Genomic DNA, 114,022 nt, shown 5'->3' on the forward strand with positions numbered 1-114,022 from the left:
GAGCAGGCCGGCGAGGTCCACCGTGTCCACCGGGTGCCGCCCGGCCAGCTCGACCGCCAGCGCCCCGGCCAGCGCCCGGCACTCCTCGTCCGGCGCGGCCAGCACGAAGCGGGCCGTCCCCGGCTCGTGGTGCGCCGCCGTGCTGCGCGCCGCGGTGGCCAACAGCCGGGCCGCCTCCGGCCCGGGGCCGAGCACGGCCAGGTTGCGCCCCGGCGCCGGCCCGAGCGACACCGCGACGGTGCTCCGCGGCACGTCCAGCGCCCGGCCCAGCAGGGCGGCGGGACCGGGTGCCTGCCCCGCCAGCGCGGTCCGGTGCCGGGGATCGTTGCGCAGCAGCGGGCGGGCGTAACCGGCGAAGACCACCGGCGGGGTGGCCCCCTCCGGGCGGGCCGACCAGAGCCGGTGCCGCAGCTCCTCCACCGTGTCGGGATGGTCCTGCGGGTCCGGGAACCGGACCATCCGCTCGTGTCCCCGGATCGCGCCCCGGGGACCACCCAGCCCACCGGCGGTGTTCACCACCGCGCTGCCCACCGGCAGCCCGGCGGCCGAGTCGTTCGTCGGCTCCAGCACGGCGCCCCCACCGGGCAGCGCCACCCGCACCGGGAATTGCCCCAGCACCGAGTCCCGATCGGTACGCGAGCCCAACCCCAGATCGCCCTCGCCGGCCAGCACCAGGTGCACCCCGTACGCGCGCCCCGTGCGGGCCAGCGCGTCCAGCCGGGCGGCGGCGTCGACGGCCAGCCGGTCCCGCTCGGCGAAGAGCAGCGGGAGGTTGTCGAGCACGCAGACCACCCGGGGCATGGCCCGGTGCTGTCGCAGCTCGGCAAAGCGCTGCCCGCCGGCCCGACCGCCCGCCTCCTCGCGCCGCCGTACCTCCGCCACCAACTCGTCGAGCAGGCTCAGCACGTACTCCCGATCGGCGGCCATCGCGGCGGCCCGGACCTGCGGGATCCACGACCGGTCCCGTTCGGTCTGGAGGAACTCCACGAAGGACTCGGCGTCGGCGAGATCCGCCAGGTAGAGAGCCAGCTCGTCGGGGCCGTACCGGGCGGTCAGGCCGAGCAGCGCGGTGGTGAGGAAGGTGGAACGGCCCGCGCCCGAACGGCCGCTGACCAGCCAGTGCGGCGTCAACTCCGTGAAACCGAGCGACACCGGACGGCCACCGGCATCCCCGGCGGTCGTGGTCAGCCCGCCCACCCCGCTCGCCGTCCACAACTCCTCGTCGGCCGACGGCAGCAGATCGGTCAGCGCCAGCCGGGAACCCGCCTCCACCTGCGCGGCCAGCCGGCGGCAGACCGCGTCGACGAGCTCGGCCGGCGGATCCGCCTCGATGAACACCGGCGAATTCAACCCGCCCGGAGGATCGGCGCCCGGACCGGCGAACGACCCGCCCGGCGGGGCACCCAGCAACGCGTACGCGGTGCGGACCGCCAGGGTCGTCGCCTGCGGCAACGGCTCCCGGCCGCCCGCCGGAGACCAGCCCGCCACGACGAGGTGCAGGCCGGCGGCCCGGCCCGGCTCGGCCAGAGCCTCAATCCGGGCCAGGTCGGTGGGGCCGGTCGCCTCGGGCAGCGCGGCGATCACCAGCAGCAGCGTCCGGTCGTGTCGGCGACGCCCACTCGTCCCCGGAGCCACCCACTGCTCGGCTTCGGTGAGCACGGCCCGCAGACCCGCCACGTCCACCGCTGGAGGCGGCAGCAGACCCGCGTCCGCGAGCGCCGCGAACGGCGCGAGGGCCGTGCCGGTCGCGTCCACCGCGCGTACCAGCAGCGCCCCGGCCGGGGTCGCCGCCAGCAACCGCAGCAGTACGGCCCGGAGCAACCCCGCCACCCGGGGATCCCGGGCATCGACGTCCACCGAGAGGTGCCCCGTGCCGAGCAACGGCACCAGTGCGGGAAACCGGGCGTCGTCCAGCGGTGCCGCCGTCCCGATCCGGACGAAGGAAGGCAGCCCCTCACCGGCCGGTGTGGTCGCTGCGATCGTCTCCAGAGGGGCGCCTGCCCAGCCGGGGGCCAGCACCGCCGCCGCAGACCGGAGACGATCGGCCAGTTCGTACTGGCGGCGCTGGTCGGCGGGGGCGGGCCGGGTGTCGTCGAGGACGCCGGCGGCAGCGGTTGCGGTGGCGGCGACCCGCCGGTGCAGTACGGCGGCGCGGCTAGTGCGTGCCTTCGAACCGGCCACGCGTCCACCCCCTCTGCCCGAGGTTGGCAACCCCTCCCCGCGCAGAGACCGTAACCCAGGCAGGCCTGCTCGGCCGGGATGCGCGGCGGCACTGCGCCGGTGATGTCGTGGAACTCACCGATGGGGACTGGTCCGTCACGATCCGCTGGATCTGGGGCATTGGGTCAATCGCGTCCAGCCGCTAGCCTCAGAGGGTGGAATCAGTGCAGCCCTCCGCCGGTTCCCAGGTCTCCCGCGTACCGGCGCAACGGCCCCCCTCCGACCACCTGGCGCCGCCCTCGCCGGCCCCGGTGCCGCAGCGGCCACGGCGGCGGCTTCGCACCGTGTTCACCGTGGTGGCGAGCGTCGTCGTGGCACTCTGCCTCGGCGGGGTGGCCGCCGGATACGTGCTCTACAACCGAGCCGCGGCACCGGACCGTGGTTCTCCGGACGTCGCGGTCGTCAACTACCTGCAGGCCGCGCTTGTCTCGCGTGACCAGAACCGGGCTCTGCTATTCACCTGCGATGGCTCGCTACCATCGATTGATGATCTGCGAGCCCAGATCGAACGACGCGAGCAGGAGTTGGGCACCAGCTTTTCGATCAACGTCGAAAGCATCGTGGTAGCCATGAACGGCTCGTCGGCGGCTACGGTCACGGCGGTTATCCGGCGTAGCGCTTCCGTCGATGGGGTGCAACAGAGCCTCACCGACCCATGGCGTTTCGAGGTACAAGACACAGACGGTTGGCGAGTCTGTGCTGGATCGATGGTCAGCTAAGGCGTCATTCAATCCAGAGTAGATGCACCGGAACCTCCAGCGTCGTCGGCGACTGGCCCCGCCAGACCCAGCGGTACCAATCCATCTCCGGCGTTACCCGAATGCAGATGTCGCCTTCCGCACCCGAGTAGGTCTCGGTGACGGCTCGCAGGTCCCGATGTTCGACCGACTCTGCGACGTGCACCACCCGGCGACCAGTGACGGCATCCGCCTCGAAGACCGGGGTTGGCTTGCGGTGTGTCGGCGCGTCCAGGGAGACCAGGCGGGCGTCCGTCTCGTGGCCCCCCGACGCGTCCGCCCGCCGGGCCCCTACCGTCTCCACCCAGACCCGTTCGACCGGGACCAGCGGCGCGAAGACCTCCACCTGGTCGGACTCTGCCCGGTACCACTCGTGCTCAGGGATCACCGGCACGTAGGTCCGACTGCCCTGCACCACCCGATCGTCGGCGCGAAGGTCTCCGCGCCAGCCCAGTCCGGGCAGGCCAACCAGCACCCGCTGTCCCCGTAGCTCGACGCGGCCGGTGGCCGGCACGATCTCGATCGGTCGGGGCGGGCGGGGAGCCCAGTCCGGCTGGTCGGCGAACGGGTCGGGAAGCGGCTCGTTCATGACAGCGAACGTCTCATCCTGCGCCTTTGAGCGGCGCGCCGCGCGACCGCATGAACGGCACCGGGTCGATGGCACCCCGGCTGCTCCGGTCCTCGTCTTTGTGTACCTCGTAGTGCAGGTGCGGGCCCGAGGAGTTGCCGCTGCTGCCCACCTCGCCGATGACTACACCTGCCTCGACGAGTTGGCCGACATTGACTCGGGGCTTGCTCACCATATGGCAGTAGCGGGTGACAAACCCGCCGGCGTGCAGGACGTCAACGAACCAGCCGCACCCTCCCTTGTTTGGCCAGCCGTCTACGTCACAGGTTCGTCCGCCACGATTGTCAGGGTCGCAGTGGGCCACCAGGACGCGGCCGGTGGCAGCGACCCGGATGTCGGTGCCCTTCGGGGCGGCGATGTCGACCCCGTTGTGGGCGGGGCGGTCCGCAGTGCGGAAGCCCGAGCCGACTCCGCCCGGTATAGGAGCCGTCCAGCCCGAGGCGGCGATCTGCCCTTCGGCGGCGCTGTCACACGTCTGCTTCCCTCCGGCCAGCGTGATCCGTGCGGCCCCACCGGCCAGCGCGCTGACGATCCGGGCGGCAACGTCCTCGTGCTTGGCGTACGCATCGGGAAATGCGCTGATCTGCACCGCCTGCGCGGCCCGGCTCAGCGGCATCGTTTCCCAGCCGGGAACCCGGACCAGCTTTTCGTAAAACTTCCGGGCGGCGTACTCGGGCGTCATCCGCTGCGTCACACTTCCCCAACTCGCCCGCTGTTGGAACAGGCCGACGGAGTCGTGGTCGGCGCCGATGCCCTCGTTGGGTATGGTCTCGGACTCGCTGACGGTCCGATTTGCCAGATTGAGAAGTCTGGACTCCTGCAGGGCAGTCGCCACGGCAATCACCCATCCGCGGGGGGAAACCTTCATCTCCTGCCCCACCTTGATAATCCTGGCGGCATTGCGGAGTTGACGTTCACCGTACTGGGGTATTCGCGGCATTTCGCCTACTATGTTTACCTGAGTGTCTTCCTTGCAGTCCTGATTAGCCAGTGTCATACCGTTAGCGGACTCGCCGCCCAGTTCTGTGAGGAAGAAGGCGCCGGCGCCGCCGGTGCAGCAGAGCAGGGCGAGCGTCGCCGTCAACGCGGCGGCCAGGGAGCCGAGCCGGAGCTGTCGGCGAGGTCGGGTCTCGTCGCTCATTTCTGCTCCCAGTCCACCGTATCCACCAGCCACCGCCCGTCGGGCGCCACCAGTTCGAGGCGGAGCCGTCCCGTGTCCAGCGGGACCAGCACCTCGACGAAGTTCTCGGCCCGGGGCCGGAGCGTGACCTTGCCGTCCACCTGCCCGGCCGGCACCCCCGACGGATCGACGCCGGCCAGCTTGTCGATCAGCGCCGGGGTCGACAAGGAATGCAGGCCCTCCTGCCACCGCTCCGCCGTGATGCCCGGCTTGCCGAGCCAGGCGGTGACGAAACGGGCGGCGGTCTGCTCCGGCGTGAGATCGCCCGGGCGGGTGATCGGAGAGGGCGGAGCGCCGGTCGAGAACGCCCCGTCATCACCGGTGGTCGGGGCGACCGTCGTGATCGGTCGGCTCGGGCGGTTGCTGAGCCCGGACGTGGAATCGCCGGGTCCGGACACCAACTGTGCCGCCCCGATGATCCCGAACACGAGGACGGCGATGCCGATGGCGATGCCGAGCCGGGATCGAAGCACCCGGGTGAACAGAAATTCGACTGCCCGCCGCACCGCACTCACCGCGCCTCGGAGCGGATCCGCGGAGTGGGCCGGTCAGGCTCGCGTTTCGCGGACCCAGGACGGTAGATGACGAACGAGGGGTTCTCGTCCGGCACGTCCGGCTCTGTCCAGGTGGCTGGCTGGCGCCGTCGGGGCTGGGGCGCGACCGGGCGGGAGGTGCCCCGGTCCTCGGCCGGCGTCGCCTTCTCGGCGGGCTGCTCGCGGCCGTCGGGCCGCTGCCGCTCCTCACCTCCGCTGCGGGTGGCGGCGTGCGCCGGATCCTCCCGCCGGGCCTCCGGCCGCAGGGTGGTCTGCTCCGCCACGACGCCACGGCGTCGGCCCATCGCCGGCTCGGCCGTGCCGCCGGGTTCCGCCACGTCGAGCCTCGCTGCGGTGCGCATGTCCCGGAAGAAGCGCCGGTGCCACGAGCCGGCCGAGCCGACCGCCTCGCTGCTGTCCTTGCCGCCGAGTTGGGTGATCCGCCGGTAGGGGCGCAGCAGCAGCCAGCCGACCACGCCGCAGAGCCAGACCAGCACCACCTGGAGCCAGCCGGGCAGGGTCGGCGTGCTCATGATGAGGTCGACCGCGAAGAGGTAGATGGCTGCGCCGGTGCCGAAGATGGCGATGTTGAAGACGGCCGCCACCACCGCGTTCGCCAACCGCCGCAACCCGGCGCTGGCGGGACGCATCAAACCCACCGTGCCGAGGATCGGCGCGGCGATCACCGCCCAGCGGAAGATCAGGAAGCCCAGCAGCACCAGCAGCGAGGCGGTCAGGTCGAACATGGCGAAGAGCACGGCGGCCAGCACCGCGATGAACCCGGCCCCCACCCGGTCCATGTCCCGGACTCCCTGGAGGTACTCGTACGCCTCCGGGTCCTCTTCTTTGATCTGCTCAGCCACCTTCATCCACTGCTGCTGCTTCGCCTCGATGGTGGCCTGCCGTGTTGCTGGATTGGCGCGGATCGACTGCGCCTCGCCCCAGGTCAAAGACCGCGCGTCGTACAGCGCCGGGCCGTATTTCTTGGCGGTTTCGTTGTCAGCCGATCCGAGAACGCCCCGCAGCCAGTTCCGGTACAGCATGGACTCGGTAGCGGTGTCGCTGGCTCGGACGGCGGGTGCACGGTTGTCCTTGCATCGCTCCGGATCGGGGTCGATGCACCGGCCGGGCGCAGGTTCCTTAACCTGCGGGCCGACCGCGTCGTGCACCACGCCCAGGGTGGTGATGAGGGTGCCGTCGGCGATGTTGGCCGACTTGACCGGCCAGGCGGCCAGGGCGGTCACCGCAACCATCACCAGCAGGGCCCAGCCCGCCGTGGTCATCGCGTTGCTCATGTCCGACTGGCGGGAGCGCCAGAGCAGGTACAGCCCGACCACGCAGAGCGTGACGATGCCGAAGACGCTGAACACCTTCTGGTAGACGGCCTTGGTCGCCTGGTCGACAAGCGGGTCGGCCCAGCCCCACATCGACCGCGGATCCCAGGCGCGCTCGCGCAGTGCGTTGGAAGCGCCGATCACCGCAGTGGCAATCATGAACTCGCCATTAGCGACAGTGGTGGTGAACTTGTAGTCGGGATGGAGCACGGTTGAAGCGCAACCGATGTCGTATGTCGTGTAGCTGTACCCGGCATATCCATAGAGGCTGTATCTGCCGGTGATGCCGGTGGAGGATTCCGGCGGTGAACTGGCAAACCAGCCGGCTAGGCCGGCATCGGGAGCCCCGGGCGTTGGTGGCTCAAGGCATTCCGCCCGGGCTGCCGACACATCCTTGAGCTTGCCGACGCAGGCGCGGAAGTCGGCCTGCCACTCCGGCGTGGTGCAGAGGTCGGCGTTGGCCTGGGCTGTCAGCGGGTTCGGGCCGGCTGCTGTGGCGCCGACGGCCGGCCAGCCGATGGTGGCCCCGGCGAGTACGCCGAGCGCGAGCAGGAACGCCGCCAACCGTGCCCGGGCCCGCGCCATGTCACGCCTCCATGTTCGGCAGGATGGCCGGCAGTACCCCGGCCGCCGCGGCGATCGCGGCGGGGGTGGTGTCGAGGTGGTCCAGCAGCCCGTCGACGTACGAGACGTCGACCCGGACCTTCTGCACCCGGCCGTCGACGTCCCGCATGACGAACTCCCGGAAGCCGAGCCGGACCGCGCTGGTGGCGTCTGCGGTGGAGAGGGAGGCCAGGGTGGCCTCGTAGCCGTCGTTGACCGGCACCCGCAGCAGGCGCAACGCTTCGGAGGCGATCTCCGCGTCCTCGGCGATCCGGCCGACGAAGACGGTCGAGACCAGGTTCTGTACGTCGAGGCCGAGGATGTCGCGGGGGTTCTGCGAGGCCACCAGCGCGGCGAGGTTCCACTTGCGGGAGTCACGCGCGAGCCGGACCAGGAACGACCGACCCGAACGCCACCCCTCCATGAAGTGCGCCTCGTCCAGGCCGACCAGCTTCCGCGATGACATCGAGCCGCCGTAGCAGCGGCGTACGGCGAGCCGGTGCGCGGTGTGCAGCATCGGCAGGGCCAGCGCCTCTTCGGCGGACCAGTACTCGCGTTCGATCTTGAGGTCGGGCAGTCGCAGCCCGGCCATGGTGATCACGGTGAGTGCGGCGTCCGCGCCGAGCAGCCCCTCCGGCGGCCGGCCGAAGAAGAGCATGGCCAGCGGCATCTCGGCGGTGTCCAGCAGCAGGTTGGCGAGTTCCTTGCCGGCGTCGTCGTCGAGCTGGCTGAGGCAGGCGACCACATCGTCCAGGGTGGAGTTCTCCTCCGCCGGCACCTGGCGTACGGCGTGCCGGAAGAGGGTGGCGGTGGACGCCTCGCGGGCGACCTGTGGGGGCACCAGCATCATGCAGATGTCCTGCACCAGCATCCGCCGCTCGGCGCGGGCGTTGGAGATCGCGATCTCGAACTCCCGGTCCCCCGCCGCCCCGGTGCCGAACTCGCTTCGCAGCGGCGTCGGAATGAGCGAGTACGGGGCCAGGGTGCCGGGCTCGGAGCCGGTCAGGTTCAGCACCCGCGAGTATGGCCGCAGTTCCGGCATGGCGCAGAGCCGGGCGAGCGGGCCGGACGGGTCGAGCAGTGTCACCTGGACCCCGCGTCGAGCCGCGAGGTAGCCGAGCGCACCGAGCAGGGTGGACTTGCCGCCGCCCGGTTCGGCGACGAAGACGGCGAGCCCGGAGCGTTCGCGTACTTCCATCGGGAAGTGCAGGTCGAGGAAGACAGGCCGGCGGCAGGTGCCGGCGGTGCGCCCGATGAGGTCGCCGCGCCGGTCGCCGACGGTGGAGGCGGCCTGCGGGAGCGCGGCGGCGAGCAGGTTGACCGGCATCCGCCGGACGTAGCCGGTGTTGGCGATCGGCTCGCCGGGGATGAACTCGCGGGCCAGCCAGTCCTGGTTTTTCGGGTGTTGCAGCGAGATCCGCAGCTCGCGGGCGTAGAGCTGGATCAGCCGGCGGGCCCGCTCCAGGCACTCCTCGCGGTTGCGACCGCCGACGGCGAGCCGGTGCCAGCCGTGCGCGCGGGCGGAGTCGACCGGCAGCCCGGTGGTCATCTCGTCGCCGATCACCAGGGCCCGCTTGGCCAGCCGCTCCAGCTCGGGCGGGGCGTCGATGCCGTGTTCCGCGTAGTCGAGCTGTTGGGAGCGGATCATCCGCAGCCGGTGTTCGAGGTTGCGGAAGGAGTCGCCGGAACCGAGGATGTCGACCCGGGTGGAGAGCTCCATGGGCCAGGGCAGCCGCTCGTGGAAGTGCAGCCAGGGCTCGTGCCGCTCGGGGATCTCCAGTGGCTCCATCCGGCCGACCGCCAGCACGGCGACGTGCCGCTCCTCGCCGGTCATCCGGTTGACCAGCTTGACGGTGGAGCCGTACGGGCTGCGGTAGCGCTCGACCTGCTCGGTGAGGGCGAGCAGGTCGCCGCGTTCCCACTGCCCGTCGGTGAGCGGGGAGAGCTCGCCGGGCGGCGCCATGCAGAGCGCCACCGAGCGGTAGAGCAGCCACTCCAACTCCTGTGCGGTGACCCGCCGGCCGCGCATGCCGAACGCGCCCAGCACCTCGTCGAACTGCTCGACGGTGCGGCCGAGCTTGCGGCGCTCACCTTCGGCCACGCCCCGGCCGAAGGTGCGCAGCACCCGCTCGGTGAGCGAGTCGCCGAGGGACCGCCGGGCGAAGGTGACGCCGAGGTAGGTCTGCCCCTCGGCGTGGTTGACCGAGAGCAGGTGCCGCTGCGCGGCCACCAGGTGGTCGCCCCAGCCGGCGGTGCCGGGGACGTCGGGCAGCGGGGCGGCGGTGTGCGCGTCGATGGTGCGGGCCCACTCGTCGGCCGGGAAGGGCCGGGTGGTGCGCCGTAGGTGCAGCCGGAAGCCGGCCAGCCCGGCGTACTGCTCGGAGATTGCCGAGAGCAGCGCCTCCCGTTCCGCGTCGGGCCGGAACGCCCAGCGCACCTCGGGCAGCCAGTACCAGGCGGTGACGGTGTTCGGGGTGAAGGTGAGGTGGCCGGCGATCTCGGTGATGGCCAGCTCGACCGCCGGGTCCCGGTCGCCGAATTTGATCTTCGGCGGCTTGACCCGGACCGGCTTGGTGGGCTGGCTGCGCCGGTCGGCGGAGCGTTGCCGCGGTGGCGCCACCTCCCGGCCGGCCCGCTGCGGCGGGCGCTCCCTGGTGCGGCCGGGCGCCGGCTCGGGCTCCGGACCCGATGGAGGTGGGTCGAGCGGTGCCGGATGGAACGGCGCCGGGTGGGCCGGTGGCGGTGCCGCCGCGACGGGCGGCGCGGCCGGCGGCTCCTCGGCCGGCGGGCGGAGCGTGGGCAGCCGGTCCCCGGGCTGGTGCGGCACCCGGGACCGGGCCGGGCGGGCGGGCGGCTCGTACGCGGCTGCCGGGAGCTGGTCGGACGTCTCCGCCGGGTGTAGCAGGCCGATCGTGTCGGTCGGGTGGTCCGTCCGGTGGCCAACGTCCGCCCGGTGGCCAACGTCCGCCCGGTGGCCAACGTCCGCCCGGTGGCCAACGTCGGTCCGGTGGCCAACGTCGGTCCGGTGGCCAGCGTCGGACTGGTGGGCCGCGTCGGTCCGGTGGCCCGCCCGTGCGGGCGGCGGCAGGGGGGCGGGAGCCCGCGGGAGCGCCGCTGGGGACGGTGCGGCGGCCGGTTGTTGCGCGATGGCGGGGTGCTCCCGCCCGGTGGCCCGCTGTGGGGGCGCCGTCGGTCGGGTCGCGCCGGGGCGCGTTCCGCCGAACAGGTCGAGGAAGGGCGAGTCGATGTCGGCGTTGTCGCCGGTGCCGGCGGGCTGCGGCTCGGCCGGCGGCATCCGGCGTGGTGCCGGACGGGGTGCCTGGAAGACGCCCACGCCGCCGTGCCCGGGCGTCGTCACCAGGGCCGGGTCGAGGGCGACCTCGTCCGTCTCGGGATCGTTCGGGTAGTCGAACGAGCGCGCACGGTTACCGGGCGGGACGCCTGGACGTCCGGCCGGGGAACCCGGCGTGGAACTGCGATTCATGCGACCGCCTCACCCGTGTCGTTCGACTGCCTGATCGGCGTACGACCGGTCATGCCAGTTCCTCCCGGATCCTGATCCGACTGCCGACCAGGCGGGGGTCCCGCTGTTCCGCGGCCGGCTCCCGGGTCCGCCGCCAGTCGGTCAGCGCGGTGCGGATCACCATGCGCGCGGGCCGGTCGGGGTCGACGTACCGGAAGATGAACGAGGTGCTCACGATGGCGAGCGCGATCTCCCAGGCGGGGAAGAGTTCGACCTGCAACGTGAACAGCCAGTGGATGAAGATGTAGAGGGGGACGAGCAGCATGAACAGCCCGTACTGGGCGTACGGCAGGTGGACGGGAAGGGTGTAGCCGGGCGGCCCGAGGTAGACCAGGCGGGCCCGGTAGATGTCGTCGTCGGTGCGCAGCCGCATCTGGTGCCCGCGCCTATTCGAAGATCAGGTCGATCAGGTAGTCGCCGATGAAGAACAGTGTGGCGGCTCCGGCGATGAAGGCGAGCCCGACGATCGCGATCGCCGAGCTGGTGAGGACCTTGGAGATCTCACCCCGGCTGGCCCGTCCGATGAAGATGACGCCCAGCACGGCCAGCAGGATCGGGGCGATCTTGCTGGCGAAGAATGTGACGACACCGTTGGTGTCGATGCCCTTGGGTGCGGGCTCGGCGAGTGGAGTCGACGCCAGGGCGGAGAGCGTGTGGGTGACGGCGGAAGTGGCCGTCTCCATCAGCTCGATGGCGATCACTGGAACCTCCCCAAGTCGCGGCCGGCGGCGCCGCGGTGGTGCGTAGGCATGCCTGGCGGGAACGGTGCTCGCTGCGCGCAGTGTCGGCGACCCTGCGTTCGTTACCCACCACGGAGGGTGGTGAGCTTTGGGCGGATTTTCCCGCTTCGGCCCTCCCTCCAGGCTTCGCCATCTCGATGCCGGGCAGTTCCAAAGCGTACGGGCACCCACTGTTTGCGACAAGCCGCGAAGAGTCTGCCCGATTCGACCCGGGCGACCGATCGTACACCCGTTCGAAAGTGCATGTCATCGCCAGCTACCCGGCCCGCTCGCGGCGCTCCGGTCGACCGGTACCGTCTAGCCGTGACCGATCTGGTACGGGCCTCGGCCCCGGTGGTGATGGGCGTCCTCAACGTCACGCCCGACTCCTTCTCCGACGGCGGACGGTACGCGGACCTCGATGCCGCCGTCGGACACGGCGTGCGGCTGCGGGCCGACGGCGCCCATCTGGTGGACGTCGGCGGCGAGTCCACCCGGCCCGGCTCCTACCGCGTCGAACCGGAGACCGAGGCGGCCCGGGTGGTCCCCGTGATCCGGGAGTTGACCGCTGCCGGGGTGCCGATCAGCATCGACACCACCCGCGCGCGGGTCGCCGAGGCGGCCCTCGCCGCCGGGGCGACCGTCGTCAACGACGTCTCCGGCGGCCTCGCCGACCCCGACATGGCCCGGGTGGTCCGCGACGCCGGCTGCCCGTGGGTGCTCATGCACTGGCGGGGCCACTCCCGTGAGATGGGGGAGCTGGCCCGCTACACCGACGTGGTCGCCGACGTGCGTGCCGAACTGGGCCGCCGGATCGACGAGGCGCTGCGGGCCGGCGTCGCCGCCGACCGCATCGTCATCGACCCGGGGCTGGGCTTCGCCAAGACGGCCGCGCACAACTGGCAACTGAGCAGCCGCCTGCCCGAGCTGCTGGACCTCGGCTTCCCGCTGCTCTTCGCGTCCAGCCGCAAGTCGTACCTGGGGCGGCTGCTGGCCGGCCCCGACGGCAGCCCCCGCCCCACGGACGGCCGCGACGTGGCCACCGTCGCCACCAGCCTGCTCGCGGTGGCGGCCGGTGCCTGGGGGGTACGCGTGCACGACGTCCGGTCGACCGTGGACGCCCTCGCCGTCTGGCAGGCCACGGGCACGCCCCACCTGGCACCCGGGTTCACCGTCGGGGGCCGCCCGGCCCACGCGGGCGCCGGCCGGGCGGCCCGCACCGCCGAGCACGGAGGAGACCGATGACCGACCGGATTCAGCTGACCGGCCTGCGGGCGCACGGCCGGCACGGGGTGTACGACTTCGAGCGCGCCCAGGGGCAGGTTTTCGTGGTCGACGCCGTCCTGGAGATGGACCTCGCCCCGGCGGCCCGCTCCGACGAGGTCAGCGACACCGTCCACTACGGCGAACTGGCCGGGCGGCTGGTCGAGGTGGTCACCGGTGAGCCGGTCAACCTGATCGAGACGCTCGCCGACCGGCTGCTGGCCGTCTGCCTGGCCGACCCGCGGGTCGAGGCCGCCACGGTCACCGTGCACAAGCCGGAGGCACCCGTTCCGCACGCCTTCACCGACGTGGCCGTCACGATGACGCGGCGGCGGGACCGGTGACCCGCGCCGTGCTCTCCCTGGGCAGTAACCTCGGCGACCGGCTGGCCCACCTGCGCTCGGCCGTCTCGGCGTTCGGCGACAGCGTGCTCCTGGTCTCCGGTGTCTACGAGACTCCACCGTGGGGCGACGCGGACCAGCCCGCGTACCTGAACGCCGTGCTGCTCGCCGAGGATCCCGCCGCGACCCCGTACGACTGGCTGGAGCGGGCCCGGGTGGCGGAGCGCGCTGCCGGGCGCAGCCGTGACCCGCAGCGACGCTTCGGGCCGCGCACCCTCGACGTGGACGTCGTCGCCGTGTGGGCCGACGGCGACGAGCCGGTGCTCAGCGACGACCCCGAGCTGACCCTGCCGCACCCCCGGGCCCACCTGCGGGCCTTCGTGCTGCGACCGTGGATCGACATCCAACCCTACGGGCGGCTGCCCGGGCACGGCTGGCTGACCGACCTGCTCAACACCCCTCCGGCGGCCGACGACGCGCTGGATCTGCGCCCCCGGCCGGATCTGGCGATAGAGTCGACGGCATGACCCAGTGGAGCCGGCCGGCATGACGCAGGCGCAGTCGCCACGACCCGGCGGGACGGGCCCCGACCGGTCCCGGATGGGTCCCACCCGGATCTCGACCCTGGTGGTGGCCGGTCTCGGCGCCGCCGCGGTGGCCTGGCTGCTGATCAGCAGCCTCTACTACGACTACCTGCCCGAACTGCCCTGGCTGCCGGTGGTGACCCTCGCCGCCCTGACCGTGCTGGAGGCGTACGCCGCGGTCAACACCCGGGGGCGGATCGAGCGCCGGCCGGGCCGCGACCCGGTCAACCCGCTGCTGGTGGCCCGTTTCGTGGTGCTGGCCAAGGCGTCGGCGCTGGCCGGCGCGATCTTCGCCGGGTTCTACGCCGGGCTGACCGGCTGGCTCTTCGTGGAGCGCACCGACGCCGCGATGGGCGACCGGCCGATCGCCGTCGCCGGCCTGCTCACCGGGCTGGCGCTGGTGGCGGCGGCGCTCTGGCTGGAGCGCTCCTGCCGGGTTCCCGAGCAGGAGGACGACGAGGACCGCGAGCCCGGCGGCCGGGAGGGCCGGCCCGGCCCACGCTGATTCCGGGGGGTTACGCCCGGCCTCCCGCGCGGGTACGGTGCCTGCGACCGGAGAGCAACGCCGCCCCGGTCCGCCCGCGCGTCGGACCTGGCTGGACGGCGGCCACGTGGGAGGCGGCGTCATGCGGTACGACGAACCGGGGCGTGAGCCGTCCTCCGAGCCCTCGTCCGGGATCCCCGCCGCCGTCCTGGAGAACGTCTTCGACGACCCCGCGCACGGCGAACCCGGCCGGGACCGGTTCGCCGTCCACGTCGTCTGGGAGTTGCTGCTCCTGATCGGGCTGGGCGTCCTGGCGTACCTGCTCTGGCAGGAGGACCCGGCCGCGCTGCGCGGTGACGCGTTGCGTTCCCTGCTCCTCGACGCGGTCGTGCTCGGGCTGCTGGCGCTGGCCGTCGGGCTGAGCCTGCGTACCGCCGCGGTGAACCTGGCCGTCGGCCCGGTGGCGGTCGCCGCCGCGCTGCACGTGGCCGAGCAGGGCGACCGGGGCGCCGCAGCCGCCGCCGGGCCGGCCCTGGCGGTCGCCGCGCTGGGCGGGCTCGCCCTGGCGCTGGTCGTGGTGGTGCTGCACGTCCCCGGCTGGGCGGCGTCCCTGGCCGGTGCGGCCGGGGTGATCGGGTACGTCGAACAGCGCTCCGCGCCGGTCCTGCCACAGGGCGAATTCGATCCGGGTGGCGACGCCCTGTACCTCTTCGTCGGGTTCGCGGCCGTCGCTGTGCTCGGTGGGTTGTTCGGCGCGGTGCGGGCCGTCCGCCGGCTGGTCGGCCGGTTCCGCCCGGTCGTGGATCCGGCCCGCCGCCGCGGCGCGGTGGCCGCGGTGGTCACCTCCGGCGCGCTCGTCGGCTCCACCGTGCTGGCCGCGCTGGCCGGCATGCTCACCGCCAGCCGGGACACCGCCCCGGTCGTGCCCGCCCCCGGGCTGGACTGGACGGTGCTCGCGGTCGGCCTGGCGCTGCTGGCCGGCACCAGCGCCTACGGCCGGCGGGGCGGCGTCTTCGGCACCCTGCTGGCGGTCTGCCTGGTCACGGTCTTCGTCGCGTACGCACAGGCCCGGGGCTGGACGGTGAGCCGGTGGGCGGTCGGTTCGGCGGCGCTCGGCGTCGGGCTGCTCGCCACCCGGCTGGTCGAGGCGTACGGACGACCGGCGACCGGCGCGGCGGCGGAACCCGTCCCCGCAGGGGACAGCCGGATCGGCACGGGCTGGACGGCACCCCCGGCGGACCCGGTCGGCGACTGGCCGCCCGCCGTGCCGACGCGATCCCCGGAGAGCCCCGTGGACCCCTGGAACGACCCCCAGTGGGAGACCGGTCCCCGGCGGTGGGACGCCGGCGAGCGGTGAGCCGGTGCCGCGTCCACCGGGCCGGAAGTGATCTCGCCGGTTAGGCTCGGCGGCATGACCGACACACCATCGACCGCCGCCGGCCCGTCGTTCGAGGAACTCGACGCGCTGTCCACTGAGGAACTGCGGGAGCGGGCGTTCGCGGTCGCCCGGGAGCGCCGCGACGTGCGCTTCTTCTGGTCCGTGCTGCGGCACCTGCCGAACGCGGACGAGGCCGCCGCCCTCGACGGCGCGCCCAACTCGGTCGGGCCGACGATCGACGAGGCCGCGGCACTGTGGCGGGAGCTGACCGGGCACGGCTACGAGGAGTCCGCGCCGCTGCTGCGGGCCGCGTTCATCGACTACCTGATGAAGCACCCGCGACGGTGACGGCGACCGACGGCCCCGGGCAGGTTTGCCTCCCGGGGTCCGCCGGGAACTGATCCGATCATGGCGCTCACCAACCCGCCACGCACCGGCGGTCGCTACGGGTCGGCGGCGGGCACGGGCGCGCTCGCCGCGCTCCTCGTGGTCGCGGTCTGCGGCAGCCCGGCGTACGTGGGCTGGGCCGCGGGCACCGACCCGAACTCGGCCGGCGGCTGGTACCTGCAACTGCTCTCCTGGCCGGCGTGGCACTTCGGCGGTGACGGGGCGACCGGTGGCCTGCTCGTGGCGAACCTGCGGGCCGTCCTGCTGGTCATCCTCGCGGCGCTCTTCCTCTACCTGCTGCCCACCTCGCAGGTGGCCCGGGTGCAGGGCTCCGGGACACAGTTCTTCTCCGGCTGGGCGGCGTACGTCCTGGCCAGCGGCTTCGCCTCGCTGCTCGCCGCCTTCCTCGGCCCGGAGCCGTCGCTGCTCACGGCGATCCAGGCGGGCGGCACCGGCGCGACCTACGGCTTCCTCGCCGGCTGGATCATCGGAGCGGCCAGCCTCGGCGGTCGCGCCTGACCCGGTCGTGCCTCAGCGTACGGGCGTGCCGAGTTCGAGCAGCCGTGCCCGGCTGAGCACGCCGACCGGTCGCTCCCCGTCGGTCACCACCAGCCGGTCCGCGGCTGAGGTCAGCAACACCCCCAGCGCGTCGTACGCCGAGCCGCCCAGCGGCATCGTCGGCAGCCCGGCGACCCCGGTCTCCGGCAGCGGCTCGACGGCCTCGCCCGTGACCGGGGTGACCGCCAGCCGGCGGATGCCCCGGTCGGCGCCCACGAACTCCCGGACGAAGGGCGTGGCGGGCGCGCCCAGCACGGCGGCGGGCGTGTCGTACTGCTCGAGGCGCCCGCCCTCGGAGAGCACCGCGATCCGGTCGCCCAGCCGGACCGCCTCGTCCAGGTCGTGGGTGACCAGCACGATGGTCTTGCGTACCTCGGCCTGCAACCGGAGGAACTCCTCCTGCAACCGGGTCCGCACGATGGGGTCGACGGCCGAGAACGGCTCGTCCATCAGCAGCACCACCGGGTCGGCGGCGAGGGCCCGGGCCACCCCGACCCGTTGTCGCTGCCCGCCCGAGAGCTCGTGCGGGTAGCGGCGGCCGAACGTGGCCGGGTCGAGCCCGACCAGTTCCAGCAGCTCGTCGACCCGGCCCTTGCTGCGCTGGCGGGGCCAGCCGAGCAGCCGGGGCACGGTGGCGACGTTGGCGCTGACCGTCTGGTGCGGAAAGAGCCCGACGTTCTGGATCACGTAGCCGATCCGGCGGCGCAGCCGGACCGGGTCGACCCGGGTGACGTCCTCGCCGCCGAGCAGGATCCGGCCGCCGGTCGGCTCGATGAGCCGGTTGACCATCCGCAGCACCGTGGACTTGCCGCAGCCCGACGGCCCGATCAGCACCACCAGCTCGCCGGCGGAGATGTCCAGGCTCAGTTCGCGTACGGCCTCGGTGCCGTCCGGGTAGCGTTTGCGGATGCCGTCCAGCGCGATCGAGGCCGCGCGCGGCTCGGCGGCGCCCGTGCCGTCCGGGGTAACGTCCACACATGTCCTTCCGCCTGAGCTACCGGGCCGACCCGGGTAACCCGTGGTTCTCCTGGCAGTACGTGCGGGACAACTCTGACACGATCCTCGCGGCCGTGCGCGACCACGCCTCGCTGACCGTCCGCGCGGTGCTGATCGCCGCCCTGATCGCACTGCCGCTGGCGGTGGTCGCGTACTGGTACCGCTCGCTCGCCGGGCCGGTCCTGGCCCTCACCGGGGTGCTCTACACGGTGCCGTCGCTGGCGCTCTTCGCGTTCATCGCCCCCTACCTGGGCATCGGCGTGGCCACCGCGCTCAGTGTGGTGGTTCTCTACGCGCTGCTGGTGATCGTCCGCAACGCCGTCGCCGGCCTCAACCAGGTGCCCCCCGAGGTGCGCGAGGCGGCCGAGGGGATGGGGTACGGCCGCTGGGGCCGGTTGTTCCGGGTCGAGCTGCCGCTGGCCCTGCCGGGCATCCTCACCGGGCTGCGGCTGGCCACCGTCTCCACGGTGGCGCTGGTGACCGTGGGCGTGGTGATCGGGCGCGGCGGCCTCGGACAGCTGATCTTCGCCGGCTTCCAGAACAACTTCTACAAGGCGCAGATCATGACGGGGACGCTGCTCTGTGTCCTGCTCGCCCTGGTGCTCGACCTGGCCCTGGCCGGTGCGGGCCGGCTGCTGACCCCGTGGCTGAGGAGAAGGACCCCATGAATCCCGTCGAGGCGGCGCTGGTCTGGTTCAACGACCCGCTGAACTGGACGAACCCGGGCGGCATCCTGGACCGGCTGGGCGAGCACCTGTCGATGTCGGCGGCGGCGGTGGCGCTCGGCTGTCTGATCGCCTGGCCGATCGGGCTCTGGCTCGGGCACACCGGTCGGGGCGGCGGCCTGGTGGTGCTGGTGTCCAACGTCACGCTCGCCGTCCCCACGCTCGCCCTGCTCACCATCCTGCCGCTGACCTTCCTCGGTTTCGGCCAGCCGTCGGTGGTGGTCGCGCTGGCCGTCTTCGCGGTGCCGCCGCTGCTGGCCAACGCGTACACGGGGGTGCGGCAGGCCGATCCGGAGGCCCGGGACGCGGCACGCGGGATGGGCTTCTCCGGATGGCAGTTGCTGCGCCGGGTCGAGCTGCCACTGGCGGTGCCCTATCTGGCGGCCGGGTTCCGCACGGCGGCGGTGCAGGTGGTGGCGACCGCCGCGCTGGCGTCCTTCGTCAACGGCGGCGGCCTGGGCCAGATCATCCGGGCGGGCTTCGGGCTGGACATCGCGGCTGGCGGCGGCCAGATCATCGCTGGCGGTGTGCTGGTGGCCGGGCTCGCCGTCCTGCTGGAACTGGTGCTGGCCCTGGTCGAGCGGCTGCTCACGCCGCGTCCGCTGCGGGCGGAGCGTCGTCGGGCGGGCCGTCGGGCGGCGCAGGCGGTGGCCGGCGGCTGAAACCGGTCCCACTGAGGCTGAGGCCGTCCCGCTGAGGACCTGCGTCGGTCCTGCCGGAGGCGTACGTCACGCCGGGAGTTGCGCGCACCGGCGAGGGTGACTGACGTCCGGTGACGATCCGGTGACAAACGTTTCCCCGAGTTGTCGGACCCGCGTGGAAGATGTTGGGGTGGAGATCGCGGGTGATCCGAGAGGGATTGCCCGCCGGACACAAGCGGGCGGCCGGACGGAGATCGCCCGTCGGACACGCGGCCGGCCCGACAGGGCCGCGCCGGGACACGGAAGGCGGGCACTGATGCGCGCACGTACACGCCTGGCCGTCGGTGCGGTGGGAGCCCTCGCCGCGGCGGGGCTGCTGACCGGCTGCGGCGACGCCGGCTCCTCCGGCACGGACGCCCCCGAACAGGCGGCCTCCGGGGCCGGCTGCGCGCCGGTCGCCGGTGACCAGCTCGTCGTCCTCGACGACGACAAGAAGCTCCAGAACAGCGACAACGTCATCCCGGCGGTCAACGCCGACGCCGCCAAGCCGCAGCTGATCGCGGCGCTGGACAAGGTCTCGGCCGCGCTGGACACGCCGAAGCTGATCCAGCTCAACAAGGCCGTCGGCGTCGAACGCAAGACGGCGCAGAAGGCGGCCGAGGAGTTCGCGGCGGCCAACGGCATCACCGCGGGCATCGCCAAGGGGCCCGGTGGGCAGATCGTGATCGGCGCGGCCAACTTCACGGAGAACGAGATCCTGGCCGAGCTCTACAAGATCGCCCTGACCGCCGCCGGCTATGAGGTCAAGGTGCAGCAGATCGGCAACCGCGAGCTCTACGAGCCGGCCCTGGAGAAGGGCGAGATCCAGGTCGTCCCGGAGTACGCGGCGACCCTGGCCGAGTTCCTCAACACCAAGGCCAACGGCAAGGACGCCCAGCCGGTGTCCGCGCCGGAGCTGGACAAGACCGTCGCGGCGCTCAAGGCGTCCGGCGACAAGGCGGGCCTCGTCTTCGGCGCGCCGGCCGCGGCGCAGAACCAGAACGCCTTCGCCGTGACCAAGGCCTTCGCCGACAAGTACAGCGTCAGCACGCTCTCCGAGCTGGCCGCCAAGTGCTCGGGTCAGGCCACTGTGCTGGCCGGGCCGCCGGAGTGCCCGCAGCGGCCGAAGTGCCAGGCGGGGCTCGTGCAGGTCTACGACTTCAAGGCCGGCTCGTTCAGCTCGCTGGACCAGGGCGGCCCGCAGACCAAGAACGCGCTGAAGACCGGGGCCGCCAGTGTGGGCCTGGTGTTCTCCTCGGACGGCGAACTCGCCACCGCCTGACCCCCGGCCGGCTGCCGGTGGCCTGGTGCCGCCGGCGGCCGACGGGGCGATCGGCGGCGTAGATGCCGGATGCCCCGGTTCACCCGTTCCCAGGCGGGGCAACTCTCGGTAGGCTGCGGACCCATGCCAGCCCCGGTCGCCCCCGCCGACAAGCGCAGTCCGCAGCTGCTCACCGTGCTCTTCTGGATCGGTGTCGCCCTGGCGCCGGTGGCGGCGCTGATCCTGCTCGTCGCCGACGGCAACGGTCCGCTGCGGTTCGCCGCCGTGCTCGCCATCATGGCCGTGGTCCTGATCGGCCTGTCGATCGCGTTGCGGGCCGACGGTGCGGGCCCGGCCCGCGACGAGGAACTGCTGGACGAGATCGAGCAGCTCCGTCGCGAGTTGCGGGGGGAGATCGTGGCCGCCGCCCAGCGCGGCAACCAGGCACTCGACCACGCCCAGCGGGCCCAGGAGGAGGCCGTCGCGCTGCGCCGGCGGCTGGATGCCACCAGTGCCGCGCTGGCCGGGGCGGACGCCCAGGCCGGTGCCGGCCGCGCCCGGGCATCCGTCGACGACGCGGTCGCCGGCCGGGGGCGGGTGCCGGGCCAGGACGACGCGGTGCCCCGCCGGGGCCGCGCCGACCGGGACGAGGCTGAGCCGGCCCACCGGCGGCAGCCGGCTCCGCGTGCCGAGCGGCCCGCACAGCCGGCTCCACGTGCCGAGCGGCCCGCACCCGGCCCGGCCGAGTACGCCACGGACGGGCCCACCGTGGGAACGGCCGGCGGTCACCCCACGGACGGGCCGGCCGGCGGGTATTCGCCGGCCGGGCAGCCCGGCGGATACGGCGCGGAACGGCCGGCCGCCGGTGGAACGGCCGGGGGGTACGGGGCGGCCCGGCCGGCGGAGCCCGGTAGCCAGCCCGCGGCCCGTCCGCTCGGAGTGGTGCGGCACACCGAGACCGTGCACGTCACCACCCGGCACACCATCGTGGACGGTGCCGGATCCGTTCCTGCCGACCGGGGCACGCGGTACGACGGCGGGTACCCGGGACGCTGGTCGTCGGGGCCGGAGGAGCAGCCGTGGCCGGGCGAGCCGGACCACCGGCCCCGGACCGAGCAGCCAGGTGACCGGGAGTGGTCCGCGCAGTCCGGCGGGCGGGAGTGGCCGGGGCAGCGCGACGAGCGCGGAGAGCAGTGGGACGACCGGGGTCCGGGCGGCGCGGGCGGGCCGGGCTGGGCGGCGCCGGTCGAGCAGACCGGGCGCGGCCGGTCGGACCAGCCCGACGAGGCGGGGGCGGAGAGCGGCGAGTACTGGTCGCAGCTGCGCGCCGGGGACCGGTGGGCCACGGTGCGGGACGACGACCGGGGCCGGGAGCTGCGGGCCGGGGAACGGCGTGCCGAGATGCACGCGGACGCCACGGGCACCGAGTACCGGGTCGCGGACCGCTGGGCGGCGGTCCGGCGGGACGAGCCGCGCCGGAGCCCGGGCCGGGCGGACGACGGGTGGCGCGGTGGCTGGTCGGAGCCGGACGGTGCCCCGGCCCTGCCGGCCGGCGGGGTGCCGGTGCCCGACGAGTGGCGTCCGCCCCGCCAGCGGGGGCACCAGCCCGAGGAGCGGCACGACGCCCACCAGCCTGAGGAGCGGCACGCCCGGCGCGCGGAGCCCGAACCGGAACGGTACGGCCGGCGCCAGTCGGATCGTCACGGCCACCCGCCGCAGGACGACGTGCCACGCGCGGGTGGCGCCCGCTCCGCCGACCGCTGGCGCTGACTTCGCACCGGCTTCCGCGGGCGGGAGCCGCGGCGGGTCACTTGTCGATGTCGCCGACCACGAAGAACATCGAGCCGAGAATGGCGATCAGGTCCGGCACCAGGCAGCCGGGGAGCAGGGTGGCCAGCGCCTGCACGTTCGCGTACGACGCGGTGCGCAGCTTCAGCCGCCACGGCGTCTTCTCGCCCCGGGAGACCAGGTAGTAGCCGTTGATGCCGAGCGGGTTCTCGGTCCACGCGTAGGTGTGCCCCTCGGGAGCCTTCAGCACCTTCGGCAGCCGGGTGTTGATTGGCCCGGTGAGCCGGTCCACCCGGTCCAGGCACTGCTCGGCGAGGTCGAGTGAGGCGTACACCTGGTCGAGCAGCACCTCGAAGCGGGCGTGGCAGTCCCCGGCGGTCTTGGTCACCACCGGCACGTCCAGCTGGTCGTAGGCCAGGTAGGGCTCGTCGCGGCGCAGGTCCAGGTCGAGGCCGGAGGCCCGGGCGACCGGCCCGGACGCGCCGAACGCGGCGGCGTCCGCCGCGGAGAGCACCCCGACGCCGACCGTACGGGCCAGGAAGATGTCGTTACGCCGGATGAGATTGTCCAGGTCGGGCATCCGCCGGCGGACCTCGGTGATGGCGGCCCGGGCCCGACCGGTCCAGCCGGAGGGCACCTCCTCCTTGAGCCCGCCCACCCGGTTGAACATGTAGTGGATCCGGCCGCCGGAGACCTCCTCCATCACCGTCTGGATGGTCTCCCGCTCGCGGAACGCGTAGAACATCGGCGTGATCGCGCCGATCTCCAGCGGATAGGAGCCGAGGAACATCAGGTGGTTGAGCACCCGGTTCAGCTCGGCCAGCGCCATCCGCAGCCAGGTCGCCCGTTCCGGCACCTCCATGCCCATCAGCCGTTCCACGGCGAGCACCACGCCCAGCTCGTTGGAGAAGGCCGAGAGCCAGTCGTGCCGGTTGGCCAGCACGATGATCTGCCGGTAGTCGCGTACCTCGAAGAGCTTCTCCGCGCCCCGGTGCATGTAGCCGACGATCGGCTCGCAGGCCACCACCCGCTCGCCGTCGAGCACCAGCCTGAGCCGGAGCACACCGTGCGTGGAGGGGTGCTGTGGCCCGATGTTGAGCACCATGTCGGTGCCGAGCTGCTCCCCGCCGGCCCCGGTGCCGACGGTCAGCTCGCGGAGGTCGCCGGCATCCGTGGTCATGTCCGCCATCGTGCCATGAACGGCCCGGGGTCGACGCCGACCGGTTGCCGCAGCCACCAGTGCCCGCCCAACCCGGCCGGGTCGGTGAGCTCGGCCACCGCCGACGCGGCGGCGAGCGCCCGCACGTATCCGGCCGGGTCGCCGGCGGCCAGGCTCAGCGGCGGTCGCCCGCCGTCGGCCCCGAGCGCCCGCAGCGCCTCCCGCTGCGACACCAGGTCGTACGCGCACCGGGCGACCCTGGCACCGGCGGAGGCGACCGAGTCCACGGCGACGTGCGCGGTGACGTCCCGGCTTCCGTCCGGCACCGGCGGCACCTGCCGCCCGCCCCGGTACCCGGTCAACGTCCCGTCCACGGGCCGGCCGTCCCGCAGGTGTCCGTAGTCCACGGCCAACGCCAGCCCCCGGTCGACGTGGCGCACGGCGGCGGCCCAGGCCTCGTCCCTGGTCCGGCCGATCTCGGCCCTCGCGGCTGTGAGGGTTTCCGGGCGGTCCGACCGGCTCCGGGCGGTCAGGCTTGATCCCTGCGCCGGCCGGGCCGCCCGGGCGGTCGCCCCGACGCCGTCGGTCGTGGTCGCGTCCTCGAACGAGGCTCCGGCGGTCGGCGCCGGCCACCAGCGGTCGAGCCAGTCGGCATCGGCGGGGTCCACCCGATCGCCCACAATCTCCTCGCCGGTGGTCGGGTCGACCAGCAGGTAGCGCCACCCGTCGGCGTGCACCGCCACGTCGAGCGGCACGTTGTCCAGCCACTCGGTGGCCAGGAGCACGCCGGTGATCCCGTCGGGGATGTCGTCCACCCAACCGATCGTGGCGGACAGGCCGTCTGGTCGGGGTGCCCTCTCGACGGCGGTGAGGCGTACCCGATGGGCCAGCAGGACCACGGTGGCGGGCGACGGGCGCGCGGACCCGGGCCGGGGGCCCACAGGTGCGGAGTGGGTGGCAGCCTCCAGCGTGGCGGAGAGCGCGCGCAACAGCTCACCGCGACCGGCGCCCACGTCGACCACGTCGAGCCGGTCCGGGTGGCCGAGGGCGGCGTCGACCTGCTCGACGAGTCGCAGCAGCGCGGCGGCGAAGGCCGGCGACGCGTGCACGCTGGTGCGGAAGTGGGCGGCCGGGCCGGAGCCGGAGACGAAGAACCCGTCCGGCCCGTAGAGCGCCCGTTCCATCGCGTCCCGCCAGCGGACCGGCATCGATTTCGTTCCCCGTTCGGCGTGCGTCACCGTGCCGACCCTACGGTCAGCGGGTGTGCGGTGGCGGTCATCCCCGCCCTGGCGGTCGTACCGCTGCCGCTGGCCGGCACGCCCCGCGCACGCCGGCTGCCATCGGTGAACGTTTTCACACATCCTTGTCCCGGTTCCGTGCCCCCGGCGCATACTTGCGATCGACCGGTACCCCTTCTCGAGGACTGGATCGTCGCCATGAGCGCACCTCTGCGCCCGCGTCCGGCCGCCCCCCACGGGGCCGCCGCGCTGCCGGCCGCCACCCCCCGTTTTCTCACCGTCGGCGTCGTCGGCTCCGGTCGGGTCGGTGCCGTGCTGGGCGCCGCGCTCGCCGCCGCCGGTCACCGGGTCGTCGCCGCCACCGGCAACTCCGGCGTCTCCCGGGCCCGGACGGCGCTGCTGCTTCCGGGCGTGCCCCGCCGCCCCGCCGCCGCCGTGGCGCGGGCGGCCACCGACCTGCTGCTGGTCGCCGTGCCCGACGACGCGCTCGCCGGGGTGGTCGCCGCCCTGGCCGACGGCGGCGCGCTGCGTCCCGGCCAGGTGGTCGCGCACACCTCCGGCGCGCTCGGGCTGGCCGTGCTCGCTCCCGCCGCGGCGGCGGGCGCCCGCCCGCTCGCCCTGCACCCTGCGATGACCTTCACCGGCCAGCCGGACGACCTCGCCCGGCTGGCCGGCATCTCGTACGGGGTGACCGCCCCGGCCGAGCTGCGCCCCCTGGCCGCCCGGCTGGTCGCCGACCTCGGCGGGGTGCCGGAGTGGGTCGGCGAGGCGGACCGGCCGCTCTACCACGCGGCGCTGGCGCACGGCGCCAACCACCTGGTGACCCTGGTCAACGAGGCGGCCGACCGGCTACGCGACGCCGGGGTGGCCCAGCCGGAGAAGGTGCTCGCCCCGCTGCTGCGAGCCGCCCTGGAGAACGCGCTGCGCCTCGGCGACGACGCGCTGACCGGGCCGGTGTCCCGGGGCGACGCGGGCACGGTCGAACGGCACCTGGCCCGGCTCGCCGCCACCGCCCCCGAGTCGGTCGCGCCCTACCTGGCCCTGGCCCGGCGTACGGCCGACCGGGCCATCGCCGCCGGCCGGTTGCGGCCGGTCGACGCGGAGTCGCTGCTCGGCGTACTGGCCGGCGACCGGCGGCAGGTGGCGGCGTGAGCGGGCCGACGGTGAACGGAGGGGACCACGTGACGGAACTGGTGCACGGCCGCGCCGAGCTGGCCGCGGCGCGGGACGGGCTCAAGGGCACCGTCGGCGTCGTGATGACCATGGGCGCGCTGCACTCGGGGCACGAGACGCTGCTGCGGGCGGCCCGGGAGCGGGCCGACCACGTCATCGTCACGATCTTCGTCAACCCGTTGCAGTTCGGCCCGAACGAGGACTTCGACCGCTATCCGCGCACCCTCGACACCGACCTGGAGATCTGCCGGCGGGCCGGCGCGGACGTGGTCTTCGCTCCCGCCGTGGCGGACATGTACCCGGACGGCGAACCCCGGGTGCGGGTCAACCCGGGCCCGTTCGGCGAGGACCTGGAGGGGCAGAGCCGCCCCGGGTTCTTCCACGGGGTGCTCACGGTGGTGCTCAAGCTGCTCCAGCTCACCCGCCCGGACCTGGCGTTCTTCGGCGAGAAGGACTACCAGCAGCTGACCCTGGTGCGGCGGATGGCCCGGGACCTCGACGTGCCGGTCGAGGTGGTCGGCGTGCCCACCGTGCGGGAGCCGGACGGGCTGGCCCTGTCCAGCCGCAACCGCTACCTCTCCCCGGCCGAGCGGGACGCCGCGCTGAGCCTGTCGGCGGCGCTGCGGGCCGGGGCCGGTGCCGCCGACAAGGGCGGTGACGCGGGGGCGGTGCTGGCCGCCGCGCACGCGGCCTTCGGCGCCGGTACGCCAGGCGCGCGGCTCGACTACCTGGTGCTCACCGACCCGGACCTGGAACCGGGGCCGGTCTCCGGGCCGGCGCGGCTGCTCGTCGCCGCGTGGGTGGGCGCCACCCGGCTGATCGACAACGCGGCGATCCGGCTCGCCCCCCGTTCCTGAACCCCCGCCCCGCCACTTTCCCGCGAAAGGCACCCCGAGATGCTGCGCACCATGCTCAAGTCGAAGATCCACCGGGCGACGGTGACCCAGGCCGACCTGCACTACGTCGGCTCGGTGACCGTGGACGAGGACCTGCTCGACGCCGCCGACCTGATCCCGGGGGAGCAGGTGGCAATCGTGGACATCACCAACGGGGCGCGGCTGGAGACGTACGTGATCCCGGGCCAGCGGGGAAGTGGCGTGATCGGCATCAACGGCGCCGCCGCCCACCTGGTGCACCCGGGGGACCTGGTCATCCTCATCTCGTACGGGCAGCTGGACGACGCCGAGGCCCGGGCGTACCGGCCGCGCGTCGTGCACGTCGACGCCGACAACCGGATCGTCGAGCTGAACACCGACCCCACCACCGCCGCCCCGGGCACCGCCGGAGCCCCCACCCCCAACCCCCACGCCGCCGTCTGATTCCTCCCGTCGGCGTCCGGCTTCCGTGCGCGATCCGCGCTATACCGGTGCCACGCGCGCCCGCAGCAGGCAGAACTCGTTGCCCTCAGGGTCGGCGAGTACGTGCCAACTCTCGTCTCCCGTCTGACCGATCTCCGCTCGGCGGGCACCGGCCGCGAACAGCCGCTCCAGCTCGGCGTCCTGGTCGCGGTCGGTCGGATTGACGTCGATGTGCAGGCGTAGGTTGGCTGTCCTGGGCTCGTCGGTTCGGTTGAGCACGATGGTGGGCTGCGGACCGCCGAATCCGACACGGGCCGGACCGATCTCGATGTCGCCGTCGTCCGTGCGGTCCAGCTCGACGTAGCCGAGGACCTCGCACCAGAACCGGGCGAGCAGGTCGGGGTCATGCGCGTCCAGCACAAATTCGGTTATCCGGCAAGCCATGCCAACACCATAGGCATGAGCTGGATACGCCGGCGATCCCGGTAAGCCGGCGTACGTGCGGTCTGTCACCGGTAGGGCATCTCTGGGTAGTCTGGGTGCCCGTCGGGAGACGCGGGTGGCTGGGGGAGGCCGCGATGCGCCGTGCGATGAGTGCCCTGCTCGCGGCCGTCGCCACGGCCTTGCTCCTGGCCGGGTGTGCCGATGGCGGCGGGCTGGACGGTGACCTGGTCGACGACTGGGCGGCCCTGCCCACCCCCGGGCCCTTCACCCCGGCCGCCGGGGTATGCCAGGCCGCCGACTTCGCCGACGTGGTGACCCTGGCGGCGTACGCGCCGGTGGACTGCGCCATGCCGCACCGGGTCGAGACGGTGCACGTGGGCACCTTCCCGGCCGAGCGGCCCGCCCCGCCGCCGGGCGGTTCGGCCGAGTTGCGCGGCGCCTTCGCGGACTGCGACACCCGGGCCACCGGTTACGTGGGCGCCGACTGGCGGGCGGGACGGCTCCGGCTGGCGGTGGCGGTGCCGTCGGTGCCGGGCTGGACGGCCGGCGCCCGCTGGTACCGGTGCGACCTGACCGAGGTGAGCACCGTCGAGGCCGCCGCCACGGTGGTGGTCCGCACCGGCAGCCTCCGCGACGCGCTGCGGGGGCCGTCCCCGCTGCGTCTGGGCTGCCAGCAGGCCCGCTCCGGCGGCGGGTCGGTGCGGACGCTGCTCCCGGTCGACTGCGCCACCAGGCACGACGCCGAGTTCGTCGGGGTGTGGCGGGCGCCCGACCGCCCGTACCCGACCCGGCCCGCCGACTGGGCCCCGCTGTACGCCGGCTGCCGCTCGGTGCTCGGCCGCTACGTGGGGGTGCCCGACGACGCAGAGCTGCGCTTCCGTAGCGGCGTGGTGGTCCGCCCGCCGGGGGCGGGACGGTGGCGCGTCGGCGACCGTGGCGTCCGCTGCTACCTTCGGCTCGACGACCGTACGATGACCGGCTCGCTGCGGGGCGCCGGCCCGGCGGCCCTCCCGGTCCGGACGAGGTAGCGCCCGCCGGGCCAGGCCGCGCGCCGGTCGGGCAGCCGGCCCTCGCGGGCCGGCCCGCCGTGGGTCACGTCCGGACGCGATGGTCCTAACCACTCGTCCCGCCCCCGCCGCCCTCCGCGAGGGCGCTTCGGGTTGACTGTGGGCATGGACCTTCCGACGGTCGAGCTGCCGGCCCTGCCCCGCCTGCTGGCCGCCCCCGCGCCCGGCTGGGTGGAGACCACCGACGTGATCGTGGTCGGTTCCGGGGTGGCGGGTCTGACCGCCGCGCTGCACCTGCGCGAGGCGGGGCTGCACGTCACCGTGGTCACCAAGGTCAACATTGACGAGGGGTCGACCCGCTGGGCGCAGGGCGGCATCGCCGCCGTGCTCGACCCGCACGACACCCCGGCCGCGCACGCCTCGGACACCGAGATCGCCGGCGTCGGGCTCTGCGATCCGGCGGCGGTGCGGGTGCTGGTCGAGGAGGGCCCGATCCGGCTGCGCGAGCTGATGCGGATCGGGGCGGAGTTCGACCGCAACCCGGACGGCTCGCTGATGCTCACCCGGGAGGGCGGGCACCGGGCCGACCGGATCGTGCACGCCGGCGGCGACGCGACCGGAGCTGAGGTGCAGCGTGCCCTGCACGCCGCCGTCCGCCGGGACCCCTGGATCCGGCTGGTCGAACACGCCCTGGTGCTGGACCTGCTGCGCGCCCCCGGGGACGGCCCGGACGGGCTCGGCCCGGCCTGCGGCATCACCCTGCACGTGCTCGGCGAGGGCAGCGAGGACGGCGTGGGCGCCATCTTGGCCCGGGCGGTCGTCCTGGCCACCGGTGGGATGGGCCAGATCTACGCGGCCACCACCAATCCGGCCGTGTCGACCGGGGACGGGGTGGCCCTCGCAGTACGGGCCGGCGCGGCGGTGACGGACGTGGAGTTCGTCCAGTTCCACCCGACCGCGCTGATCACCCCGGGCGGTGCCGGCATGCCCGGCGCGGGGCACGCCCAGCAGCCGCTGGTCTCCGAGGCGCTGCGCGGCGAGGGGGCCTACCTGGTCGACGGCGACGGCAAGCGGTTCATGGTCGGGCAGCACGAGTTGGCCGAGCTGGCACCCCGCGACGTGGTGGCCAAGGGCATCCACCGGGTCCTGCTGGCCACCGGGGCGGACCACGTCTTCCTCGACGCCCGGCACCTGGGCGGCGACTTCCTGGCCCGGCGCTTCCCGACCATCGTCGCGTCCTGCCTGGCCATCGGGGTCGATCCGGCGACCGACCTGATCCCGGTCGCCCCCGCCGCCCACTACGCCTCCGGCGGCGTCCGCACCGACCTGCGCGGTCGCACCTCCATCCCAGGGCTGTACGCGTGCGGCGAGGTCGCCTGCACCGGCGTGCACGGCGCGAACCGGCTGGCCAGCAACTCGCTGCTGGAGGGGCTCGTCTTCTCCCGGCGGATCGCCGAGGACATCGCGGTCGGGCTGCCCGAACAGGCCCAGCCGGCGCCGACGGGCGCCTGGCTGGGCGGCGAGGGCTGGGTGCTGCCGGCCGGGGCGACGCCGACGCTGCAACGGGCGATGACCCGGGGCGCGGGCGTGCTCCGCTCGGCGGACACCCTCGCCGGGACGGCCGGCGTGCTGACCGGGCTCGGCGAGGGCCGGGGCCGGCCCCGGACGGCCGACTGGGAGGCGACGAACCTGATCACCGTGGCGTCGACGCTGGTCGCCGCCGCGTACGCCCGCCGGGAGACCCGGGGCTGCCACTGGCGGGAGGACTTCCCGACGGCCGACGAGCGGTGGCACGGCCACCTGGTCGGCGCGGTCGGGGCGCAGGGCCGACTGACGCAAGCGTGGGAGGGGACCCGATGACGGAGTCGACGGAACGGGCGTTGCGGGACGCCGGCCTGGATCCGGCGCGGGTGCGGCGGGTGATCTCCGATGCGCTCGCCGAGGACCTGGGGCCGGACTTCCTGGACGTCACCAGCGTCGCCACCATCCCGGCCGGGCAGGCCGACACGGCCGACCTGGTGGCCCGCGCCGACGGCGTGGTGGCCGGGCTGGCCGTGGCGGCGGCCGTGTTCGAGCTGGTCGGCGAGGCGACCGGCGCCGGCCGTACGGTCGAGGTGTCGGTGGTGGCCCAGGACGGCGCGCGGGTGGCGCGCGGCGACGTGCTGGCCACGGTGACCGGCCCGACCCGGTTGCTGCTCACCGCCGAGCGGACGGCGCTCAACCTGCTCTGCCGGATGTCGGGGGTGGCCACCCACACCCGGGCCTGGGCGGACGCGATGGCCGGCACCAAGGCGATGGTGCTGGACACCCGCAAGACCACCCCGGGCCTACGCGCCCTGGAGAAGTACGCGGTCCGTGCCGGCGGCGGCACGAACAAGCGGATGGGCCTGCACGACGTCGCGATGATCAAGGACAACCACAAGTTCGCGGCGGGCGGCATCACGGCGGCCTTCCGCCGGGTCCGGGAGACCTTCCCGGACGTGCCGGTGCAGGTCGAGGTGGACACGGTCGCCGAGGCGGTGGAAGCGGTCGAGGCCGGGGCGGCCTTCCTGCTGCTGGACAACATGACCCCGGAGATGCTCACCGAGGTGGTCGCCCTGGTGGGGGACCGGGCGGAGCTGGAGGCGACCGGCGGGCTGACCCTCGACGTGGCGGCGCGGTACGCGGCGACCGGCGTCGACTTCCTGTCGGTCGGGGCGCTGACGCACTCCGCGCCGATCCTCGACATCGCCCTGGACCTGCGCACCGGGTGAACCGGCGGCTGGCCGTTGTCTAGGCTGCGAGCGTGCTGCTCTGCATCGACATCGGAAACACCAACACCGTGCTGGCGACCTTCGACGGCGACAAGCTGGTGCACTCCTGGCGGATCAAGACCGATGCGCGGTCGACGGCCGACGAGCTGGGCCTGAAGTTCCGGGGCCTGCTCGCCGGGGACGCGGTCGAGATCACCGGGGTCGCGGCCTGCTCCACCGTGCCGGCCGCGCTGCGCTCGCTGCGCAACATGCTGTCCCGCTACTACGCGGACCTGCCGAGCGTGATCGTCGAGCCCGGGGTGCGTACCGGGGTGCAGCTCGCCATCGACAACCCGAAGGAGGTGGGCGCCGACCGGGTGGTGAACACCCTGGCCGCGTACACCCTCTACGGCGGGCCGTCGATCGTGGTGGACTTCGGCACCACCACCAACTTCGACGTGATCAGCGGCCGGGGCGAGTTCCTCGGCGGCGCCTTCGCGCCGGGCATCGAGATCAGCTTCGACGCGCTCGCCGCCCGGGCCGCCCAGCTGCGCAAGGTGGAGGCGACCAAGCCGCGTTCGGTGATCGGCAAGAACACCGTCGAGTGCCTCCAGTCCGGCCTCTACTTCGGGTTCGCCGGGCAGGTGGACCGGATCGTGGAGCGGATGATCGAGGAGATCGGCGAGGTGAGCGCGGTGATCGCCACCGGCGGGCTGGCCTCGCTCGTGCTCAACGAGTGCCGCACGATCACCCACCACGAGCCGATGATCACCCTGATCGGCCTGCGGATGGTCTACGAGCGCAACCTCTGAGCGTGGGAGTTTCCGGGCAGCCCGACCGGCTCCGGGCGGTCAGGCTTGATCCCTCCGCCGGCCGGGCTGCCCGGAAACCCCCGGTGGCTCAGCGGCGTCGGGCGCGAAAGACGAACGTGCGGTAGGGGAGTTCGACAGACTCCCGACCGGCCAGGTCGGGGTGGCTCGTGAAGAGCTTGCCGAGCTCTCGGTCGATCCTGTCCTGTTCGTCGATGGACGCGGTCAGCCAGTAGGAGCGGGTGTGCAGCATCGCGACCACCTCGTCGGGGGTGAGTGTCGTGGTGTGGGCGAATTCCCCCAGCTCCGTCGGCTCGAAGGCGGAGCCGAAGTCGCCGTACTTCTCCACCACGCTGCCGGCGTTGTCGCCGAGGTGGGCGATCCGGCTCAACTCGGCGACCCAGTCGACGCGCTCGTCCCGGGTGTTCCAGATCGGGGCGAACGTCCCGCCGGGCCGCAGCAACCGGGCGATCTCGGCGTGCGCGCGGTCCTTGTCGAACCAGTGGTACGCCTGCCCCGCGAGCACCGCGTCGGCCGCGCCGTCCGGCAACGGCACCGACTCGGCGCTGCCGGCCAGGGTCGTGCTGCCCGGGGTGGCCACTTCCAGTTGGGCCCGCATCCCCGGGTCCGGTTCCACCGGCTGCACCTCGTGGCCGAGGGCGAGCACCGCGCGGGTCAGGATTCCGGTGCCGGCGCCCAGGTCGACGACACGGGCGGGAACGCCCAGCCCGTCGAGCGCCCAGCGGACGGCCTGCTCCGGATAGCGGGGCCGGAAGCGGTCGTAGTCGCTCGCGGCGGCGCCGAACGAGAGGGCGTGAGTGGGGTCGGTCATGGCGGGCAGGTTATCCCGTAACGCCTCGCTGGAGCCTTGAGTACGCTCGGGGCCTGACCCCGCCCGAAATCTCCTTCTGAGGAAGCGTGCCGTGACCGAGCAGAACCCCGTGCCAGTCGATCCCGCCGACGACCTTCCCGAGCAGATGAAGGTCCGCCGGGAGAAGCGGGACCGGATGCTCGCCGAGGGTGTCGAGCCGTACCCGATCGGATTCCCCCGGACCAGCACGCTGGCCGAGATCCGCGAGAAGTACGCCGAGCTGCCCACCGACACCGCCACGGGCGACCAGGTCTCGGTCACCGGCCGGGTGATCTTCGTACGGAACACCGGCAAGCTCTGCTTCGCCACCCTCCGGGACGGCGACGGCACCGAGTTGCAGGCCATGCTCTCCCTCGACCGGGTCGGCGCCGACCGGCTGGAGGACTGGAAGCGCCTGGTCGACCTCGGCGACCTCGTCGGGGTGACCGGTGAGGTGATCACCAGCCGGCGCGGCGAGCTGTCCGTGCTGGCCGAGCAGTGGGCGGTCACGGCGAAGGCGCTGCGCCCTCTCCCGGTGGCGCACAAGCCGCTGAGCGAGGAAGCACGGGTCCGGCAGCGCTACGTGGACCTGATCGTCCGGCCGCAGGCCCGCCAGATGGTGCGTACCCGGGCCACGACCGTGCGCAGCCTGCGCGACTCGCTGCACGGCCGGGGCTTCATCGAGGTGGAGACCCCGATGCTCCAGCTGCTGCACGGCGGCGCGGCGGCCCGGCCATTCGTGACCCACAGCAATGCGCTCAACACCGATCTGTATCTACGAATCGCGCCGGAACTGTTTCTCAAGCGGGCCGTCGTCGGTGGTGTCGACCGGGCCTTCGAGATCAACCGCAACTTCCGTAATGAGGGTGTCGACTCTTCGCACTCGCCCGAGTTCGCGATGCTCGAGGCATACGAGGCGTACGGCGACTACGACACGATGGCCGAGCTGACCCGAAATCTCGTGCAGCAGGCGGCGATCGCGGTCAGCGGCTCGACGGTGGTGACGCACGCCGACGGCCAGGAGTTCGATCTGGGCGGGGAGTGGCGCTCGGTGACCCTCTTCGGGGTCCTTTCCGAGGCGCTCGGCGAGGAGGTCACGGTACGCACCGAGCACACCCGCCTGGTGGAGTACGCCGACAAGGTGGGTCTGGCGGTCGACCCGAAGTGGGGGTCGGGCAAGCTGGCGGAGGAACTGTTCGAGGAACTGGTGGTGCCGAGCCTCCGGGCGCCCACCTTCGTCCGCGACTACCCGGAGGAGACCAGCCCGCTCACCCGGGCGCACCGCAGCGAGCCCGGGCTGGCCGAGAAGTGGGACCTCTACGTGCTCGGTTTCGAGCTCGGGACCGCGTACTCCGAGCTGGTGGACCCGGTGGTGCAGCGGGAACGGCTGGTGGCCCAGGCCCAGCTCGCCGCCCGCGGCGACGACGAGGCCATGCGGCTGGACGAGGACTTTCTCCGGGCGATGGAGTACGGAATGCCGCCGGCCGGGGGTATGGGAATGGGAATCGATCGACTGTTGATGGCGCTCACCGGCCTGGGAATTCGGGAAACCATCCTCTTCCCCCTGGTTCGCCCCGAGTAGTCGCGCATCTCCACCGGGTCGTTACCGCATCCTATTGACGCGGCAAGTGCCGCGCAGGTTATCGTGCTCTCAGATTGCAGGAGCACCCTGCTCGAAAGGAATGTGGGACGTGGCCAAGCAGATCATTCATAAGCTGGTCGATGACCTGGACGGCGGGGACGCTGACGAGACGGTCAAGTTTGCGCTCGACGGCGTTCAGTACGAGATCGACCTGTCGGGCTCGAACGCCGAGAAATTGCGTGACGTATTCGCTCCGTACATCGCCCACGGCACGAAGGTGGGCAGGGGCGGCGTCGTCGTCGGCGGCCGGGCCGCACGGGGTCGCGGTGGCGCCACCGCCGACCGGGAGCAGAACAAGGCGATCCGCGCCTGGGCCAAGAAGGCCGGTAAGGACATCTCCGACCGGGGCCGGATCCCGCAGGAGATCGTCGACGAGTACCACGCGAAGGCCGGTCACTGACCGACCGACGACGGGCGACACCGACGCCGGGCCGGAGTACGACTCCGGGCCGGCGTCGCCGTATCCGCCCGGGACCGTGTCCGGGCGGGAAGAACTCCGTCCCGACGGTCGTTGTCCACAGGCGGTGGAGAGTTTGTCCACAGCCTGTGGACGAGTCCCGCGCGGCCCGGATCCGGGCCGCGCCGGCCCCGGTGCGGCCCGCGCGACGGGTTCCGCGCCGTGACTGAATTTCGCTCTGCGCGTACAGGCCGGGGTACCGGAACACGCCCTGAGCGCGGACGGTTGGGTAAAACGACGCGTACACGTCCTTCGACGGGGAGACACGACCTCAGCGGAGTCGGTCCGCGGCGATAGAGTAAGGAGGCGCGGACGCCCGTCCCGGTCGTCCACGCACCGGCCCCGCCACGACTTCTTGACCATCAAGATCGAGTGCGCACGGCATGTGAGGAGCACGAGGGCATGTTCGAGCGGTTCACCGACCGAGCGCGACGGGTTGTCGTCCTGGCCCAAGAAGAGGCCCGGATGCTCAACCACAACTACATCGGTACGGAGCACATCCTGCTGGGCCTGATCCACGAGGGTGAGGGCGTCGCCGCCAAGGCTCTGGAGAGCCTCGGCATCTCTCTGGAGGGCGTGCGGCAGCAGGTCGAGGAGATCATCGGCCAGGGCCAGCAGGCGCCGAGCGGGCACATCCCGTTCACGCCGCGGGCAAAGAAGGTGCTGGAGCTGTCACTGCGCGAGGCGCTGCAGCTCGGCCACAACTACATCGGCACCGAGCACATCCTGCTCGGTCTGATCCGCGAGGGTGAGGGCGTCGCCGCCCAGGTGCTGGTCAAGCTCGGCGCCGACCTGAACCGGGTCCGCCAGCAGGTGATCCAGTTGCTCTCCGGCTACCAGGGCAAGGAGCCGGCCGCTGCGGGCGCGGCGCCGGGCGAGGCCGCGCCGTCCACCAGCCTCGTGCTGGACCAGTTCGGCCGCAACCTGACCCAGGCCGCCCGCGAGGGCAAGCTCGACCCGGTCATCGGGCGCGAGAAGGAAATCGAGCGGGTCATGCAGGTGCTCTCCCGCCGGACGAAGAACAACCCGGTCCTGATCGGTGAGCCCGGCGTCGGCAAGACCGCCGTGGTGGAGGGGCTGTCCCAGAAGATCATCAAGGGCGAGGTGCCCGAGACGCTGAAGGACAAGCAGCTCTACACGCTCGACCTCGGTGCCCTGGTCGCCGGTTCCCGCTACCGCGGTGACTTCGAGGAGCGCCTCAAGAAGGTGCTCAAGGAGATCCGCACCCGCGGCGACATCATCCTCTTCATCGACGAGATCCACACCCTGGTCGGTGCCGGCGCCGCCGAGGGCGCGATCGACGCCGCCAGCATCCTCAAGCCGATGCTGGCCCGCGGCGAACTGCAGACCATCGGCGCGACCACGCTCGACGAATACCGCAAGCACCTGGAAAAGGACGCCGCTCTCGAGCGCCGCTTCCAGCCGATCCAGGTGGGTGAGCCGTCGCTGGCGCACACCATCGAGATACTCAAGGGCCTGCGTGACCGCTACGAGGCGCACCACCGGGTGAGCATCACCGACGCGGCTCTCGTCGCTGCCGCGACGCTGGCCGACAGGTACATCTCCGACCGTTTCCTGCCGGACAAGGCGATCGACCTCATCGACGAGGCCGGTGCCCGGATGCGGATCCGCCGGATGACCGCGCCGCCGGACCTGCGCGACTTCGACGAGCGCATCGCCCAGGTGCGTCGCGACAAGGAGTCCGCGATCGACGCGCAGGACTTCGAGCGCGCCGCCCAGCTGCGCGACAAGGAGAAGCAGCTCCTCGGCCAGAAGGCGCAGCGGGAGAAGGAGTGGAAGGCCGGTGACCTGGACGTCGTCAGCGAGGTCGACGACGAGCAGATCGCCGAGGTGCTCGGCAACTGGACCGGCATCCCGGTCTACAAGCTGACCGAGGAGGAGACCTCGCGCCTGCTGCGCATGGAGGACGAGCTGCACAAGCGCGTCATCGGCCAGGAGGACGCGGTCAGGGCGGTCTCGAAGGCGATCCGGCGCACCCGGGCCGGCCTGAAGGACCCGAAGCGCCCGTCGGGCTCGTTCATCTTCGCCGGCCCGTCCGGTGTCGGTAAGACCGAGCTCTCCAAGGCGCTGGCCGAGTTCCTGTTCGGCAGCGAGGACGCCCTCATCCAGCTGGACATGTCCGAGTTCCACGACCGTTACACGGTCTCCCGGCTGGTGGGTGCCCCTCCCGGCTACGTCGGCTACGACGAGGGCGGCCAGCTGACCGAGAAGGTGCGGCGTCGGCCGTTCTCGGTGGTCCTCTTCGACGAGATCGAGAAGGCCCACCCGGACGTGTTCAACACGCTGCTCCAGATCCTGGAGGACGGTCGGCTCACCGACGGCCAGGGCCGGATCGTGGACTTCAAGAACACGGTCATCATCCTGACCACCAACCTGGGCACCCGCGACGTCGCCAAGGCGGTCTCGATGGGCTTCCAGGCGTCGGAGGACTCCGAATCCAGCTACGAGCGGATGAAGCAGAAGGTCAACGACGAGCTCAAGCAGCACTTCCGGCCTGAGTTCCTCAACCGGATCGACGACACCATCGTCTTCCACCAGCTGCGTGAGTTGGAGATCCTCTCGATCGTGGACATCATGATCCAGCGGATCGAGGGCCAGCTGCGGAACAAGGACATGGGCCTGGAGCTGACCGACAACGCCAAGAAGTACCTGGCGAAGAAGGGCTTCGACCCGGTGCTCGGTGCGCGTCCGCTGCGTCGCACGATCCAGCGCGACATCGAGGACAACCTGTCCGAGCGGATCCTCTTCAACGAGCTGATCCCAGGTCAGATCGTGGTGGTGGACTGCGAGGGCGACCCGGAGAACATCGACAAGTCCAAGCTCATCTTCACGGGTGCGGAAAAGCCGGCCACCGTGCCGGACGCCGTACCGGCCGACCTCGGCGGCACCGCCGCCGCAGGCGCGGACGAGTAGGACCGAACAACACGAGGGCGGCGGCCCGGTGGCATCAGCCACCGGGCCGCCGCCCTTTTCGGTACGCCGGCACGGCCGCGGCCTGCGCGACCCGGACGCCACGGGCGCCCGGGTCGCCAACGAGCGCCACGGGCGCCACGGGCGCCAACGAGCGCCACGAGCGCCAACGAGCGCCACGAGCGCCACGAGCGCCACGAGCGCCAACGAGCGCCACGAGCGCCACGAGCGCCAACGTGCGCCAACGAGCGCCACGAGCGCCAACGGGCGCCAACGAGCGCCACGAGCGCCAACGAGCGCCCGGGTCGCCGAGGCGCCCCACGTGCGCCCCGCGTCCTTCCCTCAGCGCCTACGCGTTCTGCCCGAAATCGGACACTCTGCCTGGGCGTCGCGTGGCATCCGTTCGGTCACATCTGGGTCGTTGCCTCCGGTGCGCACGCTCGCACGCCTCTTTGCGTGCTCGGGAAGCGGTTCGGCCCCCGGGGCGTCATCCGCACCCTCCGCTCCCGCGGTGGCGGCGGCCCGTCACCACCATGATCAGTTGATGGGGAACCGGAGCGCTGGGCTGAATCCCGCCGGGTTTCCATCAGACGATCGTGGTCGGCAGAGCTGTTGAATCCGAGCGCGCCGCCCAGCCCTTCGTCGTCGACCGGCGGCCCGACTGGCGGGTGCCCCAGGTCGCTGTAGCGGCCGGTATGTCGCGTCTGTCGGGTTCGGGGTGATGGGCGCCACCGGCCGGGTGGGCATGGTTCGGGGTGCCGGGTCGTTGTAACCATCGTGGCCGCGTGACCGGTCCTTCGTCGGCCGGGTGGTCGGCGGAATGCGAGCCGGGCCGGCGTGGTTACATCCCCCGGACCACGAAGTACCGCCCGGCGCTCATGGCCGATGGAATGTGTGGCCTGCCCGGGTGGTTGTATCCCCGGGAACGCGCTCCGGCCCTCGCCGGGGACCTGCCTGACGTAGAACCTTTCCTCACCCCCGTGGTGCACCCGCCCCCCTCTGGTGTGCGTCCGGGTACCCCCGATCGAAAGGTGCTGTCATCATGCGTACCGACATCTTCCGCAAGACCGCCCTGACCGCCGCCGGGCTCGCCTTCACCGGCGGCGCCATCGCCGGCCCCATCACCGCCGCCCACGCCGCCCCCACCCCCACCGAGGGCAAGCCGGTGTCGGTCAGCCAGGACCGCAAGAACAGCGAGCGTGAGCTGGATGTCCGCTACGAAGCCCAGCCCAACTTCTTCTACTGCGGTCCCGCCGCCGCCCGCAACGCCCTGAGCGTGCAGGGCAAGAACATCGACGTGGACGCCATGGCCAAGCGGATGGGCACCACCGAGGCCGGCACCGACTCCATCAACGACATCACCCCCGTCCTGAACAAGGAAAGCGGCAAGGACGCCTACCGGTCGGTGGAGATCCGCGAGCCCAAGGCCGACGACAAGCAGACCGACACCCTACGCACCGACATCGTCAAGGCCGTCGACGAGGGCCACGCCGTGGTCGCCAACATCGCCGGCACCGCCACCGACACCGACGGCACCACCCACACCTTCGAAGGCGGCCACTACGTCAGCGTCGTCGGCTACCGCGACAACGGCAACACCGTCACCATCGCCGACTCGGCCGACCCGAACCAGGCCTCCTACCGGATGAGCGTCGACAACCTCGCCGACTGGATCGCCACCCGCGGCTACACCTCCTGACCCACAGCACCACACCGAAAGGGCCGACCCCCACAAGGGGGGCGGCCCTTTCGGCATGTGCACGGCTGGTGAGAGCCGTCAGCGCACCGGGACCGGCGGCCCGTCGCCGATGAGGCGGAACGAGGATTCGCCGACCGGCTCCACGAGACCGTCCCGCACCAGCCCGGAGAGGGCCCGGGACCGCTGGATGTCGTCGGCCCACACCTGGTCGAGCCGTTGGTGCGGCACCGGCCCGGTCGCCTCGCGCAGCACGCCGAGCAGCAGTCCGCGTACCTGGCGGTCGGTGCCGGCGTACCGCTGGGGGCGGCGGGTCGGACCTGCTGGGGCCTCGCGGCCGGACGCGCGCCAGGCGCAGATCGACTCGACGGGGCAGGCGCCGCAGCGGGGTGACCGGGCGACGCAGAGCACCGCGCCCAGTTCCATGAAGGCCGCGCTGGCCAGGGCGGCGGCGGCCGGCTCGACCGGCAGTAGTTCCTCGGTGGCGACCAGGTCGGTCGGGCGGGTGGCCGGACCGGCGTCCGGTTCGCCGGCGATTGCCCGGCAGACCACCCGCCGCACGTTGGTGTCGACCACCGGGTGTCGCTGACCGTACGCGAACGCGGCCACCGCCCGGGCGGTGTACGTGCCGACGCCCGGCAGGGCCAGCAGTTGGTCCAGCCGGTCCGGGACCCGGCCGCCGTGGCGCTCGACGATGGCCAGCGCGCAGTCCCGCAGCCGCACCGCCCGGCGGGGATAGCCGAGCCGTCCCCACATCCGGATCGCCTCGGCGGGGCTGTCAGCCGCCAGCGTGGCCGGCTCCGGCCAGCGTGCCAGCCACGCCTCCCAGGCGGGGAGCACGCGTACGACCGGCGTCTGCTGGAGCATGACCTCGCTGACCAGGATCGCCCACGGGCTCACGTCGGCCCCGCGCCATGGCAGGTCGCGGGCGTTCTCCTCGTACCACCGACTGACCAGGGTGGTGAAAGTGGGCTCAGACATCGCGCCGCCGATGATGTCACGCGGCCCGCCGCCGGGGCGGCGCGGGCGACCGGTGTCACGACGGGCCCCGCCGTGGCGTCCCGCTGGCTGGGCGCTCCGGGCGGGGCGCTGCCGGGGCGGCGGACGGATCGGGCAGAATGCCCGGATGAACGAGCTCGCGATCACCGTCATCGGCCGGGACCGGCCGGGCATCGTGGCCGACGTGGCCGAGCTGCTGGCCAGGCTCGGCGCGAACCTCACCGACAGCACGATGACGCGGCTGCGGGGGCATTTCGCGATGACCCTGATCTGCGTGGGCCCGGCCGCCGCCGACGTCGAGGCCGCGCTGGTGCCGCTCTCCGCCGACGGCCAGCTGCTGGCCACCGTACGCGCGGTCACCCCCGACGGCGAGACGGCTCCCGCCGGCGAGCCGTACGTGATGGCGGTGCACGGCGCGGACCGGATGGGCATCGTGGCGGCCATGACCCGGGTGCTCGCCGACGCCGGCGGCAACGTCACCGACCTGAGCACCCGGCTTACCGGTTCGCTCTACGTGGTGGTCGCCGAGGTGGAGCTGCCGCCCGGCACGGCCGGCGAGCCGGCCGGACGGCTGACGGCGACGGCCGCGGAACTGGGCGTCGGGGTGACCCTCCGGCCGGCCGACCCGGATCTGCTGTGACCGGCGTAGGGTCCGGCCCGGAGACCGAGGCGTACGCCGGCCTCGGCGACTGGACCCCGGAGTCCCTGGCCGTGCCGGGGGAGGTGCGGCCGGTGGTGTCCGCGCCGGAGCAGGTGCTCAGCCGGGCCGGTGACGAGGTGGACCCGACTGCGGCGGAGACGGTACGGCTGGCCGCCGACCTGATCGCCACCATGCGGGTCTCGCCGGGCTGCGTCGGGCTGGCCGCCCCACAGGTCGGCGTGGGTGCACAGGTCTTCGCGGTGGACGTGACCGGCCACCCGAAGGCGCTCACGGTGCACGGCACCTTCGTGCTGTGCAACGCCCGGGTCGTGGAGGCGAGCCGGTGGAAGGTGGCCCGCGAGGGGTGCATGTCGGTGCCCGACCTGACCGGGGACGTCAAGCGGGCGAGCCGGCTGGTGGTGGAGGGCGTGCTGCCGGGCACCGGCAGGTCCGTACGGCTGGTGACGGACGGGTTCGAGGCGCGGGCCCTCCAGCACGAGATCGACCACTGCGCCGGCCTGCTCTTCCTGGACCGGGTCGCCGGCGCGCACGCCATCTACCAGCGCAAGGTCTACCTCTGAGTGGCGGCGGCGTGGCCACCCGGTGTCGCCGGCGGGACACGATCGGCAGGCATGACCGTCGTGTTTGGAGGGTCGGTGCGGTGAGCTGCCGACGACTCGGCGCGTCGCGTGGGGCTGCCGTGCCCCGCGCCGCTACGGTGGGGACATCATGCGTCTGACGGTCGGCCCCCTGTCACCCGCCGTTTACTGGCGGCGTCGCGCCGTCGTGCTCGGAGCGGGGTTCCTCTTCCTGATTGTCCTGCTCTATTCGTGCACCGGATCGGACCGGAACGCGAAGAAGGCCGGCGACACGCAGCCCTCGCCGGGCGCGACGTCGTCCTCCGGTGCCACGCCGGAGCCCACCGGCTCGGTGCTCACCCCGCAGACCGGGGCGCCCTCGCCGGGGGCGCCGGGCGGTCCTGGCGCCGGCGAATCGTCGGACGGGCCGGTCACCACCGACTCGCCGCCGGCGCCGGTCGTGCCGGCCGTCGACGACGGCACCTGCGCGGACGCCGAGATCACGGTGACCCCGGTGGCCCAGCCCGCCTCGGTGGTCCGGGGGGCCGTGGTGGACCTCCACCTCAAGATCAAGAATCGGTCCGAGCGGACGTGCAGCCGCGACGTCGGCGCCGACGCGCAGGAGCTGTTCATCAAGTCGGGGGCCGAGAAGATCTGGTCGTCCGACACCTGCGGCACCGGCAAGGGCTCCGACCCGCAGTCCTTCACGCCGGGCTTCGAACGCTCCTACCAGGTGGGCTGGAACGGCCGCGACAGCACCAAGTGCGCCAACGGAGTGGCGGCGGGCCCGAACCCGCAGGCCGGGACGTACCAGGTCTTCGCCCGGGTCGGCACCAAGCTCAGCGAGCCGGTCAAACTCATCGTCACCGGCTGAGCGGCCGTCGGCCGGGCGGCCGGGCAGCCCGGCCGGTCAGACGTAGCGTTCGAGGATCGACGCCTCGGCGAGCCGGGACAATCCTTCGCGGACACCCCGGGCGCGGGCGTCGCCGACCCCCTCGACGGCCTGGAGATCCTCGACCGTGGCGCCCAGCAGGCGCTGGAGGCTGCCGAAGTGCACGACGAGGCGGTCGACCACGGTCACCGGCAGCCGGGGCACCTTGGCCAGCAGGCGGAAGCCGCGCGGGCTGACCGCCGCGTCGAGCGCGTCGGACGCGGCCGGGTAGCCGATCGCCTTCGCGACCGAGACCAGGTCGATCAGCTCGGTCGCGCCGAGCAGATCTAGCTCCACCAGCGCCTCGTCGAGGGTGCGGGGCTTCCGGCCGGTTGGCAGGTAGTCCCGGATCACCAGGGTGCGGTCGGCGTCGACGCCGGCCATCAGCTCGTCGAGCTGGAGGGCCAGCAGGCGGCCGTCGGTGCCCAGCTCCACCACGTAGCCAGCGATCTCGTCGGCGATCCGGCGGACCATCTCCAGCCGCTGCACCACCGCGACCGCGTCCCGTACGGTGACCAGGTCCTCGATCTCCAGGGCGGAGAGGGTGCCGGAGACCTCGTCCAGCCGGAGCTTGTAGCGCTCCAGCGTGGCGAGCGCCTGGTTGGCACGGGACAGGATTGCCGCTGAGTCGTCCAGCACGTGCCGCTGGCCGTTGACGTAGAGGCTGATGATCCGCATCGACTGGCTGACCGAGATCACCGGGAAGCCCGTCTGCCGGGCGACCCGCTCCGCCGTGCGGTGCCGGGTGCCGGACTCCTCGGTCGGGATGGTCGGGTCGGGCATCAGGTGCACGGCGGCCCGCACGATCCGGGTGCCGTCGCTGGAGAGCACGACCCCGCCGTCCATCTTGCACAGCTCCCGGACCCGGGTGGCGGAGAACTCGACGTCGAGCGGGAAGCCGCCGGTGCAGAGGCCCTCGACGACCTTGTCGTAGCCGAGGACGATCAGCGCGCCCGTCCGGCCGCGCAGGATGCGCTCGAGGCCGTCGCGCAGCGCGGTGCCCGGAGCCATCAGGGCCAGGTTCGCCCGCAACGGATCGCCGGCGCTCCCGGCGCCGCCGGTCACGCTCACGCTGATCGGGCGGGCGGGCGAGCCCACGGCGCCGGTGCGGGCGTGGGGCGTCGCGCCGGTGGGCTTGGCGGTGTCGCGGTCGATCGGCACGGGCACAGTCTACGGACTGCCCTGCGGTGGGTGCTGTCGTGGTTACTGTGATGTGTCACGATGCCCCACCTCGCCCTGACCGTGGGCCCGCGTCCGGGCTGTCCGTTATCGGGCCGGATGTTCCACTGGCGGCCAGCGCCGGTCACTCGGCGGACGCCCGGGCGACGGCCTGGAGCGCCGAGCGGACGTCGGTCACCTCGATCACGCGCATGTGTTCCGGTGTGACGCCGGTGCTCTCGGGGCCGCAGCCGGTCGGCACCAGCGCGAGCCGGAACCCGAGCCGGGCCGCCTCGGCCAGCCGGCGTGGCACCGCGCCGACGCGGCGCACCTCGCCGGTCAGCCCGACCTCGCCGATCGCCACCAGGTTCGGTGCGATGGCCAGGTTGAGCCCGCCCGAGGCGACGGCGAGGGCGACGGCGAGGTCGGCCGCCGGTTCCACCACCCGGATGCCGCCGACGGTGGCCGCGAAGACCTCCCGGTCGTGCAGCGTCAGGCGTTCGGTGCGCCGCTGGAGCACGGCCAGCACCATCGCGAGCCGGGCCGAGTCGAGCCCCGACACCGTCCGCCGGGGCGAGCCGGCCACGGTCGCGCCGATCAGCGCCTGCACCTCGGTGACCAGCGCCCGACGCCCCTCCATCGCCACCGTGACACAGGTGCCGGGCACCGGCTCCGAGTAGCGGGTCAGGAACAGCCCGGACGGGTCGGCCAGGCTGCTGATGCCGCCCTCGTGCATCTCGAAGCAGCCCACCTCGTCGGCGGCGCCGAACCGGTTCTTCACGCCACGCACCATGCGCAGCGAGGAGTGCTTGTCGCCCTCGAAGTGCAGCACCACGTCGACCAGGTGCTCCAACACCCGCGGGCCGGCGACCTGGCCGTCCTTGGTGACGTGGCCGACCAGCACGATGGCGATGCCGCGCTCCTTGGCGACCGAGACCAGGGCGGCGGTGACCGCCCGTACCTGGGTCACCCCGCCCGAGACGCCCTCGGCGTCGCCGGTGGAGATGGTCTGCACCGAGTCGAGCACCAGCAGGCCCGGCTTGACCGCGTCGAGGTGACCGAGCACCGCTGCGAGGTCACTCTCGGCCGCGAGGTAGAGCTCATCGTGCAGGGTGCCCATCCGCTCCGCGCGCAGCCGGACCTGGCTGACCGACTCCTCGCCGCTGACCACCAGGGAGGGGCTGCCGGCGCCGGCAGCCCACTGCTGGGCCACGTCGAGCAGCAGGGTGGACTTGCCGACCCCCGGCTCGCCGGCGAGCAGCACCACCGCGCCGGGGACCAGGCCGCCGCCGAGGACCCGGTCGAGCTCGCTGACCCCGGTGGGGCGGGCCCGGGCCGAGGCGGCGCTGATGGTGGCGATCGGCCGGGCCGGCTCGGCCGGCATCCGGGAACTGACCACCTTGCCGGAGACCGTCGGGCCGGTGACCGTGCACTCGACCACCGAGCCCCACTCGCCGCACTCCGGGCAGCGCCCCACCCACTTCGGCGGCTGGTGCCCGCAGGCGTCGCACTCGTAGGCGGGCCGGGGCTCGCGGGCGGACGCTCGGCCGCGCCCGCCGGCCCCGCCGCCGCGGGCGGAGGTCGCTCGGGAGGTGGTCACACCGGGACGTTAGTCCCCGGGTACGACGAAGACACCGCCGGCATGGTGGTCACCACGCCGGCGGTGTCTTTGATCAGCGGAGCGGGGGAGGATCAGTGCCCGCCCTCCTCGCCCTCGTAGCCGCCCAGGCGCTCGACGATCTTCGACGGGGGCGCTGCCGGGGTGAGCGGTACGGCGACCGGCACCGGGCTGGTGACCGTCACGCCGTTGCCGAAGTCGAAGGTCAGGACGACGTTCTGGCCGGAGCGCAGCGACTCGTTCAGGCCGATGAGCTGGAAGACCCGGTCGGACTCGGTGTTGAGCTGCACGTAGCTCCGCGCCGGGATCTCGATCCGGGCCGGCTCGCCGGCCGGCGCGGCCGGGCTCTCGGGAGCCGACGGGCTCTCCGGGGCGCCCGGGCTGACCGACGGGCTCTCGGAGGTGCCCGGGCTGGGCGACTCCGACCCGGTCGGGGTGGGTGACGGCGACTCGGACGCCGGCTCGCTCGGGGATGCCGACGGGCTGGCGGTCGCGCCGACGCCGGTGATCACCACCTCACGGGCACTGTCGGTGGTCACGGTCACGGTGACCGGGTTCGCCGAGTCGTTGTAGATCACGGCGTTCAGGACGGCGTTGGCGCCCGCCTTGTAGCCCTCGACGCCGGGGAAGCCGAGCAGCAGGCCACGGACCGCGTACTCGCCGTTGCGGGCCGACAGGTTGACGCCCTGGACCGACGGCTCCTTGTTGGCGGTCTCGGAGACATGACCGGTGCCGCAGCCGGACAGCAGCAGCCCGGTCGCCGCGGCCATCCCGGACAGCAGCAGGGCCGCCCGCCGGGAACCCCTGATCGAGCGCGTCACGTCGGTCCTCCTCGTCACGATCCCACCCGGTGCTCACGCCGGGGGTGGTGGCCATGCCCGCGCAGACCGCGCTCCAGGGTAGTTGGGCCTGATCCACCCGCGCACGCCGACCCGGAGATGCCAGTCCCCCGGGCGCGCCTCACACCAGCCGGCCGCTCGTCACCAGCAGGACGACGTCGATGAGGGCGACCAGCAGCACGGCCCGGAAGGCGGCCACCTGCCGACCTCCGGCCCGGGCGGCGGCACGCCCGCCGTACCAGCTCAATGGCGGCACCACGACGGCGGTCGCGACCGCGGCGACGCCGACGCCCGACGGCGGCCCGGGCGGGCCGAGGACCAGCGTGGCGGTCGCGGCGAGCAGCAGCAGCGCGGCGGCGGCGCGGCTGCCGGTCGAACCGAGTCGGTGCGGTAGGCCGCGCACCCCTGTCCGGGCGTCGTCGGCCAGGTCGGGCAGGACGTTGGCGAAGTGTGCCCCGGCGCCCAGGCAGGCCGCGGCGGCGACCAGCCAGACCGGCGGGAGGACCGACCCGGGCAGCGCCAGCACGACGAAGGCGGGCAGCGAGCCGAAGGAGACCGCGTAGGGCAGCACCGAGACCGGGGTCGACTTCAGCGGCCAGTCGTAGAGCAGCGCGGAGACCAACCCGAGGGTGGCGAAGAGTGCGGCGGCCGGGCCGGTGACCAGCGCCAGCAGCGGGGTGGCGAGCGCGGCCACCGCCGCGGCCACGGCCGTCACGCGCCGGCTCACCGCGCCGGCGGCGACCGGTTTGTCGGTACGCCCCACCGTGGCGTCCCGGTCGGCGTCGAGCGCGTCGTTGGCCCAGCCGACGGCGAGCTGGCTGGCCGCCACGGTGAGCACCACGGCGAGGACACCGGCCGGCCGGTGCCCGACGCCCCACGCCAGCAGCCCGGCCACCGTGGTGACCGCGGCGGCCGGCTCCGGATGACTCGCCCTGACCAGCCCTAGCACCGTTGGCGACATGAGGGAAGTCTGGTCGTTACCGGACAGTCGTGCCACGCTCGGTCCATGCCAGATGCGGGCCGTGCCCTGCCACGCAACGATCCGCGCCAGTACGACGACCTGGCCGGCGAGTGGTGGCGGCCGGACGGGGCGTTCGCGATGCTGCACTGGCTGGCCGAGGCCCGCGCGGCGCTGGTGCCGACGGCGTCGCGCCCGGGGGCCCTCCTGGTCGACCTCGGCTGCGGTGCCGGGCTGCTCGCCCCGCACCTGGCCGGCCGGGGCTACCGGCACGTCGGTGTCGACCTCACCCGGTCGGCCCTGGAGCAGGCCTCCGCGCACGGGGTGACCGTCGTCAACGGCGACGTCACCGCCGTACCGCTGGCCGACGGCTGCGCCGACGTGGTCGCCGCGGGCGAGCTGCTGGAGCACGTGCCCGACTGGCGGCGCGCGGTGGCCGAGGCGTGCCGGCTGCTCCGGCCCGGTGGCCTGCTCGTCCTCGACACGTTGAACGACACGGCGCTGAGTCGGCTGCTCGCGGTGCGGATCGCCGAGCGGCTGCCCACCGTGCCGAAGGGCATCCATGATCCACGGTTGTTCGTGGACGCCCGGGCACTGGTGGCCGAGTGTGCCCGGCACGGGGTCGACCTGCGGCTGCGGGGCATCCGGCCGGGGGTGCCCGGACTGCTCGGCTGGCTGGCCCGCCGGATGCTCGCCGCCGGCCGTCCGTACGCGACCGTGGGCGACCAGCCGCGGGCGACGGTTGCCGGCCCGAAGCCGCGGATCGTGCCGACCTGGTCGACTGCCGTGCTCTACCAGGGGCGTGGTAACCGGAGCGGATAGCGGTGCCCGTCCCTGGGTAGGGAGAGGGCCGAGAAGGGGGCTGTATGACGCAGCACGCGCTCCAGGCGGCTCGCCGCCTGGCGCCGAGGTTCGCCGCCCGGGCGGCGGAGCACGACCGGGACGGCTCGTTCCCGGTCGAGGACTTCCGGGACCTGCGCGAGGCGGGGCTCTTCGGCCTGATGGTCCCCACCGCGCTCGGCGGGGCGGGAGCGACGTTCGCCGAGTACGCGGCGGTCGCCACCGAGCTGGCCCGGGGCAACGGCGCGACGGCCCTGGTCTTCAACATGCACGCCTCGGTCACCGGTGCGCTCGGCGCGGTCACCGAGGACTTGGCCGAGGCGCTCGGAGTGCCGGACGAGGCGCTGGCCGCGCGGGACCGGCTGCTCACCGCCGCCGCCCAGGGCGCCTGGTACGCCGTGGCGATGAGCGAGCGCGGCGCCGGTGCCCGCCTCTCCCAGCTCAGCACCAGCTACGAGCCGGTCGACGGCGGTTGGCATCTCAAGGGCAGCAAGACGTTCTGTTCCGGGGCCGGGCACGCGGACGGCTACCTCGTTGCCGCCCGCAGTGCCGCCGACCAGTCGGTGGTCTCCCAGTTCCTGGTGCCGGCCGGCGAGGGGCTGACCGTCGAGCCCACCTGGGACTCGCTCGGCATGCGAGCGACCTCCTCGCACGACCTGCACCTGGACGTGACCGTGCCGGCCGACCGGCTGCTCGGCGGCGTGGAGGGGCTGGCGCTGGTGATCGCCCAGCTCATGCCGCACTGGCTGGTGGCCAGCTACGCCGCCGTCTACGTCGGGGTCGCCCGGGCGGCGGTCGACGCGGCGGCCGAGCACCTGAACGCCCGCAATCTCGCCCACCTTCCGGCGGTCCGGTCCCGCCTCGGCCGGGCCGACGCCGCGGTGGCTGCGGCCCAGCTGGTGGTCGCGGAGGCGGCCCGCCGGGTGGACGAGGCGCCGGGCGACGCGGAGACCAACCGCTGGGTCTGGCGGGCCAAACTGCTCGCCGGCACCACCGCCGCCGACGTGGCGGCGTCCGTGCTGGAGGCGGCCGGCACGTCCGCGACCCGGCGGGGGCACCCACTGGAGCGGCTCTACCGGGACGCCCGCTGCGGTTCGCTGCACCCGGCGACGTCGGACGTCTGCGCGGACTGGCTCGGCGTCGCCGCGCTGGGCGGCGACCCGGACCGCGACGCAACGGTTCCTCGTTGGTGAGCGTGGAGAGTTCGCCGGGGCGACGGACGTGCGGGCCCACGAGGCGCAAGCCCCGTCCAGGGACGGGGTACGCAGGGCAGGACGAGAGGTGGGCATGGTGGCCGTACCGGTGATCGCGGGGCTGGGGACGGCGCACCCGCCGTCGGCCGCGCAGGACGACCTGTGGGAGGGCTTCTTCTCGAAGCACTTCTCCGGCAGCACGCGGGCGCTGGCGCAGCGGATCTTCGCGCACTCGGGGGTCACCCACCGGCAGGCCGCCGTGAACCCCCTGCTGGAGGACGTCTCCGACTGGCCGACGGAGCGGCGGATGCGCCGCTACCTGGTCGAGGCGCTGCCGCTGGGCAAGGAGGCGGTGGGCCGGGCGTTGACCGCCGCCGGCCTGTCCGCCGGCGACGTCGGGCTCTTCGTGGTCTGCTCGTGCACCGGGTACGCCACCCCCGGGCTGGACATCCTGCTGGCCCGGGACCTGGGCATGGCGCCGGACACGCAGCGCATCTTCGTGGGGCACATGGGCTGTTATGCCGCACTGCCGGGGCTGGGTGCGGCGAGCGACTTCGTCACCGCCCGGGGCCGGCCGGCGCTGCTGCTCTGCGCGGAGCTGACCAGCCTGCACATCCAGCCCTCCAGTGCCCGGGTGGACACCCAGCAGATCGTCTCCCACGCGCTCTTCTCGGACGCCGCGGTCGCCGCCGTGGTCGTCCCCGACGGCCGGGGGTACGCGCTGCGCGAGGTCACCTCCGTCACGGACACCTCGACGGCCGACCACATGACCTGGGACGTCACCGACACCGGCTTCCGGATGGGGTTGTCGCCGAAGGTGCCGGCGGTGCTCTCCACGCACGTCCGGGGCCTGGTGGACGGCCTGCTGGCCCGGCACGGCACGACGCTGTCCGAGGTGGACGGCTGGGCGGCGCACCCGGGCGGTCCGCGCATCCTCAACGTGGTCGAGCGGGAGCTGGCGCTGCCTCCGGAAGGGCTGGCGGCGTCCCGGGCGACGCTGGACGAGCACGGTAACTGCTCGTCGCCGACGGTGCTGCTGATCCTCGACCGGTTGCGCCGGGCCGCGTCGCCGCCCCGACGGGTGGTGATGCTGGCGTTCGGCCCCGGCCTGACCCTCTACGCCGCGCTGCTCGAACGACAGGAGTGATCTGTTCACGCGCCGCGGTTACCCTCTGGTAATGAACGTCGATGTGGCAGATCGGCCGGAATCCGGGCCGGACGCCGGTGAGCACGCGACTCCCGTCGGGGCCGACGACCGGCTGCGCACCGCGGTGCTGGCCATGGTGGGGCTGGCGGCACTGGTCGGGGGTGGCTGGTGGTGGCAGGCGGAGGCGCCCCGCACCGGCCCCGTGGCGACCGTGCCGAGCGCCGCACCCGAGGTCGGGGCCCGGCTGGGAGCCCCGCCGGAAGCCCGCGTCCGGTTCGTCGTGCCGGAGGGGTCCGGACGACCCGTCAGCTTCTGGGTCGATCCGAGCAGCGGTGCCGCGTACCGGACGGATCCGAACACCGGCGCCACGGTCCGGACGGACGTCGACGTGCGGGAGCCGCGCCGCCTCCTGGCCGGGCTGCTCGACGAGCGCGCGCGTACTCGCAGGCTGGACAGCTATCCCGACCCGGTCTGGACCGCCCAGGCCGTGCTCAGCCCGCCGCAAGGGCTCGTCAGGCATGCCGCCGCCGAGGGCGGGGCCCGTCACCTGCTCCAGTACCGCTGCGTCGGGCCGGGCGAGCTGCTGATCGTGATCGACGGGGCCCGGGCGGCGGACCCGATCACCAGCGCCTGCGACGGCTCGGTCCACTCGACGGAGGTCGTCGGGAGGGGCGGGCCGTTCCAGGTCTCGCTGTCGAGCGCCAACGCCGAGCGGCTCCGGGTCGAGGCGCAACTGGTCGCCATCCCCTGACACCGTCTCCCCGCCTGCCTCGTTGTCAGGAAGGGCCCCCGCACATCAGAATCCGTCAGTAGGGGCGCCTCATTTCAGGCGGTGCGGCTCAGCGGGCGAGGTGGGCCAGTTCGGCGCGGTAGTCCTCGGCGGAGCGCACCTCGGGCACCACCTTGACGAGGACGCCGGCCCGGTCCACCAGCAGCGCGGTGGCGACGCCCGGGGTGGCCGGCAGGTGCAGGAACGCGCGCAGCCCGCCGGCCGGGTCGGCGAGCGCTCGTACGCTGGCCCCGGGCGGCGGCGTGAAGCGTAGGGGTCGGTCGCCGGCGACGGTGACCAGCGTGACGCCGGCCGGCACCAGGGCGGTGGCGGTGGCCACGTCGTCGGGGCAGGAGCAGCCGTCGACCAGGATGATCATCATCGGCACCAGTCCGCGCAGGGGCACCGGTGACTGGCCCGCGTCGACCAGGTCCAGCGCGGGCAGCGGCCGCCCGGTCGGCCCGGCCGGTGGCGCGTACGGGCTGGTGGCCGGTGCCGGGGTGGACCGGGGCCAGGTGACCGCCGCGAGGCCGGCGAGGGTGGTCAGCACCGCCACCAACAGGACCAGCAGGGGCAGGGCGAGCGAGGGCCGGGCTGGCGGAGACGGGGTGGCGCGGCGGGGCGTGCCGCGCAGTTCGCGGCGGATCTGTTCGGCGTCGGCAGCCAGGGCGGAGGCGTCGTCCGGCACGACCACCCGACCCCATTCCGGTGGCAGGTCGGGCAGTCCGGGGCCGTCTGCGTCGGGCTTGCCCATCGGACCCCCAGGACGTACTCGGCGAGCGGACAGCGGCTCGACCTCCAGCGTCCCGCACGGGGCGGGCTGCCGCTACACCTGGGCGCATACCCGGCCGGCGGGCTACCATGGGAGGAGCGCATAGCCCTTGATCTCGACGTTCGCGCCACTCGTACCGGGACGTCATCCAAGCGTTACGGAGCGTGGTCGACCCACCGGTTTGGCGGCCTGTCAAGCTTAAGAAATACCTCTCACAGGGCCCCTGAGCTGCGCCAACGGTCAGGACAGCGGTGAGACATCGGTGCCTGAGCGTGTTACCCTAGACACAGCGAAAGGGGTTTCGAACCTATGGTTTTCAGTGTCGGCGAGACCGTTGTTTACCCCCACCACGGGGCCGCACTCATCGAGGCAATCGAGACTCGGGTCATTAAGGGCGAGCCTAAGCAATACCTCGTCTTGAAGGTCGCGCAGGGTGACCTGACGGTCCGGGTGCCCGCCGAGAACGCCGAGATCGTGGGCGTGCGCGAGGTGGTCGGCGAAGAGGGCCTCGGCAAGGTCTTCGACGTGCTCCGTGCACCGCACACCGAGGAGCCGACCAACTGGTCGCGGCGTTACAAGGCGAATCTGGAGAAGCTGGCCTCCGGTAACCCGCTGAAGGTCGCCGAGGTCGTTCGTGACCTGTGGCGTCGGGAGCGGGAGCGGGGTCTTTCCGCGGGTGAGAAGCGCATGCTCGCAAAGGCCCGCGACATTCTCGTCGGCGAGGTCGCGCTGGCCGAGAAGAGCACCAAGGACGAGGCGGAGACGCTGCTCGACAAGGTCCTCACCGAGGCCTAGTCCCCACAGCATCGTCGTACCCGATTCGTAGTGAACAAACCAACGAGGACCGCGACGTGACCGCGCAGCTCAATCCGCGCGGTGACGTCGCGGTCCTCGTGCCTGCGGCCGGTGCCGGCGTACGGCTCGGTCCCGGCGGGCCCAAGGCGTTGCGTCTGCTCGGCGGAGAGCCCCTGCTGGTGCACGCGGTCCGCCGGCTCGCCGCCGCCCCGTCGGTGCACACCATCGTCGTGGCCGCCCCGGCCGCCGAGGTGACGGCGGTGCGCGACCTGCTGGCCCCGGTCGCCCCGGTGACCGTGGTGCCCGGTGGGGCCGAGCGGCAGGCGTCGGTGGCTGCCGCCCTCGCGGCGGTGCCCGCCGGCCCGGAGATCGTCCTCGTGCACGACGCCGCCCGGGCGCTGACCCCGTCCGACCTGGTGGAATCCGTCGCGGCGGCCGTGCGCGCCGGGCGTGACGCGGTGATTCCGGTGCTCCCCGTCGTCGACACGATCAAGGAGGTCGGCGTCGACGAGGTCGTCCTCGGCACCGTCGACCGCTCCGCGCTGCGGGCGGTGCAGACCCCGCAGGGCTTCCGCCGGGCGGTGCTGACGGCCGCACACGCCGCCGCGGGCGACCCGCTCACCGACGACGCCGGCCTGGTCGAGAAACAGGGTGTCCCGGTGTCCTGCGTCCCCGGCTCGGAGTACGCGCTGAAGATCACCCGTCCGTTCGACCTGGCGCTGGCCGAGCACCTGCTGGTCACCGGCGGTTGACGCGTACCCTCTTCGCATGATCGTTCCCCGGGTGGCCATCGGCACCGACGTGCACGCCTTCGAGGCGGGCCGGCCGTGCTGGGTGGCCGGGCTGCACTGGCCCGACCAGGATGGCCTGGCCGGGCACTCGGACGCCGACGTGGCCGCGCACGCCGCCTGCAACGCGCTGCTCTCGGCAGCCGGCCTCGGGGACCTCGGCGCGAACTTCGGGGTGGGTCAGCCCGAGTGGGCCGGCGCGTCGGGCGTCGCCCTGCTCGCCGAGAGTGCCCGGCGGGTGCGGGCTGCCGGCTACGCGATCGGCAACGTGTCCGTGCAGGTGATCGGCAACCGGCCCAAGATCGGGCCGCGCCGTGCGGAGGCCCAGCGGGTGCTCTCCGAGGCGGTCGGTGCGCCGGTGACCGTCTCCGCGGCCACCACCGACGGCCTCGGGTTCGCCGGGCGCGGCGAGGGACTCACCGGCATCGCGGTGGCCCTGGTGTACGACGCTCCGGCCGCCTAGGCTCGCCGCGATGTCCAGCGACGCCACCTCCGACCGGTCCGCCGCCGACGGCTACCTCCAGCGCGCCCAGCTCCTCGCCGAGCTGGGTCGCTACGACGAGGCCGCGGCCGAGGTCTCCTACGCCGTGGCCCTGGACCCGTCCGACGCCGGGGCGCTGACCATGCTGTCCCGGGTCCACCTCGCGGCCGACCGGCCGGCGGAGGCGCTCACCGTCGCCGACGCCGCAGTCGCCGCCGCCCCGGACAGCGTTCCGGCGCTGGTCGCCCGCGCCCTCGCTCTGGGCGATCTGGAGGAGTACGTCGAGGCGGCCCGTACCGCCGACCGGATCCTGGCGTTGGGTCCCGACGACGCGTACGCACAGAGCAGCGCGGCGGCGATCCTGGCCGGCTCGCGCAACGGGCAGCCGGCGCTGAACGCGGCCTGGCGCGGGGTCGAGCTGGCTCCCGAGAACCCCCAGGCGCACCTGGTGCTCGGCCTGGTGTCGGCCAACATGCAGATGTTCGACATGGCCGAGCGCGCCTACCGGGAGGCGCTCCGGCTGGACCCGCAGCTCGCCGAGGCCCGGCACGACATCGGGGTGCTGCGGCTGGAGCAGCGGCGCTGGAGTGAGGCGCTGGAACACCTCGCCGAGGCCGCCGCGATGAGCCCCGGCCGGGTCGACTCCGGCCGGACCATCTCGATCGGCCTGCGTCAGCTCGTGGTCTACGGCGCGGGCTGGACGATGATCACTGCCGTGCTGATCGCCTGCATGGCGTCGGGCAGCGCGGGGCTGTCCCGGTTCGCGGCGGCGTTCGCGGCCCTAGGCGGGGCCCTGGTGGTCTGGCGCTTCGCCGCCAAGCTGCCCGGGCTGACCCGGACCATCCTGCCGAGCCTGCTGCGCTCCGACCGGGTTCTCGCGCTGGCCGTTTACGCGGCGGCCGCCGCGCCGGCGCTGGTCCTGCTCTACGCCCTGGTCGGCACCCCGTGGCCGTTGGTCCTCGCCATCGGCACGGCGGCTGCGGCGGAACTCGCCGTCCTCTCCCGTGCCACGGTGTGAGCCGGAACCGACCAGTCGGTACCGCCTGAGCCGCCGGCTGGCCGGAGGATTTCCCATTTCCCCTCAGCCGAGGGTGAGGGCGTAGAAGACGCTGGAGTCCAGCCCGTCGAGCAGCAGCAGGTGATTGAGCTCGTCGTCGAAGAATCCGCCGAGCGGGGCGGCGGACAGCCCGATGGCCGTCGCGGCGAGCAGCAGGTTCTGGGCGAGGTGGCCGGTCTCCATGGCGGAGAACCGGTATCCGCGCAGCCCGTACCGGGCCCTGGCCCGTCGTAGGTCCGCGACCACGAACACCCAGAGCGGCACCGCCTCGGCGTCGAGCCCGCCGGAGTCGACGACGGCGTCGGACCCGGCGGTCCGGCCGGCGCCGGCGGGTGCGAACTGCGGCGCGACCCGGGACAGCCGGTCGGTGCCCGGATCGGGCGCCACCCGCTGGAGGGCGTGCCGCTCCGGCAGGTATTCGTAGAGTGCGGCCCGCACCGAGGCGACCCGACGGGGAAGCACCAGCAGCCGGGTGGTCGCCAGGGCGCCCGGAGTCGGGTACGCCAGTCGTCGCTGGCCACTGCCCGGTGGTGCGGTGTCGCCCGCCGCGTAGCGCAGCAACCGGCCCAGGTCCACCACATCCGCCTCCCCCCGGCCGAAGTCGTACCGTGTGCGACGGCCCAGCAACACCTCAGCGAGCGTGGTGTCGGCGAGCGCACCCGGCGTCGGCTCGGGCAGTGTCAACGTTTCGGTGCCGGGTGGGATGGTGGGGCTGGGACGATCCGATGCCAGCTCGACCGTGCGGGGACGCTGGTTCGGCCACCGCGTACGGACGAACTTCGACCGCTCGTGGTAGGCCCGGTCCGGGGCGTCGATTCCGTCGAGGTGGAAGTCCGGCGCTCCGGCCGGAGCGCCGTACGCCAACGACGCCAACCATGCGAGGTGGCACTCGGCGGGGATGCTCAGCCCGAGGCGGTTGTGCAGCATGTGCAGCTGCGACGCGAGGACACCGGGGATCGTCGCGTGCAGCCGCCCCTGCCCGTCGAGCGTCCGCAACCGCTCGACATAGGCGGCGACCTCGTCTGCCCAGTAGTTCACCGAGGTGCTGGCGCCCTTGCGCCGCGTGACGATGTCGGCGATGAGCCGCTGCCGGGCCGGGTAGGCGGACTCATCGGCGTGGAAGTCGCGTTCCGCCGCGATCAGGGCCAGGCCGAGGTCCTGACCGTGCGCCTCCGGCACCAGCGTCCACGTGTTGGCGTAGCCGCGCAGGAACCGGACCGCCTCGTGTGCGGCGAGGCCGCTGGCGGTGAGGAACCCGAACAGCAGGTCCACGGCGGTCGACCGGCGGCGGGCAGGTGGTGCGCCGAGCAGGGCGGCTGCAACCCGACTGGACGCGGCGAACAGTTCTTCGGCCGCCCCGATCGCGTCCGGGCCGCCGTACCGGTCGACCTCCGCCCGGTACGGCTGTTCGAGTACCGTGCCGTGCGGCTGCCAGTCGAGGTCCGGCCCACCGCCGATCCCGTGCCCCACGCCGACCTGGTCGGTGGAGTCGGAGTCGTTCACTCCGAACTTGGCGTACCAGTCCGCCGGACGTAGTTCCCGGGCCGGTGGCGGCAGCGCGGCCACCGCTTCGACCAGCCCTGCGCGCATCCGCCGTACCGTCTCTGGCGTCGCGTCGGCGACCCTCCAGCGCAGGTGCGGGCCGCCCTCCCAGTACCGGACGAAGAACCAGGAGGAAATCTCGCCCCGGGCGAGCAGATCCGTCGTGGCCGGCACGATGTGCTCCCGGAGCACCGTCTCGGTGCATTCGGAGCCGGCGTGCAGATGGACGTGCAGCGCGGACCAGCGACCCATGCTCAGCCCTCCTTCAGGGGAATGGGTGGGGCAGGATCAGGTGGTCGGGGGCGGCGAGCCGGGCCTGCCGCAAGCGGGGCAGGTCCACCCGCCGGTTGAGGTGTCCGAAGGTCATCGGCACAGCCCCGGGCGCGAGAACCTTCACGGCGGCCAGGTCGAGGCGGCGTTCGGCCGCCCCGGTCTGGTCCACCACCAGCGGCGGCGTCCCGGCGGAGGCCATCGCGTCGACCACCCGGCGTAGCACCTCGGTCAGGTCGGGGTGCAGCCACCGGTCGCGCCAGCCGGCGAAGTGCTCGTCGAACGGTCGGGCCGGGCCGGCGGCAGCGTCCCGGAGCGTGAAGTCGAACCGGGACAGGGTCTGTGGGAGCAGATACAGGGCGGCATGATCCCCCAGCTCCCGCACCAGATCTGGATCGGCGAGCATGGCGAGCAGCCGGTCCCGGGGCGGGCGGGCCACCTTCGGCGCGACCGCCACGTTGACCCCGACCTCCAGGACCGCCGCCGCGGCGGCTCGGCGGGGATCGGGATGCGCCCCGGCGGCGGAGAAGGTCGCGCCCCGGTCGGTCCGGTCCGGGTGGTCGGTGACTGCCAGCGCCCAGACGGCCGGTATCCCGATGTCGCTGGTGACGTCGAGCAGGTGCAACGTGTAGCCCTCCGCCGCGATCCGGTCGGCGAGGTACCGGGTCAGCGGATCGACGTCGGGCGGCAGTGCCAGAGCCGGTGGCGTACGGCCGGCGTACCAGGTGAGCAGGAAGGCGTCCCGCTCGATCGTCTCCAGGCAGGCGTAGAGGATCGCCTCCTCCAGACAGCCACCGACGGCGCAGCCGCTGGAGGACTCGTAGAGGAACCGCGCGGCCCCGGCACGGTCCACCCCGTAGTAGGCGGCGTGCTCCGGCACGAGGACCGGCCGGTCACCGGCCAGGTCGTACGCCCACACCCAGGACGTGACCGTGTCCGGGGTGAAGGGGGCCAGCCGGTATCCGGGGTGGCGGACCGCGTCCGGCTCCGGCAGGCCCAGCCGGGCCGGGTCGACGGCATCGGCGGCGAGCTCCCGGTAGCTGCCCAGCGTGGTCGTCCGGCGGGTCTGCGGGCAGCGGCCGGCCTCCCGTTCGACCGCCTCCAGCAGGGCCAGCACCTGCGCGGTCGGCTGGTCGGCCGCCCGACCGTATCCGCCGAGTCGACCGGACCGGCCGGGTACCGGCAACTCGGCCGCCGAGAGCGCGAGCGGACCCTGCCGGTCGACGTGGACGTGCGTCACCGGGCCATACCGGAAATCGACCAGCTCGGCGCGAAGCATGGCCAGGTCCGGCGGTTCGGGACGTGCCCGGAAGCGGTCCGGTGCGGGTTGCCGGCGGGGGCGCAGGGCGATGGTGGCCGCACTGGCCGAGTCGGGTGGCAGGGCCCCGCAGGCCGGACAGTCCGGCAGCGCCCGGATCAGGTGCCGGCTGATCGAGCCGTCGCGGACCGACAGCACGCTGGTCGTGCGCGGGTCGGCGTCGTCGGCGAGCTGGCCGGCGACCAGCTCCCCGATGAGCCCCCGCCAGTACGGCGGCAGCGGCAGCGGCCGGCCGTCGGCGAGCAGCGTGGCGGCACTGCCGGCGCCGAGGACGGCCTGATGCCGGGTGTCCGCACATTGCAGGCAGCCGCTGACACCGGGGCTGCTCAACGGGCCGATCTCGATCGCCGTCCCGCGCGCCCGTACCGGCAGGTACGCCCTGCCGGTCGCGTGGGCGGCCCGCTGTTCGGCCAGATGTCGGGCCACCGGCCAGTCCGTCGCGACGCCGACCACGATGGGCTGATCCGTTCGTCGCCGTCCGGTCGAGGCGATGATCGCGACCGCCCTGACCAGGCGGCCGTTGTTTCCGATCACCCGCACCGGGCCGTCGTCCGCGTCGCTCGGACCAGGCGGTCCGGTGTTGCCGGTGGTGTCGTCGTTGACCGGCGGGTGGGCCGACGCCGCTCTGGCCGCCGGCCCGGTGCCGGGAGCCGGGGCGCCGTCGAGCGGCCCGATCTGCACCGCGGGCGGCCGGGGCCGTGGCCCGTCCGGGCCGGTCGGCACGCCGACACGATGGACACCCGCACCGCGCAGCAGCAGCGCCGTGCCGTCGGCGAGCCCGCTCACCGTGCGTACCACCTCGTGCGCCACCAGGAACGGCAGCAGCCGGCGGGCCCGTGCCGACCCGGCCGGATCATCGTCCGCGCCCTCGGTGGGCCAGTGTGCGGCTGCCGGGTGACCGGCACCGGCCAGCGGGCCGATCAGCACACCATCCGGCCGGATCGTCACCGGCAACACGGCGGGCCGGGAGGGGCCGAGCCGCTGCGGTGACGCCCATGTCCAGGGGGGAACGGGCGGCTTCCGATGCTCGCCGGGGTTCTCCGTGCGGATCCACACGACCAGGTCCGCGCCGACGTCGTCCCCGGTGGACACACCGGACGTGGTCAGTGCGGCCCGTACGGCCGGCGGAACGTCGCCATCGCCGGCGACCGTGACCGTGGACCGCGACACCGCGTCCAGGGCGTCGGCCGGATTCTGCGCGAGCCCGGCCAGACAGGCCGCCAACGGATGACCGCCAAGCGGCACCCGAACGTCGATCAGAACGTCATGGTCGGCGAGGAGACCGAGCAGCCAGCGCACCGCCTTGGCGGTCCCGTCGGACAATCCGAGGGTGGCGGTTCCCGGGTCGAGACCTCGACGGAGCAGTGGCTCCAGCCGTCGCCACAGCTCACCGACGACCGGCGGGCAGGTCACCACCGAGCTGGACCGCCAGCCGCTCACGAGGAGCCCACCCTCGACCGCCCGGACCAGGCTGCCCGGCCGCAGGGTCACCTCGCCCACGTCGCCTCCACGCAGGTCAGCCGGTGCGAGCCGGGAGAGCGGTCTGCCACGACACGCCGTGGATCTCCTGGGTCGCCTCCGCGAGCAGGTGAGCACCGAGATACCGCTCCAGCGGGGCGACGTCACAGAGCGCCAGCAGTTGGTAGAGCATGTTCGTGCAGAACCGGTAGACCTGGAACTCCCGACTCGCGGCGATCCGTTGGAAGCCGGACGCCTCCAACGCCTGGTGATAGGCGCTCGCCCCGCGACGGCTCAGGTCCCATCGGATCGCGGTGGCCTCGTCGAACGAGGTCGAGCGACGCCGGAACTCGGCGGAGAGCATCCCGTTGAGCGCACCCGCGTCGTACGCCCGCTCGGCGATCCGCCACGAAGCCGCGCTCCAGGCCCGCCACGCCGCCGCCACCGGCTCGGTGGTGTCCGGCGTGGACGCCTGTCGGACCATGTCGTGGTACCGCCCACCGGCCCGGTCGGCGAAGGCTGCGAAGCGCGGGCGCAGGACGCGGTCCCGCTCGCCGAAGAGGAAATCCTCCAGATGGGACAGGAAGGTGTGGTAGCCGGACAGCAGTCGGCCGGGCCAGGTGTCCGCGTGAGCGGCCATGGCGGTGACCACGACACCCACCCGGGCGGCCGGGGCGTCTCCGACGAGCGCGAGCTGATCGAGCGACACCCGTACCGGGGCCAGCCCGGCGGCGAGAATGTCGGCACGGCATTCGACCGCGCCGGGCGTGCCGAGCAGCGCGGCGAGACCGCTCTGGTCGCCATCGGTCACCAGCACCGTGTTGTCCGCGTGGATCGGGTCGTACGGTGGCGGTACGAGTTCGGCCCGACCGGCCGCCTCGGACCGGCGCCGCAGCAGTTCCTCGTCGAGTCCGGCCTGTGACGGCGCCACCGCCAGGTGACCGCGCACCCGCTCCGCGGCCTCGGCGGCGGCGGTGGCCCGTTGCGCGGCGGGGCCGCGTAGCCGCAGGCGTACGTGAGGGCCGTGCAACCAGTGCCGTTCCAGGTGGACGGCCAGCCCGACATTCCGCAACCCCTCGGCGACGGGCAGGACGACGCCGCGCAGCAGCGGTGACTTGACTTCTTCGTGGTAGTGGCACACGACGTCGGTGGTCGGCGTCAGCCCGGTCACGGTCGTATTCGGCTCGGTCATGGCTCGGCTCGGCTCGTCTCGGCGGTGTGGTGGACGGCCCTGGGGGCCGCCGGCAGGTAGGTCTCGACGACCAGTTCGGCGAGCCGGTGCGGCCGGTCGTGGCCGGCGGGGCGGGGCTGCGCCTCCTCGATGACCAGCGGGCCGGTGATCCGTCCGAGCCATCGGGGCACACAGCGTAGGTGCAGTGGGCTGGACAGGTCGACGAACTGCGGCTTGGGTCGGGTGACCGCCTCGCGGAGCCCGGCGACCGTGGCGGGTGCCGGCGGAGGGGCGGACGGATGTCTGGTGGATGGTGCCGGCGGGTGCCCGATGTGCCGGCTGCCCTGGTTGAGGAAGATCTGGTCGGGCAGTCCCCAGGCAGCTCGCAGCCCGGCGACGGCGGCGACCGATGGTCCGGCCGACGGCGAGCCGAGCCCGCGAAGGTGCTTCTCGGCGCCATCGTCGAAGCGCCAGCTCCGGCGGGCGACGACGATCCGGCCACAGCGGAGCCTGTTGCGGATCACCGCCTGTCCGTCCGGGCCGGACACCGTCCGGGTCGCGGCCAGATGGTGGAGCCCGACCTCACCGGTGCCCAGGTCGCCGAGCAGCGCGGCCACCCGGGCCGGCAGCGCTGGCGGTGCGAGGAAGCCGAGGTACAGCACGTCGAGCAGGTCGCCGGTGACCGGGTCGAGCAGCCGGATCTGGTCGCTGGCCAGGTCGTGCACCAGTTCTGTCGCGGCGAGGTCGAGCCCGCCCAGCCGCTGGTCGTCGCCGATGTCCTCGCCGAGCAGCAGCGGGTGCAGGTTCGCGTTGAAACCGTGTACCGGCCGGAACTGGGCCACCCGGCCGGGCAGCACCCGGCGGAGCTGGGTCGCGACCGCCGCGCGCATGCCGGTGTCCTCGAAGAGGTCCAGAAAGCGACTGGTGAACCGGCCCCAGCCGCCGTAGATGTGGTTGAGGTGGAGCGATCCGTCAGGGCCGTGTTGCCCGAAGAAGGCGTACGACACCGGCCGGGCCCGCAACCAGCTGGGCAGTGCCGCGACCGCCTCGGCGACCAGCTCGTCACGGATGACGGTCTCCACACCGTCGTCCTCGCCGCCGGCCCGTACCGCTCGGGTCACCTCCTGTCGCAGCGTGGCCAGTTGGGCCAGCTCGGGCACCTGGGCGATCGGGCCGCCGGCCAGGGCCCCGTCGGAGGTCACCGTGGGCAGATCGCCGAAGCCGGTGCCGACCTCGGCAAAGAACTGGCCGAGGTCGGTACAGCGGGCACCGGGGCCGTAGCGTTCGACGAACCGGTGCCGCAGCAGCCGCCGTAGCACCTGGTCCTCGTCGAACAACAGCGCGAGACCGGTCAGCGCGGTCAGGTCAGCGGTCTCCGCCGGCCGCCGGGTCACGCGTACCGGCCTGGGCAGCACGACATCCTCGGTGACCGGCGCCTGGGGCGGCGCGGTGGCGCCGAGACGGTGCAGGGCCTCGTGCCAGCCGGCGCTGATCCGGCGTACCAGCTGGCCACGTCGCGCCGCGTCGACTTCCGCCAGTGACCGGATGTCCCGGTCGAGTTGCCGCACATGGTCGGCGAGGGCGGGGGCACCGGTGTCGCCGAGCCAGTCGGCGATCGCCGCCAGCGCCGCCGGGTCGTGCTCGGTGGTCGGCGGTACCGGAATCAGCATGCGTTCGTCGCAGAGTTGGGTGATGAGACGGCGCGCGAGCCGCTCGGCTGCGGCAGCGTCCGCGGCGGGGCGCGCGGCGCGTCGACCGAGGGCCGCCACGAGTTCCTCCGGCGGGTATCCCCCGGGTGCGGCGCGGAGTACCCGGATGATCGCGGCCAGTGCGGGCCGCAGCGGCATCCGTACCCGTTCCTCCCGGATCACCGGCGTACCGTCGGCGCCGGTCGTCGGGTGCTCGCGGTAGAACACCACGTGCCTGTCCTGCACGCGGGTGCCGGGGGCCAGCCGGTGCGGGGTGCGCAGCATCTGGTTCGGACGGCTGTTTCCGGCCAGGAAGAGGCTGGCGACCAGGCCGGCTGGAGGACGGGTCACCGCCACCGGCTTTCCGCCCGCCGCCAGATCCAGGCCCGCCACGGGTTCCGGACCGGTCGGAAGATCCCGGCCGGGCGGGGACGGTGGCTCGGTCAGCGAGAGGGGGAGGGCGCCGTCGTCGGGCCAGGAGCCCCAGCCGACGACGGTGAACCAGGAGAGCGGGCTGGTCCGGGTGGTCGCCCGCAACGCGTACCGGACCACGGTGGGCTCGGACTTGCGGCCGCGGGCGTCCGGTTCGCCGCCACGCGCTGCCGTCCGCTGTACCGCTGCCAACAGCTCGGGACTGGTCAACGCGACCGCCCGGCCGAACGGTTCGCTGCCGCACAGGGTGGCGAGCGCGACGCGCTCCTCGGTCAGTGCCACATCCGACCCGGCGGCGATGGCGCCGGTCAGCCGGTCGATCTCGGCCCGAGCCCGCAACCAGCGGCCCAGCGCCGGTATCCGGCCGGGGAGGTCACCGAGTTGGGCGCGGAGGTCACCGGCCGGAGAACGGCCGTTGTGGACGTCCCGCCGCAGCGGCAGCAGGACCGACCGGCGGTACGCCGCCGGGGCCTGACCGCCGAGCCGGTACAACTCATCGGTGAGCTCGGGGCCGAGGGTGTGGCACTCGACCAGTCGATCGACAAGCTGGTCCTGGAGGCGACGCAGCTGCCGTCCGGCTGGCCCGGTCGCCGGCAGGTCGACCGCCGTCAGGCGGATCAGCACGTACGGAGCAACCTCAACCTCCGACGCGACTCGGCCGCACGGTGTCGAAGACACGGGTGGGGCGGGGTTCTGGCGGGTGGTTGTCACGGCTCCCTCTGTGGGCGGTCGTCGACACCGACCACGGTCGAGCCGGTGGGGCCGGTCGCGTCGGCGGTGTCGGCGTCCCCGGCCCCACCGGTCAGCACCGGTCCGGTACGACTACTGAAGGACCTGGGCGGCGCACGACGAGTAGCCCAGCCACTGCCAGACGGCCGAGGTGCTCGCCGAGGCGCCGGTCTCCGGCAGGGCCACCGCGTCGCGCACGGCGTGCACCTCCAGCAGGTCGGACACCTCGAGATCGGCCAGGTTGAGGTCTTCGAGGTCAGCCAGCGTGGCCGTCATGTCCGGCATGATCCACTCCATTCTGCGGGGGCGTCATCGACAGGCAGGCGTGCTTGTCGATGACAAGATGGACAGTGGGCACGATGTTAGTCACCTCTGCCCGTTAACTATTCGTCCGAGCGTCCAGTCGCCGATGGCCGTCCGACGGACGCCGACTAACGACCGGGAAGAGTTACGCTCCCGCGACCGAGGTGCGGAAGACCGGCGCGATGTGGACACGCCCGCTGGAGCCCGGTTGTTCGCCCTCGCACGAAGGGCCACGGCCCGTCCTGCTGGAGGGCGGCACCAGTCACCCGGAACCGAGATCGGAACTACTCGTCTAGCACTACTAGGGGCGGCGCGCCCAGGTCCAGGCGTAGCCGTCGTCCTCGCACGCGGGCGCGGCGTCGCAGAGGTCCAGGGGCCGGAAGGTGTCGACCATGACGGCCAACTCGTCGAAGAAGTCGGCGCCGATGGAACGCTCGGCGGCACCCGGCTGCGGGCCGTGGGTGAAGCCGGACGGGTGCAGCGAGATCGAGCCCTGCTCGATGCCGGAGCCGCGTCGGGCCTCGTAGTTGCCGCCGGTGTAGAAGAGCATCTCGTCGGAGTCGACGTTGTGGTGGTTGTACGGCACCGGGATCGCGTCCGGGTGGTAGTCGACCTTGCGGGGCACGAACGAGCAGATCACGAAGTTCGGGCCCTGGAAGGTCTGGTGCACGGTCGGCGGCTGGTGGATCCGGCCGGTGATCGGCTCGAAGTCGTGGATGGAGAAGGCCCACGGGTACATGTGCCCGTCCCAGCCGACCACGTCGAACGGGTGGTGGGCATAGACGTAGCTCGTCCAGCCGCGCCGGTGCCGGACCAGCACCTCCACGTCCTCGCCGTCGACCAGCAGCGGCGCGTCCGGCCCCCGGACGTCGCGCTCGCAGTACGGCGAGTGCTCCAGGAACTGGCCGCGTACGGAGAGGTAGCGCTTGGGCGGGCCGATGTGGCCGGCCGCCTCGACGGCGAGCAGCCGGGTCGGCGTGTCACCGGTGGGCACCAGCCGGTGGATGGTCGAGGTGGGGATGACGACGTAGTCGCCGGGCACCGCGTCGAGCACGCCGAACGTGGTCTCGACCCGCAGGGTGCCCGACTCCACGTACAGGCAGTGGTCGCCGGTGGCGTCCCGGAACAGCGGGGACGGCCGGTCCGCCAGCACGTACGCGATCCGCACGTCGTCGTTGGCGAGCAGGTACCGCCGGCCGAGCACCGGGTCGGCGCCGGTGCCGTCGAGCTTGTGGGTGCGTAGGTGCCGGGGCTTGAGGGGGAGGTTCGGCACCCGGGTGAACGTCGGCGGGGTGAACTCCTCGGCAGCCACGATCGCGGTCGGCGCGTGCCGGTGGTAGAGCAGGGACGAGTCGGAGGAGAAGCCCTCCTGGCCCATCAGTTCCTCGGCGTAGAGGCTGCCGTCGGGCTGGCGGAACTGGGTGTGGCGCTTGCGCGGCACCTCGCCGACGCTGCGGTAGTACGGCATCTCGCCTCCCGGTTCGTCCCGTACACCGATCCAACGGCGTCCGATAATCGGACACTGTTGTCCGTTCCTCGTAGCGTCCCGTACATTCTTGTCTCGTGTCAACGCAGGTGCCCGCACTTCTCGACGGCCTCGTCGACGACGCCGCCGTCTTCCCGCCCGGCAGCGCGCCGCTGCCCGACGCCGTCGCCGCGCACCGGCGGCACCGCACCGCCTGGTACGCCGACCTGGTCGGCCCGCTCCTGGTCCCGGCCACCAGGCTGCCCGAGCTGGCGGGACTGCTCGGTGCCGACGAGCGGATCGCGGTCGGCGTGATCGGCGACGTGCCGCTCGACCGGCTCGACGAGACGCGCGCCACGGTCGACCCGCGCATCCAGGTCCGCCAGGTGGAGGCGGCGGTCGCCCGGCGCGGTGAGGACCCGCTGCCCGGCCTGACCGAGCTGGTGACGCTGGCCCGCCGGGCCGGCGCCGGGCCGGCCGCCCTCGACGCCGTGTACGCCGAACTGCCGCTCACGTTCGGGCTGATGGGGGCACTGGACGCGCTCGCCGCCGCCCGCGCCGACGGGGCGCCGGTCGCCGCGAAGTTCCGCACCGGTGGGCTGGCCGCCGAGCTGTTCCCCACCCCGGCCGAGTTGGCCGCCGTGATCTGCGCCTGCCGGGACCGGGGCCTGCCGTTCAAGCTGACCGCCGGGCTGCACCAGGCGGTCCGGCACCTGGACCCGGAGACCGGGTTCACCCACCACGGCTTCGTCAACGTGCTGGCCGCGGCGCTGGCCGCCGCCGGGGGCGCCCCGGTGGCGCAGGTCGCCGAGCTGCTCACCGCGACCGACCCCCGCCCGCTGGTGCGGCCCGCCGAGGCCGGGCTGGACGGCCCGCGCCCGCTGTGGATCGGCTTCGGCTCGTGCAGCATCCTGGAACCACTGACCGATCTGATCCGGCTGGGGCTGGTGAACGGGGGCTTCGACGCATGAGCGAGCGTCAGCGAGCGAATCATCCTTGCAGGCCGGTGGTGCCTCAGGCCGGTCCGGAGCGAAGCGGAGGGCCGGCATGACCTGGGTGACGGGTGCCGACGGTTCGGCGTACGGGGTGACCAACCTGCCGTACGGGGTGTTCCGCCACGCCGGGCGGGCGCCACGCGTCGGCGTACGCATCGGCGACTTCGTGCTCGACCTGGCCGGCGCCGAGGAGGCCGGCCTGGTGCTGGCCGCCGGGACGCTGGGGCGGCCCACCCTCAACGACTTCATGGCCCTCGGCCGTCCGCAGTGGACGTCGGTCCGGCAGCGGGTGACCGAGCTGCTCACCGACCCCGCCCACCGGCAGGCGGTGGAGCCGCTGCTGGTGCCGCTGGCCGAGGTGCGGATGGTGCTGCCGTTCGAGGTCGCCGACTACGTCGACTTCTACTCCTCCGAGCACCACGCGTCCAACGTGGGCCAGATCTTCCGCCCCGGCCAGCCGCCGCTGCTGCCCAACTGGAAGCACCTGCCGATCGGCTACCACGGCCGCGCCGGCACCGTGGTCGTCTCCGGCACCCCCGTGGTGCGGCCGAGCGGGCAGCGGGCCAGCGCACAGGGCCCGGTCACCGGCCCGTCCGTACGCCTCGACATCGAGGCCGAGGTCGGCTTCGTGGTCGGCGTGCCCAGCGCGTTGGGCGACCGGGTCACGACCGACGAATTCGCCGACCACGTCTTCGGCGTCGTGCTGGTCAACGACTGGTCGGCCCGCGACATCCAGGCCTGGGAGTACCAGCCCCTCGGCCCGTTCCTGGGCAAGTCCTTCGCCACCTCCGTCTCGGCCTGGGTGACGCCGCTGGACGCGTTGGGCGACGCCTTCGTCCCCGCCGGAGACCAGGACCCGCCGGTCGCCGACTACCTGCGCGACGTGCCGCACCTCGGGCTCGACCTGCGCCTGTCGGTGCAGTGGAACGGCGAGCGGGTCAGCGAGCCGCCGTTCGCCACCATGTACTGGACGCCGGCCCAGCAGTTGGCCCACCTCACCGTCAACGGCGCCTCGCTGCGCACCGGCGACCTCTATGCCTCGGGCACCGTCTCCGGGCCGGAACGGGGACAGGTCGGCTCGTTCCTGGAACTCACCTGGGGCGGGACCGAGCCGGTGAAGCTCGCCGGGGGCGAGACCCGCACCTTCCTGGAGGACGGCGACACCGTCACCGTCACCGCCACCGCGCCCGGGCCGGACGGCACGACCATCGCCCTGGGCGAGGTGACCGGGAAGATTCTCGCCGCGCGCTGACCCGCTTTCCGGCGGACTGGATCACGCCGCCAGCCGCCCGCCTTCTGATCGACGGTCCCCGGTCGCACCAACTGTGCGACCGGGGACCGTTGTTTCCGCGTTGAGCCCGCGGATTCCGTCGCCATGCCGCGCCGGGCCCGGGACCGGACGACCCCCTTCCGGTCCCGGGCCCGGCCGCCGGTTGGCGTACCGACGACAGGAAGGTGACGACGATGAACGATCTCCCGGGCGCGGTCTGGCGTACCAGCAGCCGCTCCAACGACCAGGGACTCTGCGTGGAGGTGGCGGACAATCTGGTCGACGCCCTCGGCGTGGTGGGCGTACGCGACTCCAAGGACCAGGCCGGCCCCACGCTGGCAGTCAGCCCGCCGGGATGGACGGCCTTCGTCGGTGCGATCCGGGCCGGCCAGTTCGGGCACTGACGGGGGCGATCGCTCCGGATCGGGGCTCCCGGCGGTGGAAATTCCGCTCCGGGGCCCCGATCCGCGTTTACCCGGCGTACCGTCGACGCCACGGGAGGTGGCATGTCGACGGTGGCGGTCACGGAGCACGTGGAGGCGCCCGAGGCCGACCTCTGGCGGCTGCTGACCGACCTGACCGTCCGCACCCGGCGCTTCACCGGCCCGGTGGAGGTGCTCACCCCCGGCCGGTTCGGCCCCGGCACCGCGTGGCGGGAGACCCGTTCCCAGCCCGACGGCACCGCGCTGGTCGAGGAGTTCGTCGTCATCGAGGCCGAGCCGCCCCGACGGCTGGTGCTCGGCTCGCGGGGCGCCGGAGTGGACTACCGGATCACCTGGACGCTGCGCCCGGTCGAGCGGCGTCGCCGGGGTTGCACCGCCGTCACCGTCGAGCAGGAGGCGGTGCCGACCGCCCCGTACGGTCGGGTGGTGGCGTTGCTGCTCGGCGGGCTGGCGGCCCGGGCGGTCGAGCGCGCGCTGCGGCAGGATCTCGCCGACCTGGCCGCGGCTGCGGTCGCCGGAGCGACCGAGGCGGCCTGAGGCGATCGACACGCCCGGAGTCGCCCGGAGCCGGCCGGGTGCCGGTGTGCCGGCGGAGTCACTCGCCGGGCACCTGTCCGCCGGTGACCTGACAGGGCCGTGACCGGCCCCGCTGGGTAGGGTGCCGGGCGGAGGTGCGGCATGGGGTTCCCGAACGGCTGGCGGCGGATCGCGGTGGCGGTCACGGCGCTGCTCGCCACCGCCGCCGTCGCGGCGACGGTCTACCGGGTGCTCGCCCCCGCCGAGGTCAGCACCCCCGCGCGGGCCGAATATCCGCAGGCCTCGTCGCCTGCCCCCGGCGTGGTCGGCCGGCTGCCCGTCGCCCCGCTGATCGTGGACGGCCGGCTGCGGATCTACGCGGCCCACCGCCAGGTCTACGCCGACCGGCCGGTCGAAGGCCGGCACCGGACCACCCCGTACTGGTCGTACCGCCGCTGGCCGGCGAAACTCGACGGGGTCGTGGCGAGCGGTACGACGGTGGTGACCCGCTGGTCGGACGGACGGCTGGTGGCGCTGGACGGGCGGACCGGCCGGGTCGCCTGGCAGGCGGACGGGCCGGTGCCGGTGGGGGAGCGGACGGTCCGGCGCACCGGCGCGGCGACGGTCTGGGACCCTCGGGGGCTCTTCGTGGCCCGGGCGCCCGCCGGCCGGCAGGTCGTGGTGGCGGCCGGGGCGCAGCGGGTGCGTGCCGTGGACCTGGCCGACGGCCGTGAGCTGTGGCAGTCGCACACCACCGTCACGGTGCCACCCGGCGACGGCTCCGACGCGGAGGCCGGCTGTCGGAACGTCGTCGGCGCGACCGCGTTCGGCCAGTTGGTCACCGTCGACTCCTGCGCGGGGCCGGCCGTGGTGGAGTTCCGGGACGCCGTGACCGGCACGGTGGGTCTTCGTTGGCGGCCGCCGGGCGTCGGCAACGAGCTGGTGGCGATCCCGGTGGGGTGCGGGACCGGCCGGACCGGGTGCACCGGCCTACGGACCGCCACGTCGGGCGACGACACGGGTCGGGGCTGGCTGCTCGGCGCCGGTGAGCCGGTCGCCGCCCCGGCTCTGGACCGGCCGGACGCCGTACTCGTCGGCGGGACGGCCGTGGCGGTCGTGGACGGCGTGCCGGTCGGCCGCTCGGCGCGTACGGGCGCGGACCTGTGGCGCCGTCCCGGCCTGCCGCAGGTGCGGCTGCTCGCTGCCCAGCCGGACCGGGTGCACCTGCTGACGGAGACGAACGACCTGCTGACGCTGGATCCGACGACGGGGGAGCAGCGATCCTTCTTCGCGCTCAACGCGGGCTCGGACGGGACCGGCTGGACGCCCGGTGCGGCGTACGCGGCCGACGGGTTCGTGGCCGTGGAGCGGCTCCGCAAGCCGGTCGACCCGACGGGGGACGACCAGCGCTACTACCTGACGTCGGAGCCGGTGATCCTCGCCGCGACGTGAAACGCCGGGCCAGCCCGGCTGCTCGACAAAACGGACATAAGTTATTTATAGTCCCATCTGTGCGTCTCCTGGCAGCCCTGTTGGGCGCGATCCTCATCCTCCTCACCGCGTCGCCGGCCGACGCCGCGCCGTCCGGCCGAACGGTCCGGCTGGCTCGGACGGTGGGAGTCGACATCACCGTCCCGGCAAGCGGGCGCTCGACCTGGCCGGTGAAGGTGGAAGCGGGCACCCTCGCGGACGTCGGGGTCGGGCAGCCGGTGCCGGCCGCCTGAGATGTCCGGTCCGGTCCGCTGGGGGATGGCGGACCGGACCGGCCCCTGCCTCAGGCCAGCGCGGCCTCCGCCGCCGCCAGGAAGGCGTCGTTCTCGGCCGGGGTGCCGATGGTGACCCGTACCCCGTCGCCGGCGAACGGCCGGACGATCACGCCCCGCGCCTCGCACGCCTTGCCGAAGTCCACGGCCCGGTCGCCCAGCGGCAGCCAGACGAAGTTCGCCTGGCTGTCCGGCACGTCCGGGACGAGCTTGCGCAGCGCCTCCGTCATCCGGTCGCGCTCGGCCACCACGAGGGCGCACCGCCGCCGCACCTCGTCCTCCTGGGCCAGCGCGGCGAGCGCACCCGCCTGCGCGGCCATGTTGCTGGAGAACGGCGTCACGACCTTGCGTACGGCCGCCGCCACCGCCGGCTGGGCGACCAGGAAGCCGATCCGCAGGCCGGCCAGGCCCCAGGCCTTGGAGAGCGTCCGCAGCACGACCACGTTCGGCCGGTCGAGGTAGGTGAGACCGTCCGGCACCTCCGGGTCGGTGACGAACTCGCGGTACGCCTCGTCGATCACGACCAGCACGTCCTCGCCGACCGCGTCGAGGAACCGGTCCAGCTCCGCCCGGCGTACCGAGGTGCCGGTGGGGTTGTTCGGGTTGCAGACCACGACCAGCCGGGTCCGGTCGGTCACCGCCGCCGCCATCGCCGCCAGGTCGTGCCCGTGCCCGGCGTCGTTGGGCACCCGCACGCTGGTCGCGCCGCTGGTCGCCGCGATGATCGGGTACGCCTCGAAGGAGCGCCACGCGTAGAGGAACTCGTCGCCGGGCAGGCAGGTGGCCCGGACGAGGTGCTCGGCCAGCGCCACCGACCCGCAGCCGGTGGCGATCCGCTCGACCTCCACGCCGTACCGCTCGGCCAGCGCCTCGCGCAGTGCGAGCACGCCCATGTCCGGGTAGCGGTGCGCCCCGGCGACCGCCTCGGCGACGGCCTCCACCACGCCGGGCAGCGGCCCGTACGGCACCTCGTTGCTGGCCAGCTTGATCGCCTCGGAGAGGCCGAGCTCGCGGGCCAGGTCGGCGGGGCTGCGGCCGGGCACGTAGTTGGGCAGCGCGTCCAGGTCGGCGCGGGTCAGCCGCAGCGCCGGCTGCTGATGTCCGGGGTCGGTCATGGGGTGTCTCCCGAGGGGTCGGTGCGGTCGTCGGGGGTGCGGTCGTCCGGGGTGGTGCGCTTGTCCGGCGTGCTGCGCTCACCGGGGGTGGTGCGGTGGCCGCGGGGGAGCTGGACCACCACCGTCTGTGCCCGCTTGTCGTGTAACGCCTGACGCAGCGGGTGGTCGAAGAGCGGGGAGAGCGCGTCGACGAGCTGGAGCAGCAGGCCGAGGCCGCAGCAGTACCAGAGCAGGGTGGGCAGACCGAGGGTGTTCCAGCGGCGCAGCGCCCGGCCGAAGCCGAGCGGCTGGTCCGCGCTCATCGGCACGACCTTGACGCCCACCAGCCGTTTGCCGAAGGTCTGCCCGCCCGAGGCCATCGGCGGCACCTCGTACGCGAGCCAGAGCGCGGTGGCGATCAGCAGAATGACGATCTGGAGGCCGCCGGCCTGGTCGCTGGGCTGCGGCAGGCCGTCGGTGGAGCTGTCACCCGCCATCGCCCGCCGGAACACCTCCCGCCAGTACGGCGTGACCTCCTCGACCAACCGCCAGACGAACCAGCCGTTCACCACGGCGTTCAGCGCGAAGACGATCGCGAAGTCGATCAGCCGGGCGACCAGCCGGGCGCCGAACCCGGCGAGGGGGAGTCCGTGCGGGCGCGGCTCCGGCGGCCGTCCGGGCCAGCCACCGGGCGGCCAACCGGGCGGCGGACCGCCGGGCGGCCAGCCGGGTGGAGGGCCCTGCGGGTGGCCGTGCCCCGGTTGCTGCCAGGGGTAGGGCTGGCCTGGTCGCGGCTGGCCCGCCAGAGGCTGGCCTGGTTGCGGCTGCCCCGGTTGCGGCTGGCCCGGCAGGGGCTGACCGTCGGCGGGGATGCCCGGTGCGGAGACCGGAGCCGTGGGCGACGCCGGGGCGGGCTCGTCCGGCGGCTCCTCCGGCGGCGGTCCCTCCGGCGGGGTGGCGTCGACGGGGATCGGCGCGCCGATCCAGCCCCCACCGTCCCAGTAGCGTCGGGTGTCCGGATCGGCCGGGTCGACGTACCAGCCTGGTCCGATGCTCATGGCCTGGTCTCGCTGCGCTTGCTCACGCAGACACCTTAACGACGACGGTGCCGGCGAACTTGTCGTGGAGGCACTGCTGCCAGGGCTTGTCCCACAGCTGCCAGAGCCCGTCGAGGTAGCTGAGGCCGGGCAGGAGACCGGCGGCGAGGTACTGCACGGCGTACCGCCGGCCGGCCATCCGCCGGTCCAGCGTGGCGGTCGGGTCGAGCGGAACGATCCGCAGCTTCATCATCCGCTTGCCGAACGTCTGCCCGGTGCGCTTCATGTACTCCACGTAATAGAGCCAGTAGATCCCGAGCATCACCACCATCAGACCCAGTTCGATCAGGACCAGCGGCAGCATGAAGTCGTAGAGGAACGAGACGGGCTGTGGCCCGAGCGTGCCGTCGGGGTTGGCCCGGGTCAGCTCGGCCGCCATGTCCCAGAACAGGATCAGCAACGGCGGCAAGAGGAGCACCATCACCACCAGCATGCCCAGCGCACCGTCGATCAGCACGGCGAGCAACCGGTCACCGAAGGTGGCGAGCGGCTGGCCGCCCGGGCCGAGCGTCGGGGCCGGCCGGGGCGGCGGACCGGTCCAGCCCGCAGGCGGCGGGCCGTTCCAGCCGGGAGGCGGTGGGGCCCAGCCCGGGGGTGGCGGGCCGTTCCAGCCGGGAGGCGGTGGGGCCCAGCCCGGGGGCGGCGGCCCGGTCCAGCCCGGTGGCGGGACCTGGCCGGACGGGGCGTGCTGCTGCGGCACCGCGTACCCCTGACTGGCGGGACCGGACGGCGGCGCGAAGCCGCCGGCGGCGGGCGGTTGCCCACCGGCCGGCGGCGTCGGGTACGTCGGAGGCTGCGTCACGCTCGTCAGTGTTACAGGTTGCCGCGCGCTTCCTGCTCCCGCTCGATGGCCTCGAAGAGCGCCCTGAAGTTGCCCTTGCCGAAGCCGAGCGAGCCGTGCCGCTCGATCAGCTCGAAGAAGACCGTCGGGCGGTCCTGCACCGGCTTGGTGAAGATCTGGAGCAGGTAACCGTCCTCGTCCCGGTCCACCAGGATCTTGCGGGCCTTCAGCTCCTCGATCGGTACCCGCACCTGGCCGATCCGGGCACGCAGCTCCGGGTCGTCGTAGTACGAGTCCGGGGTGTCCAGGAACTCGACGCCGGCGGCGCGCATCGCGTCGACACTGCCCAGGATGTCGTTGGTGGCCACGGCGATGTGCTGGGCGCCCGGGCCCTGGTAGAACTCCAGGTACTCGTCGATCTGCGACTTCTTGCGGGCGATGGCCGGCTCGTTGAGCGGGAACTTCACCTTGCGGGTGCCGTTCGCCACGACCTTGCTCATCAGCGCCGAGTAGTCGGTGGCGATGTCGTCGCCGATGAACTCGGCCATGTTCGAGAAGCCCATGACCCGCTTGTAGAACTCGACCCAGTCGTCCATCCGGCCGAGCTCGACGTTACCGACCACGTGGTCGACGGCCTGGAAGAAGCGCTTCGGCTGGAGGCCGGCGTCGATCATCGGCTGCCGGTCCACGATCGGCTTGCGGGCCACGAAGCCGGGCAGGAACGGGCCGGTGTAGCGGGACCGGTCGACCAGGGTGTGCCGGGTGTCGCCGTACGCCGCGATGGCGGCCAGCCGGACGGTGCCGTGCTCGTCGCTGACGTCGTGCGGCTCGACCAGGCCGGTGGCGCCCTGCGCGACGGCGTGCGCGTACGCGGCGTCGACGTCCGGCACCTCCAGCGCGATGTCGGAGACACCGTCGCTGTGCTTCGCCACGTGCTCGGCGCCCTCGGCGTCCGGGCGGACCGCGCCAGTCAGCACGAACCGGGCCGAACCGCTGGTCAGCACGTACTGGGCGTGGTCCCGGTAGCCCTGCTCCGGGCCCCGGTACGCCACGCAGGTCATGCCGAACGCGGTGGAGTAGTAGTGCGCGGCCTGCTTGGCGTTGCCCACCAGGAAGTGCACGTGGTCGAGGCCCCTGACCGGGAACGGGTCGCGGCTGATGTCGTGGTCGACGGCGCCGATGAGCACATCGACGTCGACGTCGTCGGTCGCCTGGGAACGGTCGATCGCCTGGGTCATCGCGGTCTCCCTCAAGTTCCGGTCGGCCTCGTGTCCGCCGCCGTTGGTCGTGTTCGGTGCTGTCGTGTTCCGTGCCGTCGTGCTCTGTGCTTCTGTGGCGAGGATCGCGGTGCGGCGGCGCACTGGGCAACTGTCGAACTTAGGCCTGGTCAGGTTGCGCATTCAGTAGGGTGCATTGGCATGAATGCTGGTCAAGGTGTACAGCTCGACGTCCTCGATGCACGATTGATCGAACTGCTCGCCGAGGAACCGCGGATCGGGGTGCTGGAGTGCTCGCGACGCCTCGGGGTCGCCCGCGGCACCGTGCAGGCCCGGTTGGACAAGCTCGTCGAACGGCGGGTCATCGGGGGGTTCGGGCCGGAGATCTCCCCGGCGGCGATCGGGTTCGGGGTGACCAGCTTCGTCACCCTGGAGATCAGCCAACGGCACGGGCACGACCTGGTCGCCGCGCACCTGGCCGCGATCCCGGAGGTGCTGGAGGCGCACACCATCACCGGCTCCAGCGACCTGCTCTGCCGGATCGTGGCCCGATCGAACACCGACCTCCAGCGGGTGATCGACCAGATCGTCTCGTACGAGGGCATCCGCCGTGCCTCGACGATCATCGCCCTGGCCGAACAGATCCCCTACCGCACCCTCCCCCTCGTCCGCTCCGCCACCACCTGACCACCCCCCACCCCACCCCCACCCCCTCCCGGACACGCCCCGCCCGCCCCGCCCCGCCCGGCACGTCGATCTTGCAGTTATGGCCCCGGCATATCGCCTGGAACGGATATTTCGGGGGCCGAAAGTGCAAGATCGCGGGATGCGGGGCGGGCGGCGACGGGGCGGGGGCCGAAAGTGCAAGATCGCGCGGCGAGGGGGTGTGCGGCGAGGGTGGGGAGAAAGGGGGGCGACACGGGGGTGTGGGACCACGGGAGCTGGGGGCTCGTCGCTACCGTGTGCGTGTGGCGAAGGCGGGCGGCCTCGGAGTGTGGCGTGGCGGGCTGTTGCTCGCGCTCATCATGGTCGTCGCGCTCGCCGCGACCGGAGTGTGGAACCCGTTCCCCGGCGTGTGGGACTGGGTCGACCGCAGCGAGCCGATCTCCGAGCCGGACGTGGTCTGGCAGCAGCGTGTCGGCGGTACCCCGCGCAGCGTGACCATCGCGGGCGACACCGTGGTGGTCGAGCAGCGCACCCGGGTGGAGGCCCGCAGCCTGGCCACCGGCGCCCAGCTTTGGGAACGTAAGGCCGACTGGTCCGCGGTGACCGGCGGTGACCGGGACGCGGTCATCGTCGTGGGCAAGTTGCTGGTCAAGGGGTACGAGGTGCTGGACCCGACGACCGGCGCCACGCGGCGGCGCAACGGCGACGCGGTGGCCGTGTGGACGTACCGCAACATGCTGCTCGACGCGCGCTGCGTCGACGCCACCGACTGCACGCTGAGCGCCTGGGACCCGCGCGGCACCGCCCCGCTCTGGACGGCCTTCGTGCCGGGGGTGCGCAGCGGCCTGCTCGGCGACAACCCAGGGCTGCTCGGCACCCGCCGGCTCGACGCCGTCCGGATCGACGAGGAGGTGGCCGGCCCAGAGCCCGTTCCGCCGCTGCTCGGCTTCCCCATCGACGGCCGGGTGCACGTCCTCGACACCGCCACCGGGCGGATGCTCCAGGATGTCGAGCCCGGCCGGGACGAGCGGCTGTCGGTGGTCGGCGGCCGACTGCTGCGGATCACCGCCCGTTCCCAGGACGGCACCTGCTACTTCGCCATCTCCGGCAGGGACGCGGCGACCGGCCAGGAGGCGTGGCAGCGGGCCGGGATCAACCTGCGGACCGCCGACAGCGCCGGCTGCGTACAGCGGGAGGACCCGCACGGCGCGCGTAACGTGCTGATCGGGGTGGCCCCGGATGCCCGCGAGGCGGTTCTTGACGGTTACGACGGGCGGCTGCTGCTGGTCACCTCGGCTGGGGAGCGGCTGCTCGCCGTCGACGACCGGTACGCGTTGGTCCGGCCGGCCGACAAGGGTGCGGTGGTCGGCCGGGAGTTGGGCGCGGGACGAGTTCGGTGGACCCGCCCCGCCGGGGCGAAGGCCGGTGCCGCTCTCACCCCGTACGCGGCCGTGATCGCCGACGAGAAGCCGTCCCGGCTGGTGGCGCTGGACCCGCGTACCGGGCGGGAGTTGGTGAGCCTGCGCACCTCCGCGAACGCCCTGGCGGTCGGCCCGAGGGGCATGGTGATCGGCGAGGGGCGGGAGATCGGGTACGTCAGCTTCGGTGGCGCACCGGGTGCCCCCGCCCGGACGGGTGACGGTGGCGTGCCCGGCCCCGGCGTGCCCGGCCCCGGCGGCACGGCGGGGGTTCCTGGGCCGGCGGAGAGCTGCGGCCCGAAGCGGGAGCTCTGCCCCGGGTGAGAGCGTCGTCCCAGGACCCACCCGGCGGGTGGGACTGATCGACTCTTCTGCCCTAGGCTTTCCGCTCATGAGCAGTGCCGCCGCGTTCTCGTACGCCCCCTTGCTGCCGACCGGTCCGGACCAGACCGAATACCGCCTGGTCACCGACGAGGGCGTCGACGTCGTCAACGGTCCCGGGGGCCGCCGGTTCCTGACCGTGGAGCCGACCGCGCTCACCGCGCTGACCGCCGAGGCGATGCACGACATCGCGCACTACCTGCGCCCCGCGCACCTGGCCCAGTTGCGGGCGATCATCGACGATCCGGCGGCCTCGCCGAACGACCGGTTCGTCGCGCTCGACCTGCTGCGCAACGCCAACATCGCGGCCGGCGGTGTGCTGCCGATGTGCCAGGACACCGGCACCGCGATCGTGATGGGCAAGCGGGGCCGGCACGTGCTCACCGACGGCAGCGACGCCGAGGCCGTCTCGCGCGGCGTCTACCAGGCGTACACCCGGCTCAACCTGCGCTATTCGCAGCTCGCCCCGCTGACCATGTGGGAGGAGCGCAACACGGGCAGCAACCTGCCGGCCCAGGTCGAGCTCTACGCGGAGGACCCGGACGGGCACCCCGACGCCTACAAGTTCCTCTTCATGGCCAAGGGCGGTGGCTCGGCCAACAAGTCGTACCTCTACCAGGAGACCAAGGCGCTGCTGAACCCCACCCGGATGATGCAGTTCCTGGAGGAGAAGCTGCGGCTGATCGGCACCGCGGCCTGCCCGCCGTACCACCTCGCCGTCGTCATCGGCGGCACCTCCGGTGAGTACGCGTTGAAGACCGCCAAGTACGCCAGCGCCAAGTACCTCGACGCGCTGCCCACCTCCGGCTCGATGAGCGCGCACGGCTTCCGGGACCTGGAGCTGGAGGCGGAGGTGCTGGAACTGACCCGCAACTTCGGTATCGGCGCGCAGTTCGGTGGGCGCTACTTCTGTCACGACGTGCGGGTGGTCCGGCTGCCCCGGCACGGTGCCTCCTGCCCGGTGGCGATTGCCGTGTCCTGCTCGGCGGACCGGCAGGCGGTCGCGAAGATCACCCCGTCGGGCGTGTGGCTGGAACGACTCGAGACCGACCCGGCGCGCTACCTGCCCGACGTCACCGACGAGACGCTCGACGCCTCCGAGGTGGTCCGGGTCGACCTCAACCGACCGATGGACGAGATCCGCGCCGAGCTGTCGAAGTATCCGGTGAAGACCCGGCTGTCGCTGACCGGCCCGTTGGTGGTGGCCCGCGACATCGCGCACGCCAAGATCGCCGAGCGGCTGGACGCCGGTGAGCCGATGCCGCAGTACCTACGCGACCACGCGGTCTACTACGCCGGCCCGGCCAAGACTCCGGAGGGCTACGCGTCCGGCTCGTTCGGCCCGACCACCGCCGGCCGGATGGACGCGTACGTGGAGAAGTTCCAGGCCGCGGGCGGATCGCAGGTGATGCTCGCCAAGGGCAACCGGTCCGCCCAGGTCACCCGCTCCTGCCAGCAGCACGGCGGCTTCTATCTCGGCTCGATCGGCGGTCCGGCCGCCCGGCTCGCGCAGGACTGCATCAGGCACGTCGAGGTCCTGGAATACCCGGAGCTGGGCATGGAGGCGGTCTGGAAGATCCAGGTGGAGGACTTCCCGGCCTTCATCGTGGTCGACGACAAGGGCAACGACTTCTTCGCCGATGTGATGAGTCCTAAGAGTTACCTAACGATCGGGAGCCGTTCGGCGTCCTGAGCTGTGTAAACGACGGAACCCCCGGCCAGAAAATCGGGCCGGGGGTTCCGCGTGCCGGGAGCTGTTCGGGTCAGCCCTCAGCGGTCAGAGGGGGTCTTGCTCCTCGGGGTCGTAGGCGCTCCAGAGCTGATGAGCGTTCGAGAAGATGCGCAACGCCTCCACGTCCTCCGGCTCCGGCATGAGCAACAGCACGTCATCGTCACCCCGCCGCGTGATCCGCCAGCGTTGCTCCGGTGGGACCACCAACTCCAGCCCGGGGCCGCTCCCGGTGTCCAGCCACGCGATGACCGGCCGCCCCGGGGGAGCGTCGGTGACGACCACGCGCACCGCCGGTAGCTGGATCACGTCCACCCCCTCCCGCTCGAACCGGTGGGGTCGAACCGGGCCAGCACGGCCGCCCGCTCCCGGCGGGACAACTCGGGGCTGTGGTGCCACTGGGACAGCAGACGTTCGGCGCTGGGCCGGTCGGTGGCCTCGAACGCCCGGAGCGCGTTCTCCGCTCGGTCGATGACCGGGCTCTTGCCGGGCGGGTAGAGCTCCATCAGGCGGGCGGGTGTGGGTTCGTCCGGTGGGGCCGGGTCGGGGAAACTGTTCACGGTCGGACCTCCCGTGTCCGATCAAGGCCCCCGGTGAGCGCTACCACGCGAGCCGGGGGCCGACTGCAAGGTCTCCCGTCACCGTAGGCCCAACCTGTCTACCGTGTCCATCGAACGAACAGCATGGACAGCGTGGCGCGCCTGGACAGGTGAGACCTTGAAGGCATGATCGACCCCTGGTCGCCGCGCTCATTCGCTGAGCAGTTGGCCGACGTGCTACGGGCGAAGATCGACAGCGGCGAGTGGCAACCCGGGCACAAGCTCCCCGGGGAGGTCACGCTGGCGCAGACCTACGACGTGGCGCGCGGCACCGTGCGGGCCGCGCTGGACCAGCTCCGCGAGGAGGGCCGGGTGGTCACCTTCACCGGGCGCGGCACGTTCGTCACGCCCGAGGCCGCCGGCACCGGGAATCCTGACGCTTAACTGTCAAGCTCGGTACCCGCGTCACCGGGCGAGCGTGGCAGCGCCCAGCCGCTCCAGGATCGCCTCGGCCGCTGCCTCCCCAGCCTCACGCCCGGTCGCGCCCGAGACGTGGACGTGAAGCTCCCCGATGCTCAGCGACCCGCCCGCGCTGGCCCCGTCCCCACCGCGCGGCCGTCCGCCGCTCCACGCCGGGAGGTCCCCCGTCAGGTCCCCGAGGGTCTTCCGGACGTTGGCGAACCGGTCGGTCATGCCAGCCTCGAACCCGGCCATCACGAGCTGACCGGACTTGCGGAGGATCTTGGCGTCCACCTCCGCCGGTCCCTTCCAGTCCGGGAGCATCGAGGTGAGGGAGCTCAGGGTGGAGCGCACCCGATCGAACCCGGACCGGAGCCCGGAGATCAGACCGTCAATGATCCGGCGGCCCGCATCGGTCAGCCAGCTACCGGCGGCGGAGAACGCGCCGATGACGGTCTGGCGCAGCCCGGCCACGGCCGAGCGCACCCGGGACGCCGCACCGGTGACCACCGACACCATCGCGTTCCACCCGGCCGTCCAGGCGGCCCGAATGGTGCTCAGCGCGCCGGAGATCACGCTCTTGATGCCGTTCAGGGTGGTGGAGACCGCCGTCCGGATGCCGTTCAGCACGGCCGAGACCACCGACTTGATCCCGTTCCAGGTCCCCTGCCAGTCGCCCCGGATGGCGGCCGAGACAGCGGCGATGACGCCCTTCACCACGTTGATGGCAGTGGTCACCGCGTTCACGATCAGCTTCCACGCGGTACTGACCACCGCGCTAATGGTCTGCCACACGCCGGTGAAGATCGGGACCAGGGGAGCGAGGGCCGTCCCCACGGTGACACCGAACTGGGTCAGCCACCCGATCGCGCCCTGAATCCAGGCCGCCGCGTCGATGAAGAACTGACGCACGGTCGGGTAGACCGAGCTCAGCCAGCCCAGCATCACGCCCAGGCCCGCGATCATGGAGCTGATGAAGGTCAAGAAGTCCTTGAAGAACAGGGCCGCCCCCGGCCCCCCGTCCGCGATGGCGGAGAAGAACACGGACAGCCCGGTCCCGAGGATCGGCAGCGCGGCGGCCATCTCCTTCAGGAACGGTCCGGCCGCCGTGATCAGCTCCTGGAACCCGGGGAGGGCGTTCTCCACCAGCCCGGCCAGCCCCTCGGCCAGGGCCTGGATCGCGCCCGAGTCCGCCAGCCCCTTGAACATCTCGCGGATCTGGGGGCTGATCCGCTTCACCAGCTCCTCGAACGTCCCCAGCGCCTCCACCAGGGGGCCGAGCATCGGCTTGGCCGCGTCGGTGAAGGTTGACTTCAGGGTGCCGGTCAACGAGCTGGCGGCGGCCTTCAGAGCGGGCTCCTCCCGGAGCAACCACGCCCCGAGCCCGATCACGCCCAGGCCAGCGCCACCGATGAGCGCGCCGGACAGGAGCGCGCCGATCGCCGGGGCGGCCACGGCCGCGATGGTGGCCGCGATGGCGGCACCGGCGGCGGCCACGTACGGGTTGCTCCCCAGCGCGGAGGAGAGCCCGCCCAGGCCCTTCCCGATGCTCTCGGTCATCGCCTGGGCGGCCTCGGTCCCCGCTCCGGCGAACGAGGAGCCGAGGCGGCCCCGGTCCACGTCCACGTCCGCCTTGACGTCGATGGTCGGGGTCTTGATCCGGCTCAGGGCGCGGTCCAGGTCGCGCTCGGTGTCCCGGGCGAACCGGCGAACGTCGCCAGTGACTTCTACGCGGGCGGAACCGACATCCGACACGTCCGCCTCCTCTCAAGACTGCAAAGTTGTTGTGCCGCAACGCTTTTCAGCGTTGTCGTCCCTCGTCCCGATGACGAGGGGGCACTTCACGCCGGGTGGCCGGGGCACGGCGTCCCGTCGTCGGTGGAGACGCGGCACCACCGACAGAAGACCGTGACGGACCGAAGGTTCTCGGCGTCCAGGATCAGCGCGCGGTCCGGGTCCGCGAGGTCGAACATCAGCGCGGCCGTCCAGGCGTGCCGCCCCTCTACCTGGACCGGGGGATGGGGGGAGGAGGACACCGTGGCGGACCGGCCGCCCCACTCCACGGTGACCGGCGTCCCGGCGGCCGTGCTCATGCCGCCACCGCCAGCCGGGACTCCAGCTCGGCCAGGCGCGCGGCCAGCCGCTCCTCCGTGGTCAGCGGCACCTCGGGGAGGTCGGTCACGTACGCCCAGGGCTCGCGCCGCTCCCCGGGACCAAGCGGCCGGTACGAGGCCATCTCGCGCGCCAGCGGGAACGGGCTCACCTGGCGGCGCGCCGGGATCAGGTCCCGGGCCGCCTCCAGGGCGTACTCCTCCACCCGCCGGTTACCCGGGATCTTGGCGCGCTGGATGCGCTGGGAGCACCCGGCGCACACCGGGCGGCCCTGGTAGGTGCCCCAGGCGTCCGCCAGCTCGTGAGACCGGCCGCACCCGGCGCACGGCCAGCCGGAGGAGTGGGGGACCGGGACGGTCAGCTCCCGGTGGCGCTTCTCCACGGCGGCGCGGAGCTCGGCCAGCTCCGCACGGGGGATGTGCTGGAACGGGGAGCGGCCCCGGCCCGCGTCGGTGGACGAGGCTTTCTCCAGCTCCCGGTACGCCAGCGGCACGCCGAGCGTGCGCGCCACGTCCGCGTGAGCCTGGGTGACCCGGACCGGGCGCGCGGTGGGATCGAGCGCCAGCGCCAGGAGCTCGGCACCGCCGGTGGCCAGGGAGCACACCCGGTGGAAGCGCCAGGAGCGGACCTGGCGGGAGTAGGGCCACGTGCCCACCTGGCGGTAGGTCTGCTCGGCCTCGGGGTCGTCCTTGGCGACCGTGGCCCCGCACGTGCCGCACGCCGACGCGATGACCTCCCCGGCATCGGCCAGCGCGTGGACCAGCGCGGCGCGGGGGTCGGTGGTCTTGGCCTGGGCGGGCCTGGGGGTCTTGGTCTTGCGAGCGAACATGTCTCGGTCCTCCGTGGTCGGTCTGTTGGTCTTCTTGCCTTGCCTGGCCCGCCTTCTCACCCAGCGGTCCAGCTCGTCCTTGGTGAACACCGACCGGCCGCCAACCAGGTCCCGCTCCGGGCCGGTCCCCTCTATGACGTAGCCGGAGAGTGTCCCCCTGGGGATGCCCAGGTACTTGGCGGCCTGGTGGGAGGTCATGGGTCGCTCGTCCAGCCAGCGGTCCAGCTCGGCCTTGGTGAACACGATGTGGGGGCTTCCGTTCACCAGCGCCCGGTCCAGCTCGGGCTCGGGGCCGATGCCATGGGAGACGTGGGCAGAGAGCGTGTGCATGTTGATGCCCAGGTACGCGGCGGCGGCGCGGTAGCCCACGAACTCGGTCATGGTCAGATCAGCCGGATCGGGCCTTGGGGGACCTGACGCCGCTTGCGCTCCAGGGCGGCCTCGGTGCGCCGGTCCAGGGCGGCCAGGATCGCGGCGCTGTGCTCGCGCCGGGCGAGCGCCCGCCCCTGGACGCGGCCCAGCGCGCTGGCGGCCTCCATCCGTCGCCGGTGGTCGGCGCGGCCCAGCGCGGCGGCCAGGTCGCGCCGGGCGTCCGTGGTTCGACGGCTCAGCACGCCGTCCAGGGCGCGCCCGATCTGGGCCTGGTAGGAGCTGGTCCGGGAGCGGAACTCGGCGGGCCGGTCACCAGCCGTGACCCGGCGCAACAAGTCCGGGTTCCTGTACGGCTCGGCGGCGGCCACCAGAGCGGCCCGGCGCTCGGCGTGCTGGGAGGCGGTCAGCCCCCGGGGGCGCGGCATCGAGAGCGAGGCGAGCCGCATCAGCTCGGCGCGCTCGGCGCGCTGGGCGTCGGTCAGTTGGTGATGCGACGGGAACCAGCTCCGCTGGTAGGACTTGATCTGTTCGGCCGTAGTGGTCATGGCGGGTTCCTTCAGTAGCTCAGGCGGGTGGCTGGCATGGTCGGCTGGCCCCCGCGATACCCGAGGGTGGTCACGCCGCTGGAGCCGCTGGCGCGCCGGACGTACTTGGGGTTCCGGACGTAGATCCGGCGCTCCTCATCGAAGATCCGGGAGGGCTGGCGCTCGGGCTCCGGCTCGTCCACCAGCTCGGCGTCCACCACCTCGGGCTCCTCGGCCTGAGCCTGAGCCTGACCGTGAAGTGTCAAGACCTCGGGCTCAGCGGCCGGGGGGTCGGAAGGGTCGGAACGGTCGGAAGGTTCCGGCCCTGCCTCCCCGTGTGGAACACGTGCCTTGCTCTCTGCGGTCACCACGGGAGTGGTGTTCCACGGGAGATTCGAGGAGAGAGGTTCCGACCGTTCCGACCCTTCCGACCCTTCAGCGGCCGGGAGCGCGGCGATCGGAGCGCCCGGCAGCGCGGGCACCGGACGACCGTCCGCCACCGCGTCCGCCACCCGGGAGAACCAGGTGGTCAGGTCCCCGGCGGCCAGGCCGAGCCGGGGAGCCAGCGCGGCGGCCTGGGCCTGGGTCACCAGTGCCAGGAACGGCGGGCCGTCCGGCCGGGGAGCGGGGCGCGAATCGTTCAGGTCCATGTCACCCAGCGCCGCCTTGATGGCCTCGATCACGGCCCGGCCGGACGGTAGGCCGATCCACTCCAGGAGGAGCACGGCCACCCGGTCCGATGCCACGGCCTCCCACTGACGGGGGACCTGGGTCGCCATGTCCAGGGCCTTGGTCGCCACCGCGCTGGCGGCCATCGCGTGCGCGGACCGGGCGAGCCCGGCCACGCGCTCGATGCCCTCGGCCGTGGTGACCCGGCCCTGGGCCACGTCCTGGGCGGCGGCCTGGGCGAGCACGTCCACGGTGCGGATCGAGTCCAGGATGACCTCCCAGACCGGGCGGCCCGGGTTGTTCGCCATCATCTCGGCCAGGGTGATGGTCCCGGCGGCGCGCTCCTCGGCCACGGCCTTCCCGCCCCGGCCCGCGTACGCACCGTGGAGCTTGCACTGGAGCCGTCCGGGGACGGCCCAGCGCTCGCACTGGTCCCCGGTGCGCTGGGCGGTGGCCGAGCACCGGACCGGCGGCGGGTTCTGGCGGCGGCCCCGACTACTCATCGGCCGATCCGATCGGCGTAGACCAGCGGGTGGACCGTGCTCCCGGGCAGCACCGGGCCAGGGGAGGGGCAGACGGCCGGGTGGTCACGGACCAGGCGCGCGGCCTCGGCCGCCCCCTTGACGAGATCGGCCGGGCACGTTCCCGGGCAGCACAGCCGGAACCAGGCGGGGCGGTCCGCCTGGCGGTGCGGCTTGGAAGGGTCCGGGCGCATGGGTCAGCTCCCCAGCGGGGTGAAGGTGGCCCGGCCCGCGAGGCAATCGAACGATGCCGCCCAGGCCCGCTCAGCGACCATCAGACGGAGGTTCGTCTCCCGGTCGAACGAGGTGTGGACCTGTGCCTCCTGGGCGCGCCAGAGGGTCACCTGGCCGGTCACGATGACCTCGCCCAGCGGGTACGCGCCGAACGCCCAGACGGAGCCCAGCGGGGTGACCTTGCGCGGACCGTCCTGGAGGATCAGCCCCGCCTCGGCGGCGAACGCGGCGGCCTCGATGGGGGCGTGGATCGTGGCCCCGTAGCCGTAGCCCTGATCGGTGTAGGCGTAGCGCTCCAGCGCGCCCACCACGTCCGTGATCAGGTCCGGGTCGTACCCGCCGGAGACCGCCTCGGCCTCGGCGTCCAGGTTGAGGATGTCCAGGGCGTTGCCCTCAAAGTCCAGGCCGGACCAGAGCGCGCGCTCCACGGTGGGCTGTTCGCTGGCCTCCAACCGGCGGACGACCTGGGCGCGTAGCTCAGCCTCGGTGTAACCGACCTGGGTGCATTCCAGGGTGGCGAGCGTGAGAAACACGCCGGTTGCCACCTCGGGGTTGCCGCCGTCCAGCGGCTTGGCGGGCGCGGCCACCTCGCCCCCGTAGCAGTTGACGCCGTAGGCGTACGCGGCACCGCACGTGACGGGGGTGTACCGGATGCCGCCTCCCTCACCGTGCGGGGCGGGGAGGTCCAGCGGGCCGGACGCGGCGTTGAACAGGCCGTACCGGCGTAGGCCGGGCTCCGGCGGGGTGACGATCTGGCCGGGGATCAGGCCCATGTCTGTGTCCTCTTTGCGGTGAAATGCCGTGCACAGGAATGACTCTTATGGTGCGTGCCGGTGAGCGGAGCGGTCCTGGACGAATCAGCGACCGGGGGACGGGGTGGAGCGGGCCTCTCTCGATCGGGCAGCCCTGGCCGGACGAATCGGACGCCAGGTGCGCCGGGGCGCGGTGGCCCCGTGATCAATGCTGTCCCCTTGATGGCATTCCGGCGAGAGGGCATTTCACGATTTGGGGTGACATCTCGCGGCGGGCCGAGGGGCAGGGCCGGACAGCAATCAGCCCCGGCAGTCCGGGGCGGACGACCGGGGCTGATGGAGCGGGTCAGGTCAGCGACCGGTCCACTCGGCGCACGCCATGTTGAAGGCGTCGAACGCGGGCTGTGAGGCCCGGTGCTCGGTCAGGGTCGCGGCCACGTCCTCGACTCCCATGAACGGGGCCTCCTCGGTGATGTCCGAGCACCGGCCGCATCCGTCGTCACCGAGGAAGTCCCGGGCCAGGTCACCCACGGGATCACGACGGTCGGTCTGGAGGGCCAGCCAGGCCCCGAAGCTGACAGCAGGTTGCATCTCGTTCTCCTCCATCGGCTGATCCGGTCCAGTGTGGTCCGGGGCCGGAGAGGGACCAGCCCCGGGCCGTCACCAGTAAACGGCCCGGGGCTGGGGTCTCGGGGGATCAGGGGCGGGCGGTCTGCCAGGCGATGGCGAGCGCGGCCACCAGGGCCAGGAGCCGGGCCAGATCGGGGCGGTACAGGGGGCTCACGAGGTGGGCTCCTTGGCCCTCTGGATGACCCGGTACTGACCGGCCTTGCGGTTGGGGTCACCGTTGATCGGGCGCTCCCCGAGGAACTTCACACCGATGGCGTTGCCCACCTCGGGGGTCGCATCCGCCAGGGCGCGGCGGAGGGCGGGCGGGCTTCCGGTGATGCGGACCAGACCGGTCCGGGTGCGGAGGATGACGACCGGGTACAACCCGCCGAACTCCTCGTCCCCGTCCTCGGACAGCTCGGTCACGTACCCGGCCACCCCGTCACCGGGGGCCGAGGGCACCCAGTCCACCGGCGGGCCGGTCGGGGGGTCGGAAGGGTCGGAACGGTCGGAAGGTTCCGGCCCTGCCTCCCCGTGTGACACGTGCTCCTCTACCTCTACGACCACCACAGGAGTGGTGTTCCACGGGAGATTCGAGGAGAGGGGTTCCGACCGTTCCGACCCTTCCGACCCCTGGGGAGCCACGGGCGAGCCCTCCACGGCCCACTTGACCCGCTCCCCCTTGCCGGTGCCGGTGCGGACGATCTGGAGCCCGTCGTACCACTGACCGGCCAGCCCGGCGTACTGCTGGCCCAGCACCCGAGCGAAGCCCTTGGACGTGGTGTCCTCGTTGTCCGGCGGGGGCTGGAACCCCTCGGGGTCCGCCAGGGCGCGCCGCTTCACCTCGGCCGCGAAGAACGTCCCGTTGCCGAACTGCTCGAACAACCACTCCAGGTGGGCGGACCAGTAGCTGGAGCTGAAGTTCGAGGTGCCGCGCCACGCCTTCAGGTTGCCGAGGAAGCCGGGGACACCGGCCATCGCGCAGATGCCGCCCACGATGCCCTCCCAGACCTCGAACGATCCGAACGACTCCGCACGCACCGCCTTCTTCTGGCCCTGGGCGAACCAGGCGCGCACCAGCACTAGGACCGCGCGCAACAGCGCCGCCCGGTTGACCTCGGTCCACGACCGGAGATCCAGGCCGGACAGGCCGGGGTGCCGGAACGAGCTGGACGGCCGGTCCTCCGGGTTGGCGGTCTTGGGGTCGATCCGGATGCGGTAGACCCGGCGGATCATGTCGCCCTCGACCTTGACGTTGTTGCCCAACGAGATCCAGGTGACCCGGTTCGGGAACCGGGCCATCCGCGAGACGCCCAGAACGCGGTCCTGGTAGGTCATCGACGTGATGGCCCTGGCGAAGTTCGCCCCCTCGATCTCGTGTGCCTCATCGAAGATGAACAGGCTGGAGCCCTCACGGAAGGCCGAGGTGATCACCTTCCGGTGCTCCTCGTCGTCCTTGGTGTACGGCATGGGCTGGGCGTCGCGCTGGCCGGTGAACAGGATCGAGATGCAGTCCGCCAGGAGGTTCTTCCCGACGCCCTTCCCGGTCCCGTCCACCACCGCGAGCGGAACGAGCGGCACCAGGGACCGGATGAACGGGGTGATGATGAGCGCCAGCATGTTGGCCCGGTCAGCCGTGGTGTCCCACGGGAAGTCCCCCAGCCACTCCACCAGGAGGAGGTCCCGCGCGGCCTCCACGTCGGCGGCCGTGGGGTTCTCCGGCACCTCCACCTTCTCCAGCACCTCGTCCGGGACCAACAGGGACCGGGTGGCGTCGTCGTATCCGGCCGTGGTGCAGACCGACCCGTCCGGCCGCACGAACGGCGTGGTGGCGATGTGCTCCAGCGGGGTGAACTTCTCCGCCTCGGACAGCACGGCGGCCATCGTCTTGTCCTCGGGCCAGGCGTCCACGTAGGTGGTCCCGTCCCGCCCCTCGGACTTGCTGAGCGTGCGGGCCGCCTGCTGGATCACGTTGTTGAACCGGCCCTTGTCCACCGGGGTCATCTTGGAGCCCTTCAGCTCGGAGATGACCTCCCCGTGGTTGAACAGCGTCACACCGGAGAACCGGTCCACCAGCGCGGCGGTCAGCGAGTTGATGACGGTCAGCCGGTCCTCGTTGACGACCACCACCGCCCGGTCACCATCCGCCCGGGGCGGCTCGGTGGGGGTGGTGGCCTTCTTGCGGACCGGGGCCTTGTCGGCGGGCTTCCTGTGCTTGCGGCCCGCCTCGATGATCCGGGCGAGGTACGAGGCCCGGCGGCCCTCGGGGCGAGCGCCCAGCACATCGTCCAGGCCGTCCTTCTCCCCGACGCCGGTCATCCGGGCGAACCCGACCGAGGTCGCGCCCTCGTCGGTGAGTGCGCCGCCGAGCTTCACCCCGGCCTCGTACACGTCCAGGTTCGAGCTGGCGTCCGCGTCCAGGAGGATGACCACCTCCTGGTCCTCGGCCACCATCAGGTCCCCGATGGGAAGGCCCTCGCGCTGCCACATCCGGCACCCGCCGATGGCGTACACCGCGACGTGCTGCGGCGCGTAGCTGGCGGCGGCCAGGGCCTGCTTGGTGCCCTCCACGATCAGCATCAGCGTGGTGTGGTCGTTGACCGGGCGGACGGCCCAGAGGACCGGCTGGTAACCCCGGTCCTTGGACCGGAACACGTACTTCCGGAGACGCCCGTCCCTCTGGTCCTCGGTCGGGTTGTCGGGCCGGATCTGGTACTCCGTCCGGCCCTCCTCGTTGGTCCAGGGGAACGCGATGGCCGGGAAGTTGGCCCAGTTCTGCCAGTCCTCGCCCAGCTCGGCCAGGTCGTCCTTGCCGGTGAGCGAGCGCACGCCCAGCTTCTCGGCCAGGTCCGGGTTCACAGCCTGGGCGGCCAGGAACTCCCGGTGGTCCGGGGCCAGCTCAGCCACGGTCGCCACCCCCGGCCAGCATCTCGGCCAGGTCCCGGCGCGCCACGTTGGTGGCCTCGGCCTCGCACCACCGACGATCCCCGGCGAACGTGATCCAGCACGCGCCGCAACCCTCGTCACAGCGGCTCGGGTCGAACGAGCGGGTAGACTTCACAGTGGTCTTGGTAGTGGTCTGGGGACGGCTCTCGCTGGTCGGGCGGGGGCCGTTCGTCATCTCCGACATGATCACTTGCCCCCGTCCGTGGAGGCGAGGAGCGCGCGGAGCTGGGCGCGGTGGTTCTCGGTGAGCTGGGGGGCGCGCTTCACCAGCGCGCGGACGTAGGTGTCCACCGAGTGGCGGGCCTGGGCACCGGCCTTACCCCGGCGGCTCAGGTACGCGGGGTCGTTCAGACGCCCGGTAACGGTCGGGTTGTCACGGGACACGGGAAGCTCCTCGTGTGCGAGTGCTTCCGTGCCGGGTTGGGCTGTCCCATACCTCACCGACGCGGGGTGTTGCCTCGACCGGCGTTAGGCCGGTCCGCCACCGGGTCTACGTCTCCGGCGGCGCTCTGCGTGCCCTGGCGCTGAGCGCGAGGGGCCGGAACGCGGTGGGGGCCGCTACCGTTCCGGTCTTGCTAGCAAGTCTTGCTTACAAGGGTCATGCCTGGGAAGTTCAGACCGAGTGCCCGGCATCACCAGTCATGACGGCAAAGTCTTACGCCACAACGGATTCCGGGCACCCGATCGTCAGACGGGCGGCCTACTTCAGGCCCACCCCGCGCTTCCTCGCCATGACGGTCCCACCGCTACCGAGCCGCACCCAGGCAACCACGTCCTGATACCGGACGCCCCGCTCCGCACACACCGCCTGGACGTTCTCGATCGGCATCAACCATGACGCCTCGGCTCCGGGCTCCAGCCGGTGGGGGATCTCAGCGGACAGCGGCACCCGGTCGAACTGGATCAAGTTGCCGCCGTCCGGGCACTTCAAGCCGTAGCCCGTCACCGTGACCGCCGTACGGCCCGAGTTGCTGGCCTCGATCACCACGAAGTTGCCATCGAGCCCCGGGACGAAGCCCAGCTTGGCGGTCACCTTCACCACCGCACCGGTCCGCCGCCAGGAGATGATCTGCCAGGTGAGCGTGATGGTGCTCATCACGATGGCGATCACGGACAGGATCTCGGGCGTCTTCATGACTGTGAAGTGTGGCGTACGCCTGCGACACAAGGGATTCCGAGCAACCGGCATGACTGTGGAGTGTCAAGCGGCCAGGCCCTCGGCCTCCCAGTGCTCGGCCCAGGTGAGCGCGTCCCCCGTCCACCGGGAGGCCCCGAGCCGCGCCGGGTCGAACACCGGGCCGCGCCGGGCGGCCGGGTGGACCATCAGGTCCACCAGCGCGCGCACGTACCGGCGCTTCAGCTCCGCCGGGAGGTCCGGCCACCGCGCCGGGACTCCGGACATGCTCAGGTCCGCGTTCTCCGGCGGCACGGTGAGCCGCCGTAGCTTCTCCTCGGCCCGCTCGATCTGGGGGAGTAGGTCCGCCTCGAACTCCGCGAACGACGCCGGGGAGACCTTCCGGGCCTTGGCCAACGCCTTCCACTCCTCCAGCTCTCCCCGGAGGTCGGCCAGCTCCTTCTCAGCGGCGGCCGTGGCCGCGTCGTCGGTGCGGCGCGTCAGGAGGGCCGCCGCGTCCGGCCGCCCGAGGCGGGCCAGGAGCACCTTCTCCACGAAGTCCTCCAGGGCCACGGCCGAGACCACCATCCCGCACCCGTCGCACTGGTACGTCACCCTGGGCCGCTTGGTGCCGCCGGTGCGTGCTCGGAGCTTGGTGGTCCGGCACGTCCCGCACGCCACCGCGTTGGTCAGCCAGTGCGCCAGCTCGGTCCCCCGGGTGGTGGTCCGTCGCTCGGGGCGGGTGAGCAGCGCGACCGCCTTACGCCACTGGTCCACGTCCACGATCGGCTCCCAGGAGGCCGGGCCAACGTCCTGGCCCTGGTGGACGATCCGACCCGCGTACGAGGGCCGGAGCACCATCTGGCGGACGAACCGGCCCGCCCAGGGCGCGCCCCCGGGCATGGTCAGGCTCCGCTCGTTGAGGTCCCGGGCGATGGCGGTCAGGCTTTCGCCTTCGGTGATCCGGCGGACCATCTCCCTGACCACCGGGGCCTGTTCGGGGTGCGCCTCCTGGCGGACGAACCGCCCCTTCTCGTCATAGAGCCTGGTGAACCCGTACTGGAGACGGCCGGACGGCTTGCCCTCCCTGGCGGCCTTGCGCTTGCCGGACAGAACCCGCTCCCGGATCTTCTCGCTCTCGTCGGCCGCGTCCACCCCCTCGTCCGCGAGCGCGCGCCAGTCCCGGCGGCGGGAGAGGTCATAGACCCGTTCGTGGGTGCTGACCCAGATCCGCACGCCGCGCGCCCGGCAGAGGTCCAGGAACGCGAACCACTCGGCCGCATCGCGCGAGCCCCGGCTGACCTCGAACAGGCCGAGCACCCGGCACGCACCGGAGCGGATGTACTCCACCAGGGCGGCGAAGTCGGGCCGCTCCCGGCGGCGGTGCCGACTGGCGCTGAAGTCGGGATCAACGAACACGCGGCCGATGGTCAGGTCTTCACTCTCGGCCGCGTCGGTCAGCTCCCCAAGTTGCCGTTCAACGGAGCGGCCCTCGTCCTTGGTGCTCTTGCGGAGGTACAGGTCAACAACGTCAACGGCACGACTGTCAGGCATGACGGGGACAGTACCTCTAAGGACTTGATGCTGAGGTCACCAAGCCGGTGCTGACGGTCGGCCGCCGCTGACCCCGACGTACGCGAGAGGGGCGCCGGGCAGTCGCCCGGCGCCCCTCGTCGTTCCCGTGGGTCAGCTGGCCCTGCTGGCGTAGAACGTGCCGCTGAAGGTCTCCGACACGATCCCGTCGCCGGTCCGCGTGTAGACGGTGATCCGGTGGATCCCTGCGGTCGTCGGGGTGTAGCCCACCGACGCAGACCCGTCGGCGCCCGCCGCGACCGTCTGGACCGGGCGGCCGTCGAAGGAGTAGACGAACTCCGTCACCCCGGGCATGCCGGCCTTGAGGACGAACGTCCCGGGCGTGCCGGCGACCGCCCCCTGGACCTTGTTGATCGGGTATTCGACGGAGCTGACCGTGGGCTTGGTCGCCAGCTGGAACCGGTAGCTGCCCTCGCCGGACGGCAGGTCACCGGCCGTCCGGCTGCGGACGTACACGGTGTTGTAGCCCGGCTTCGTCGGCGTGATCGTGACCGTGGCCGTGCCGTCGGCGGCCGCCGGCACCGTCTGCTCCGGCCCGTCGTCGAGCCGGTAGGTGTACTCGACGACGTCCTCCATCCGGGGCGCGAACGTCAGGGTGCGCGGCTGGCCGTACCCGGCCGTCGGGTTGGCGTCGGTGATCGTCGGGCTGGTGGTGCGTACCCGGAACACGTAGCTCGTGGCGGGGGAGCGGTTGCCGGCGAGGTCGATCGCCTCGACGGTGAGCGTCCTCGGCCCGTCCCGGTCGGGGGTGAGGGTGACGGTCGCAGAGCCGCCCGGGGCGTCGGCCGCCACGTCGGTCGTCGGCTGCCCGGAGATGCTGTAGCGGAATCGGACCGTGTCGGTGTCGCCGCCGGCGGAGAAGGTGAACTGGCCCGGAATGCCGGGACCGCCGTACCAGCCGTCGTCGGCCGGGTAGTCGGTGGAGCTGACCGTCGGCTGGGCGGGGCTGGTGGTGTCGACCGCGAACCGGCACTCCGCCGACCAGGCGGAGCTGGCGTGCTGGTCGGCCGCGCGGACCGCGAAGGCGTAGCTGCCGCCGTCGACCATCGCGTCGGCGGGCACCGTGTACTGGAAGCGGCGCGGCGCGGCGAACGTCCCCGAGGTCCACTCCGTCCGCTCGTCGGGCCGGTCGACCGGCCACCACGCGAAGGTCGCCGTCACCTGCTCAACGGGGCCGGTCCCGTTGGCGTCCGGGTCGGTGACCTCGGCCGAGAGGGTCGGCGTGGCGGTGCCGACCACCTGGCCGTCGGCGCAGGCCCGACCGGCTACGGTGAGGGCGCCCGGCACGTCGGGTGCGGCGTTCGCGGTCAGCGAGATGCCCGGCGTCCGCAGCCGCCGGCCGTGGTGTTTGTTCTCCTCGTGGTCCCCGGGGACCCGGATCATGAGGGTGAGCGAGTCCCGCCCGGCGTCGACCGCCTGCTGCACGGTCTGGGTGAGCGGCAGTTCGAGGTGGGCGGCCGGGCAGGGGGCGGTGGGATCGAGGTCGCCGACCTTCTCGCGTACGGCCGGTGGGTCTTCCCAGGTCGGCGCGGTCGCCGGCGGGTCCGTGCGCCACAGTTCCAGCTCGCGCGGCCGGTCGCAGTCCGCGACCGCCGACTCCCCGGTGCGCAACGTGGCGTCGATGATCTCCTTGCCCCGGTAGGGCGTGAGGTCGAACGTGAGATAGGCCCTGGTCGTGTGCTTGACCCCGGCGGTCACCAGGGTGCCGACCGGGACGTCCGCCTCGGTGGCGGTGAAGGCCAGACCCTGCTGACGCGCGTCCGTGTAGGTCACGCTCGTCGGCGGGACCCAGCGGATCGGTGCGGCGGTGGCGGGCTGAGCGGCGGCGACGACCGCTCCGGTGGCGGTGAGCAGCGCGGTGATCCCCGTGGTGAGGAACCGGCGCGAAGCGCGCCGCCAGCGTACGACGGGCACGCCGGTGGAACCCCGTTCTTCGTGCAAGGTGAAAGACCCTCCGGTTGGAGTGCGGGTGATTCCATGATTTTAAGTGTGTGACTACGTGAGGCGCTCTCTACTTTCGAGCGACGCCGGTGCGCCCACCCCTGAGGAGTTGGCGGGCGCACCGCCCCCGTCGGTTGCCGTCGACGGCAACCCGGTGACGAGTGTCGACGTGAGGGCTGTCGATCAGCTATCGGATCGCTATCGACTCCGATCGGCGTGATGGAACGCCGGGCGGGGCGGCCTCATGAGGCCGCCGCCCTGCACCGGGCGGCGCTGATCGCCATCAGTGCGGCGGGGGACCGGATCGGCCAGTGTGCCTCGCGCAACCTCCTGGCCCATGCCCTTCGGCACCAGGGCGATCTGCCCAGCGCGCTGGACCTGCACCACCGCGTGCTGCGCGACGCCACCACGCTCAACGCCCGGTACGAGCAGGCCCGGGCGTTGGACGGGATCGCCCGCTGCCTACGGGCGGCCGACCCGGCTGCGGCCCGGTCGCACTGGACCCGGGCGCTCGCGCTGTTCCGGCAGGTGGAGGCCCCGGAGCGAGACGAGGTGGCCCGGGTGCTGGCCGAGCTGTGCTGACCCGGCTCGCCGCGATCATCTGCACGTCGGCGCGCGGCGCGGCAGGATGGTACGCGTGACGACTCCAGAGGCGACGGGCTACCGGATCGAACGCGACTCGATGGGCGAGGTGGAGGTGCCCGTCGAGGCGCTGTGGCGGGCGCAGACCCAGCGCGCGGTGCAGAACTTCCCGATCTCCGGCCGGGGCATCGAGCCGGCCCAGATCCGGGCCCTGGCCCAGATCAAGGGGGCGGCGGCCGAGGTCAACGGCGAACTGGGCGTGATCGACGCGAACGTGGCCGCGGCGGTCGCCGCCGCCGCGGCGCACGTGGCCGACGGCGGCTACGACGACCAGTTCCCGATCGACGTGTTCCAGACCGGTTCCGGCACGTCGTCGAACATGAACACCAACGAGGTCATCGCGACGCTGGCCGGCCGGGAGTTGGGCCGTGAGGTGCACCCGAACGACGACGTGAACGCCTCGCAGTCCAGCAACGACGTCTTCCCGTCCTCGATCCACCTGGCCGCCACCGAGGCGGTCGCCCGGGACCTGCTGCCCGCGCTGGCGCACCTGGCGGAGGCGCTGGAGGGCAAGGCGGCGGAGTTCGAGACCGTCGTCAAGGCCGGGCGTACCCACCTGATGGACGCCACCCCGGTGACCCTCGGGCAGGAGTTCGGCGGGTACGCCGCCCAGGTCCGCTATGGCATCGAGCGGCTGGAGGGGGCGCTGCCCCGGCTGGCCGAGCTGCCGCTGGGCGGCACCGCGGTGGGCACCGGCATCAACACGCCGCTCGGTTTCGCCGCGAAGGTCATCGAGAAGCTGCGTGGCTCGACCGGGCTGCCGCTGACCGAGGCGCGTAACCACTTCGAGGCGCAGGGCGCCCGGGACGCGCTGGTGGAGACCTCCGGGCAACTGCGTACGATCGCCGTCGGTCTTTTCAAGATCGCCAACGACATCCGCTGGATGGGTTCGGGTCCCCGCGCCGGGCTGCGCGAGCTGCGTATCCCCGACCTCCAGCCCGGCTCGTCGATCATGCCGGGCAAGGTCAACCCGGTGGTCGCCGAGGCGATGCGGCAGGTCTGCGCCCAGGTTATCGGCAACGACGCCGCCGTCGGGTTCGCCGGCTCCCAGGGCGACTTCGAGCTGAACGTCATGCTCCCCGTGATGGGTCGCAACCTGCTGGAGTCGGTCCGCCTGCTCGCCGCGTCGAGCCGGCTCTTCGCCGACCGTCTGGTGGTCGGCCTGGTCGCGGACGCCGAGGTCTGTCTGGCGTACGCGGAAGGCTCACCGTCGATCGTCACCCCGCTCAACCGTCACCTCGGGTACGACGAGGCCGCCTCGATCGCCAAGGAGGCGCTGGCCAGACAGGTCTCGATCCGCGAGGTGGTCATCTCCCGGGGGCACGTCGACTCGGGCAAGCTGACCGAGACCCAGCTCGACGAGGCGCTCGACCTGCTCCGGATGACCCACCCCTGAGTCCTACCGGCCCCGCCCTTGCCCCGCTCCGCCCTTACCCGCTCCCTTGCCCGCCCCGCCCTTGCCCGCCCCGCTCCGCCCTTGCCCCGCTCTGCCGTGCCTTTGCCCCGCCCCGCCTTGCCGTGGCCGGCCCCGGCGGAACCTGCGCCGAGTTGACCCCGGGCTCCTGTCGAGCTGCCCCGTCCACAGGACCGGAGCGGTCCCGAGGCGCCGAAGCGTCGGCCCGATCCTGGATGCTCGACCTGCTGGCGCGGCCCACAACGGTTGGTTCGTACGCCGGTCGGGTGTTGTTGCGACCGGTGCTTCTCGACGTGCTGGCACCGAGTCCGACCCGTGCCGGTCGGCGGCGACCTGCGCTGAGTCCGACCTGCGCCGGTCGGCGGCGACCTGCGCCGAGTCCGACCTGCACCGGTCGGCGGCGACCTGCACCGGTCGGCGGCGACCCGCGCCGGTCGGCGGCGACCCGCGCCGGTCGGCGGCGACCCGCGCCGGTCGACGGCGACCCGCGCCGGTCGGCGGTGAGTGACAGCGCCGGCGATGTGTCCGGCGGCGCTCGTCCTGGGGCGGTCGCACAGATGGGGCAGCTCGACAGGGAGCGGACGGTGTTGTCCCGTTCGCTCGGCGCCGTCGGGATGGTGGCCACGATCGACGGAGCGGTGGCACACCGGGCGGGTTCAGCGCCAGGTTCACGGCCGGGGTTCAGTCGCGGCTGGCGGCCTTGCGGGCGCGGTAGGCGGTGACGGCGGCGCGGTTGCCGCAGCCCGCGTCGCAGAACCGGCGGGACCGGTTCTTCGAGAGGTCGACCAGCACGTTCTCGCAGTCCGGATGGTCGCAGATCCGCAGCCGGCCCAGTTCCCCGCTGCGTACGAGATCCGCCAGCGCCATCGCCGCCTCGACGGCCATCCGGGTCGCCAGCGGCGCGTCGCGCGGCACGGCGTGGATGTGGTACGGCTCGTCGTCGTGCGTGATGAGCTGCGGTAGCGCGTCGTTCTCGCGGAGCAGCCCGTTGACGATGTCGACGATCGTTTCGGTGTCGGCGTACCAGACCCGACGCAGCCGGGGCCGAAGGTCGCGTACCGCCCGCAGCTCGTCCTCGGTGTGCTCGTGCCGCCCGCTGTAGGTGTGGGCGACGAAGAAGGCGTCCAGGGCGGCGACGTCGGGCAGGCCCTCACCGTTGCGGCCGTCGGTGTTGACCAGCGCGGCGGCGGCGGTCAGGGAGCACTCCGTGTCATGGGTGAAAAGCAACTTGACTCCTGTCGGAGTGCCGGCCTAGCGTCACGAGCATAGCGGCAGTTTACTCATGACAGTTGGAGTGGATCGATGCGTCAACCACCCGCCGCCGGGCTCGGTCTCGGCCTCGCCCTGCTCTCCGCCGTCACCTTCGCCACGTCGGGCACGTTCGCCCGGTCCCTCATCGACGCCGGCTGGTCGGCGGAAGCGGCCGTGGCCGCACGGGTCGGCATCGCCGCGCTGGTGGTGGCGATCCCGGCCGCGCTCTCCCTGCGCGGCAGGTGGGGCGTGCTGCGTCGCAACCTGGCCGCGATCGGCGTGTTCGGGCTGCTCGGGGTCGCGACGGCCCAGGTCTGCTTCTTCAATGCGGTCCGCTACCTCCCCGTCGGCGTCGCGCTGCTGCTGGAGTATCTCGGCATCGTCCTGGTGGTGGGCTGGATGTGGCTGGTCCACGGGCAGCGTCCCCGCCGGCTGACCGTCGCCGGCTCGGTGGCGGCCCTCGCCGGCCTGTTCTTCGTCCTGGACCTGACCGGCGCCGGTCGGCTCGACCCGGTGGGCGTGCTCTGGGGACTCGGGGCGGCCCTCGGCCTCGCCGGCTACTTCGTGCTCGCGGGGCGGGTCGACGAGAGGTTGCCGTCGGTGGCCCTGGCCAGCGGCGGCATGGCCGTCGGGGCCGCCGTCCTGCTGCTGCTCGGTGCCCTCGGGGCGCTGCCGCTGCGGGCGACCCTCGGCGAGGTCACCTTCGCCGGGCAGCGCACCAGTTGGCTGGTGCCGGTGGTCGGGCTGTCGCTGGTGGCCGCCGTCGTCGCGTATCTCGCCGGGATCGCCGGCACCCGGATCCTTGGCGCCCGGCTGTCGTCGTTCGTCGGGTTGACCGAGGTGATGTTCGCCGTCCTGATCGCCTGGCTGGTGCTGGGCGAACTGCCCACCGCAGTGCAACTGTCCGGTGGCGCCCTGATCGTCGCCGGTGTCGCGCTGGTGCGTGTCGACGAGCTGCGCGCTCCCCGCCCCGAGGACCGCCCGCAGTCGCGCGACCCCGAGCCCGCCCTGCCGTGACGACCCGGACGGCCCGCCCTGCCGCACGATCCATCGCGCATGCAAAGAGATCCGCGTCATAGCCGACGGTGCACTGGCGGAAAGCGCTCGGGTGTTGTCTGATGGCTGCCACATCCCGCAACGAGAGGATCCGATGTGGTGAGTAAGCGCTTCACCGCCGGTGCTGTCGCGTCCGCGACCGTGCTGGCACTAGCGGTGACGGGCATGAGCGTGCCGGCCAGTGCCGAGCCGAGCAGTGCCCGTACCTTCACCGTCGTTGCCGAGGACGGCGTCTCCGCGGACGCGGCCATCGCCGCGATCCGGTCGGCCGGTGGCACGGTGGTCTCCCGGTCCGACGAGGTCGGCATGTTCCGGGTGACCAGCGCCCGGACGGACTTCGCCACGAAGGCCACCGCCGCTTCGGCGCTGATCGGCGCCACCGAGCAGAAGGTGATCGGGCGTAAGCCCAAGCTGGACCGGGTCGAGCAGGAGCACCTGCTGGCCGCCGCCGCGGCCAAGGGCGCGGGCGCCCAGCGCGGCAAGAAGATGGACCCGCTGGACGACAAGCTCTGGGGCCTGGAGATGATCCGGGCCGACCAGGCCCGCAAGATCGAGCCGGGCGACCGCCGGGTCACCGTCGGTGTCCTGGACACCGGCGTCGACGCCAGCAACCCGGACATCGCGCCGAACTTCAACTGGGCGCTCTCCCGTAACTTCGCCCCCGACATCGTGGAAATCGACGGCGAGTGCGAGGTGGCGAGCTGCCTCGACCCGGTCGGCACCGACGACGGCGGGCACGGCACCCACGTGGCCGGCACCATCGGCGCGGCGGCCAACGGGTTCGGCCTCTCCGGCGTCGCCCCGAACATCTCCCTGGTCGAGCTCAAGGGCGGCCAGGACGCTGGCTACTTCTTCCTGGAGCCGGTGGTCAACTCCCTGCTGCACGCCGGGAAGGTCGGCCTGGACGTGGTCAACATGTCCTTCTACGTCGACCCGTGGCTCTTTAACTGCACCGCCAACCCGGCCGACTCCCCCGAGCACCAGGCCGAGCAGCGGGCGACCATCAAGGCCATGAAGCGGGCGCTGAACTTCGCCCACAGCCGGGGTGTCACCCTGGTCGGCGCGCTGGGCAACAACCACGAGGACCTGGGTGACCCGCGTACTGACGTGTCGAGCCCGAACTACGGCGACACGGCGCCCTACCCGCGTGAGATCGACAACGACAGCTGCTGGAACCTGCCCACCGAGGGGCCGAACGTGATCAGCGTCTCGTCGGTCGGGCCGTCCGGCAAGAAGTCGGACTTCTCGAACTACGGCACCGAGCAGACCGCCGTGGCGGCGCCGGGCGGCTGGTTCCGCGACGGCTTCGGCACGGACACCTACCGCACCGACGCCAACATGATCCTCTCGACGTACCCGAAGAAGGTGCTCCAGGAGGAGGGATCGGTCGACGCGAACGGCAACATCGCCGCCGGCTTCGAGGAGACGGTCTTCAAGGCCTGTAAGGCCAACGGTGAGTGCGGGTACTACACCTATCTTCAGGGCACCTCGATGGCGGCTCCGCACGCCTCCGGCGTCGCCGCGCTGATCGTCAGCAAGCACGGCAAGAAGGACCGCCAGGGCGGCTTCGGCATGGCGCCGAAGGTGGTGGAGCAGCACCTCTACCGGACGGCCGCCGAGCGCGCCTGCCCGGAGCCACGCCTGCAGTCGTACGCCAACGAGGGGCGGGACGCCGAGTTCGACGCGTACTGCGCCGGCGGGCTGAACTTCAACGGCTTCTACGGGTACGGCATGGTTGATGCCTATTCGGCGGTGAAGACTCCGGTCAAGCCGAACGCCCGCCCGTAACGGCGGACAGCAGGGGGCCCGGCCGACTCGTTCGGCCGGGCTCCTCGCCTGTCCGGCCCCGGGTGCGGACGATCCGGCGGACGGCGGTGCAAGCGTCCCGGTCACGGGCGCCAGCCCCGGCCGGCGAGTGCGGCGCGAACCTCGCACAGGACGCCCGGGAAGTCCTGGCGCAGTCGCCTGCCGGTCACCGGCAGCACGAGCCAGCCGGCACCGACCAGTCGGGCGATCCGGTCGAGGTGCGGGCTGTCGGCCTCGGCGTGCTGCCCGCTGTCGGCCTCGGCCTGCTGCCACCCGTCGTGGGTGACGGCGACGCGGTATGCCGGCCAGGCCAGGTCGGCGTGCAGGAGCAGCCCGGCGGCGACCCGGACCGGGTGCTGGGCGGCGGGGCGTGGCAGCCCGCCCAGCAGCAGCCGCACCCGCAACTCGGACTCGGCCGGCGACCGGGCGCCCGGATCCGTCAACCCGAACACCCAGCGCGCCCGCCGACCGCCGGGCCGGTCGGCGTTTCGGTCGGCCACCTCGACGAGAGCGGCACGGCTGGTCAGGCCCTGCCGGAGCAGCGAGTCCACGATGCCGACCGCGCGGAGCGGCTCCAACCAGACCGCCGTCTCCCACGCCGCCGCGGCCGGGTCCGTGCTGGCCGGCACGCCCGGGCCGCCGCTCGCCCCTCGGGCCCGTGCCGGCGGCCACGACGGCGACGTGGCCGGGCCCGTGGAGTGCACCCGTAGGCCTCGCTGCGGGTTGAGGCGCATCGCCCTCGGGGCGAGGACGTGCACGTCGTCGGTGAAGGAGGCGGCGTGTCCGACGCCGTGCAGGTAGGCCGCCGACGGACCGGCGACGATCGCCTCGGGCGGCAGCCGCAGGGCGGCGGCCCGGCAGGCCAGGGTGTGGTCCCGGTCCAGCCGGGCGTCGGCGTAGACGTCGTGGCGCAGCCGCAGCCAGGCCGAGCTGCGTAGCTGGTGCTCGGTGACCAGCCCCTGTCGGATCGCGTCGGAGCCGCGGAAGACCTGCCAGGCCAGGACCCCGGGCCGGTGTGGTGGAGGTGGCATGAGGGAAGCCTGCCGGCCGTGCGGTCCCGCCCGACACCCCTGTGGACAACCGGGACCGCCCCGTGGAGCGCCGACTGTGGACAACCGGCACGGCGGGCGGCGAATGTGGTAGAGGGCCGCCCGGCCCGGGGAAGGCGGGGGCTCAGGCAGGGAGGACGGCAGCGCAGGCAGGGCGGCGACCCAGGACAGGGCGGCGACCCGGGACAGGGCGGCGACCCAGGACAGGGCGGCGACCCAGGACAGGGCGGGGGCTCAGGAGAGGGCGGCGGCGATGGCGGTGGCGGCGGCGAGGACCTGCGCGTCGACCACCTCGGCGTCCAGCGGGGCCAGCGCCACCACCCCGACGCTCGCCTCCAGACCCGGCACCCCGAGCACCGGGGCGGCCACGCCGTACGCCCCGGACTGGAGCTCCCCGGCGGTGCTCACCGGGCCGGCGGCGCCCGCCCGGCCGGCGAGGATGGCCCGCCCGGCCGCACCGCGCTCCAGCGGGTGCCGCGCCCCGGTCCGGTAGGCGACGTGGAACGACGTCCAGCTCGGCTCGACCACGACGAGCGCGACCCCCTCGCCGCCCTCGACCACGGTCAGATGGGCGGTCGCGCCGGCCTGCTCCGCGAGCCGGCGCAGCGCGGGCAGCGCCCCCTCTGCGAGCAGCGGCTGGGCCCGCCGCGCTAGGTGCAGCACCCCGGCGCCGAGACGCAGCCGGCCGCCCCCGTCGCGGCGTAGCATGCCGTGCGCGGCGAGCGCGCCGACCAGCCGGTAGACCGCCGCCCGGCCGACACCCAACCGGTTCGCCGCCTCGGTGACGGTCAGCCCGCCCGGCGCGTCGGCGACCAGGTGCAGCAGCCGCAGCCCCCGGTCCAGCGTCTGCGCCGTCTCCCCGCCCCGCGCCGTCGTCTCCACGACCAGCAGCGTACGACCCGGCTCCGGACGACCCCGGGAAGCGTGGACGGCTACCCTTGTACGGTGACGCTACGCCTGTACGACACCGCCACCCGATCGGTGCGGGACTTTGTCCCGCGGGAAGCCGGCAAGGTGGGGGTCTACCTGTGTGGTCTCACCCTCCAGGCCCCGCCGCACATCGGTCACCTTCGCTCCGGCGTCAACTATGACGTGCTGCGCCGCTGGCTGCTCGCCGCCGGCTACGAGGTCACCTTCATCCGCAACGTGACCGACATCGACGACAAGATCCTGGTCAAGGCGATGGAGCAGGGCCGGCCGTTCTGGTCGATCGCGTACGCCAACGAGCTGATCCTGACCGACTCCTACCAGGCGCTCAACGTGCTGCCCCCGACGTACGAGCCGCGGGCCACCGGGCACATCCCGGAGATGCACGAGCTGATCGCCAAGCTGATCGTCGACGGGCACGCCTACCCGGCCACCGACGACTCCGGCGACGTCTACTTCGACGTCTGCTCGTGGCCGGCGTACGGCTCCCTGTCGGGGCAGTCGCCGGACGCGATGCAGTCGGCCGGGGACGCCCCCGACCGGGGCAAGCGTGATCCGCGTGACTTCGCGCTCTGGAAGGGCGCCAAGCCCGACGAGCCGGCGGACGCCTACTGGCCGTCGCCGTGGGGGCGGGGCCGGCCGGGCTGGCACATCGAGTGCTCGGCGATGTGCCGGCGCTACCTCGGCGCCGAGTTCGACATCCACGGCGGAGGGCTGGACCTCACCTTCCCGCACCACGAGAACGAGATCGCCCAGTCGCAGGCCGCCGGGCTGCCGTTCGCCCGTTACTGGGTGCACCACGGGCTGCTCAGCATCGGCGGCGCCAAGATGGGCAAGTCGCTCGGCAACGCCCTCGACCTGACGTACGTCGACTCGCTCGGGGTGCGCCCGGTGGAGTTGCGCTACTACTACGCCGCCGCGCACTACCGGTCCCGGATCGACTACTCGGAGGACGCGCTGCGCGATGCGGCCGTCGCGTACCGCCGGATCGAGGGGTTCGTGCAGCGGGCCGTCGAGCGGGTCGGCGCCGGCCAGTTCGGTGAGCTGCCGGGCGCGTTCGCGGCGGCGATGGACGACGACCTCAACACGTCCGCCGCGTTCGCCGTCCTGCACGAGGTGGTGCGCGACGGCAACACCGCGTTGACCGGCGGTGACGATGTGACCGTCCGCACGGCGCTGGCCGCGGCCCGCGCCATGCTGGATATCCTCGGGGTCGACCCCCTCGACCCGGCGTGGACCGGCGGCGGCCGCACGGACGACCTGCGCGGCGTGGTGGACTCGCTGGTCGCGCTGGCCCTGGAGCAGCGCGCACAGGCCCGCGGTCGCAAGGACTGGACCGCCGCCGACGCCGTACGCGACCAGCTCAAGCAGGCTGGCGTGGTGGTCGAGGACACCCCGCAGGGCCCCCGTTGGACTATTGGAGAGCAGGACTGATGGCCGGCAACTCGCAGCGCCGTGGCCGGCGACTGACGTCGAAGGCGGGAGCCCCGAAGGGCTCCGGTGGCAAGAACAAGGACTCCCTCACCGGGCGTGGCAAGACGCTGCCCGCAGACGAACGGCCCTGGCACAAGGCTTACTCGGGCAGCGAGAAGCTGCCCCAGCGCACCGCCTGGAAGCAGGACAAGGAGCGCCGGGCGGCGGTCGAGGAGGGGCGCGCTCCCAAGATCGGCCAGCCGGGCAGCAAGGACACCACCTGGGGCCGGGGCGGCGGCCGGGGCACGCCGGCAGTCGGCCGCGGTGGCGGGCGCGGCGCTGGCGGCGGGCGCGGCACGGGCGGTCGGGGCGGTCAGCCCGCCGGTCGTGGTGGCCCCCGGGTCGCCCCGGGTCGCAAGTCCAACCCGTCGAAGGACACCCCGGAACTGCTGGTCGGGCGTAACCCGGTGCTGGAGGCGCTGCGTGCCCTGGTGCCGGCGACCGCGCTCTACACCGCCCAGGGCATCGACACCGACGACCGGATCAACGAGATCATCCGGACGGCCGCCGACCGGGGCATCGCGATCCTGGAGATCAGCCGGGCCGAGTTGGACCGGATGACTGGCGGCGTGCTGCACCAGGGCGTCGGTCTCCAGGTGCCGCCGTTCGCGTACGAGCCCTTCGAGGACCTCGTCGCGGCGGCGCTGGAGCAGGCCGCCCCGCTGCTGGTGGCGCTGGACGGGGTGACCGACCCGCGTAACCTCGGCGCGGTGATCCGGTCCGCCGCAGCCTTCGGCGGGCATGGTGTCTTCGTACCGGAGCGGCGGGCGGCCGGGATCACCGCGACCGCCTGGCGGACCAGTGCCGGCGCGGCGGCGCGGGTGCCGGTCGCCCAGGTGACCAACCTGACCCGGTCGCTGAAGGCCTGCCAGGACGCGGGCTTCATGGTGGTCGGCCTGGACGCCGACGGCGAGACCGACCTCTACGACCTGGAGGCCGCCGTCGGCCCGCTGGTCGTGGTGGTCGGCTCCGAGGGCCGAGGGCTCTCCCGGCTGGTCGGCGAGACCTGCGACCTCACCGTCAGCATTCCGATGGTCTCCGACGTCGAGTCGCTCAACGCCAGCGTCGCCGCCGCCGTCACCCTTGCCGAGGTGGCACGTCGCCGGGCCGCCGAGGGCTGATCCCGCAGACACGTGAAAGGGGCGGTCCGCCGATGGCGGGCCGCCCCTTTCGCTGTACGTCAGATCGGGTCGTACGTCAGATCCGGTTGCCGCTGCCCGCGTTGAACACGTGGCTGCGGCCCTCGCGCGGCTTGACGAACACGGTGTCACCCATGTTCGGCATGGTGCGCCGGTCGGTACGGACCACGAAGCGCTCGTTGTTGCCCTCCAGCGCGGCGTGGCCGTAGATGTTGGCGTCCGAGCCGAGGTCCTCGACCAGCTCGACGACGACCGGCATGCCGCCCTCGGTCGGGCTGACCAGCTCGCAGTCCTCGGGACGGAAACCGACGGTCACCTTGTTGTCGCCACCGTCGGCGCGGGCCGCGGCGACCTGCTCACGGGTGAGCGGGATGTGCAGGTCGGCGAACGAGGCGCCCTCATCGGAGAGCGCCACGGTCTTGATGTTCATGGCCGGGGAGCCCATGAAACCGGCGACGAAGACGTTGGCCGGGGTGTCGTAGAGCGCCCGCGGAGTGTCCACCTGCTGGAGCTCGCCGTCGAGCATGACCGCCACCCGGTGACCCATGGTCATGGCCTCGACCTGGTCGTGGGTGACGTAGACGGTGGTGACGCCCAGCTTCGCCTGTAGCGACGCGATCTGGGTACGGGTCTGCACCCGCAGCTTCGCGTCGAGGTTCGACAGCGGCTCGTCCATGAGGAAGACCTGCGGCTCGCGGACGATCGCCCGGCCCATGGCCACCCGCTGGCGCTGACCGCCGGACAGGGCCTTCGGCTTGCGGCCCAGGTATTCCTCCAGCTGGAGCAGCGCCGCCGCCTCCTTGACCCGCCGGTCGATCTCGGCCTTCGAGGTCTTGCGCAGCTTGAGCGCGAACGCCATGTTCTCGTACACCGTCATGTGCGGGTAGAGGGCGTAGTTCTGGAAGACCATCGCGATGTCGCGGGCCTTCGGCGGCAGGTGGGTGACGTCCCGGTCGTCGATGTGGATCGAGCCCTGGTCGACGTCCTCCAGGCCGGCGAGCATGCGCAGGCTGGTGGACTTGCCGCAACCGGAGGGGCCGACCAGGACGAGGAACTCGCCGTCGCCGATCTCCAGGTCGAGCTGGTTGACGGCGGGACGCTCCGTGCCCGGGTAGATCCGGGATGCCTTGGAGTAGGTGACCGTAGCCATGGTGGGGTGCTTCCTCTCACCGGCAGGAACGTGCCGGACGATCCGAGTGAAGGAGCGGCCGGCACAGGGGAAGTGCCGGCCCGCCGGGCGACCTCTCGATGATCGAGATGTCGTCCGTGTCACTGCACGGTAAACGGCTTTTCGCCACCTGCCAAGGCGGCGAGCACGGGATGGGACGGGCGGCATAGACATTCCGGTCACTCGGGCACGGGCGGACATCAATCGACCGCGACCGGGGGTGGCGCGCAACGGGACGGCGACGTTTCCGGTGGTCGGGGGGCCTGCCGAGGGGGAAATCCGGACGTCAGTCGCTATGCTGACGTCGGCACCACACGCCCCTGTAGCTCAGCTGGCCAGAGCACTCGCCTTGTAAGCGAGATGTCGCCGGTTCGATCCCGGCCGGGGGCTCCAATTTCACAAGACGGTTCCGGCGTCCCGCCGGTCCGTCCCTGTGCGTGACAGCGACAGGGCTCACGACAACTGCCCGTGGGGCCTGCCGAGGGCCTGGCGTATGGCGTCAAGGTTGGCGTGAGCGTACTCCGTGGGGACCAGCGCCGCGCTGGTCCGCCCGCGCTAGGCCTGCTGGCGCCGGTGATCAGGACGCCATGGACGTTACCTGGCCGTTTTAGGGTCTATGGCGTCCTGATCACCGTTGGCTGGAGCGGCGTTCGTTCCGACCAGTTCGATCACTCGTTCCCCAAGCTGACAGTCCGAGAGAGTCGTTGCGAAACGCGGGGACGTCGCTGACAGACAGGACGCGACAGGCCAGTAAACGCGTGCCTATGCTGGGCGGCGTGAGCAGGGCGACGGAGGAGTCGAACCGGGCCATGCTGCGCGCCCGGGACGCCATGGATCGCGCGTACGACCAGCCGTTGGACATTCCCGCCCTGGCCCGGATCGCGTACGTCTCGGAGGCGCACTTCATCCGCACCTTCCGGGCCACCTTCGGCGAGACCCCGCACCGCTACCTTCAGCGACGGCGGGTGGAGCGGGCCATGTACCTGCTGCTGCACACCGACCGGGACGTCACCGACGTCTGCTACGCGGTCGGCTTCTCCAGCCTGGGCACGTTCAGCCGCACGTTCCGGCAGATCGTCGGGGAGCCGCCGTCGGAGTACCGGCGGCGCAATGCGCCGACCGCCGCCGTGCCGAGCTGCTTCACCAAGGCCTGGACCCGGCCCAGCAGCTTCGGTGAGCAGAGGTCAGTTTTGGATAAGCAGCAGGCCAGGCCCGCCCCGTAGCGTTCTCGGCATGACGATGAACGCGATCAGCCGCTCCCAGATCTACGTCCTCGACCAGGACGAGGCTCTCGACTTCTATGTGGGAAAGCTCGGCATGGAGGTCAACACCGACCAGGATCTCGGCTTCATGCGCTGGCTCACGGTGAACATCCCCGGTGACCCGGAGCGCGAGATCCTGCTGGAGAAGCCCGGTCAGCCGGCGCTGGACCCGGCCACCGCCGAGCAGGTCCGGGAGCTGCTCACCAAGGGGGCGCTGGGTGGGTACCTCTTCATGACCACCGACGACGCGCACAAGACGTACGAGGACCTGGTCGCCAAGGGCGTCGAGATCACCGACGAGCCGATGGAGCGCCCGTACGGGATCGACTTCGGCATCCGCGACCCGTTCGGTAACAAGATCCGTGTCGGCCAGATGTTCCCCAAGGGCTGACCTGGCGGCGGTTGGTCATGAACGACGTGGTGCCGGCCTGCCGGGGGACTGTGCCCGGTGGGCCGGCAGGCCGGCGAGCAGGGTGTCGACCAGGGCGTCTGCGTCGGCGGGCGGCAGCGGACGGTGGGTGACCACGGCCCGCAGCCAGACCGGCCCGAGCAGTAGGTCGGCCAGGAGGGTGTCGTCCACCGGCCCGGTCAGTTCGCCCCGGGCACGGGCCCGCCCGGTCACCTCAGCGACGTGGGTGCGGTGCTGGCCGAGCAGTTCGTCGGCGAGCCGGGCCAGCTCCGCGTCGGCGCCGGTGTGGGCGAGCACGTCGGCGGCGAGGCGGCCCGGCCCTTCGGCGAAGAACGCGGTCTTCGACCGGAGCAGGGCGGCCAGGTCGCCGCGCAGCGTGCCGGTGTCCGGCACCGGCAGTTCCCGGGCGATGGCGTGCCGGAACGTCGCCGCGACGAGGGCGGGCTTCGACGGCCACCACCGGTAGAGAGTGGTCTTGTTGACCCCGGAGCGCCGGGCCACCCCCTCGACGGTCAGCGCGGCGTACCCGTCGGCGGCCAGCAGGTCCAGCACGGCCGCGTGGATCGCCTCGGCACCGCGCGGACCGCGTACCTGACTCACAGCCCGGTGCGGCGCAGCAGGCGCAGCGCCGCGGTCATCCGCCGGGTCCAGGCCGCGCTCTGCGCGCCCGGCCGGTGGTACGCGGGGGCCAGGTCCAGCCCGCGCTGCCGGGCGACGGTCTTGACCCGGGTGAACCGGAGCAGCCCGTCGGCGCCGTGCCGGCCGCCCAGTCCGGAGTCCTTCCAGCCGCCCATCGGGGCGTCGACGCTGCCCCAGACGGCGCTGTAGCCGTCGTTGACGTTGACGGCGCCCGCGTCGATCCGCGCCGCGACCGCCTCGCCGCGCGCCCCTGAGCGGCTGAACACGCTGGCGTTCAGCCCGTAGGCGGTGTCGTTGGCCAGGGCCACCGCCTCGTCGTCGGTGTCGAAGCGGTGGACCGCGACGACCGGCCCGAAGGTCTCCTCGGCGTGCATTCGCATGCCGGGGGCGACGCCGGTGAGGACGGCCGGTTCGAAGACGTACGGGCCGATGTCGGGGCGGTGCCGGCCGCCGGTGTGCAGGGTGGCGCCGCGCTCGACGGCGTCGGCGACGTGCGCGGTGACGGTGTCGAGTTGCCGCGCGGAGGCCAGCGAGCCGAGGTCGGCCTCGAAGTCGCCGCCCACGCCCAGCCGCAGTGTCCCGGTGCGCGCGACGAACCGGCGCAGGAACTCGTCGTGCAGCCGGTCGGCGACGTAGACGCGCTCGGCGGAGACGCAGAGCTGGCCGGCGCTGGCGAAGCAGGCCCGGATCGCGCCCTCCACCGCCCGGTCCAGGTCGGCGTCGTCGAGGACGAGCAGGGGATTCTTGCCGCCCAGCTCCAGCGACGAGGGGACCAGCCGGCGCGCGGCCTGGGCGGCGACCTCCCGGCCGACCCGGGTGGAGCCGGTGAAGCAGACCAGGTCGGCCCGGCCGGTGACCAGCGGCCCGACGTCGGCGCCGTCGCCGGCGACGACCTGCCAGAGCGCCGGGGGCAGGCCCGCCTCGACGGCGAGGGCGCGCAACCACAGCGCGCTGAGCATGGTCGCCGGGTCGGGCCGGTGCACCACCGCGTTGCCGGCCGCCAGGGCGGGCAGCACCTCGGACGCGGCCAGCGAGAGCGGGTAGTTCCAGGGCGAGACGACGCCGACCACGCCCACCGGGAAGCGCAGTTCGCGGGTGCGGGTGAGCACCGGCAGCGCCCCGGCCCGGCGGCGGGGGCGCAGCAGCCGGGCGGCGGCGCGGGCGTGGTAGCGGGCGTTGATGGCGACGTCGAGGACCTCTTCGACGGCGTGCCGGCGGGCCTTGCCGGCCTCCAGTTGGACCAGGTCGAGCCCTTCGGCCTGCCGGTCGAGCACCAGGTCGTGCAGCCGGAGCAGGACGGCGGCCCGGCGGGCGACCGGCAGCCCGGCCCAGGAACGCTGGGCGGCCCGTGCGTCGGCGAAGGCGCCGTCGACGTCGGCGGGGGTGCTCGACGGTACGTCCACCGTCCGCGCGCCGGTCAGCGGCGAGGTGGCGGTGAAAGCCGGCCCGGTGCCGCGCACCTGTCCGACGAGCGCGGCAGCACCTGTGGGCAGCGTCGGGGGGCGCCCGGCGGCGGTGGGGTTGCCGGTGACCGGGCCGCCCGCCGGGTCGGCGTGCGGGGGGAGGGCGGTGGTGGTCATGCCCCGACGTTAACGCAACGCGACGTTGCGTTGCAATTGCTGCGTCGGTCGGCCCGCGCGGCCTCGCCGTAGCGCTCCGTGCGCCACCCGCCGCCCCCTCTGAGCCGCTCAGTCGGTGGCCCCGACCAGCAGCTCCACCACCTCGCGGGTCGTCGTCGGCGCGCTGCCGTCCGCCGGGCAGTCCACGTAGCCGGTCTCCACGGCCCCGACGGTCAGCCGGTAGCTGAAGGCGTCCTGGCAGGCGGTGGGGGTCGACGGGCGACCGGCCTCGGTGGCGAGCGCGGGGTTCGCGGCGAGCTGGCGCAGCCGGTCCAGGTCTGTGCTGGAGAGCCGCCCGGTACGTCGCGACCCGGCGCGGTCGACGACGGCCCACCGCCCGTCGGGCTCCACCGTCACGGTGTCGCCGCGCCCGGCGAACCCGCCCGACCGGGTCAGCACGACGCGCGCCGTGGTGGCCGTCGGCCCGGGGGAGGCTGGCGTGGTCGATTCCGGGGACGGCGCGGTCGATGCCTGGGGCGGCGCGGAGGCAGTCGGGTGGCCGGTTCCGGGAGGGGCGGCCCGCTCCGGCGGCTCGGCCGCCGCACAGCCGGCAAGGACTGTTACCACCAGCGCGATCTTGACGCCGGCCATCGAAGCTGATCTCATTCCGCTCGGACGCGCGGTGCGGCGGTGCGGTTCCCGCCAGCCCCGATTCCACCGAACGGTCAGTGTCCGGGGCGGAATTCTGATCACCCCTTTTCTTTTGGATCGCCACATCGTTATATCTACATGTGTGACTACCCCTGTCACGCGCACCCCTTCAGGAGGGCACGTGAAAAGACCCCTTGCCGCCATCGGTACGGCCCTGCTCAGCAGCGGCCTGCTGACCGGCGTCGCCACCCCGGCGCTCGCGGCACCCCCCACCGCGCCAGCCCCGGGCGGGCCCGCCGCCGCTGCGGCGAGCGCCCTGCGGGCCAACCCCGGCGCCGTCCAGGGCACCGGTGCCGAGTCCTACCAGGTGCACAGCACCAAGGTGGACGCGAACGGCGCCGCGCACACCCGCTACACCCGGACCTACCAGGGCCTGCGGGTGTACGGCGGTGACTTCGTCATCCACACCGCGCCGGACGGCGGGTACGCCGGCTCCTCCGTCGGCCTGGACGCCCCACTGACCCTGCCCACGGGGGCGAAGGTCCCCGCCGCCGCCGCGAAGAAGGCCGCCCGCGCCGAGTTCTCCGGCACGCTCACCGCCGTGGGCGCCCCGGAGCTCTTCGTCGACGCCAGCTCCGGCAAGGGCCGGCTGGCCTGGGAGACTGTCGTCAGCGGCTGGCACCCGGACGGGCAGACCCCGTCGAAGTTCCACGTCATCACCGACGCCACCACCGGCAAGACCATCGGCTCGTACGACGAGATCGAGGCCGTCGCCGGCACGGGCAACAGCGTCTACTCCGGCTCGGTCACCGTGGACACCACGCTCTCCGGCAGCACGTACTCGATGGTCGACCCGCTGCGCGGCAACGGCTCCACCTGCGACATGAACAACGGCACGTCGACGTGCACCACGTTCACCGACGCCGACAACACCTGGGGCACCGGGGCCAGCTCCAACCGGCAGTCCGCCGCCGTGGACGCGCACTTCGGCGCTGCCAGGACGTTCGACTACTTCAAGAACGTGCACGGCCGCAACGGCATCTTCGGCGACGGCCGGGGTGTGCCCAGCCGGGTGCACTACGGCAACAACTACGTCAACGCCTTCTGGGACGGCTCCCGGATGACCTACGGCGACGGCTCGGGCAACGCCAATCCGCTGGTCTCCATCGACGTCGCCGCCCACGAGATGAGCCACGGCGTCACCGAGAACGTGGTCCCCGGCGGCCTGACCTACTCCGGTGAGTCCGGCGGCCTCAACGAGGCCACCAGCGACATCTTCGGCAACATGGTCGAGTTCTACGCCAACACCGCCGCCGACCCGGGCGACTACCAGGTCGGCGAAAAGATCAACATCAACGGCGACGGCACCCCGCTGCGCTACATGTACAACCCGACCCTGGACGGCTCGAGCGACAGCTGCTGGTCCACCTCCACCAAGAACAAGAACGTGCACTACTCGTCCGGCGTGGCCAACCACTTCTTCTTCAACCTCGCCGAGGGCACCGGGGCCACCCCGTACGGCACCTCGCCGATCTGCGGCTCCGCCCCGGCGGTGACCGGCATCGGCCGCGCCAAGGCCGAGAAGATCTGGTGGCGGGCGCTGGACGCGTACTTCACCTCCAACACGTCGTACGTGAACACCAGCAACCCGGCGAACACCGCCCGGGCGTACAGCCTGCGGGCCGCCACCGACCTGTACGGCACCTGCTCCACCGAGTACCGGACCGTCCAGGCGGCCTGGACGGCGGTGAACGTGGCCGGCAACGACGCGCCGTGTTCGACCGGAAACGACTTCTCGGTCTCGCTCTCGCCGACCTCCGGCGCGGTGAACCCGGGCGGCTCGGTGTCCACCACCGTGGCGACCGCCACCACCAGCGGCACGGCGCAGACCGTGACGCTGTCGGCGGCCGGCCTGCCGAGCGGGGCGACCGCCTCGTTCAGCCCGGCCTCGGTGACCTCGGGCGCCTCGTCGACCCTGACCGTCGCCACCACCGCCGCCACGCCGGCCGGCACCTACACGGTCACCGTGAACGGCGCCGGCTCGGTCACCCGCAGCGCCACCTACACGTTGACCGTGAACGGCACCGGCGGCGGCTGCACCAGCCCGGGTCAGAAGCTCGGCAACGCCGGCTTCGAATCCGGGGCCACCACCTGGTCGCAGAGCGCGGGCGTGATCGGCCAGCACGGCACCGCACAGCCGGCCCGCACCGGCACCTGGAGCGCGTGGCTGAACGGGTACGGCAGTACCCGCACCGAGACGCTCTCGCAGTCGGTGAGCCTGCCGGCGGCGTGCACGTCGTACAACTTCAGCTTCTGGCTGCACATCGATTCGACGGAGACCACCACCAGCACCGCGTACGACACGCTGCGGGTGCAGGTGCTCAACTCCTCCGGGACGGTGCTGGCGACCCTGGCCACGTACTCGAACCTGAACAAGGCCGCCGGGTACAGCCAGAAGTCGTTCTCGCTGGCCGCGTACAAGGGGCAGACCGTGACCCTGAAGTTCACCGGCACCGAGGACGCGTCGCTCAAGACGTCCTTCGTCGTGGACGACACCGCGCTCAACGTCTCCTGAAGTAGCCGTACCGTCGCCGGGCCCGGCGACCACCCCGCCAGGGTGGTCGCCGGGCCCTCGCCGTTATGGTCGCCGCACCGACGCGCCGTCGACCCCGGCGGCCGGGCGGGACGCTCGAAGGGGTGGTGACGGTGGCGGACGCGGAACTTCTCGTCGAGGTGACCGGGCCGGTGGCGACGGTGGTGATCCGGAACCCGGCCCGGCGCAATGCGATGACCACCGCGATGTGGCGGCGGCTGCCGGAGCTGCTCGACGGGCTGGAGGCCGATCCGGCCGTCCGGGCGCTGGTGCTCACCGGCGCCGGGGACACCTTCTGCGCCGGCGCGGACCTGGGCGACCTGGACGAGCTGCTGGACGCCGGTGACGCCAGCATCGCGGTGGCCGCCGAGGAGCGGCTCGCCGCGTTCGCCAAGCCGACCGTCGCCGCCGTCCGGGGCGCGTGCGTGGGCGGCGGCTGCCAGCTCGCCGTCGCGTGCGACCTGCGGATCGCCGCCGCCGACGCGCGGTTCGGCGTGCCGCCGGCGCGGCTTGGCCTGGTGTACCCGGCGCCGACCACCCGCCGGCTGGCCCGGCTGGTCGGTCCGGGCACGGCCAAGCACCTGCTCTTCACCGCCGAGCTGATCGACGCCGAACGCGCGCTGCGGGTCGGCCTGGCCGACGAGGTGCTGTCGGTCGACGGGCTCGCCGCTCGGGTGGACGAGCTCACCGCCGCCATGGTCGCCCGGTCGCAGCTCAGCGTCGCCGCCGCCAAGGAGATCATCGATGGCAGGGCGGACGAGGACCGGATCGCCTGGTGGCACGGGCAGGTCCGGGCCAGCGGCGAGGCCCGCGAGGGCGTCGCCGCCTTCCACGAGCGCCGCCCGCCCCGCTTCGGCTGGACGCCCGCCCGGCCCTGACGGCCGTCTGCCCCGCACCGGCACCCGCACCGGCTTCCCAGACAACGACTGTCCTCACATTCGTCAGACAGAATGCCCCGGGGGAACACGGGTATGACACCGGCATCGACGAAGGGCGGGGGTCACTGTGGATGGCGCAGCGTCGAAACGGTCACGGATCCGGCGAGGCCGCCGCCGGTTCCTGCTGCTGAACGTCGGCGTGGCGCTGCTCGGCGCCCTCGCCGG

The 114,022-nt window shown here is 72.9% G+C and carries 105 protein-coding genes, 1 tRNA gene and 1 pseudogene (2 of these 107 running past the window's edge); 56 read left to right on the plus strand and 51 right to left on the minus strand.

Going from position 1 to position 114,022, the window contains the following annotated elements; genetic code table 11:
- Positions 1–2,181, minus strand: the 5' portion of a protein-coding gene (locus tag GA0070608_RS11490) for an FtsK/SpoIIIE domain-containing protein (RefSeq protein ID WP_091626490.1). Its footprint begins 360 nt before the window's first position; the window shows 2,181 of its 2,541 coding nt (coding positions 1–2,181); the start codon lies at positions 2,179–2,181; the stop codon falls past the left edge of the window.
- A 203-nt stretch (positions 2,182–2,384) separates the two neighbouring features.
- On the opposite strand from GA0070608_RS11490, the gene GA0070608_RS11495 reads away from it, so the two are divergent.
- A complete protein-coding gene (locus GA0070608_RS11495) occupies positions 2,385–2,939 on the plus strand; it encodes a hypothetical protein (protein WP_091626494.1) in 555 nt (184 codons plus the stop codon).
- A gap of 4 nt (positions 2,940–2,943) precedes the next feature.
- On the opposite strand, the gene GA0070608_RS11500 is transcribed toward GA0070608_RS11495, so the two are convergent.
- From GA0070608_RS11500 to GA0070608_RS11530, 7 genes are read right to left on the minus strand one after another with little or no spacing between them, the layout of a single operon-like run.
- Positions 2,944–3,546, minus strand: a complete 603-nt coding sequence (locus GA0070608_RS11500) for a hypothetical protein (protein WP_091626498.1) — start codon at positions 3,544–3,546, stop codon at positions 2,944–2,946.
- A 13-nt stretch (positions 3,547–3,559) separates the two neighbouring features.
- Positions 3,560–4,726, minus strand: coding sequence for a M23 family metallopeptidase (locus tag GA0070608_RS11505; protein ID WP_091626501.1), 1,167 nt, complete (start codon positions 4,724–4,726; stop codon positions 3,560–3,562).
- A complete protein-coding gene (locus tag GA0070608_RS11510) occupies positions 4,723–5,280 on the minus strand; it encodes a hypothetical protein (protein WP_091626504.1) in 558 nt (185 codons plus the stop codon). The genes GA0070608_RS11505 and GA0070608_RS11510 overlap by 4 nt, the downstream gene beginning before the upstream one ends.
- Complete coding sequence (locus GA0070608_RS11515) at positions 5,277–7,217, minus strand: MFS transporter (protein WP_091626507.1); 1,941 nt, start codon at positions 7,215–7,217, stop codon at positions 5,277–5,279. The genes GA0070608_RS11510 and GA0070608_RS11515 overlap by 4 nt, the downstream gene beginning before the upstream one ends.
- Before the next feature lies 1 nt (position 7,218).
- A complete protein-coding gene (locus GA0070608_RS11520) occupies positions 7,219–10,719 on the minus strand; it encodes an ATP-binding protein (protein WP_091626510.1) in 3,501 nt (1,166 codons plus the stop codon).
- Positions 10,720–10,768: 49 nt separating this feature from the next.
- Entirely contained in the window at positions 10,769–11,131 is a 363-nt protein-coding gene (locus GA0070608_RS11525) for a hypothetical protein (RefSeq protein ID WP_091626513.1), read from the minus strand.
- A gap of 13 nt (positions 11,132–11,144) precedes the next feature.
- Positions 11,145–11,459 carry a hypothetical protein gene (locus tag GA0070608_RS11530; protein ID WP_091626517.1) on the minus strand — a complete coding sequence of 105 codons (315 nt, stop codon included), beginning with the start codon at positions 11,457–11,459 and terminating at the stop codon, positions 11,145–11,147.
- Between the two features lie 342 nt (positions 11,460–11,801).
- On the opposite strand from GA0070608_RS11530, the gene folP reads away from it, so the two are divergent.
- From folP to GA0070608_RS11565, 7 genes are all read left to right on the plus strand, one after another.
- Positions 11,802–12,722, plus strand: coding sequence for a dihydropteroate synthase (gene folP / locus GA0070608_RS11535; RefSeq protein ID WP_091626521.1), 921 nt, complete (start codon positions 11,802–11,804; stop codon positions 12,720–12,722).
- Positions 12,719–13,084: a dihydroneopterin aldolase gene (gene folB / locus GA0070608_RS11540; protein WP_091626525.1), complete on the plus strand. Its 366-nt coding sequence runs from the start codon at positions 12,719–12,721 to the stop codon at positions 13,082–13,084. Before folP ends, folB begins: the two co-directional genes overlap by 4 nt.
- Positions 13,081–13,608: a 2-amino-4-hydroxy-6-hydroxymethyldihydropteridine diphosphokinase gene (gene folK / locus GA0070608_RS11545; RefSeq protein WP_091626529.1), complete on the plus strand. Its 528-nt coding sequence runs from the start codon at positions 13,081–13,083 to the stop codon at positions 13,606–13,608. Before folB ends, folK begins: the two co-directional genes overlap by 4 nt.
- Before the next feature lie 19 nt (positions 13,609–13,627).
- Complete coding sequence (locus GA0070608_RS11550; RefSeq protein WP_091634890.1) at positions 13,628–14,170, plus strand: DUF3180 domain-containing protein; 543 nt, start codon at positions 13,628–13,630, stop codon at positions 14,168–14,170.
- 121 nt (positions 14,171–14,291) lie between these two features.
- Positions 14,292–15,506, plus strand: a complete 1,215-nt coding sequence (locus tag GA0070608_RS11555) for an ABC transporter permease (RefSeq protein ID WP_091626533.1) — start codon at positions 14,292–14,294, stop codon at positions 15,504–15,506.
- Between the two features lie 54 nt (positions 15,507–15,560).
- Positions 15,561–15,875 carry a hypothetical protein gene (locus GA0070608_RS11560; RefSeq protein WP_091626537.1) on the plus strand — a complete coding sequence of 105 codons (315 nt, stop codon included), beginning with the start codon at positions 15,561–15,563 and terminating at the stop codon, positions 15,873–15,875.
- A 60-nt stretch (positions 15,876–15,935) separates the two neighbouring features.
- On the plus strand, positions 15,936–16,433 hold the full coding sequence (locus GA0070608_RS11565; RefSeq protein WP_091626541.1) for a hypothetical protein: 498 nt from the start codon (positions 15,936–15,938) through the stop codon (positions 16,431–16,433).
- A 12-nt stretch (positions 16,434–16,445) separates the two neighbouring features.
- Here GA0070608_RS11565 and GA0070608_RS11570 read toward each other — a convergent pair whose 3' ends face one another.
- Positions 16,446–17,447, minus strand: coding sequence for an ABC transporter ATP-binding protein (locus GA0070608_RS11570; RefSeq protein WP_091626544.1), 1,002 nt, complete (start codon positions 17,445–17,447; stop codon positions 16,446–16,448).
- Positions 17,448–17,449: 2 nt separating this feature from the next.
- On the opposite strand from GA0070608_RS11570, the gene GA0070608_RS11575 reads away from it, so the two are divergent.
- From GA0070608_RS11575 to GA0070608_RS11590, 4 genes are all read left to right on the plus strand, one after another.
- Positions 17,450–18,136: an ABC transporter permease gene (locus GA0070608_RS11575; RefSeq protein WP_091626549.1), complete on the plus strand. Its 687-nt coding sequence runs from the start codon at positions 17,450–17,452 to the stop codon at positions 18,134–18,136.
- Positions 18,133–18,855, plus strand: a complete 723-nt coding sequence (locus GA0070608_RS11580; protein ID WP_091626553.1) for an ABC transporter permease — start codon at positions 18,133–18,135, stop codon at positions 18,853–18,855. The genes GA0070608_RS11575 and GA0070608_RS11580 overlap by 4 nt, the downstream gene beginning before the upstream one ends.
- Positions 18,856–19,150: 295 nt before the next feature.
- Positions 19,151–20,155, plus strand: a complete 1,005-nt coding sequence (locus GA0070608_RS11585) for a glycine betaine ABC transporter substrate-binding protein (protein WP_091626557.1) — start codon at positions 19,151–19,153, stop codon at positions 20,153–20,155.
- Between the two features lie 123 nt (positions 20,156–20,278).
- Complete coding sequence (locus GA0070608_RS11590) at positions 20,279–21,904, plus strand: hypothetical protein (RefSeq protein WP_176733696.1); 1,626 nt, start codon at positions 20,279–20,281, stop codon at positions 21,902–21,904.
- A gap of 37 nt (positions 21,905–21,941) precedes the next feature.
- On the opposite strand, the gene GA0070608_RS11595 is transcribed toward GA0070608_RS11590, so the two are convergent.
- Complete coding sequence (locus GA0070608_RS11595) at positions 21,942–23,111, minus strand: NADH-quinone oxidoreductase subunit D (RefSeq protein WP_176733697.1); 1,170 nt, start codon at positions 23,109–23,111, stop codon at positions 21,942–21,944.
- Complete coding sequence (locus tag GA0070608_RS11600) at positions 23,099–24,289, minus strand: SAM-dependent methyltransferase (RefSeq protein ID WP_091626563.1); 1,191 nt, start codon at positions 24,287–24,289, stop codon at positions 23,099–23,101. The genes GA0070608_RS11595 and GA0070608_RS11600 overlap by 13 nt, the downstream gene beginning before the upstream one ends.
- A gap of 228 nt (positions 24,290–24,517) precedes the next feature.
- Between GA0070608_RS11600 and GA0070608_RS11605 the strand changes: the two genes are divergently transcribed.
- From GA0070608_RS11605 to panD, 3 genes are read left to right on the plus strand one after another with little or no spacing between them, the layout of a single operon-like run.
- Entirely contained in the window at positions 24,518–25,471 is a 954-nt protein-coding gene (locus GA0070608_RS11605) for a Rossmann-like and DUF2520 domain-containing protein (protein ID WP_091626568.1), read from the plus strand.
- A 29-nt stretch (positions 25,472–25,500) separates the two neighbouring features.
- Positions 25,501–26,349, plus strand: coding sequence for a pantoate--beta-alanine ligase (gene panC / locus GA0070608_RS11610; protein ID WP_091634893.1), 849 nt, complete (start codon positions 25,501–25,503; stop codon positions 26,347–26,349).
- A gap of 39 nt (positions 26,350–26,388) precedes the next feature.
- Entirely contained in the window at positions 26,389–26,811 is a 423-nt protein-coding gene (gene panD / locus GA0070608_RS11615; RefSeq protein ID WP_091626573.1) for an aspartate 1-decarboxylase, read from the plus strand.
- Between the two features lie 39 nt (positions 26,812–26,850).
- Here the strand turns inward: panD and GA0070608_RS11620 are convergent, their stop codons facing one another.
- Positions 26,851–27,234: a VOC family protein gene (locus tag GA0070608_RS11620; RefSeq protein ID WP_091626578.1), complete on the minus strand. Its 384-nt coding sequence runs from the start codon at positions 27,232–27,234 to the stop codon at positions 26,851–26,853.
- Positions 27,235–27,368: 134 nt separating this feature from the next.
- On the opposite strand from GA0070608_RS11620, the gene GA0070608_RS11625 reads away from it, so the two are divergent.
- The 4 genes from GA0070608_RS11625 (at position 27,369) to GA0070608_RS11640 (ending at position 31,785) form a co-directional block, all read left to right on the plus strand.
- Positions 27,369–28,262 (plus strand): septum formation family protein, encoded by an 894-nt coding sequence (locus GA0070608_RS11625; RefSeq protein WP_091626582.1) that lies wholly within the window; start codon positions 27,369–27,371, stop codon positions 28,260–28,262.
- A 144-nt stretch (positions 28,263–28,406) separates the two neighbouring features.
- Positions 28,407–30,101, plus strand: coding sequence for an L-aspartate oxidase (locus tag GA0070608_RS11630; protein ID WP_091626587.1), 1,695 nt, complete (start codon positions 28,407–28,409; stop codon positions 30,099–30,101).
- A complete protein-coding gene (gene nadC, locus GA0070608_RS11635) occupies positions 30,098–30,994 on the plus strand; it encodes a carboxylating nicotinate-nucleotide diphosphorylase (RefSeq protein ID WP_091626591.1) in 897 nt (298 codons plus the stop codon). The genes GA0070608_RS11630 and nadC overlap by 4 nt, the downstream gene beginning before the upstream one ends.
- 32 nt (positions 30,995–31,026) lie before the next feature.
- The gene (locus GA0070608_RS11640) at positions 31,027–31,785 is read left to right on the plus strand and encodes a type III pantothenate kinase (RefSeq protein WP_091626595.1); all 759 of its coding nucleotides are present in this window, start codon (positions 31,027–31,029) and stop codon (positions 31,783–31,785) included.
- Positions 31,786–31,873: 88 nt separating this feature from the next.
- Here GA0070608_RS11640 and GA0070608_RS11645 read toward each other — a convergent pair whose 3' ends face one another.
- Positions 31,874–32,614, minus strand: a complete 741-nt coding sequence (locus GA0070608_RS11645; RefSeq protein ID WP_091626600.1) for a class I SAM-dependent methyltransferase — start codon at positions 32,612–32,614, stop codon at positions 31,874–31,876.
- Between the two features lie 91 nt (positions 32,615–32,705).
- Here GA0070608_RS11645 and lysS point away from each other — a divergent pair, with 91 nt between their 5' ends.
- From lysS to GA0070608_RS11665, 4 genes are all read left to right on the plus strand, one after another.
- Positions 32,706–34,214 (plus strand): lysine--tRNA ligase, encoded by a 1,509-nt coding sequence (gene lysS / locus GA0070608_RS11650; RefSeq protein WP_091626604.1) that lies wholly within the window; start codon positions 32,706–32,708, stop codon positions 34,212–34,214.
- A gap of 109 nt (positions 34,215–34,323) precedes the next feature.
- On the plus strand, positions 34,324–34,674 hold the full coding sequence (locus GA0070608_RS11655) for a histone-like nucleoid-structuring protein Lsr2 (RefSeq protein WP_323135733.1): 351 nt from the start codon (positions 34,324–34,326) through the stop codon (positions 34,672–34,674).
- Between the two features lie 459 nt (positions 34,675–35,133).
- On the plus strand, positions 35,134–37,665 hold the full coding sequence (locus GA0070608_RS11660) for an ATP-dependent Clp protease ATP-binding subunit (protein ID WP_091626613.1): 2,532 nt from the start codon (positions 35,134–35,136) through the stop codon (positions 37,663–37,665).
- A 1,039-nt stretch (positions 37,666–38,704) separates the two neighbouring features.
- Entirely contained in the window at positions 38,705–39,361 is a 657-nt protein-coding gene (locus GA0070608_RS11665; RefSeq protein ID WP_091626617.1) for a C39 family peptidase, read from the plus strand.
- A 78-nt stretch (positions 39,362–39,439) separates the two neighbouring features.
- Here the strand turns inward: GA0070608_RS11665 and GA0070608_RS11670 are convergent, their stop codons facing one another.
- Positions 39,440–40,339, minus strand: a complete 900-nt coding sequence (locus GA0070608_RS11670; protein WP_091626621.1) for an HhH-GPD family protein — start codon at positions 40,337–40,339, stop codon at positions 39,440–39,442.
- 145 nt (positions 40,340–40,484) lie between these two features.
- Between GA0070608_RS11670 and GA0070608_RS11675 the strand changes: the two genes are divergently transcribed.
- The 3 genes from GA0070608_RS11675 (at position 40,485) to GA0070608_RS11685 (ending at position 42,449) form a co-directional block, all read left to right on the plus strand.
- A complete protein-coding gene (locus tag GA0070608_RS11675) occupies positions 40,485–40,997 on the plus strand; it encodes a glycine cleavage system transcriptional repressor (protein ID WP_091626624.1) in 513 nt (170 codons plus the stop codon).
- Positions 40,994–41,578 carry a peptide deformylase gene (locus GA0070608_RS11680; protein ID WP_091626627.1) on the plus strand — a complete coding sequence of 195 codons (585 nt, stop codon included), beginning with the start codon at positions 40,994–40,996 and terminating at the stop codon, positions 41,576–41,578. Before GA0070608_RS11675 ends, GA0070608_RS11680 begins: the two co-directional genes overlap by 4 nt.
- Before the next feature lie 148 nt (positions 41,579–41,726).
- The gene (locus GA0070608_RS11685; RefSeq protein WP_091626631.1) at positions 41,727–42,449 is read left to right on the plus strand and encodes a hypothetical protein; all 723 of its coding nucleotides are present in this window, start codon (positions 41,727–41,729) and stop codon (positions 42,447–42,449) included.
- Positions 42,450–42,485: 36 nt separating this feature from the next.
- Here GA0070608_RS11685 and disA read toward each other — a convergent pair whose 3' ends face one another.
- From disA to GA0070608_RS11705, 4 genes are all read right to left on the minus strand, one after another.
- Positions 42,486–43,667 (minus strand): DNA integrity scanning diadenylate cyclase DisA, encoded by a 1,182-nt coding sequence (gene disA, locus GA0070608_RS11690; RefSeq protein WP_091634896.1) that lies wholly within the window; start codon positions 43,665–43,667, stop codon positions 42,486–42,488.
- Positions 43,668–43,809: 142 nt separating this feature from the next.
- The gene (gene radA / locus GA0070608_RS11695; RefSeq protein WP_091626636.1) at positions 43,810–45,264 is read right to left on the minus strand and encodes a DNA repair protein RadA; all 1,455 of its coding nucleotides are present in this window, start codon (positions 45,262–45,264) and stop codon (positions 43,810–43,812) included.
- A 92-nt stretch (positions 45,265–45,356) separates the two neighbouring features.
- A complete protein-coding gene (locus GA0070608_RS11700; RefSeq protein ID WP_091626640.1) occupies positions 45,357–46,103 on the minus strand; it encodes a hypothetical protein in 747 nt (248 codons plus the stop codon).
- A 139-nt stretch (positions 46,104–46,242) separates the two neighbouring features.
- A complete protein-coding gene (locus tag GA0070608_RS11705; RefSeq protein ID WP_091626645.1) occupies positions 46,243–47,082 on the minus strand; it encodes a UbiA family prenyltransferase in 840 nt (279 codons plus the stop codon).
- Between the two features lie 45 nt (positions 47,083–47,127).
- Between GA0070608_RS11705 and GA0070608_RS11710 the strand changes: the two genes are divergently transcribed.
- The 4 genes from GA0070608_RS11710 (at position 47,128) to GA0070608_RS11725 (ending at position 51,010) form a co-directional block, all read left to right on the plus strand.
- Complete coding sequence (locus tag GA0070608_RS11710; RefSeq protein ID WP_091626648.1) at positions 47,128–47,901, plus strand: methyltransferase domain-containing protein; 774 nt, start codon at positions 47,128–47,130, stop codon at positions 47,899–47,901.
- Between the two features lie 44 nt (positions 47,902–47,945).
- On the plus strand, positions 47,946–49,112 hold the full coding sequence (locus GA0070608_RS11715) for an acyl-CoA dehydrogenase family protein (RefSeq protein ID WP_091626653.1): 1,167 nt from the start codon (positions 47,946–47,948) through the stop codon (positions 49,110–49,112).
- Between the two features lie 88 nt (positions 49,113–49,200).
- A complete protein-coding gene (locus tag GA0070608_RS11720) occupies positions 49,201–50,259 on the plus strand; it encodes a type III polyketide synthase (protein WP_176733698.1) in 1,059 nt (352 codons plus the stop codon).
- Between the two features lie 31 nt (positions 50,260–50,290).
- Positions 50,291–51,010, plus strand: a complete 720-nt coding sequence (locus tag GA0070608_RS11725) for a hypothetical protein (protein WP_091626657.1) — start codon at positions 50,291–50,293, stop codon at positions 51,008–51,010.
- 88 nt (positions 51,011–51,098) lie between these two features.
- Here GA0070608_RS11725 and GA0070608_RS11730 read toward each other — a convergent pair whose 3' ends face one another.
- The gene (locus GA0070608_RS11730; RefSeq protein WP_091626662.1) at positions 51,099–51,782 is read right to left on the minus strand and encodes a hypothetical protein; all 684 of its coding nucleotides are present in this window, start codon (positions 51,780–51,782) and stop codon (positions 51,099–51,101) included.
- Between the two features lie 327 nt (positions 51,783–52,109).
- Between GA0070608_RS11730 and GA0070608_RS11735 the strand changes: the two genes are divergently transcribed.
- The 4 genes from GA0070608_RS11735 to GA0070608_RS11750 are packed head-to-tail and all read left to right on the plus strand — an operon-like array spanning position 52,110 to position 54,882.
- Entirely contained in the window at positions 52,110–52,595 is a 486-nt protein-coding gene (locus GA0070608_RS11735) for a CarD family transcriptional regulator (protein ID WP_091626665.1), read from the plus strand.
- A gap of 56 nt (positions 52,596–52,651) precedes the next feature.
- The gene (ispD, locus tag GA0070608_RS11740) at positions 52,652–53,347 is read left to right on the plus strand and encodes a 2-C-methyl-D-erythritol 4-phosphate cytidylyltransferase (protein ID WP_091626668.1); all 696 of its coding nucleotides are present in this window, start codon (positions 52,652–52,654) and stop codon (positions 53,345–53,347) included.
- A gap of 16 nt (positions 53,348–53,363) precedes the next feature.
- Positions 53,364–53,846 carry a 2-C-methyl-D-erythritol 2,4-cyclodiphosphate synthase gene (ispF, locus tag GA0070608_RS11745; protein WP_091626671.1) on the plus strand — a complete coding sequence of 161 codons (483 nt, stop codon included), beginning with the start codon at positions 53,364–53,366 and terminating at the stop codon, positions 53,844–53,846.
- A gap of 10 nt (positions 53,847–53,856) precedes the next feature.
- Positions 53,857–54,882, plus strand: a complete 1,026-nt coding sequence (locus GA0070608_RS11750) for a tetratricopeptide repeat protein (protein ID WP_091626673.1) — start codon at positions 53,857–53,859, stop codon at positions 54,880–54,882.
- Between the two features lie 63 nt (positions 54,883–54,945).
- Here GA0070608_RS11750 and GA0070608_RS11755 read toward each other — a convergent pair whose 3' ends face one another.
- The 6 genes from GA0070608_RS11755 to GA0070608_RS11780 form a co-directional block, all read right to left on the minus strand.
- Positions 54,946–56,715, minus strand: a complete 1,770-nt coding sequence (locus GA0070608_RS11755; RefSeq protein ID WP_091626676.1) for a thiopeptide-type bacteriocin biosynthesis protein — start codon at positions 56,713–56,715, stop codon at positions 54,946–54,948.
- A 13-nt stretch (positions 56,716–56,728) separates the two neighbouring features.
- Positions 56,729–59,551: a TOMM precursor leader peptide-binding protein gene (locus GA0070608_RS11760; protein ID WP_141719450.1), complete on the minus strand. Its 2,823-nt coding sequence runs from the start codon at positions 59,549–59,551 to the stop codon at positions 56,729–56,731.
- Between the two features lie 16 nt (positions 59,552–59,567).
- Complete coding sequence (locus GA0070608_RS11765) at positions 59,568–60,701, minus strand: lantibiotic dehydratase C-terminal domain-containing protein (RefSeq protein WP_176733699.1); 1,134 nt, start codon at positions 60,699–60,701, stop codon at positions 59,568–59,570.
- A complete protein-coding gene (locus GA0070608_RS11770; RefSeq protein WP_176733700.1) occupies positions 60,698–63,424 on the minus strand; it encodes a lantibiotic dehydratase in 2,727 nt (908 codons plus the stop codon). The genes GA0070608_RS11765 and GA0070608_RS11770 overlap by 4 nt, the downstream gene beginning before the upstream one ends.
- A 198-nt stretch (positions 63,425–63,622) precedes the next feature.
- Positions 63,623–63,814 (minus strand): thiopeptide-type bacteriocin, encoded by a 192-nt coding sequence (locus tag GA0070608_RS11775; protein WP_141719451.1) that lies wholly within the window; start codon positions 63,812–63,814, stop codon positions 63,623–63,625.
- A gap of 319 nt (positions 63,815–64,133) precedes the next feature.
- On the minus strand, positions 64,134–65,300 hold the full coding sequence (locus tag GA0070608_RS11780) for a homogentisate 1,2-dioxygenase (RefSeq protein ID WP_091626695.1): 1,167 nt from the start codon (positions 65,298–65,300) through the stop codon (positions 64,134–64,136).
- Between the two features lie 95 nt (positions 65,301–65,395).
- Here GA0070608_RS11780 and GA0070608_RS11785 point away from each other — a divergent pair, with 95 nt between their 5' ends.
- The 6 genes from GA0070608_RS11785 to GA0070608_RS11810 all read left to right on the plus strand — a co-directional run bounded on the left by GA0070608_RS11785 (position 65,396) and on the right by GA0070608_RS11810 (position 70,245).
- The gene (locus GA0070608_RS11785; protein ID WP_091626698.1) at positions 65,396–66,268 is read left to right on the plus strand and encodes a hypothetical protein; all 873 of its coding nucleotides are present in this window, start codon (positions 65,396–65,398) and stop codon (positions 66,266–66,268) included.
- A 76-nt stretch (positions 66,269–66,344) separates the two neighbouring features.
- On the plus strand, positions 66,345–67,544 hold the full coding sequence (fahA, locus tag GA0070608_RS11790; RefSeq protein WP_091626703.1) for a fumarylacetoacetase: 1,200 nt from the start codon (positions 66,345–66,347) through the stop codon (positions 67,542–67,544).
- Between the two features lie 212 nt (positions 67,545–67,756).
- Positions 67,757–67,966 (plus strand): DUF397 domain-containing protein, encoded by a 210-nt coding sequence (locus GA0070608_RS11795; RefSeq protein ID WP_091626706.1) that lies wholly within the window; start codon positions 67,757–67,759, stop codon positions 67,964–67,966.
- A gap of 102 nt (positions 67,967–68,068) precedes the next feature.
- Positions 68,069–68,542, plus strand: coding sequence for an SRPBCC family protein (locus tag GA0070608_RS11800; protein WP_091626709.1), 474 nt, complete (start codon positions 68,069–68,071; stop codon positions 68,540–68,542).
- 141 nt (positions 68,543–68,683) lie between these two features.
- Positions 68,684–69,973 carry an outer membrane protein assembly factor BamB family protein gene (locus GA0070608_RS11805; RefSeq protein WP_091626712.1) on the plus strand — a complete coding sequence of 430 codons (1,290 nt, stop codon included), beginning with the start codon at positions 68,684–68,686 and terminating at the stop codon, positions 69,971–69,973.
- Between the two features lie 59 nt (positions 69,974–70,032).
- Positions 70,033–70,245 carry a hypothetical protein gene (locus GA0070608_RS11810; RefSeq protein WP_091626715.1) on the plus strand — a complete coding sequence of 71 codons (213 nt, stop codon included), beginning with the start codon at positions 70,033–70,035 and terminating at the stop codon, positions 70,243–70,245.
- Between the two features lie 50 nt (positions 70,246–70,295).
- On the opposite strand, the gene hisC is transcribed toward GA0070608_RS11810, so the two are convergent.
- From hisC to hppD, 4 genes are read right to left on the minus strand one after another with little or no spacing between them, the layout of a single operon-like run.
- Positions 70,296–71,399: a histidinol-phosphate transaminase gene (gene hisC / locus GA0070608_RS11815; RefSeq protein ID WP_091626719.1), complete on the minus strand. Its 1,104-nt coding sequence runs from the start codon at positions 71,397–71,399 to the stop codon at positions 70,296–70,298.
- Positions 71,396–72,436: an RDD family protein gene (locus GA0070608_RS11820; protein ID WP_091626724.1), complete on the minus strand. Its 1,041-nt coding sequence runs from the start codon at positions 72,434–72,436 to the stop codon at positions 71,396–71,398. Before GA0070608_RS11820 ends, hisC begins: the two co-directional genes overlap by 4 nt.
- 22 nt (positions 72,437–72,458) lie before the next feature.
- A complete protein-coding gene (locus GA0070608_RS11825; protein ID WP_091626728.1) occupies positions 72,459–73,277 on the minus strand; it encodes an RDD family protein in 819 nt (272 codons plus the stop codon).
- 11 nt (positions 73,278–73,288) lie between these two features.
- A complete protein-coding gene (gene hppD, locus GA0070608_RS11830; protein WP_091634902.1) occupies positions 73,289–74,494 on the minus strand; it encodes a 4-hydroxyphenylpyruvate dioxygenase in 1,206 nt (401 codons plus the stop codon).
- A 180-nt stretch (positions 74,495–74,674) separates the two neighbouring features.
- Between hppD and GA0070608_RS11835 the strand changes: the two genes are divergently transcribed.
- The 3 genes from GA0070608_RS11835 to GA0070608_RS11845 all read left to right on the plus strand — a co-directional run bounded on the left by GA0070608_RS11835 (position 74,675) and on the right by GA0070608_RS11845 (position 78,631).
- The gene (locus tag GA0070608_RS11835; RefSeq protein WP_091626731.1) at positions 74,675–75,160 is read left to right on the plus strand and encodes an Lrp/AsnC family transcriptional regulator; all 486 of its coding nucleotides are present in this window, start codon (positions 74,675–74,677) and stop codon (positions 75,158–75,160) included.
- 281 nt (positions 75,161–75,441) lie between these two features.
- Entirely contained in the window at positions 75,442–76,881 is a 1,440-nt protein-coding gene (locus tag GA0070608_RS11840) for an outer membrane protein assembly factor BamB family protein (RefSeq protein ID WP_091626736.1), read from the plus strand.
- Positions 76,882–76,948: 67 nt separating this feature from the next.
- Positions 76,949–78,631 carry a fumarate hydratase gene (locus tag GA0070608_RS11845; RefSeq protein ID WP_091626739.1) on the plus strand — a complete coding sequence of 561 codons (1,683 nt, stop codon included), beginning with the start codon at positions 76,949–76,951 and terminating at the stop codon, positions 78,629–78,631.
- An 84-nt stretch (positions 78,632–78,715) separates the two neighbouring features.
- Here the strand turns inward: GA0070608_RS11845 and GA0070608_RS11850 are convergent, their stop codons facing one another.
- Positions 78,716–78,976: a hypothetical protein gene (locus GA0070608_RS11850; protein ID WP_141719452.1), complete on the minus strand. Its 261-nt coding sequence runs from the start codon at positions 78,974–78,976 to the stop codon at positions 78,716–78,718.
- Complete coding sequence (locus GA0070608_RS11855) at positions 78,973–79,227, minus strand: hypothetical protein (RefSeq protein WP_141719453.1); 255 nt, start codon at positions 79,225–79,227, stop codon at positions 78,973–78,975. The genes GA0070608_RS11850 and GA0070608_RS11855 overlap by 4 nt, the downstream gene beginning before the upstream one ends.
- A gap of 165 nt (positions 79,228–79,392) precedes the next feature.
- Between GA0070608_RS11855 and GA0070608_RS11860 the strand changes: the two genes are divergently transcribed.
- Complete coding sequence (locus GA0070608_RS11860) at positions 79,393–79,650, plus strand: GntR family transcriptional regulator (RefSeq protein ID WP_091626749.1); 258 nt, start codon at positions 79,393–79,395, stop codon at positions 79,648–79,650.
- 21 nt (positions 79,651–79,671) lie between these two features.
- On the opposite strand, the gene GA0070608_RS11865 is transcribed toward GA0070608_RS11860, so the two are convergent.
- From GA0070608_RS11865 to GA0070608_RS11935, 13 genes are all read right to left on the minus strand, one after another.
- Positions 79,672–81,420 carry a phage tail protein gene (locus GA0070608_RS11865; protein WP_091626753.1) on the minus strand — a complete coding sequence of 583 codons (1,749 nt, stop codon included), beginning with the start codon at positions 81,418–81,420 and terminating at the stop codon, positions 79,672–79,674.
- 86 nt (positions 81,421–81,506) lie between these two features.
- Positions 81,507–81,758 carry a hypothetical protein gene (locus tag GA0070608_RS11870; protein ID WP_091626758.1) on the minus strand — a complete coding sequence of 84 codons (252 nt, stop codon included), beginning with the start codon at positions 81,756–81,758 and terminating at the stop codon, positions 81,507–81,509.
- Positions 81,755–82,987: a helix-turn-helix transcriptional regulator gene (locus tag GA0070608_RS11875; RefSeq protein ID WP_245715772.1), complete on the minus strand. Its 1,233-nt coding sequence runs from the start codon at positions 82,985–82,987 to the stop codon at positions 81,755–81,757. The genes GA0070608_RS11870 and GA0070608_RS11875 overlap by 4 nt, the downstream gene beginning before the upstream one ends.
- Before the next feature lie 2 nt (positions 82,988–82,989).
- On the minus strand, positions 82,990–83,523 hold the full coding sequence (locus GA0070608_RS11885) for a hypothetical protein (RefSeq protein ID WP_091626762.1): 534 nt from the start codon (positions 83,521–83,523) through the stop codon (positions 82,990–82,992).
- A gap of 11 nt (positions 83,524–83,534) precedes the next feature.
- Positions 83,535–84,674 carry a hypothetical protein gene (locus GA0070608_RS11890; RefSeq protein ID WP_091626765.1) on the minus strand — a complete coding sequence of 380 codons (1,140 nt, stop codon included), beginning with the start codon at positions 84,672–84,674 and terminating at the stop codon, positions 83,535–83,537.
- A 215-nt stretch (positions 84,675–84,889) separates the two neighbouring features.
- Positions 84,890–85,699: a hypothetical protein gene (locus GA0070608_RS11900; protein WP_091626772.1), complete on the minus strand. Its 810-nt coding sequence runs from the start codon at positions 85,697–85,699 to the stop codon at positions 84,890–84,892.
- A gap of 330 nt (positions 85,700–86,029) precedes the next feature.
- Positions 86,030–86,269: a hypothetical protein gene (locus GA0070608_RS11905; protein WP_141719454.1), complete on the minus strand. Its 240-nt coding sequence runs from the start codon at positions 86,267–86,269 to the stop codon at positions 86,030–86,032.
- Positions 86,270–86,458: 189 nt separating this feature from the next.
- Positions 86,459–89,194 (minus strand): DUF3854 domain-containing protein, encoded by a 2,736-nt coding sequence (locus tag GA0070608_RS11910; protein ID WP_141719455.1) that lies wholly within the window; start codon positions 89,192–89,194, stop codon positions 86,459–86,461.
- Positions 89,187–89,348, minus strand: a complete 162-nt coding sequence (locus tag GA0070608_RS32595; RefSeq protein WP_176733701.1) for a hypothetical protein — start codon at positions 89,346–89,348, stop codon at positions 89,187–89,189. The genes GA0070608_RS11910 and GA0070608_RS32595 overlap by 8 nt, the downstream gene beginning before the upstream one ends.
- 71 nt (positions 89,349–89,419) lie before the next feature.
- Positions 89,420–89,617 carry a hypothetical protein gene (locus GA0070608_RS11920; RefSeq protein WP_091626786.1) on the minus strand — a complete coding sequence of 66 codons (198 nt, stop codon included), beginning with the start codon at positions 89,615–89,617 and terminating at the stop codon, positions 89,420–89,422.
- A 316-nt stretch (positions 89,618–89,933) separates the two neighbouring features.
- Complete coding sequence (locus tag GA0070608_RS11925) at positions 89,934–90,368, minus strand: hypothetical protein (RefSeq protein WP_091626790.1); 435 nt, start codon at positions 90,366–90,368, stop codon at positions 89,934–89,936.
- A 66-nt stretch (positions 90,369–90,434) separates the two neighbouring features.
- Positions 90,435–91,901: a recombinase family protein gene (locus GA0070608_RS11930; protein ID WP_091626793.1), complete on the minus strand. Its 1,467-nt coding sequence runs from the start codon at positions 91,899–91,901 to the stop codon at positions 90,435–90,437.
- Between the two features lie 132 nt (positions 91,902–92,033).
- On the minus strand, positions 92,034–93,854 hold the full coding sequence (locus GA0070608_RS11935; RefSeq protein ID WP_091626798.1) for a hypothetical protein: 1,821 nt from the start codon (positions 93,852–93,854) through the stop codon (positions 92,034–92,036).
- A 240-nt stretch (positions 93,855–94,094) separates the two neighbouring features.
- On the opposite strand from GA0070608_RS11935, the pseudogene GA0070608_RS11940 reads away from it, so the two are divergent.
- A pseudogene (locus tag GA0070608_RS11940) lies at positions 94,095–94,463 on the plus strand (tetratricopeptide repeat protein); the annotation flags it as partial.
- A 46-nt stretch (positions 94,464–94,509) separates the two neighbouring features.
- Entirely contained in the window at positions 94,510–95,919 is a 1,410-nt protein-coding gene (locus GA0070608_RS11945; RefSeq protein WP_176733702.1) for a class II fumarate hydratase, read from the plus strand.
- Between the two features lie 699 nt (positions 95,920–96,618).
- Here the strand turns inward: GA0070608_RS11945 and GA0070608_RS11955 are convergent.
- Positions 96,619–97,164 (minus strand): CGNR zinc finger domain-containing protein, encoded by a 546-nt coding sequence (locus tag GA0070608_RS11955; RefSeq protein ID WP_091626809.1) that lies wholly within the window; start codon positions 97,162–97,164, stop codon positions 96,619–96,621.
- Positions 97,165–97,239: 75 nt separating this feature from the next.
- On the opposite strand from GA0070608_RS11955, the gene GA0070608_RS11960 reads away from it, so the two are divergent.
- Both GA0070608_RS11960 and GA0070608_RS11965 read left to right on the plus strand, forming a co-directional pair.
- Positions 97,240–98,205: an EamA family transporter gene (locus tag GA0070608_RS11960; RefSeq protein ID WP_091626813.1), complete on the plus strand. Its 966-nt coding sequence runs from the start codon at positions 97,240–97,242 to the stop codon at positions 98,203–98,205.
- Positions 98,206–98,343: 138 nt separating this feature from the next.
- Positions 98,344–100,032, plus strand: coding sequence for a S8 family serine peptidase (locus GA0070608_RS11965; RefSeq protein WP_091634908.1), 1,689 nt, complete (start codon positions 98,344–98,346; stop codon positions 100,030–100,032).
- A 101-nt stretch (positions 100,033–100,133) separates the two neighbouring features.
- Here GA0070608_RS11965 and GA0070608_RS11970 read toward each other — a convergent pair whose 3' ends face one another.
- Together GA0070608_RS11970 and GA0070608_RS11980 are read right to left on the minus strand one after the other, a co-directional pair.
- On the minus strand, positions 100,134–101,081 hold the full coding sequence (locus tag GA0070608_RS11970) for a hypothetical protein (RefSeq protein WP_091626818.1): 948 nt from the start codon (positions 101,079–101,081) through the stop codon (positions 100,134–100,136).
- A gap of 252 nt (positions 101,082–101,333) precedes the next feature.
- Positions 101,334–101,981 (minus strand): helix-turn-helix domain-containing protein, encoded by a 648-nt coding sequence (locus GA0070608_RS11980; RefSeq protein WP_091626821.1) that lies wholly within the window; start codon positions 101,979–101,981, stop codon positions 101,334–101,336.
- Positions 101,982–102,044: 63 nt separating this feature from the next.
- Between GA0070608_RS11980 and cysS the strand changes: the two genes are divergently transcribed.
- Complete coding sequence (gene cysS / locus GA0070608_RS11985; protein WP_091626826.1) at positions 102,045–103,460, plus strand: cysteine--tRNA ligase; 1,416 nt, start codon at positions 102,045–102,047, stop codon at positions 103,458–103,460.
- The gene (gene rlmB / locus GA0070608_RS11990; RefSeq protein ID WP_091626829.1) at positions 103,460–104,620 is read left to right on the plus strand and encodes a 23S rRNA (guanosine(2251)-2'-O)-methyltransferase RlmB; all 1,161 of its coding nucleotides are present in this window, start codon (positions 103,460–103,462) and stop codon (positions 104,618–104,620) included. The genes cysS and rlmB overlap by 1 nt, the downstream gene beginning before the upstream one ends.
- Positions 104,621–104,696: 76 nt before the next feature.
- Here rlmB and GA0070608_RS11995 read toward each other — a convergent pair whose 3' ends face one another.
- A complete protein-coding gene (locus GA0070608_RS11995; protein ID WP_091626832.1) occupies positions 104,697–105,788 on the minus strand; it encodes an ABC transporter ATP-binding protein in 1,092 nt (363 codons plus the stop codon).
- Between the two features lie 334 nt (positions 105,789–106,122).
- On the opposite strand from GA0070608_RS11995, the gene GA0070608_RS12000 reads away from it, so the two are divergent.
- The 3 genes from GA0070608_RS12000 to GA0070608_RS12010 all read left to right on the plus strand — a co-directional run bounded on the left by GA0070608_RS12000 (position 106,123) and on the right by GA0070608_RS12010 (position 107,459).
- Positions 106,123–106,199, plus strand: a tRNA-Thr gene (locus GA0070608_RS12000).
- Positions 106,200–106,582: 383 nt separating this feature from the next.
- Positions 106,583–107,029 (plus strand): helix-turn-helix domain-containing protein, encoded by a 447-nt coding sequence (locus GA0070608_RS12005; protein ID WP_091634913.1) that lies wholly within the window; start codon positions 106,583–106,585, stop codon positions 107,027–107,029.
- 10 nt (positions 107,030–107,039) lie between these two features.
- Positions 107,040–107,459 (plus strand): VOC family protein, encoded by a 420-nt coding sequence (locus GA0070608_RS12010; RefSeq protein ID WP_091626836.1) that lies wholly within the window; start codon positions 107,040–107,042, stop codon positions 107,457–107,459.
- 15 nt (positions 107,460–107,474) lie between these two features.
- Here GA0070608_RS12010 and GA0070608_RS12015 read toward each other — a convergent pair whose 3' ends face one another.
- The 3 genes from GA0070608_RS12015 to GA0070608_RS12025 form a co-directional block, all read right to left on the minus strand.
- The gene (locus GA0070608_RS12015) at positions 107,475–108,077 is read right to left on the minus strand and encodes a TetR/AcrR family transcriptional regulator (RefSeq protein ID WP_176733703.1); all 603 of its coding nucleotides are present in this window, start codon (positions 108,075–108,077) and stop codon (positions 107,475–107,477) included.
- On the minus strand, positions 108,074–109,696 hold the full coding sequence (locus tag GA0070608_RS12020) for a succinic semialdehyde dehydrogenase (protein WP_091626840.1): 1,623 nt from the start codon (positions 109,694–109,696) through the stop codon (positions 108,074–108,076). The genes GA0070608_RS12015 and GA0070608_RS12020 overlap by 4 nt, the downstream gene beginning before the upstream one ends.
- Positions 109,697–109,804: 108 nt before the next feature.
- Entirely contained in the window at positions 109,805–110,326 is a 522-nt protein-coding gene (locus GA0070608_RS12025) for a hypothetical protein (RefSeq protein WP_091626846.1), read from the minus strand.
- Positions 110,327–110,507: 181 nt separating this feature from the next.
- On the opposite strand from GA0070608_RS12025, the gene GA0070608_RS12030 reads away from it, so the two are divergent.
- The 3 genes from GA0070608_RS12030 to GA0070608_RS12040 form a co-directional block, all read left to right on the plus strand.
- A complete protein-coding gene (locus GA0070608_RS12030) occupies positions 110,508–112,901 on the plus strand; it encodes a M4 family metallopeptidase (protein ID WP_091626850.1) in 2,394 nt (797 codons plus the stop codon).
- 125 nt (positions 112,902–113,026) lie between these two features.
- On the plus strand, positions 113,027–113,797 hold the full coding sequence (locus GA0070608_RS12035; RefSeq protein ID WP_091626854.1) for an enoyl-CoA hydratase/isomerase family protein: 771 nt from the start codon (positions 113,027–113,029) through the stop codon (positions 113,795–113,797).
- A gap of 127 nt (positions 113,798–113,924) precedes the next feature.
- Positions 113,925–114,022: the start of a hypothetical protein gene (locus GA0070608_RS12040; protein WP_091626858.1), read on the plus strand. The gene runs 511 nt beyond the window's last position; only the first 98 of its 609 coding nucleotides appear in the window; the start codon lies at positions 113,925–113,927; its stop codon lies off the right edge, out of view.

The organism is Micromonospora peucetia, assembly GCF_900091625.1.
Lineage (GTDB): Bacteria > Actinomycetota > Actinomycetes > Mycobacteriales > Micromonosporaceae > Micromonospora > Micromonospora peucetia.

Coding starts and splice junctions, on each gene's coding strand:
- GA0070608_RS11670 (WP_091626621.1), bottom strand. CDS start 40,339: ATGTCTGAGCCCACTTTCACCACCCTGGTCAGTCGGTGGTACGAGGAG.
- GA0070608_RS11710 (WP_091626648.1), top strand. CDS start 47,128: ATGCCAGATGCGGGCCGTGCCCTGCCACGCAACGATCCGCGCCAGTAC.
- GA0070608_RS11575 (WP_091626549.1), top strand. CDS start 17,450: ATGTCCTTCCGCCTGAGCTACCGGGCCGACCCGGGTAACCCGTGGTTC.
- GA0070608_RS11630 (WP_091626587.1), top strand. CDS start 28,407: ATGGACCTTCCGACGGTCGAGCTGCCGGCCCTGCCCCGCCTGCTGGCC.
- nadC (WP_091626591.1), top strand. CDS start 30,098: ATGACGGAGTCGACGGAACGGGCGTTGCGGGACGCCGGCCTGGATCCG.
- GA0070608_RS11515 (WP_091626507.1), bottom strand. CDS start 7,217: ATGGCGCGGGCCCGGGCACGGTTGGCGGCGTTCCTGCTCGCGCTCGGC.
- hisC (WP_091626719.1), bottom strand. CDS start 71,399: ATGACCGACCCCGGACATCAGCAGCCGGCGCTGCGGCTGACCCGCGCC.
- GA0070608_RS11525 (WP_091626513.1), bottom strand. CDS start 11,131: ATGCGGCTGCGCACCGACGACGACATCTACCGGGCCCGCCTGGTCTAC.
- GA0070608_RS11555 (WP_091626533.1), top strand. CDS start 14,292: ATGCGGTACGACGAACCGGGGCGTGAGCCGTCCTCCGAGCCCTCGTCC.
- GA0070608_RS11625 (WP_091626582.1), top strand. CDS start 27,369: ATGCGCCGTGCGATGAGTGCCCTGCTCGCGGCCGTCGCCACGGCCTTG.
- GA0070608_RS11875 (WP_245715772.1), bottom strand. CDS start 82,987: ATGACCGAGTTCGTGGGCTACCGCGCCGCCGCCGCGTACCTGGGCATC.
- GA0070608_RS11795 (WP_091626706.1), top strand. CDS start 67,757: ATGAACGATCTCCCGGGCGCGGTCTGGCGTACCAGCAGCCGCTCCAAC.
- GA0070608_RS11930 (WP_091626793.1), bottom strand. CDS start 91,901: ATGCCTGACAGTCGTGCCGTTGACGTTGTTGACCTGTACCTCCGCAAG.
- GA0070608_RS11750 (WP_091626673.1), top strand. CDS start 53,857: ATGTCCAGCGACGCCACCTCCGACCGGTCCGCCGCCGACGGCTACCTC.
- panD (WP_091626573.1), top strand. CDS start 26,389: ATGCTGCGCACCATGCTCAAGTCGAAGATCCACCGGGCGACGGTGACC.
- GA0070608_RS11520 (WP_091626510.1), bottom strand. CDS start 10,719: ATGAATCGCAGTTCCACGCCGGGTTCCCCGGCCGGACGTCCAGGCGTC.
- GA0070608_RS11665 (WP_091626617.1), top strand. CDS start 38,705: ATGCGTACCGACATCTTCCGCAAGACCGCCCTGACCGCCGCCGGGCTC.
- GA0070608_RS11585 (WP_091626557.1), top strand. CDS start 19,151: ATGCGCGCACGTACACGCCTGGCCGTCGGTGCGGTGGGAGCCCTCGCC.
- GA0070608_RS11505 (WP_091626501.1), bottom strand. CDS start 4,726: ATGAGCGACGAGACCCGACCTCGCCGACAGCTCCGGCTCGGCTCCCTG.
- GA0070608_RS11775 (WP_141719451.1), bottom strand. CDS start 63,814: ATGCCGGACATGACGGCCACGCTGGCTGACCTCGAAGACCTCAACCTG.
- GA0070608_RS11580 (WP_091626553.1), top strand. CDS start 18,133: ATGAATCCCGTCGAGGCGGCGCTGGTCTGGTTCAACGACCCGCTGAAC.
- GA0070608_RS11725 (WP_091626657.1), top strand. CDS start 50,291: ATGAACGTCGATGTGGCAGATCGGCCGGAATCCGGGCCGGACGCCGGT.
- GA0070608_RS11870 (WP_091626758.1), bottom strand. CDS start 81,758: ATGAGCACGGCCGCCGGGACGCCGGTCACCGTGGAGTGGGGCGGCCGG.
- GA0070608_RS11675 (WP_091626624.1), top strand. CDS start 40,485: ATGAACGAGCTCGCGATCACCGTCATCGGCCGGGACCGGCCGGGCATC.
- GA0070608_RS11645 (WP_091626600.1), bottom strand. CDS start 32,614: ATGACCGACCCCACTCACGCCCTCTCGTTCGGCGCCGCCGCGAGCGAC.
- GA0070608_RS11835 (WP_091626731.1), top strand. CDS start 74,675: ATGAATGCTGGTCAAGGTGTACAGCTCGACGTCCTCGATGCACGATTG.
- GA0070608_RS11705 (WP_091626645.1), bottom strand. CDS start 47,082: ATGTCGCCAACGGTGCTAGGGCTGGTCAGGGCGAGTCATCCGGAGCCG.
- GA0070608_RS11660 (WP_091626613.1), top strand. CDS start 35,134: ATGTTCGAGCGGTTCACCGACCGAGCGCGACGGGTTGTCGTCCTGGCC.
- GA0070608_RS11735 (WP_091626665.1), top strand. CDS start 52,110: ATGGTTTTCAGTGTCGGCGAGACCGTTGTTTACCCCCACCACGGGGCC.
- GA0070608_RS11755 (WP_091626676.1), bottom strand. CDS start 56,715: ATGGGTCGCTGGTCCGCGCTGCACGTCCATCTGCACGCCGGCTCCGAA.
- fahA (WP_091626703.1), top strand. CDS start 66,345: ATGACCTGGGTGACGGGTGCCGACGGTTCGGCGTACGGGGTGACCAAC.
- folB (WP_091626525.1), top strand. CDS start 12,719: ATGACCGACCGGATTCAGCTGACCGGCCTGCGGGCGCACGGCCGGCAC.
- GA0070608_RS11860 (WP_091626749.1), top strand. CDS start 79,393: ATGATCGACCCCTGGTCGCCGCGCTCATTCGCTGAGCAGTTGGCCGAC.
- GA0070608_RS11925 (WP_091626790.1), bottom strand. CDS start 90,368: ATGAAGACGCCCGAGATCCTGTCCGTGATCGCCATCGTGATGAGCACC.
- GA0070608_RS11885 (WP_091626762.1), bottom strand. CDS start 83,523: ATGACCACTACGGCCGAACAGATCAAGTCCTACCAGCGGAGCTGGTTC.
- GA0070608_RS11565 (WP_091626541.1), top strand. CDS start 15,936: ATGGCGCTCACCAACCCGCCACGCACCGGCGGTCGCTACGGGTCGGCG.
- GA0070608_RS11970 (WP_091626818.1), bottom strand. CDS start 101,081: ATGCCACCTCCACCACACCGGCCCGGGGTCCTGGCCTGGCAGGTCTTC.
- GA0070608_RS11820 (WP_091626724.1), bottom strand. CDS start 72,436: ATGAGCATCGGACCAGGCTGGTACGTCGACCCGGCCGATCCGGACACC.
- GA0070608_RS12020 (WP_091626840.1), bottom strand. CDS start 109,696: ATGACCACCACCGCCCTCCCCCCGCACGCCGACCCGGCGGGCGGCCCG.
- GA0070608_RS11900 (WP_091626772.1), bottom strand. CDS start 85,699: ATGGGCCTGATCCCCGGCCAGATCGTCACCCCGCCGGAGCCCGGCCTA.
- GA0070608_RS11945 (WP_176733702.1), top strand. CDS start 94,510: ATGGTACGCGTGACGACTCCAGAGGCGACGGGCTACCGGATCGAACGC.
- GA0070608_RS11550 (WP_091634890.1), top strand. CDS start 13,628: ATGACGCAGGCGCAGTCGCCACGACCCGGCGGGACGGGCCCCGACCGG.
- GA0070608_RS11960 (WP_091626813.1), top strand. CDS start 97,240: ATGCGTCAACCACCCGCCGCCGGGCTCGGTCTCGGCCTCGCCCTGCTC.
- GA0070608_RS11905 (WP_141719454.1), bottom strand. CDS start 86,269: ATGCAACCTGCTGTCAGCTTCGGGGCCTGGCTGGCCCTCCAGACCGAC.
- GA0070608_RS11590 (WP_176733696.1), top strand. CDS start 20,279: ATGCCAGCCCCGGTCGCCCCCGCCGACAAGCGCAGTCCGCAGCTGCTC.
- GA0070608_RS11765 (WP_176733699.1), bottom strand. CDS start 60,701: ATGACCGAGCCGAATACGACCGTGACCGGGCTGACGCCGACCACCGAC.
- hppD (WP_091634902.1), bottom strand. CDS start 74,494: ATGACCCAGGCGATCGACCGTTCCCAGGCGACCGACGACGTCGACGTC.
- GA0070608_RS11600 (WP_091626563.1), bottom strand. CDS start 24,289: ATGCCGGTCCGCTGGCGGGACGCGATGGAACGGGCGCTCTACGGGCCG.
- GA0070608_RS12025 (WP_091626846.1), bottom strand. CDS start 110,326: ATGGCCGGCGTCAAGATCGCGCTGGTGGTAACAGTCCTTGCCGGCTGT.
- GA0070608_RS11715 (WP_091626653.1), top strand. CDS start 47,946: ATGACGCAGCACGCGCTCCAGGCGGCTCGCCGCCTGGCGCCGAGGTTC.
- rlmB (WP_091626829.1), top strand. CDS start 103,460: ATGGCCGGCAACTCGCAGCGCCGTGGCCGGCGACTGACGTCGAAGGCG.
- GA0070608_RS11890 (WP_091626765.1), bottom strand. CDS start 84,674: ATGAGTAGTCGGGGCCGCCGCCAGAACCCGCCGCCGGTCCGGTGCTCG.
- GA0070608_RS11595 (WP_176733697.1), bottom strand. CDS start 23,111: ATGGCGGACATGACCACGGATGCCGGCGACCTCCGCGAGCTGACCGTC.
- GA0070608_RS11845 (WP_091626739.1), top strand. CDS start 76,949: ATGAGCAGTGCCGCCGCGTTCTCGTACGCCCCCTTGCTGCCGACCGGT.
- GA0070608_RS12010 (WP_091626836.1), top strand. CDS start 107,040: ATGACGATGAACGCGATCAGCCGCTCCCAGATCTACGTCCTCGACCAG.
- GA0070608_RS11780 (WP_091626695.1), bottom strand. CDS start 65,300: ATGCCGTACTACCGCAGCGTCGGCGAGGTGCCGCGCAAGCGCCACACC.
- GA0070608_RS11800 (WP_091626709.1), top strand. CDS start 68,069: ATGTCGACGGTGGCGGTCACGGAGCACGTGGAGGCGCCCGAGGCCGAC.
- GA0070608_RS11560 (WP_091626537.1), top strand. CDS start 15,561: ATGACCGACACACCATCGACCGCCGCCGGCCCGTCGTTCGAGGAACTC.
- GA0070608_RS11730 (WP_091626662.1), bottom strand. CDS start 51,782: ATGGGCAAGCCCGACGCAGACGGCCCCGGACTGCCCGACCTGCCACCG.
- ispF (WP_091626671.1), top strand. CDS start 53,364: ATGATCGTTCCCCGGGTGGCCATCGGCACCGACGTGCACGCCTTCGAG.
- GA0070608_RS11620 (WP_091626578.1), bottom strand. CDS start 27,234: ATGGCTTGCCGGATAACCGAATTTGTGCTGGACGCGCATGACCCCGAC.
- GA0070608_RS11685 (WP_091626631.1), top strand. CDS start 41,727: ATGCGTCTGACGGTCGGCCCCCTGTCACCCGCCGTTTACTGGCGGCGT.
- GA0070608_RS11500 (WP_091626498.1), bottom strand. CDS start 3,546: ATGAACGAGCCGCTTCCCGACCCGTTCGCCGACCAGCCGGACTGGGCT.
- GA0070608_RS11605 (WP_091626568.1), top strand. CDS start 24,518: ATGAGCGCACCTCTGCGCCCGCGTCCGGCCGCCCCCCACGGGGCCGCC.
- GA0070608_RS11805 (WP_091626712.1), top strand. CDS start 68,684: ATGGGGTTCCCGAACGGCTGGCGGCGGATCGCGGTGGCGGTCACGGCG.
- GA0070608_RS11995 (WP_091626832.1), bottom strand. CDS start 105,788: ATGGCTACGGTCACCTACTCCAAGGCATCCCGGATCTACCCGGGCACG.